Annotated in this window: 100 protein-coding genes and 5 tRNA genes (1 of these 105 running past the window's edge); 65 read left to right on the forward strand and 40 right to left on the reverse strand. The window is 53.9% G+C overall.

All coding sequences use genetic code 11. The annotated features are described in order from the left end of the window. From L2731_RS02125 to L2731_RS02155, 7 genes are all read right to left on the reverse strand, one after another. Window positions 1-921: hypothetical protein (locus L2731_RS02125; protein WP_249251645.1), on the reverse strand; the 921-nt coding region annotated here is incomplete at its 3' end. Between the two features lie 9 nt (window positions 922-930). Further along, entirely contained in the window at window positions 931-2,256 is a 1,326-nt protein-coding gene (locus tag L2731_RS02130; RefSeq protein WP_239852698.1) for an HlyD family type I secretion periplasmic adaptor subunit, read from the reverse strand. Continuing rightward, a complete protein-coding gene (locus L2731_RS02135) occupies window positions 2,249-4,348 on the reverse strand; it encodes a peptidase domain-containing ABC transporter (RefSeq protein WP_249251647.1) in 2,100 nt (699 codons plus the stop codon). The genes L2731_RS02130 and L2731_RS02135 overlap by 8 nt, the downstream gene beginning before the upstream one ends. Continuing rightward, window positions 4,348-6,000: an ABC transporter transmembrane domain-containing protein gene (locus tag L2731_RS02140; protein ID WP_249251648.1), complete on the reverse strand. Its 1,653-nt coding sequence runs from the start codon at window positions 5,998-6,000 to the stop codon at window positions 4,348-4,350. Before L2731_RS02140 ends, L2731_RS02135 begins: the two co-directional genes overlap by 1 nt. 386 nt (window positions 6,001-6,386) lie before the next feature. Continuing rightward, window positions 6,387-7,793 (reverse strand): tetrathionate reductase family octaheme c-type cytochrome, encoded by a 1,407-nt coding sequence (locus L2731_RS02145; RefSeq protein WP_249251649.1) that lies wholly within the window; start codon window positions 7,791-7,793, stop codon window positions 6,387-6,389. A gap of 44 nt (window positions 7,794-7,837) precedes the next feature. Continuing rightward, the gene (locus L2731_RS02150; RefSeq protein WP_249251650.1) at window positions 7,838-9,550 is read right to left on the reverse strand and encodes a DUF3373 domain-containing protein; all 1,713 of its coding nucleotides are present in this window, start codon (window positions 9,548-9,550) and stop codon (window positions 7,838-7,840) included. 62 nt (window positions 9,551-9,612) lie between these two features. Further along, a complete protein-coding gene (locus L2731_RS02155; protein WP_249251651.1) occupies window positions 9,613-9,942 on the reverse strand; it encodes a c-type cytochrome in 330 nt (109 codons plus the stop codon). Window positions 9,943-10,451: 509 nt separating this feature from the next. Here L2731_RS02155 and L2731_RS02160 point away from each other — a divergent pair. Further along, window positions 10,452-11,648 carry a conjugal transfer protein TraF gene (locus L2731_RS02160; RefSeq protein WP_239852684.1) on the forward strand — a complete coding sequence of 399 codons (1,197 nt, stop codon included), beginning with the start codon at window positions 10,452-10,454 and terminating at the stop codon, window positions 11,646-11,648. Window positions 11,649-11,715: 67 nt separating this feature from the next. Here L2731_RS02160 and L2731_RS02165 read toward each other — a convergent pair whose 3' ends face one another. Together L2731_RS02165 and metJ are read right to left on the reverse strand one after the other, a co-directional pair. Beyond that, the gene (locus L2731_RS02165; RefSeq protein ID WP_249251652.1) at window positions 11,716-12,456 is read right to left on the reverse strand and encodes a sulfite exporter TauE/SafE family protein; all 741 of its coding nucleotides are present in this window, start codon (window positions 12,454-12,456) and stop codon (window positions 11,716-11,718) included. Between the two features lie 78 nt (window positions 12,457-12,534). Next, window positions 12,535-12,849: a met regulon transcriptional regulator MetJ gene (metJ, locus tag L2731_RS02170; RefSeq protein ID WP_011864325.1), complete on the reverse strand. Its 315-nt coding sequence runs from the start codon at window positions 12,847-12,849 to the stop codon at window positions 12,535-12,537. 224 nt (window positions 12,850-13,073) lie between these two features. Between metJ and metB the strand changes: the two genes are divergently transcribed. From metB to L2731_RS02195, 5 genes are all read left to right on the forward strand, one after another. After that, window positions 13,074-14,240 carry a cystathionine gamma-synthase gene (metB, locus tag L2731_RS02175; RefSeq protein ID WP_239852682.1) on the forward strand — a complete coding sequence of 389 codons (1,167 nt, stop codon included), beginning with the start codon at window positions 13,074-13,076 and terminating at the stop codon, window positions 14,238-14,240. Between the two features lie 19 nt (window positions 14,241-14,259). Then, the gene (locus L2731_RS02180) at window positions 14,260-16,653 is read left to right on the forward strand and encodes a bifunctional aspartate kinase/homoserine dehydrogenase II (RefSeq protein WP_249251653.1); all 2,394 of its coding nucleotides are present in this window, start codon (window positions 14,260-14,262) and stop codon (window positions 16,651-16,653) included. A gap of 272 nt (window positions 16,654-16,925) precedes the next feature. Beyond that, the gene (gene metF / locus L2731_RS02185) at window positions 16,926-17,816 is read left to right on the forward strand and encodes a methylenetetrahydrofolate reductase (RefSeq protein WP_249251654.1); all 891 of its coding nucleotides are present in this window, start codon (window positions 16,926-16,928) and stop codon (window positions 17,814-17,816) included. Window positions 17,817-18,143: 327 nt separating this feature from the next. Next, complete coding sequence (locus L2731_RS02190) at window positions 18,144-18,374, forward strand: cysteine-rich CWC family protein (protein WP_249251655.1); 231 nt, start codon at window positions 18,144-18,146, stop codon at window positions 18,372-18,374. Window positions 18,375-18,463: 89 nt separating this feature from the next. Beyond that, entirely contained in the window at window positions 18,464-18,778 is a 315-nt protein-coding gene (locus L2731_RS02195) for a hypothetical protein (protein ID WP_249251657.1), read from the forward strand. Window positions 18,779-18,834: 56 nt separating this feature from the next. Here the strand turns inward: L2731_RS02195 and L2731_RS02200 are convergent, their stop codons facing one another. The 3 genes from L2731_RS02200 to L2731_RS02210 all read right to left on the reverse strand — a co-directional run bounded on the left by L2731_RS02200 (window position 18,835) and on the right by L2731_RS02210 (window position 21,425). Continuing rightward, window positions 18,835-19,686, reverse strand: a complete 852-nt coding sequence (locus L2731_RS02200; RefSeq protein WP_249251658.1) for a tetratricopeptide repeat protein — start codon at window positions 19,684-19,686, stop codon at window positions 18,835-18,837. A gap of 84 nt (window positions 19,687-19,770) precedes the next feature. Further along, window positions 19,771-20,592 (reverse strand): tetratricopeptide repeat protein, encoded by an 822-nt coding sequence (locus tag L2731_RS02205; protein WP_239852676.1) that lies wholly within the window; start codon window positions 20,590-20,592, stop codon window positions 19,771-19,773. Window positions 20,593-20,672: 80 nt separating this feature from the next. Then, window positions 20,673-21,425, reverse strand: a complete 753-nt coding sequence (locus L2731_RS02210) for a tetratricopeptide repeat protein (RefSeq protein WP_239852675.1) — start codon at window positions 21,423-21,425, stop codon at window positions 20,673-20,675. Between the two features lie 300 nt (window positions 21,426-21,725). Between L2731_RS02210 and L2731_RS02215 the strand changes: the two genes are divergently transcribed. Further along, on the forward strand, window positions 21,726-22,853 hold the full coding sequence (locus tag L2731_RS02215; protein ID WP_239852674.1) for an NAD(P)/FAD-dependent oxidoreductase: 1,128 nt from the start codon (window positions 21,726-21,728) through the stop codon (window positions 22,851-22,853). 51 nt (window positions 22,854-22,904) lie between these two features. Here L2731_RS02215 and L2731_RS02220 read toward each other — a convergent pair whose 3' ends face one another. The 3 genes from L2731_RS02220 to uvrA form a co-directional block, all read right to left on the reverse strand. Further along, window positions 22,905-24,695: a DEAD/DEAH box helicase gene (locus tag L2731_RS02220; protein WP_041508334.1), complete on the reverse strand. Its 1,791-nt coding sequence runs from the start codon at window positions 24,693-24,695 to the stop codon at window positions 22,905-22,907. A 247-nt stretch (window positions 24,696-24,942) separates the two neighbouring features. Next, the gene (locus L2731_RS02225) at window positions 24,943-25,956 is read right to left on the reverse strand and encodes a M28 family peptidase (RefSeq protein WP_249251659.1); all 1,014 of its coding nucleotides are present in this window, start codon (window positions 25,954-25,956) and stop codon (window positions 24,943-24,945) included. 131 nt (window positions 25,957-26,087) lie between these two features. After that, on the reverse strand, window positions 26,088-28,913 hold the full coding sequence (gene uvrA / locus L2731_RS02230; protein WP_249251660.1) for an excinuclease ABC subunit UvrA: 2,826 nt from the start codon (window positions 28,911-28,913) through the stop codon (window positions 26,088-26,090). 202 nt (window positions 28,914-29,115) lie between these two features. Here uvrA and L2731_RS02235 point away from each other — a divergent pair, with 202 nt between their 5' ends. The 6 genes from L2731_RS02235 (at window position 29,116) to L2731_RS02260 (ending at window position 33,751) form a co-directional block, all read left to right on the forward strand. After that, window positions 29,116-30,483 (forward strand): MFS transporter, encoded by a 1,368-nt coding sequence (locus L2731_RS02235; RefSeq protein WP_249251661.1) that lies wholly within the window; start codon window positions 29,116-29,118, stop codon window positions 30,481-30,483. A gap of 73 nt (window positions 30,484-30,556) precedes the next feature. Beyond that, a complete protein-coding gene (locus L2731_RS02240) occupies window positions 30,557-31,219 on the forward strand; it encodes a single-stranded DNA-binding protein (protein ID WP_041508338.1) in 663 nt (220 codons plus the stop codon). Between the two features lie 195 nt (window positions 31,220-31,414). Beyond that, on the forward strand, window positions 31,415-32,404 hold the full coding sequence (gene dusA, locus L2731_RS02245) for a tRNA dihydrouridine(20/20a) synthase DusA (RefSeq protein WP_239852669.1): 990 nt from the start codon (window positions 31,415-31,417) through the stop codon (window positions 32,402-32,404). Between the two features lie 286 nt (window positions 32,405-32,690). Continuing rightward, entirely contained in the window at window positions 32,691-32,969 is a 279-nt protein-coding gene (locus L2731_RS02250) for a hypothetical protein (protein WP_239852668.1), read from the forward strand. A gap of 197 nt (window positions 32,970-33,166) precedes the next feature. After that, a complete protein-coding gene (locus L2731_RS02255) occupies window positions 33,167-33,373 on the forward strand; it encodes a PspC domain-containing protein (protein ID WP_011864344.1) in 207 nt (68 codons plus the stop codon). 12 nt (window positions 33,374-33,385) lie between these two features. Continuing rightward, window positions 33,386-33,751, forward strand: a complete 366-nt coding sequence (locus tag L2731_RS02260; RefSeq protein WP_249251975.1) for a hypothetical protein — start codon at window positions 33,386-33,388, stop codon at window positions 33,749-33,751. Window positions 33,752-33,766: 15 nt separating this feature from the next. Here the strand turns inward: L2731_RS02260 and L2731_RS02265 are convergent, their stop codons facing one another. Beyond that, window positions 33,767-34,504: an enoyl-CoA hydratase gene (locus L2731_RS02265; RefSeq protein WP_249251662.1), complete on the reverse strand. Its 738-nt coding sequence runs from the start codon at window positions 34,502-34,504 to the stop codon at window positions 33,767-33,769. A 17-nt stretch (window positions 34,505-34,521) separates the two neighbouring features. On the opposite strand from L2731_RS02265, the gene L2731_RS02270 reads away from it, so the two are divergent. From L2731_RS02270 to L2731_RS02280, 3 genes are read left to right on the forward strand one after another with little or no spacing between them, the layout of a single operon-like run. Continuing rightward, window positions 34,522-35,022, forward strand: coding sequence for a copper chaperone PCu(A)C (locus tag L2731_RS02270; protein ID WP_239852664.1), 501 nt, complete (start codon window positions 34,522-34,524; stop codon window positions 35,020-35,022). A gap of 12 nt (window positions 35,023-35,034) precedes the next feature. After that, window positions 35,035-36,006: a DUF2333 family protein gene (locus L2731_RS02275; RefSeq protein ID WP_239852663.1), complete on the forward strand. Its 972-nt coding sequence runs from the start codon at window positions 35,035-35,037 to the stop codon at window positions 36,004-36,006. Window positions 36,007-36,010: 4 nt separating this feature from the next. After that, a complete protein-coding gene (locus L2731_RS02280) occupies window positions 36,011-36,769 on the forward strand; it encodes a TIGR04219 family outer membrane beta-barrel protein (protein WP_249251663.1) in 759 nt (252 codons plus the stop codon). 103 nt (window positions 36,770-36,872) lie between these two features. On the opposite strand, the gene tolC is transcribed toward L2731_RS02280, so the two are convergent. Further along, window positions 36,873-38,198, reverse strand: coding sequence for an outer membrane channel protein TolC (gene tolC / locus L2731_RS02285; protein ID WP_249251665.1), 1,326 nt, complete (start codon window positions 38,196-38,198; stop codon window positions 36,873-36,875). Between the two features lie 284 nt (window positions 38,199-38,482). On the opposite strand from tolC, the gene nudF reads away from it, so the two are divergent. From nudF to parC, 7 genes are all read left to right on the forward strand, one after another. After that, complete coding sequence (gene nudF, locus L2731_RS02290; RefSeq protein WP_249251666.1) at window positions 38,483-39,091, forward strand: ADP-ribose diphosphatase; 609 nt, start codon at window positions 38,483-38,485, stop codon at window positions 39,089-39,091. Continuing rightward, on the forward strand, window positions 39,088-39,534 hold the full coding sequence (locus L2731_RS02295) for a DUF1249 domain-containing protein (protein ID WP_011864352.1): 447 nt from the start codon (window positions 39,088-39,090) through the stop codon (window positions 39,532-39,534). Before nudF ends, L2731_RS02295 begins: the two co-directional genes overlap by 4 nt. Window positions 39,535-39,543: 9 nt before the next feature. Continuing rightward, window positions 39,544-40,383: a 3',5'-cyclic-AMP phosphodiesterase gene (gene cpdA / locus L2731_RS02300; RefSeq protein ID WP_249251667.1), complete on the forward strand. Its 840-nt coding sequence runs from the start codon at window positions 39,544-39,546 to the stop codon at window positions 40,381-40,383. 223 nt (window positions 40,384-40,606) lie between these two features. Beyond that, window positions 40,607-41,185 (forward strand): YqiA/YcfP family alpha/beta fold hydrolase, encoded by a 579-nt coding sequence (locus tag L2731_RS02305; RefSeq protein ID WP_239852654.1) that lies wholly within the window; start codon window positions 40,607-40,609, stop codon window positions 41,183-41,185. Between the two features lie 48 nt (window positions 41,186-41,233). After that, window positions 41,234-43,120: a DNA topoisomerase IV subunit B gene (gene parE, locus L2731_RS02310; RefSeq protein WP_249251668.1), complete on the forward strand. Its 1,887-nt coding sequence runs from the start codon at window positions 41,234-41,236 to the stop codon at window positions 43,118-43,120. A gap of 86 nt (window positions 43,121-43,206) precedes the next feature. Then, on the forward strand, window positions 43,207-44,334 hold the full coding sequence (locus tag L2731_RS02315; protein WP_249251976.1) for a PQQ-dependent sugar dehydrogenase: 1,128 nt from the start codon (window positions 43,207-43,209) through the stop codon (window positions 44,332-44,334). Next, entirely contained in the window at window positions 44,331-46,598 is a 2,268-nt protein-coding gene (gene parC, locus L2731_RS02320) for a DNA topoisomerase IV subunit A (protein WP_249251669.1), read from the forward strand. The genes L2731_RS02315 and parC overlap by 4 nt, the downstream gene beginning before the upstream one ends. Window positions 46,599-46,676: 78 nt before the next feature. Here parC and L2731_RS02325 read toward each other — a convergent pair whose 3' ends face one another. The 7 genes from L2731_RS02325 to rsgA all read right to left on the reverse strand — a co-directional run bounded on the left by L2731_RS02325 (window position 46,677) and on the right by rsgA (window position 55,224). After that, the gene (locus L2731_RS02325) at window positions 46,677-46,868 is read right to left on the reverse strand and encodes a bacterioferritin-associated ferredoxin (protein WP_011864358.1); all 192 of its coding nucleotides are present in this window, start codon (window positions 46,866-46,868) and stop codon (window positions 46,677-46,679) included. Between the two features lie 325 nt (window positions 46,869-47,193). Beyond that, window positions 47,194-48,120, reverse strand: coding sequence for a D-2-hydroxyacid dehydrogenase (locus tag L2731_RS02330; protein ID WP_249251670.1), 927 nt, complete (start codon window positions 48,118-48,120; stop codon window positions 47,194-47,196). A gap of 231 nt (window positions 48,121-48,351) precedes the next feature. Next, window positions 48,352-49,059: a glycerophosphodiester phosphodiesterase gene (locus L2731_RS02335; protein ID WP_249251671.1), complete on the reverse strand. Its 708-nt coding sequence runs from the start codon at window positions 49,057-49,059 to the stop codon at window positions 48,352-48,354. Then, entirely contained in the window at window positions 49,059-52,241 is a 3,183-nt protein-coding gene (locus tag L2731_RS02340; RefSeq protein ID WP_249251672.1) for a mechanosensitive ion channel domain-containing protein, read from the reverse strand. The genes L2731_RS02335 and L2731_RS02340 overlap by 1 nt, the downstream gene beginning before the upstream one ends. Before the next feature lie 124 nt (window positions 52,242-52,365). After that, entirely contained in the window at window positions 52,366-53,256 is an 891-nt protein-coding gene (locus L2731_RS02345; RefSeq protein WP_249251674.1) for a DMT family transporter, read from the reverse strand. Window positions 53,257-53,264: 8 nt separating this feature from the next. Next, window positions 53,265-54,125: an archaetidylserine decarboxylase gene (gene asd, locus L2731_RS02350; protein ID WP_249251676.1), complete on the reverse strand. Its 861-nt coding sequence runs from the start codon at window positions 54,123-54,125 to the stop codon at window positions 53,265-53,267. A 43-nt stretch (window positions 54,126-54,168) separates the two neighbouring features. Then, window positions 54,169-55,224 carry a small ribosomal subunit biogenesis GTPase RsgA gene (rsgA, locus tag L2731_RS02355; RefSeq protein WP_249251678.1) on the reverse strand — a complete coding sequence of 352 codons (1,056 nt, stop codon included), beginning with the start codon at window positions 55,222-55,224 and terminating at the stop codon, window positions 54,169-54,171. Window positions 55,225-55,339: 115 nt separating this feature from the next. Between rsgA and orn the strand changes: the two genes are divergently transcribed. From orn to L2731_RS02495, 28 genes are all read left to right on the forward strand, one after another. Then, on the forward strand, window positions 55,340-55,885 hold the full coding sequence (gene orn / locus L2731_RS02360; RefSeq protein WP_041508361.1) for an oligoribonuclease: 546 nt from the start codon (window positions 55,340-55,342) through the stop codon (window positions 55,883-55,885). A 104-nt stretch (window positions 55,886-55,989) separates the two neighbouring features. Continuing rightward, window positions 55,990-56,065, forward strand: a tRNA-Gly gene (locus tag L2731_RS02365). A gap of 45 nt (window positions 56,066-56,110) precedes the next feature. Further along, window positions 56,111-56,186: transfer RNA gene (locus L2731_RS02370), tRNA-Gly, on the forward strand. A gap of 89 nt (window positions 56,187-56,275) precedes the next feature. After that, window positions 56,276-56,351: transfer RNA gene (locus L2731_RS02375), tRNA-Gly, on the forward strand. Between the two features lie 8 nt (window positions 56,352-56,359). After that, window positions 56,360-56,435, forward strand: a tRNA-Gly gene (locus tag L2731_RS02380). 73 nt (window positions 56,436-56,508) lie between these two features. Beyond that, window positions 56,509-56,614 (forward strand) — tRNA-Gly (locus tag L2731_RS02385). 455 nt (window positions 56,615-57,069) lie between these two features. Then, window positions 57,070-57,525, forward strand: coding sequence for a hypothetical protein (locus tag L2731_RS02390; RefSeq protein WP_239852639.1), 456 nt, complete (start codon window positions 57,070-57,072; stop codon window positions 57,523-57,525). A gap of 478 nt (window positions 57,526-58,003) precedes the next feature. Next, window positions 58,004-59,482, forward strand: a complete 1,479-nt coding sequence (locus tag L2731_RS02395; RefSeq protein WP_249251680.1) for an NAD(P)H-hydrate dehydratase — start codon at window positions 58,004-58,006, stop codon at window positions 59,480-59,482. A 102-nt stretch (window positions 59,483-59,584) separates the two neighbouring features. Beyond that, complete coding sequence (tsaE, locus tag L2731_RS02400; protein ID WP_041508364.1) at window positions 59,585-60,046, forward strand: tRNA (adenosine(37)-N6)-threonylcarbamoyltransferase complex ATPase subunit type 1 TsaE; 462 nt, start codon at window positions 59,585-59,587, stop codon at window positions 60,044-60,046. Window positions 60,047-60,048: 2 nt separating this feature from the next. After that, on the forward strand, window positions 60,049-61,368 hold the full coding sequence (locus L2731_RS02405) for an N-acetylmuramoyl-L-alanine amidase (RefSeq protein ID WP_041508365.1): 1,320 nt from the start codon (window positions 60,049-60,051) through the stop codon (window positions 61,366-61,368). A 9-nt stretch (window positions 61,369-61,377) separates the two neighbouring features. After that, the gene (gene mutL / locus L2731_RS02410; RefSeq protein WP_249251681.1) at window positions 61,378-63,270 is read left to right on the forward strand and encodes a DNA mismatch repair endonuclease MutL; all 1,893 of its coding nucleotides are present in this window, start codon (window positions 61,378-61,380) and stop codon (window positions 63,268-63,270) included. Beyond that, window positions 63,263-64,189 (forward strand): tRNA (adenosine(37)-N6)-dimethylallyltransferase MiaA, encoded by a 927-nt coding sequence (gene miaA / locus L2731_RS02415; protein WP_249251977.1) that lies wholly within the window; start codon window positions 63,263-63,265, stop codon window positions 64,187-64,189. The genes mutL and miaA overlap by 8 nt, the downstream gene beginning before the upstream one ends. Before the next feature lie 92 nt (window positions 64,190-64,281). Next, window positions 64,282-64,560, forward strand: coding sequence for an RNA chaperone Hfq (hfq, locus tag L2731_RS02420; RefSeq protein WP_041508368.1), 279 nt, complete (start codon window positions 64,282-64,284; stop codon window positions 64,558-64,560). 20 nt (window positions 64,561-64,580) lie between these two features. Then, window positions 64,581-65,879: a ribosome rescue GTPase HflX gene (hflX, locus tag L2731_RS02425; protein WP_041508369.1), complete on the forward strand. Its 1,299-nt coding sequence runs from the start codon at window positions 64,581-64,583 to the stop codon at window positions 65,877-65,879. Between the two features lie 43 nt (window positions 65,880-65,922). Further along, window positions 65,923-67,065, forward strand: a complete 1,143-nt coding sequence (hflK, locus tag L2731_RS02430) for an FtsH protease activity modulator HflK (protein ID WP_239852632.1) — start codon at window positions 65,923-65,925, stop codon at window positions 67,063-67,065. Window positions 67,066-67,067: 2 nt separating this feature from the next. After that, a complete protein-coding gene (gene hflC / locus L2731_RS02435) occupies window positions 67,068-67,946 on the forward strand; it encodes a protease modulator HflC (protein ID WP_144199732.1) in 879 nt (292 codons plus the stop codon). A 334-nt stretch (window positions 67,947-68,280) separates the two neighbouring features. After that, window positions 68,281-68,871 carry a ubiquinol-cytochrome c reductase iron-sulfur subunit gene (gene petA / locus L2731_RS02440; protein ID WP_041508372.1) on the forward strand — a complete coding sequence of 197 codons (591 nt, stop codon included), beginning with the start codon at window positions 68,281-68,283 and terminating at the stop codon, window positions 68,869-68,871. Continuing rightward, window positions 68,871-70,085 carry a cytochrome b gene (locus L2731_RS02445; RefSeq protein WP_041508373.1) on the forward strand — a complete coding sequence of 405 codons (1,215 nt, stop codon included), beginning with the start codon at window positions 68,871-68,873 and terminating at the stop codon, window positions 70,083-70,085. The genes petA and L2731_RS02445 overlap by 1 nt, the downstream gene beginning before the upstream one ends. Then, a complete protein-coding gene (locus tag L2731_RS02450; RefSeq protein WP_041508374.1) occupies window positions 70,085-70,786 on the forward strand; it encodes a cytochrome c1 in 702 nt (233 codons plus the stop codon). Before L2731_RS02445 ends, L2731_RS02450 begins: the two co-directional genes overlap by 1 nt. A gap of 109 nt (window positions 70,787-70,895) precedes the next feature. Next, entirely contained in the window at window positions 70,896-71,525 is a 630-nt protein-coding gene (gene sspA / locus L2731_RS02455) for a stringent starvation protein SspA (protein ID WP_041508375.1), read from the forward strand. A 1-nt stretch (window position 71,526) separates the two neighbouring features. Continuing rightward, on the forward strand, window positions 71,527-71,970 hold the full coding sequence (locus tag L2731_RS02460; RefSeq protein WP_249251682.1) for a ClpXP protease specificity-enhancing factor: 444 nt from the start codon (window positions 71,527-71,529) through the stop codon (window positions 71,968-71,970). Window positions 71,971-72,282: 312 nt separating this feature from the next. Beyond that, the gene (locus tag L2731_RS02465; protein WP_249251683.1) at window positions 72,283-72,870 is read left to right on the forward strand and encodes an anthranilate synthase component II; all 588 of its coding nucleotides are present in this window, start codon (window positions 72,283-72,285) and stop codon (window positions 72,868-72,870) included. Window positions 72,871-73,039: 169 nt separating this feature from the next. Continuing rightward, window positions 73,040-75,526, forward strand: a complete 2,487-nt coding sequence (locus L2731_RS02470) for a S9 family peptidase (protein WP_249251684.1) — start codon at window positions 73,040-73,042, stop codon at window positions 75,524-75,526. Between the two features lie 111 nt (window positions 75,527-75,637). Further along, window positions 75,638-76,783 carry an HDOD domain-containing protein gene (locus L2731_RS02475; RefSeq protein WP_239852619.1) on the forward strand — a complete coding sequence of 382 codons (1,146 nt, stop codon included), beginning with the start codon at window positions 75,638-75,640 and terminating at the stop codon, window positions 76,781-76,783. A 579-nt stretch (window positions 76,784-77,362) separates the two neighbouring features. Continuing rightward, entirely contained in the window at window positions 77,363-78,580 is a 1,218-nt protein-coding gene (locus tag L2731_RS02480; RefSeq protein WP_249251685.1) for an aspartate aminotransferase family protein, read from the forward strand. Window positions 78,581-78,716: 136 nt separating this feature from the next. Next, complete coding sequence (gene astA / locus L2731_RS02485) at window positions 78,717-79,736, forward strand: arginine N-succinyltransferase (RefSeq protein ID WP_041508380.1); 1,020 nt, start codon at window positions 78,717-78,719, stop codon at window positions 79,734-79,736. Between the two features lie 9 nt (window positions 79,737-79,745). Continuing rightward, window positions 79,746-81,206, forward strand: a complete 1,461-nt coding sequence (astD, locus tag L2731_RS02490) for a succinylglutamate-semialdehyde dehydrogenase (RefSeq protein WP_249251686.1) — start codon at window positions 79,746-79,748, stop codon at window positions 81,204-81,206. Window positions 81,207-81,346: 140 nt separating this feature from the next. Further along, window positions 81,347-82,147 carry a DUF1338 domain-containing protein gene (locus tag L2731_RS02495; RefSeq protein WP_220044176.1) on the forward strand — a complete coding sequence of 267 codons (801 nt, stop codon included), beginning with the start codon at window positions 81,347-81,349 and terminating at the stop codon, window positions 82,145-82,147. Between the two features lie 133 nt (window positions 82,148-82,280). On the opposite strand, the gene L2731_RS02500 is transcribed toward L2731_RS02495, so the two are convergent. The 4 genes from L2731_RS02500 to crp all read right to left on the reverse strand — a co-directional run bounded on the left by L2731_RS02500 (window position 82,281) and on the right by crp (window position 85,448). Then, window positions 82,281-83,612 carry an ATP-binding protein gene (locus L2731_RS02500; RefSeq protein ID WP_249251688.1) on the reverse strand — a complete coding sequence of 444 codons (1,332 nt, stop codon included), beginning with the start codon at window positions 83,610-83,612 and terminating at the stop codon, window positions 82,281-82,283. Further along, a complete protein-coding gene (locus L2731_RS02505; protein ID WP_249251689.1) occupies window positions 83,609-84,283 on the reverse strand; it encodes a response regulator in 675 nt (224 codons plus the stop codon). Before L2731_RS02505 ends, L2731_RS02500 begins: the two co-directional genes overlap by 4 nt. Before the next feature lie 110 nt (window positions 84,284-84,393). Further along, window positions 84,394-84,732: a PepSY domain-containing protein gene (locus L2731_RS02510; RefSeq protein ID WP_415837008.1), complete on the reverse strand. Its 339-nt coding sequence runs from the start codon at window positions 84,730-84,732 to the stop codon at window positions 84,394-84,396. 80 nt (window positions 84,733-84,812) lie between these two features. After that, entirely contained in the window at window positions 84,813-85,448 is a 636-nt protein-coding gene (crp, locus tag L2731_RS02515) for a cAMP-activated global transcriptional regulator CRP (RefSeq protein ID WP_011864391.1), read from the reverse strand. 442 nt (window positions 85,449-85,890) lie between these two features. On the opposite strand from crp, the gene L2731_RS02520 reads away from it, so the two are divergent. Then, window positions 85,891-86,670, forward strand: coding sequence for a tetratricopeptide repeat protein (locus L2731_RS02520; protein WP_415837009.1), 780 nt, complete (start codon window positions 85,891-85,893; stop codon window positions 86,668-86,670). Between the two features lie 367 nt (window positions 86,671-87,037). Here L2731_RS02520 and L2731_RS02525 read toward each other — a convergent pair whose 3' ends face one another. From L2731_RS02525 to L2731_RS02535, 3 genes are all read right to left on the reverse strand, one after another. Continuing rightward, a complete protein-coding gene (locus L2731_RS02525) occupies window positions 87,038-87,925 on the reverse strand; it encodes a phosphoribulokinase (protein ID WP_041508385.1) in 888 nt (295 codons plus the stop codon). An 82-nt stretch (window positions 87,926-88,007) separates the two neighbouring features. After that, window positions 88,008-88,271: a YheU family protein gene (locus tag L2731_RS02530; RefSeq protein WP_249251690.1), complete on the reverse strand. Its 264-nt coding sequence runs from the start codon at window positions 88,269-88,271 to the stop codon at window positions 88,008-88,010. A gap of 2 nt (window positions 88,272-88,273) precedes the next feature. Then, window positions 88,274-89,242 carry a hydrolase gene (locus tag L2731_RS02535; protein ID WP_249251691.1) on the reverse strand — a complete coding sequence of 323 codons (969 nt, stop codon included), beginning with the start codon at window positions 89,240-89,242 and terminating at the stop codon, window positions 88,274-88,276. A gap of 137 nt (window positions 89,243-89,379) precedes the next feature. On the opposite strand from L2731_RS02535, the gene L2731_RS02540 reads away from it, so the two are divergent. Together L2731_RS02540 and L2731_RS02545 are read left to right on the forward strand one after the other, a co-directional pair. Next, window positions 89,380-89,886: a twin-arginine translocation signal domain-containing protein gene (locus L2731_RS02540; RefSeq protein ID WP_249251692.1), complete on the forward strand. Its 507-nt coding sequence runs from the start codon at window positions 89,380-89,382 to the stop codon at window positions 89,884-89,886. 123 nt (window positions 89,887-90,009) lie between these two features. Then, window positions 90,010-91,602, forward strand: coding sequence for a GMC family oxidoreductase (locus tag L2731_RS02545; protein ID WP_249251693.1), 1,593 nt, complete (start codon window positions 90,010-90,012; stop codon window positions 91,600-91,602). Window positions 91,603-91,613: 11 nt separating this feature from the next. On the opposite strand, the gene L2731_RS02550 is transcribed toward L2731_RS02545, so the two are convergent. Both L2731_RS02550 and L2731_RS02555 read right to left on the reverse strand, forming a co-directional pair. Continuing rightward, a complete protein-coding gene (locus L2731_RS02550; protein ID WP_249251694.1) occupies window positions 91,614-92,069 on the reverse strand; it encodes a TIGR02444 family protein in 456 nt (151 codons plus the stop codon). Window positions 92,070-92,108: 39 nt separating this feature from the next. Continuing rightward, entirely contained in the window at window positions 92,109-94,019 is a 1,911-nt protein-coding gene (locus L2731_RS02555) for an ABC transporter ATP-binding protein (RefSeq protein ID WP_249251696.1), read from the reverse strand. A 174-nt stretch (window positions 94,020-94,193) separates the two neighbouring features. Here L2731_RS02555 and L2731_RS02560 point away from each other — a divergent pair, with 174 nt between their 5' ends. Further along, window positions 94,194-94,394, forward strand: coding sequence for a YheV family putative zinc ribbon protein (locus L2731_RS02560; RefSeq protein WP_249251697.1), 201 nt, complete (start codon window positions 94,194-94,196; stop codon window positions 94,392-94,394). Between the two features lie 36 nt (window positions 94,395-94,430). Here the strand turns inward: L2731_RS02560 and L2731_RS02565 are convergent, their stop codons facing one another. Then, window positions 94,431-94,742 carry a hypothetical protein gene (locus tag L2731_RS02565; protein ID WP_249251980.1) on the reverse strand — a complete coding sequence of 104 codons (312 nt, stop codon included), beginning with the start codon at window positions 94,740-94,742 and terminating at the stop codon, window positions 94,431-94,433. 249 nt (window positions 94,743-94,991) lie between these two features. Between L2731_RS02565 and L2731_RS02570 the strand changes: the two genes are divergently transcribed. The 6 genes from L2731_RS02570 (at window position 94,992) to ftsZ (ending at window position 102,665) form a co-directional block, all read left to right on the forward strand. Then, on the forward strand, window positions 94,992-96,401 hold the full coding sequence (locus L2731_RS02570; RefSeq protein WP_249251698.1) for an MFS transporter: 1,410 nt from the start codon (window positions 94,992-94,994) through the stop codon (window positions 96,399-96,401). Window positions 96,402-96,627: 226 nt separating this feature from the next. Then, window positions 96,628-98,034 carry an ATP-dependent RNA helicase DbpA gene (gene dbpA, locus L2731_RS02575; RefSeq protein ID WP_249251699.1) on the forward strand — a complete coding sequence of 469 codons (1,407 nt, stop codon included), beginning with the start codon at window positions 96,628-96,630 and terminating at the stop codon, window positions 98,032-98,034. Between the two features lie 581 nt (window positions 98,035-98,615). Then, complete coding sequence (locus L2731_RS02580) at window positions 98,616-99,122, forward strand: hypothetical protein (RefSeq protein WP_249251700.1); 507 nt, start codon at window positions 98,616-98,618, stop codon at window positions 99,120-99,122. A gap of 80 nt (window positions 99,123-99,202) precedes the next feature. Continuing rightward, window positions 99,203-99,940, forward strand: a complete 738-nt coding sequence (locus L2731_RS02585) for a hypothetical protein (RefSeq protein ID WP_160797177.1) — start codon at window positions 99,203-99,205, stop codon at window positions 99,938-99,940. Between the two features lie 497 nt (window positions 99,941-100,437). After that, complete coding sequence (locus L2731_RS02590) at window positions 100,438-101,466, forward strand: helix-turn-helix transcriptional regulator (RefSeq protein ID WP_249251701.1); 1,029 nt, start codon at window positions 100,438-100,440, stop codon at window positions 101,464-101,466. Between the two features lie 32 nt (window positions 101,467-101,498). Continuing rightward, on the forward strand, window positions 101,499-102,665 hold the full coding sequence (ftsZ, locus tag L2731_RS02595; RefSeq protein ID WP_249251703.1) for a cell division protein FtsZ: 1,167 nt from the start codon (window positions 101,499-101,501) through the stop codon (window positions 102,663-102,665). A gap of 40 nt (window positions 102,666-102,705) precedes the next feature. Here ftsZ and L2731_RS02600 read toward each other — a convergent pair whose 3' ends face one another. Together L2731_RS02600 and L2731_RS02605 are read right to left on the reverse strand one after the other, a co-directional pair. Further along, window positions 102,706-103,125: a GFA family protein gene (locus tag L2731_RS02600; protein ID WP_249251704.1), complete on the reverse strand. Its 420-nt coding sequence runs from the start codon at window positions 103,123-103,125 to the stop codon at window positions 102,706-102,708. 173 nt (window positions 103,126-103,298) lie between these two features. Next, window positions 103,299-104,786 (reverse strand): DEAD/DEAH box helicase, encoded by a 1,488-nt coding sequence (locus L2731_RS02605; protein WP_249251705.1) that lies wholly within the window; start codon window positions 104,784-104,786, stop codon window positions 103,299-103,301. A gap of 272 nt (window positions 104,787-105,058) precedes the next feature. Here L2731_RS02605 and L2731_RS02610 point away from each other — a divergent pair, with 272 nt between their 5' ends. Next, window positions 105,059-105,394, forward strand: a complete 336-nt coding sequence (locus L2731_RS02610) for a DUF3622 domain-containing protein (RefSeq protein ID WP_249251706.1) — start codon at window positions 105,059-105,061, stop codon at window positions 105,392-105,394. 85 nt (window positions 105,395-105,479) lie between these two features. Here the strand turns inward: L2731_RS02610 and nrfD are convergent, their stop codons facing one another. The 4 genes from nrfD to L2731_RS02630 form a co-directional block, all read right to left on the reverse strand. Beyond that, the gene (nrfD, locus tag L2731_RS02615; RefSeq protein ID WP_249251707.1) at window positions 105,480-106,421 is read right to left on the reverse strand and encodes an NrfD/PsrC family molybdoenzyme membrane anchor subunit; all 942 of its coding nucleotides are present in this window, start codon (window positions 106,419-106,421) and stop codon (window positions 105,480-105,482) included. Next, window positions 106,418-106,990 (reverse strand): 4Fe-4S dicluster domain-containing protein, encoded by a 573-nt coding sequence (locus tag L2731_RS02620; RefSeq protein ID WP_249251708.1) that lies wholly within the window; start codon window positions 106,988-106,990, stop codon window positions 106,418-106,420. The genes nrfD and L2731_RS02620 overlap by 4 nt, the downstream gene beginning before the upstream one ends. Window positions 106,991-107,002: 12 nt before the next feature. Further along, complete coding sequence (gene phsA, locus L2731_RS02625) at window positions 107,003-109,285, reverse strand: thiosulfate reductase PhsA (protein ID WP_249251709.1); 2,283 nt, start codon at window positions 109,283-109,285, stop codon at window positions 107,003-107,005. A gap of 320 nt (window positions 109,286-109,605) precedes the next feature. After that, window positions 109,606-110,205, reverse strand: a complete 600-nt coding sequence (locus tag L2731_RS02630) for a response regulator transcription factor (RefSeq protein WP_249251710.1) — start codon at window positions 110,203-110,205, stop codon at window positions 109,606-109,608. 242 nt (window positions 110,206-110,447) lie between these two features. Here L2731_RS02630 and L2731_RS02635 point away from each other — a divergent pair, with 242 nt between their 5' ends. The 3 genes from L2731_RS02635 to cydD all read left to right on the forward strand — a co-directional run. After that, entirely contained in the window at window positions 110,448-112,319 is a 1,872-nt protein-coding gene (locus L2731_RS02635) for a sensor histidine kinase (protein WP_249251711.1), read from the forward strand. Between the two features lie 467 nt (window positions 112,320-112,786). Beyond that, entirely contained in the window at window positions 112,787-113,293 is a 507-nt protein-coding gene (locus tag L2731_RS02640; RefSeq protein WP_239880305.1) for a hypothetical protein, read from the forward strand. 630 nt (window positions 113,294-113,923) lie between these two features. Further along, window positions 113,924-115,343 carry the 5' portion of a heme ABC transporter permease/ATP-binding protein CydD gene (gene cydD / locus L2731_RS02645; protein ID WP_249251713.1) on the forward strand. 344 nt of this gene lie beyond the right edge of the window, so the window shows 1,420 of its 1,764 coding nt (coding positions 1-1,420); the start codon lies at window positions 113,924-113,926; its stop codon lies off the right edge, out of view.

Raw genomic sequence — 115,343 nt, forward strand, 5'->3', positions numbered from 1 at the left:
GCCAGTGCCAGTGCCAGTGCCAGTGCCAGTGCCAGTGCCAGTGCCAGTGCCAGTGCCAGTGCCAGTGCCAGTGCCAGTGCCAGTGCCAGTGCCAGTGCCAGTGCCAGTGCCAGTGCCTGTCAGCGAGACCTGTGGGTCGGTAGTGGGGCGGTCAGTTGTTGGATGCTGAGTGCCTGTTTGCTGTGTGCTTGGAAGCTGTGTCGAGCCCGTGTTCGGTAGTTGTGGCTTGTGAGTTGGCGTCTCGTTGGTGGTTAGGGTCACCTGAAAGGCGGGCAGGGTGCCGCTTGAGGTGAGTGCATGGGCGAGGGGCGTCAGACTTGGGGGCTGTGCTGTGCCTTTTTCGAAGCCGCTAAACTCCTCTATTCCCGTGGTCTGCGCCGCGCGGTGGGCCAGTTTGTTTTGCGGCTGCGCCGCATTTGCTTGTGCTTCTGACGTTTGAGTTTCTTGTGCCAGCGCTTTTTGTGACTGAAGCTCTTGAGATGGGTTTTCCTGTGGCTGCGCCGCTGACGTTATCTTATCGTCTAATTCTGTTGAGCTTGGTGTCTGATCGCCCTGAACCATTGGGCCCAGAACTGCACTATTTGCCAGATCTGCGTCTAGTTGCTCTGGCTCTGACTCTGGTTCTGGTATTGGCTCTGGCTCTGCGCCTGCGCTGGCGGCAGTGTGCCAAGGCTTCTCCGCCACCAGATCTTGATTAAATCGGCTCGATGTCTTGCCGTCCCGGTACTCTTCGGCCTTGAGCTGCTCGACCGCCTTGTCTTGCGCCCTGGCGAGACGTTTCGCCTCGCGTTCACGTCGCTGAGCCTCTGTTAACTGCTCCTGCTCGCTCGCTGGCTGCGAATTGGTTTGCGGCTTAGCCTGATTCCTAGCCTGACTAGATTCGTCTTGAGGCGGCTTGTTGGGGCGCTTATCTTGGCTCATGGCGTTCTCCTAACGTTCACCAAAGGCTTCGGTCACATTGGTAAATACGGGTTTCCACAGGTATTGGAAGACAGTTTTGTCGCCTGTCACTATGTCGGCTTCCCCAGTCATGCCGGGAATCAACGCCAGCTTATCGGGTTGGTCGCCGAAGTAAGGTTTGTCGATGGCGATCTGTACCTTGTAGAAGACGCCGCCCTTCTCGTCTGCGTCTGTGCTGGGGGAGATCTTCTTCACCAGCCCATCAATGGCGCCATAGCGGCTGTAATCGAAGGCATCTATCTTGATGCGAGCTTTCTGTCCGACGGTGACGAAGCCTATGTCTCTAGGGGACAGCTTGGCCTCCAGTAGCGCTGTTGGAGTGGTGGGGACGATTACTGCGACTGTACCGCCCGGTTGGATCACGCTACCCGCCGAGTTGTTGGGGATAGATTGAATGATGCCATCCACCGGCGAGGTAACCCGGTTCTGTTGCACCTGGGAGTCAGAGGATTTGAGTCTCGCTATGATGCCCAGCAGCTCTGCCTGGGCGTCGGTGCGTTTCTCGCCTACCTCGTTGAAGAGGCTTGCCTGCTTCTGGGCCAGCTGTTTCTCTTGATTGTCGATATTGCGTTTCAGTACGCTACTACGTCCCTCCAAGACTTTGAGTTCTCGGATATAGGAATCAAGTTTTTGTTGTGATTCCATCATCCTGAGCTTAGAGACTGCCTGTTGCTCCTTGACCGAGTTCATCATCTTGAGGGTTTGTTCCACCGAGCGGATCTGATCTTTGAGCGGGGTGATTTCCTGCTCGACACTGGCCAACTCTGCCTCAGACTTAGCCACGTCAGATTCGGACAGGGCGATAATTGCCTGTTTCTCCTGATTCATACGTGCCAGGGCATTGATGTGCTGGGCCACTAGGGCGGGAAAGGCAAGCTGATAGGCTTCGAAGTCTGCTTCTCGCTCTTCGAGGAAGGCATTGTATCTCTCTATCTTCAGCTCCAGGTTGGCCTGCTTGCTTTGAAGCTCCTCTTTGAGAGCCTGGCTGTCGGTGGCGACAAAGTTGGCGATCAGGTCACCCTTCTTGACTAGGTCTCCCTCGGCGACGGCGATCGATGCCAGGGTACCGCCGGTCTGGCTCTGGATCACCTGCCTGTGTCCCAGTGGCACCACCTGGCCTTTGGCCTTGGCTATCTCTTCTATGTTGGTGAAGATAGACCAAATCAGCAGAATGAAGACGGCCGTGGCGATAAAGAAGGTGATGCGACGAATGGCGCGTTTCTCGGCGGGCGCCTCGACGGCCTCGGTAAATTCGTGTTCAGGCCAGGATTGCTGAGTGAGTTTGTTATCATTCATTTTGTGAGGCCTCCATGCTGGGGGTTGGGTCCTGATTGGTTGCACTTTGTGTCGTCACACCGTCTTGGTTAGGCAGCGGACCTGCGTAGACTACTGTGCCCTTGTCGAGGATCACCACCTTGTCCGCCTGCTGAATGAGCGAATGGTCATGTGTGGTGAATAGGATTGTGGTTTTGCCCTTGAGGTTTCTCAGGGTCTTGATAAAGGCCTGTCTGGCAAAAGGGTTTCGATTGGCTATCGGTTCATCCATCACCAGCAGGGGGGAGCCTTTCAACAGGGCTCTTGCCAGGCTGATATAGCTGCTCTCTACCGCAGAGAACATGCTGGTGCCGCGGGAGAAGAGGTTGGCATCTATGTTCTGTTTCAGCGCCTGCAGCAGCGAGGCGCCGCCGGCATCGGTAATAGCCTGCTTAAGCTCTTCGTCGCTGGCCTCTGGCTTGGCCAGGCGCAGGTTGTCCGCCAGGGTGCCGGGTAAGAGCTCGCTGTTGGTGGGGCTGTAGGCGGCCCACTGACGGAAGATCTCAGGGTCGAACTGCTTCAGGTTCTTGCCATTGACGGTGACGAAACCGGCCTGGGGCTCGATAACCCCTATGGTGGCGAGTAGCAGCGAGGTCTTGCCGCTACCGTTAGGGCCTATGATGGCCACCGTTTCGCCTGCTTCTATATCGAGTGTGACGCCTGAAAGTGCTGGCTCACTGTCGCCGCTGTATCTAAGGGTGACGTGTTTGAAGGAGAGCGTTGGTGCTTTGTTAAGGTCCGGTGAGTCGAGTCTGAGTTCATTGAACTCTGTTGTGACCGCCATGAAACGATCGAATTGGTCGATCGCTCCCTTGAGTAGTGTAAATTTTTGTCGCGAGGCGAAAGCCAGTTGCGCTGGCCCTGTGATCCGCCAGATTAGCATCACGCAGGCGATTAGTGCCCCTGGGGTGATGCTCTGGTTGAGCACCAGGAAGATGCCGGTAAATACTGTGGCGAGAGCGGTAAACAGCCCCATGGCATGAGCCACCGCTGCGTTGAGTCCCGCGCGCTTGCTGTAGAGAAAGTTCTGCCGGCAATTTTCCCGGGCGCGGCGCATAAATTGCTCGTACCAGGCGCCGCTCTCGCCTGCACTCTTTAGTGGTAGCAGATGAGTCGAGAGTTCGTTGAGGCTGTTCTGATACTCGCCGCTGATGGTGGGTGCGGCGGCCTGGGTAAACCTGTCCAGCGCCTTCATCACCAGGTAGAAGATCAGCAACATGGCCAGCGGCACCAACACCAGAAAACCACTCAATAGAGTGATGGCGACCAGAGCGATGAGGGTAAAGGGCAGATCGATGAGGCCAGCGCCGCCAGGGCCAGCCACTAGACTGCGCACCTTCTCGGCGTTGCGCATCCGAGCTAGATGACTGGAGAGTCCTACACGCGAGAGTAGGCCAAGGGGCATACTCAGCAGACGATTGAAGGTGATGCCAGAAAGATCCCTGGCGAAACGATTGCTGACATTGGCCAAAGCCTGTGCTCTAAGCAGCCTACTGGCGACAAATATCCCCAGGGCTAGTGCAGCCCCTAGGGCGATGCTTGGCAGGATCTGCGGCGCCTGACCACCGATGACTCTGTCGTACACCGCCATGGTAAAGAGGGGGATGGCCAATCCGCCGAGACTGGAGAGCAGGCTCAGCCAGAAGATGGGGTGATACCAAGGCCTGAGCTTAGCTAGATGGGAGGCAAAGACGCTGCTGTTTCGGCTCTGGGCCGGTAGACTCTCGACCAGAAACACATGGCCGACGCTCGGCAGTTTGTCGAGTGCGAGCCATTGATTATCTTGGCTTAAGTATTGAAAACTGTGATTACTGCGCCGCGCTACCATAGGCTCGTCATCCTGTGGCAGCAAGATGAAGGGGTAGACGCTGTGGACCAAGAGGTTAGTGTCTAGTGCCTGTACTTTTATTCCCACATGATGTTTCTTCAGCAAAACATAGGCTTCTAGGTGGGTTAGCCTGTCGTTGAGATCGCTCTTGTCGATGTTGCTGGCCTGCACGCTAAGGCCTAGCTGATGGAACAGGTCGATCAGCAGTGACTTAGGTAGATGTATCGGATCCAGGGGCTGCTTCATTAGTGCTCTCCTCCTTGAACTTGGCTGACTAGCTCGCCCTGCTCGCCGAGAGCGATCTGCATGTCACTCAGTGCTGCTACCTCGTCAAAATAGGAGGCGATGACAACCGTCATCTGCCCGCGCCGCTCGGCTAACACCTGCAGCAGACGGCTCTGAGAGTCGGCATCTAGTGAAACCATGGGCTCGTCCAGCAACAGGATAGATGGGGATTGTGCCAGGGCTCGCACCAAGGCGATCAGCTTGATAGCCCCCTTGTTGAGCACCTGGTTTTCATTGCTGCCAACCTGGGTCTGATAACCTGCCGGCAGCTGCGCTAGGGTGGCTGATAGGCCGAGTTGGTCGGCGATCACCATGGCACTCGCCTCACGCTCGCGACGAAACAGCGTCATATTCTCTAAGATGGTACCGCTGAAGAGGCTGGCCCAGGGAGGGACGTAGCAGATAGACTGACGGTACTCGAAGTCGTCGTGATCCTGCTGCGGCACACCCGCGATGGCTATCTGCCCGCTATCTAGCTGGTGAAAGGCGCCTATGGTGCTCAGTAGCAGGCTGGCATGTGTCATGGGGTTGGAGGTAACGGTGGCGATGCTGCCTGCGGGTATGGTGAGGCTGATGTTGTCGAGCTGGGCGCTGGTCTTTTCGGCGCAGATACTCTCCAAACGGATAGGGCCTAGGGGCAGCTTTTCTTGATAGCGGGTCTGGCCGTTAAAGGTTTCCTGAGGCGTTGCGATCAAAGCATTGACCTGATCCATCGCCTCCTTGGCACTGACATATTTGGCCCTCAGGCTGCCGATGGCGCTTAAGGGAGCGACGGCGCGACCAGCCAGGATGGAACAGGCCGCCAAGCCACCTGTGGTCAGGTTACCGTTAAGTACCTCAAAACAGCCAATCATTACCAGGCACAGGGTGGTGGCCTGGGCGGTGCCCTGGATCAGTTCCTGAAGTTTCGCCGACAACCAGTCGACCTCCTCTTGCTGAGCCAGACGTTGATGATTGATCTTCTTATAGGCGTAGGTCATGCGGGACTCAAGCGCCATTGCCTTGGTGGTGGTGAGACCGGAGAGCACCAGCATCAACAGACGGGTACGTTCATCCTGACTCAGACTCAGTTCCTTGGTGGCGAGAGAGAGCTTCTGTCCGAGTTGCCATACTCTTATGCCAGCGATTAGCCAGACCAGTAGGGGGATAAATACCAGAGGTCCACCTATGTAGGCGACTAAAGCAAGGAAGATAACCACGAAAGGAAAATCCATCAGTGCGACGGCGGCTTGTCCAGAATAGATGTCGCGCATCGCCGCTATGCTGTGAATGCCGTGGGAGATCTTGCCTGTCCCTAAGTTTTCTATGTGATGATAATCGGCATTGAGCAGGCGTTTAACCACCCGGGTGATGGTGTGCAGTTCATAGTTGGCCGCCGAGGCGCCGAGTAGCCAGCTGCGGGCGTATCTGAGTATCAGCTCCAGCAGGATGGCGATGGCAACTCCAATTACAAGAACCGTTGCTGTACCATGCGCCTCGTTGGGCAGGATACGATCGTAGATCTGTAACATGGTGAAAGGCAGGGCGAGTGAAAGCAGATTGATAAACACAGAGGCCAGGAGCAGTTCGTTGAACGATTGATTCTGTGCGAGCAAACGAAAGGTTTTAACCATCTATGTTGTCCCTTGGAATAATTAGTGATTAAACAAGAGTGTAGTTCAAAGTTGCTATAACCAAAGCTAGCAGCTTGTTTTCATTTTAGATATAAGACAAATTTCTACTCTTGTTACTGTTTTTCTCTCAACTCAAGCCAACTTTTACCTTTGCTTAACAGGTGTACGTCGCGTTGATGCATTTAGGTTCACTTGGATGTAAATAAACTAACCCATCTAATACTTGGTTCCATTTTAGTTACCCGTGATTGAGTAAGGGTTCTACTTGCGTTGAAGTGGATTAGGAGCTCCTATTCTCTATGGATAAGGTGAAATTAAGGTGAGGGCTAAAAAAAGAGGTCTGGCGAACCAGACCTCTTTGCTGCAGGGAGATGACGATGGGAAAACTATTTAGCGTGTTTAGGGCCTTTCTTGTTCTTCATTGGATCGCCGTCGTAGCCTAAGGCTTGCCAGTCTAAACGTGTGCCCTTGTTGTGGCAGTCGTTACATTTGAGCGCCTGATCTTTTGGTGAAACCATGTGGTTGATACGCCACCACATCTCGGTTTCGGCAAAACCATGCTCGCCACTGTACTTAATGCCTTGCTGGGCCAGTGCCTGGTTAGCCTCCATGCCGAGCTTGGCGGCCTTATCCCAGTCGAACTCTTTCCAGTAACCACCCTTGCCATAGACCTTGGCGGTCACGAAGATGTTCTGCTTCTTGTCGTAGATCTGCTTGCCGCGATGTACCTTGAATGGGTAGATCTTGGCAGTCTTGTCAGCGATATCACCTAGTGGCGTGGTGAGCTTCGTGACCTTAGTCGGATCCATCTTGTCACCCACCATGTAGGCATCGGCCTTGCCGTTGTACCAGGCGTATTCCGGCTTAACCATCTTGCCCCAGACGAAGCTGCCTTTCTTCTTCATGAAGGTGTGCTTGCCATACTCGTCGACAGTCTCCTCTTGATCGCTACCGGCGGTAGACCAATCCCAGCTCATCTTAGTGGGTTCGTTGCGGGCGAAGAAAGGAATATGACAGGTCTGACAGGCGACGCTGGCGGTGTGGGTGTTGAGACGCTTGTTGGCGTGTGGCGCGCTATCGTGGCAGTTTTCACAGCCAATATCGTTGTCGCCGCCTGGCGATACGCCCATGGCATTACCCGTGATCTGGTGCTGCTCTGTGGTGTGACAGGTCTGGCACTGGAAGTCATTGCCGTCGGTATCCATGTGTATGTCGGTCGCCTTGTCGGGATAGGCCATAGAGGAGTCGAGATCCCCATGCTTGACCGCGTCGCCGCCACCACCATAGAAGTGGCAGGTACCGCAGTTGTCACGTACCGGCATGCCGACATTCTGTGCCACGCGCTCCAGGTTGACCTTGGCCAGGGCCTCGCCGGCACCGGCGGGATCCTTGATATAGGTACCTGTGGTGTCGTGACAAACCAGACAGTCGACCTTGGTCATGTCGCTAAAGTCGAAGCTGTTGTCTTTCCAGCCGTAGCCAGCGTGACAACTGGTACATCTGGGCTCGTTACCCGCAATCGAGGTACAGAAGTTGTTGATGGCGTTTTTCTTACCGCGTTTTACCGTGCGGCCGGGGAGCTTCTGTTCCAGTTCCCAGGTCCAGTGAGACGACTTCATGAAGTCTTTGGCGTGATCTTCATGACATTCGATACACTGTTCGGTCACTTGAGAGCCCTGGGTAAAGGGGCCTTGAATGGCTTCCTTATGGGGGTTATCGGCGACGGCATTGAGGCTGGCCAGGCCGAAAACTCCGGCGGCAAACATCGCCGTGAGAGAAAGTGAGTGTTTCATGGTGCATTCCCTACCCCCGGCCGCAGCCGGGGGAGATATTTTAATTAGAAGTTGACGACGAGTGAGGCGTTGAGGTCATAGGCGGTATCGACCACAGGCAACATGGAGAAAGCAGAACCATTGATCACGTCATCCACTTTTTGCGGTGCGCCCACTGGAGTGCCACTGCCGGTATATTCGTAGTCGTAATAGAGACCGGCGAGCTTGATAAACATCCTAGGGTTGATATCAAACATATAGTAGGCTTCGGCGACATGACCGCGTGTGGCCAGCTTGCTGCCGATAGGGTCGTCCTGGGCCTGAGTAAATGGGGTCCAGTACTTGGAACCATAGTTGTATTCCAGACCGAACTTGCCGTATGGCGCGGGAACCTGAATACCCACATAGATACCGTAACCATCTTTGGTGTCGGCTTCGTCGGCGGCGCTAGGCATCATGATGATCTCGCTGCCGTCGGCGTTGAGTTGTGCCTCGAAGACCGCATCACTGAGCATGCCACCAAACATACCGGCGTTACCGTTGCCTTCGGCGCGGGTCCAGCCGAATGAGGCGAAGGCCTTGAAGTCTTCATCGCTCTCGTAGGCGTAGCCTATGCCACCCAGGTACATGTCGCCGATCACGCCGCTAGGCTGTACTCGGGTCTGGAAGTTGAAGTTGCTGAACTTCTGCATGTCTTGGTACATGGTCGGTGCGAAGATGCCGGCCAGCTGTGTCGGGAAGGCCATGGTGCCCTTGAAGCCGTCGTTGATATCTTTGGCGCCAAACAGGGTGATTTGCAGGAAGTGGTTGCCGTCGTTGATGGCATCTATGTTAAAGCCGCCCAGGTGGGTGTCTTTGGTGACGATATCGCCAAACATCTCACCGTTGCCCCACTGTGACTCGAAGCCCTGGCCATAACAGAAACGCACCACTTGACCGTCGATACCAGTGATCTCGCCCAGTTTGTAGCCCAGTGTCAGACCATCGAAGTTGAAGTTAACCAGATGGCCCGATGGCGTGCCGCCACGCATCTCATTTTCACGGTATTGGGTTGGTGGGCCATAGGTTGAAGGACGGCGACCGATAGATAGGTAGGTTTTTGAACCACCAATGTTTTTCCAGTCGAAGTAGGCGCGTTCTACGCGGAGCCAGTCACCGCTGGTGTTACCACTGTTGGTGCCATCCATGGTGAATGAACGCCAGGAATCGAACACCTGCACGCCGGTAGAGTCTCCCCAGTTTTTATACATACTGAGACGACCGGCGAAGTTGACGTTATCCCATACCTTGGCCTTGAGGTTTAGTCTCAGGCGTGTGGTGTAGAAGATGTCGTTGTTGATGTCCTGAGTGGTCTTGGGCGCCAAGACGTAGGGCATCACGCCTTGCAGCATACCACTCTGGAAGGCGGCGGCCAGATCCGGGTTGGCCTGCATCATCTGTCCCAAGGGGGAGGCGGGATCGTTGGGCATACCAAAGGCACCAGACATGGCTTTTGCACCAAAATCATTGAAGTCTACCTTGATTGCAGGGTTCCAGGTGACATTTTGATAGTGCAATGAATGGGCCTTGGTACGGAAATCTCCAGTGAGTTGAATTCTATCGAGCGCACTATGACGTTCGTTTTTGTCAACACGACTGTTGATGTCTTCAATCTCTTCGGTGAGATCGGCAAGCTGTTGTTTAAGCTCGGCTAGTTTTTGTGCATCACTATCGGCGGCATAGGCTGAGCCAGAGATGGCGAGTGCATTTGCGATGAGTATGGATAGTAGAGTACGCATGTGAATCTCTCCTTATGCGCTCGTTGGGGTTGTTGACGAGCGCACCGATAACAAGTCCGTGGTTAACCGCATGTCTGTGGCTGATCTGAGTCGGCCGCATGGTCATAGAGGAACTGTTGGATGTCTAAACGATCCTTTTCAGAGAGCTTCTCGAAGACTTCCGGCTTTACTTTATGCATGTCACGTTTGAAGTAACGATCCCATTGGCTCATGGTCTTGCTCATAGGGGTCAGTTCACCGGCGGCATCGCCCTTGCTGTGGCAGGCTTTGCATTCTTTTTTATACAGGTGTTTCCCTTTCTTAGGGTTACCACCGTCGACGGCGTAGGCTTGTCCGCCAACTGTGAAGGCGAGGAGTAAGCATGTAGCTATTTTGGCAACGTTTTTCATCATCATTTTCCTTAATCGCTACTCTGAGCGATTTATTAACCTGAAACAAAATGCTTGTTTCTTGTTGGAAAATTTACCAAAAGGGAGTAGTTGTAAACTTGATGTTGATCACTTTCATGAAAAAAATCTAATTGATAAAAATATCATGGATATAAATCTAATGAATATTTTGTAATATGTTGAAATTTAATAATTTTATGTTCTTGCGGTTGGCGTGCGGTGTTCCTGTAATCGCTATAAAAGTACCTAGTTAGATCACATTTTATTACTTAAGCTATCTCTAAATGGGTATTCTTGGCTGTGTTTGTATTGCATAGGCGCCGGTTTAGGGGGGAGGGGCGCCTACCGAATCGACAGGATTTATATGTGTGGGTAGGGGCGACTAAATAATTTGAAAAAAAGTGTTTAAACCTCAGGTTTGGAGAGCACTTTTTTGTCGTCTTAGTCTATCTTTAAAGACGACTCGGGTAGCTTCCTGAGCGAGAACAAAAATAATGAACAGGGTGAATAAGATGAAATACCTTAGCTTGGTCATCGCGGTGTTATTGTCTGGTAGTGCCTCTCTGGCGTCTGCCGCTTCTCTCTACAACGAGGCTCGTAGTGATGCCATGGGCGGAACCGGGGTGGCAGCCTCTAACCGTGAAGGTGCCGCCTTTATCAACCCCGCCTTATTAGCCATTCATGCGCCCAAGTATTCCGGCGGCGCGGTGATGTTGCCCGTACTCGGTGCCGAGGTTGCAGATGTCGATAACCTGACCGACAAGTTCGATGCCCTGCAGGACTCCTATGACGGCCTAGAGGCGGCCATCAATGCCAGTGATGTGGCGGGCATTACCAATTATCGCGACATGCTGGTTGCCGATCTTAGATCCCTCGATGGTGAAAATGCCTATGCCAGCGTGGGCCTGGGGTTTTCTGTGGTCTTGCCAACCAAGCGTATGCCCATGTCTATTTTTTATAAGACCTATATCGATGCGGTGAGTGTGGCGGTGATCGAGGAGAGTGATATCGATACCCTGACCGATTTGGATCCCAACAACCCGCCTCAGGTGACAGATCTCGACTCTCAAGGAGCCGTGGTTGCCGGGGCTATTTCAGAGATCGGGGTTGCCTTGAGCTTCCCGCTGTCGATTGTGAACATGCCGGTGGCCGTCGGTATTTCCCCCAAGCTGCAGCGTATCGATACCTATAACTATGTGGTGAGTGCCAACAACTTCGATGCCGATGATTTTGATGACAGTAAGTATCGCAACGATGATACCGTGGCAAACTTGGATATTGGCGTTGCCATTCAGCCCATGGATGGTATGACTCTGGGCTTGTCTGGCCGCAATCTGGTGAGTCAGAAAGTTGATACCGTGGAGGCTTTGGGACGTCAGTTTACCTATCGGGTCGAGGCCTTATATACCTTAGGTGTTGCCTATGACTGGGACAATTTCAGCCTGACCACAGATGTGGATCTCAATAGTCATAAACGTTTCGATGAGATAGGTGAAACTCAATACTGGCGTCTGGGCGGCGAGATGCGGGCGACCGATTGGCTGGCATTGCGTGTCGGCTATCGCCACGATATGAAAGATACCAGCAGCAACCTCTATACCCTGGGCACAGGCTTTACCATAGGCCGCTCCTTTAATCTGGATCTCACCGGTCTGGTGGGCACAGATGACGCCGTGGGCGGGGTGATTCAGACCTCCTATCATTTCTAGGGATAGGTTTTTTAGCTGAAACAAGAAGGCCGGCTGTAATGTCGGCCTTCTCTTTATCCTAGAGGAGTTACAGCAGGGCGCTTAAGGACTTGGCGGCCAGCAGGATGGCGCTCAGACTACAGAGCACCAGGGTCATGAGGCGGGTCTTGTTCTTGTCTATGCGCCCCACCAGGCGATTGGCCACCAGGTAACCGAGCAGCACTGAGGGAAGCAGCAGCGCCGAGCAGTAGAAGTGATGCAGGGTCAGCAGACCGGTGAGTCCCAGAATCACTATAGCGATAGTGGAGCTGAAGATGAAGAAGGCCGATAGGGCCGCGCGAAACTGCTTAGCATCTTTGCCCGAGAGCAGTATGGCCAGCGGCGGTCCGCCGATGGCGGCGATGTTGCCGAAGATGCCGGAGATCACCCCGGCGATAAACAGGCTGCGACGGTTAACCACCAGGTTGAGCCGCAGCAGGCTGAGCAGTACGGCGATGGCCACGATGATGGCGATGGTCATTCCCAGCACGGCTTGAGGCGCGACCAATAGCAGGCCTGCACCGATGAAGCCGCCGGGGATGCGTCCCAGCAAGGCATACTGTAGGCCGTTGAATTCCAGGGCGCCACGCTCGCGCAGCAGGGTCAGCATAGCGATAGAGAAGCCCATCAGAATGACGGGGCCCGGCACCAGTGACGGCTCGATAAGATAGAGCAGCGGTGCGGCGACGACCGCCATGCCGAAACCGATCAGGCTCTGGGTGAGGGCGCCGACGAAGACGATAAGCGAGGCTAGCGCCAGAATATGAGGATCGAGCGGAAGTGCAGGCACTGCAATGTTCCAGGCTAAGGTTGAAAACTAAAAGAGGGACCGCCTAGCGATCCCTCTATCGATTCGTGTGTGAGTGGATTACTCCATCTCTTCCCACTCTATGCCCATCTCTGTCATCAGACGTTTGACTTCGGCTGGGATGCTATCTGGCTTGTCTTTAGACAGGTCATCGTCTTGGGGGAGTGGTTGACCGGTGTAGGCGTGCAGGAAAGCCTCGCACAGCAGCTCGCTGTTAGTGGCGTGACGCAAGTTGTTGACCTGGCGCCGGGTGCGCTCGTCGGTTAACACCTTAAGCACCTTTAGAGGAATAGAGACAGTGATCTTCTTTACCTGCTCATTCTTCTTACCATGTTCAGCATAGGGGCTGATATAATCGCCATTCCACTCAGTCATTGACTCACCTGTAAATTCTAAAATTCGGTGCAGATTTTAAACCCTTACAAATTACAGTCAAATTATTGCCTCGAATTTTTGGTAAATGCAAATAGATTTCTAAATGTTTGGACGTCTAAACGTCTAAAAGTTGTTGACGCTCACTATCTGCTTAGGTACATTTAGACGTCCAGACATCTCTTTTGTCTAAGATGCCTGCCCAGATCCATATTGAGGAGTTGAAGATGACAGCGCGTAAACTAGCCACCGCCGCCGTACGACGAGGCATAGAGTCAGACACTCAGCACGGTGCCGTGGTGCCGCCTATCTATCTGTCGACAAACTACTCGTTTGAAGGGCATCAGCAGCCGCGGGATTTCGATTACAGCCGTTCCGGCAACCCGACCCGTTCTATTCTGGGGGAGGCGATTGCCGAGCTGGAACAAGGGGCGACCGGCGTGGTGACCTGCACCGGCATGGCGGCCATCACACTGGTGACCAGCCTGCTTGGGCCGGAGGATCTACTGGTGGTGCCTCACGATTGCTATGGCGGCAGCTATCGACTCTTCACCAATTTGGCCAAGAAGGGTGCCTTTAGGCTCCTGGTGGTGGATCAAACCGACGAGCGTGCGCTTGAGCAGGCACTGACCCAGTCTCCTAAGATGGTGTGGCTGGAGACCCCCTCTAACCCGCTGCTGAGAGTGGTGGATATTCAGGCCATCGCCCAGGCGAGCCACAAGGTGGACGCTCAGGTGGTGGTGGACAACACCTTCCTCTCTCCCGTTTTACAACAGCCACTGCTGCTGGGGGCCGACATTGTGGTGCACTCGACCACTAAATATATCAATGGCCATAGCGATGTGGTGGGCGGCGCCGTGGTGGCGAAAGACCCTGAGGTGGGTGAGCTACTGCACTGGTGGTCGAACACCCTAGGTCTCACCGGGTCGGCCTTCGACAGTTACCTGACTCTGAGGGGGCTGAGAACCCTGGCGGTGCGCATTCGTGAACACCAAGCCAACGCTCAGAAGGTATTGGCACTGCTTTGTGACCACAAGGCGGTGGAAAAAGTGTATTATCCGGGGCTTGCCGAGCATCCTGGCCATGAAATTGCGGCCAGACAGCAGAAGGGCTTCGGCGCTATGCTGAGTTTTGAGCTAAAAGGTGGCGAATCGGCACTCGTTGCCTTTTTAGATGCGTTACAATACTTCTCGGTAGCCGAGAGTCTGGGAGGCGTTGAGAGTCTGGTGGCGGTGCCCGCGACCATGACCCATAGAGCCATGGACCCAGAGGCACGCCGCGAGGCGGGCGTGAAAGATACCCTGATCCGTTTGTCAGTGGGCATAGAAGATGGCGAGGATCTGGTGGCAGATATTCTTGCGGGTTTAGAAGCGGCTATCGCGGTAAGTAGTTAAAGGGTTTGAGGAGCAGATAATGACACGATGTCATTTGCATAAGTTTGGTGGTTCTAGTTTAGCGGATGCAGATTGTTACCGCCGCGTCGCCCACATTTTACTGACCCATGGCCACAGCGATGATCTTATCGTGGTGTCGGCCGCGGGCAAGAGCACCAATTTCCTATATCGCCTGCTGGAGCTGTGCGACACAGATCAGCTGTGGCAGGAAGAGTTACAGGTGCTGGTGAGTTACCAGCAGAATCTGATCGAGCAGCTGCTCTCCAACGAGCAGGCCCGTAGCCTGAGAGAGCGCCTGGCTACCGACAAGTCGCAACTTAGCAGCCTGTTGTCGCTCGATGAACTTAACGACTATCAACGTAACCAGGTGGTGAGTTTCGGCGAGCGCTGGTCTTCGCGTCTGCTGGCGGCGCTGCTGCGTGAGTCTGGCGTGGCGGCGCTTGATGTCGATGCCCGCACCCTCCTGGTCGCCGATGAAGGCGCCGTGCCGCAGATCCGCCTTGGCGAGTCGCGCCAGAAGGTGCAGGCGCTGCTCGAGGCCCATCCTCAGGAGCGTCTGGTGATCACTGGCTTTATCTGCGCCAACGAGCAGGGAGATACCCTATTGCTCGGCCGTAACGGCTCAGATTTTAGTGCCACCTTGCTAGCCAGCCTGGCCGATATCGAACGTGTCACCATCTGGACAGATGTTGAGGGGGTGTTTAACGCCGACCCTAACCGAATCAACGATGCCAAGTTGCTCAAGAGCATGTCGCTCACCGAGGCGAACCGCCTGGCGCACCTTGGTTCTCCGGTGCTGCATAATCGCACTCTGCAGCCGCTATTCGATACCGAAGTGAGCCTGGCGGTGCGTTCAAGCTACGCACCCCATACAGACTTTACCCTGATCGCCCCTAAGAGCTCTTCGGCCAGCGCCCCAGTGGTGACTAGCCTCTCCAGCGTCAGCCTGTTTAGCCTGACCATAGGGGTCGAGCTGCCGCAGCTGCTGGCCTGTTTTGCCCAGGCCGGCCTGACGCCGCTGGCCTATTGGTCGCTGGCTCATGGCCGTGCCGAGCTGGCCTTTACCCATGAAAATCAGAAGCAGGCCCAGGCCATCTTCGAGGCCAAACGCAGCGAGCTGGGCATAGACGAGTTACAGCTTCGTGACGATCTCGGCCTGGTGGCTCTGGTGAGCGCCGATGCCAGCCTCTATCGCCGCGGCTTCTCGCGCCTGCTGAGCCGTGAGGCCCATCCTCTGTGTAACGATGGCCTGAGTCTGGTGACCCTGGTGCCAAAGGCGCAGGTGAACCTGTTGACCCAGAAGGTGCATAGACGCTGCGCCGGTCCGCGTAAGCGTATCGGTGTGCTGTTGCTGGGCATAGGCAACATAGGCGAAGCCTGGATCGATCTCTTCAAGCGTGCCCGTCCCGTGCTCAATAAGGAGCTGGAGGTCAGCGTCGAGTTGGTGGGACTGCTGAGTTCGAAGAAGGCCCTGCTCAGCGAGACTGATATCGATCTTAACAGCTGGCAACAGGCGTTCGAGGAGCGGGGCACGGCTTGGCAGTACTCCCATCTGTTCGAGCAGTTGCAGGCGCTAAATTGCGATGAGTTGATCGCCCTGGACATCAGCGCCAGCGCCGATCTCACCCTGCAGTACCCCGAATTCTTTGCCCGCGGTATCCATATCGTCAGCGCTAACAAGCTGGCGGGTTCTGGGCCGCTGGCCTTTTACCAGGAGCTAAAACAGCAACTGGGCAATCGTCGTCTCTTCTGGCGCTACAACGCCAGCTGCGGCGCAGGATTACCTGTGCAACACGCGCTGAACGATCTGCATAACAGCGGTGATAGTATAGAGGCCGTCGGCGGTATTTTTTCTGGCACCCTTTGCTGGCTGTTTGAGCATTATGATGCCAAGAAACCCTTCTCCGAGCTGGTGTTGGAAGCCAAGGGACTGGGGATCACCGAGCCAGATCCCCGCGACGATCTCTCCGGTCGGGACATGCAGCGTAAGTTGCTGATTTTGGCCCGCGAGATAGGCTACGACATAGAGCTGGATGATATCGAGCTGGAGTCTCTGGTGCCGAAGCATATGGCCGAGATCCCGTTGGATGATTTCCTCGCGCGTATGGCGGAGCTCGACGGCGAGATGTTGCAGCAGTATCAGGCCGCGGCCGAGCAGAATAAGGTGCTCAGATATGTGGCTTCATTGGATTCGGACCAGGGGCAACTTAAGGCCAAGGTGGGGATCCAGTGGGTAGATAACAGCCATCCTTACGCCAACCTGACACCGGGCGATAATGTCTTCGTGATCCGCAGCGATTTCTACCAGGACAATCCGTTGATTATCCGTGGTCCGGGCGCCGGGCGCGAGGTGACGGCGGCGGCGGTGCAGTCTGATCTGGCGCAGATCTGCCGGGATCTCCTGCAAGAATAATCTTATGGGTCGATGTGCATGTCGCGCATCGACCCGCTATTCACGCCTTTCTCTCTTCTTTTTTTCTATTCTTATTAGTGGGTTTCGCCGGGTTAACTCTGTGAGACAGGCGTCTCTGTGCCTGCCGCCCTACTCAGTGTCTATCATATAAACAAATTGTTTCTTAATGAGGCAATTTTTAGGCTTGACATCACTCTGAGTTTCTCTAGTATATGGACATATAGACGTCCAAACGTCTAAATGTTTCTTGTTCTAGGTCTGAGGGAATTAAGATGGCTTTTCATCACGCACAACACGCCAATTCATTGAACCAAAGCTTGTCTGAGCTTAATGGTGATATCAATGTGTCATTCGAGTTTTTCCCACCGGCGACCCCCGAGATGGAAACCATCTTGTGGAACTCCATCAGACGCCTAGAGCCGCTGCATCCCAAGTTTGTCTCGGTAACCTATGGTGCCAACTCGGGCGTGCGCGATCGTACCCACGGGGTGATCGAGCGCATCCAGAAGGAGACAGATCTTGTGGCCGCGCCCCATCTGACCCTGGTCGATGCCAGTGATGAAGAGCTGGTTGAGCTGGCGAAGCACTACTGGAACTCGGGCATACGCGATATCGTCGCGCTGCGTGGCGATCTGCCTGCGGGCAGCCCTAAGCCGACCCGTTTCGCCAACGACCTGGTACGCCTGCTGAAATCAGTGGCCGATTTCGATATATCTGTGGCGGCCTATCCCGAGGTACACCCTGACGCGCCTAATGCCCAGGCTGATCTGATTAATCTTAAGAAGAAGATAGACGCCGGAGCCAACCGCGCCATTACCCAGTTCTTCTTCGATGTGGAATCTTACCTGAGATTCAGAGACCGCTGCGTCGCCGCCGGTATCGATGTGGAGATAGTTCCGGGTATCCTGCCTGTGACTAACTTTACTCAGCTCAAACGCTTCGCCGGCATGACCAATGTGTCTATTCCCAGCTGGCTGCATAAGCAGTTTGAAGGGCTAGACGATGACCCGTCGACTCGCCAGATGGTAGGGGCCAACGTGGCCATCGACATGGTCAAGGTGTTGTCTCGCGAAGGGGTAAAAGACTTCCATTTCTACACACTGAACCGCGCCGAACTGACCTATGCCATCTGCCACACACTCGGGGTAAGGCCCGGTAAATAGCGCATTTTACATGCCAGGATAGAGGCTTAGCCCCGCCCGATAGGTGGGGCTTTTTACTGCCACGGCTGATCCTTGTCGGTATTGGATTTTACACCCATTGGAGCTGGCCGAGCGGCAGTTGTTGCTTTTGTGTGTCGCGAAGCAAGCCATTGGCTCACTATTCAATTAAACCTCAATTCAATTGAACATTAATGCAATTGAACATCAACTCATTAGAGTATTAACGCTGGCTTTTAGCTCTGGCGACCAGTTGCAATGCTCCTCCTATTGTCCCGTTCGAGACAGAGTGTTAACGTTAATGGCTAACTCTCAGTTTCTATGGTTTTTATGCACGCGAATGCGAGTCACTGCCCTCTGTGTCATCAGCCTAATCATTGTGCCTTGGCGGCTCAGCGGGAGAGCGACACCTGTTGGTGTCATCATCAGGAGTTTCCGTCTAAAGCCCAATTATCTAAGGCCCAATTACCAAAGGCCATAGCCCCTGATGTTTGTATCTGCCAGGCCTGCGCCGAGGCGCTTAGGCTAGAGGTTAAGTTGGGGGTTAAGCGAGTCGATTAATGTTAATTATTTAAGGATGAATATTTATGAAAAAAACCGCCACTATACTCATAGGCCTGCTTGTGCTCGGGGGATGTAGTAATTTAAATATGACGACAAATATTTCTCCGGCACCAGAGGAAGCACTTAAGACCTATAAGGTGGAAGAGTACAGTATGGCCGAAATTGGTCGTTATAAGGCGGAGTCTCTGGGAAAGGTCTCGTCATCTTTTTGTCGTACTCGTAACAGTCAGCCGAAGCCGACCGAGTCATTGTTGATTGGTAACCTTAAGTATCAGGCACAGAAGCGGGGGGCTAACGGCATAGTGGTCATGGAGTGTGTCGATCATAAGCTCAATAATGATTGTGCCGAGTTTTTGCGTTGTGATGCGCTGGCCTATCGGGTCGATTTCGACACTCTATAAAGTACAATCTGTTATGAAAAAAAGAGGCGAAATCGCCTCTTTTTTTATTTTATCCTCTAACGGCTTGGGAAGTAGTTGGGTCCTTCGAGTCTAAAGGCAAGAGTTTCTCTTCCCCAGTCGGATAGCATTACGTCTCTTATACGTTCGCCGTCTCCCTCACTACTGCAAGCCCACATCTCGGCGCAGGTGCGTCCGGCAATGTTAGAGCCTGTGCCTGACTCTGTATCTGGACGACTGTTGTTGAGACGGGCGATCTCATCGTCGAAGTAGCGGTTATAGTCGGGAGCAGTTACGGTAATGGTTTCCATTTCGCCCACAGGTGCACCGCTACCTGGCTTGGCATTCATATCGGCCTCGACCATGGCATATAACTTAGGTAATGACAGAGTCTTAGCCAGTTCTGAATTTTTTAGTTTTTTGGCAAAGTCTTTAGCCGAGACGTTGTTTAGCTCGTATGCCTTAGACAGCCATTTGTCTGCTTCGGTAAGATTTTGTTTTACTAGATTATCATTAAGATAGACTTTCCCCAATATCAAGGCGCTAGGCGAAAAATCGACTCTTAGGCTGCGTTCTAATAGGGAGATAGCCTTATCAACATCTTGATAGTCGGTCTCTTGCAGATACATGACGGCAGCCTTGTACTGCGCTGTTGTGTTGCCAAACTTGGCCGCGCGTCTAAACCACTTTAGCGCCTTCTTGTTGTTCTTCTTGGTGCCGTAACCTGCGTAGTAGAGCTCTCCAAGTGTCGCCATGGCGTCAGAGTGACCCCGTTTGGTCAATATGGTATACGCCTTGAAATACTCCTTACATTCGGCCGAGTCACACTCAGGTAACCCTGAGGCATAACTGCTTGATGTGATAGCCCAAAAGCTTAAGCCGATTGAGAGTGCTTTGATCATCCTTTTCATTATATTTCCTATTTATGATGGTTTATGTGCATCAACCCTACTTTAAGCGTCAATCGACTTAAAGTAGGGTTGTTGAGGCTTATGTTATCGAAAACTGAGTGCCACTTTCCCCCAGTCGGATAGCAGGAAGTCGCGAACACGCTCACCGTCTCCCTCTGAGCTACATGCCCACATTTCGGCACAGGTTCTACCGGCAATGTTGGAGCCTGTGCCTTTTTCTGTATCTGGACGAGTGTTGTTGAGACGGGCTATCTCATCGTTGAAGAACTGGGTAAAATCAGGCGCCGTCACCGTGATGGTTTCCATCTCACCGACAGGTGCGGTGCTGCCTGGTTTATTGCTGGCTTGCCGATCAATTAGGGCGTAGAGTGTCGGCATGTCGATTGCCTGGCCCTTTGTCGATGCCTTGAGCTGTCTGGCAAATTTCTGCGCCTCTTGGTTGTTGAGCTCATAGGCCTTGGCGAGCCAGTGATCGGCTTCGGCAAGGTCTTGTTTAACCAGCTCGTTACCGAGATAGATCTTGCCTAGCACGAAGGCGCTAGGAGAGAAGCCTATTTTGCTACTGCGTTTTAGCAGTGTGATGCCTTTGTCTATATCTTGATCTTCTGTATCTTGAAGATACATGATCCCCGCCTTATACTGGGCTGTGGTATTGCCAAACTTAGCTGCGCGCCTAAACCATTTGAAGGCCTGTTCTAAATCTTTTTCTGTGCCATAACCTGCATAGTAGAGTTCACCAAGCGTTGCCATGGCGTCCGAATGGCCTCGTTTGGTTAAAATGGTATAGGCCTTGAAATACTCCTGGCATTCTGCGGTGTCGCACTCTGGGAGCCCAGCGGCATAACCTTGAGCGCTAACAGCTAATAGGCCCAGTCCAACTGTGAGTGATTTGAGTGTCTTTTTCATCATCTCTTTCCTTGATTGTGTTGACAAAATTCAACCCTTCTCGCCAGAGGAGGCTAGAAGTACCACTCGTTGAAATGAAATTACCTAAAATTTAAGGCTAATGCGATGTTACCCCAGTCCGATAACTGAAGGTCACGAATGCGCTCACTGTCCCCCTCGCTGCTACAGGCCCAGATATCTAAGCAGGTTCGTCCGGCAATGCTTGAACCTGTCCCTTTTGCCGTGTCGGGACGACTCTGATTAAGTAGTGCGATCTCTTCGTCGAAGTAGGCGGCATAGTCAGGAGCCTCAACCAGTATCACCTCCATCTCTTCCATCGTAGATTTACTGTCTTTTGCGACGGGTTTTTCGGCATCGACGAGTGCAAACAGCTTAGTTAGGGGGAGTGTGGTGGTGTCAGGCGACTCTCGAAGGGTCTTGGCAAATTTCATTGCCTCTAAGTTGTTAAGCTTATAAGCGAGAGTGAGCCATCTGTCTGTTTCGGCGAGATCGGTTGGGATCAATTTGTTTTGTAGGTAGATCTTGCCTAATGCCAGCGCGCTGGGGGAGAAAGTTGCCTTGGCGCTGCGTTTTAACAAAGCGATCCCTTTATCGATATCTTGGTGTGCAGTCGTTTGCAAGTACATGATCCCAGCTTTATATTGTGCCGTGGTATGGCCAAATTTGGCGGCGCGTCTAAACCATTTAAAGGCCTTATCTAGGTCTTTTTCCGTGCCATAACCTGAGTAGTAGAGTTCACCGAGTGTTGCCATGGCACTGGAATGACCGCGCTTAGTCAAGATGGTGTAAGCATCAAAATAGGCCTCACATTCTGCCGATTTACAAGGGGTCAACTGAGTTGCATTGCAAAGAGGGGCTATCGCGAGCAAAGCTGCTACTAACAAAAGCTTATTCACGATTCGCTGCATGCCAATATCCTTTAGTAAAATGTTAATAACTATTACTATCAGTAACTAATAATGAGTGCCATAGTACTAAAGTGCTAATGTTTACGGTGGTCTAAGACGACTTCTTGCTTGATTCTGCCGCAGATAGTTTTAGGCCATATTGAGACATGTTTTACTCATGCTGGTCATTCGGCCTGTTTAGACGCATTGATCAGATTGGTGTGAAGAAGGCTAAGGAAGTGAGTGATGGATAAGTTCGATGCCGTGGTTATCGGCGCAGGAGTCATAGGGCTGGCGGTAGCTGCCAGCTTGAGTCGGCGTTTTGCAAGCGTGCTGCTCATCGATCGCGCCGAGGCCATAGGTACAGGTATCAGTAGCCGAAATAGCGAGGTGATCCACGCGGGGATCTACTATCCGACCGGCAGTCTCAAGGCGAGGCTGTGTGTGGAGGGAAGGCAGAGGTTATATGCCTATTGTGATCGCCGAGGTATCGCAGTGAATCCCCTGGGCAAGGTAATAGTGGCGACTCAGACGGAGCAGCAGGCGCAGCTCGATGCCTTGCTTGCTCAAGGCTGGGCCAATGGTGTGACAGATCTCTACCCCCTCAGCCGGCGTCAACTGGCCGAGTTTGAGCCTGCACTGGCGGCGACGGGTGGCTTATTCTCACCCTCTACCGGCATAGTCGACAGCCATAGTTTGATGCTGAGCCTGCTGGCGGAGGCGGAAGAACAAGGCGCGATATTTTGTCCCCATAGCGAATTTATCGCCGCCCAAGCCGGTGGCAGTGGCTTTAGGGTCGAGCTGAAGCAGCTGGGGGAGCGGATGAGCATCGACACAAGTTACTTAATCAACTGCGCCGGTTTATATGCCACTCAAACAGCGGCTCGCATCGAGGGGCTGGCGAAATCCTTTATTCCACCTCTGCATTGGTGCAAGGGGCATTACTTTGCCTATCAGGGCAAGAGTCCGTTTTCCCATCTCATCTATCCCGTGCCCGAACCCGGGCTGAAAGGCTTAGGCGTACACGCCACCTTAGATCTCGGTGGCCTGCTTAAGTTTGGCCCGGATACCCAATTTTTGACGCCCGGCAGTCAGGAGAGTTACCAGGTACCCGATGCGCTGCGCCAGAGTTTCTTGGAGGCGATATTCCGTTATTATCCCGGCATAGATATCGACCGTTTGGTGCCGGCCTACGCCGGTATCCGTCCTAAATTGCAGGGACCGGACGATAGTGAGGTGGCTGACTTCTTGATTCAGGGGGAGGCAGAGCATGGGGTTGCAGGCTTGGTTAACCTTATTGGCATCGAATCGCCGGGCCTCACCGCCAGTTTAGCCATTGCCGAACTAGTCTGTCGGCGTCTGCCTGCTATTTAGGCAACAAAAAAGGAGCCGATAGGCTCCTTTTTTAGTTGCTAACGCCTGACGCTAGCCGTTGTCTCTGTTGCCCTTGCGGTGAGACTTGCGTTCACCCGCTGGTTTACGACGGCGTGGCGCACGATTGTCATCGCTAGCGTTTGCCATCTCGGTACCCGCTTCACGAATGTTTAGCGGTTTACCACAAACGCGCACCTTCTTCAGGTGTTGCAGCACATCTTTTGGCATGCCATCGGGCAGATCGATCGAGGTGATCTGATCGAACAGTTGGATCTGGCCAATGTAACGGCTGTCGATGTTGGCTTCGTTGGCTACTGCACCCACGATGTTACCTACACCCACACCATGGTCACGTCCCACGTCGAGTACGTAACGGCACATCTTAACGTCTGGATGATCCTTCAGTGTATCTGCCTTGCCCAGATTTGTCGGGGTCGGACGCGATTCGCGACGACCACGAGGGCTACGCTCGCCACGATCGCGTGAGTTACGCTCATCACGGTTATCGCGTTGACGCTCCTGGATTGGAGGTAGCTGTAGAGGACGCTCCTGTTGCACCATATTTAGTAGGGCGGCGGCTAGCACTTCGGTGTCGACTTCCAGTTGCTGACATAGCTGGGCAACGGCGCCATGCATGAAGTCCAGCGACTCGTTGTTGATGGTGTTCGATACCTGCTCACCCAGACGAGACAGACGACGCTCGGCTACTGTCTCAGGGCTTGGTACGTTCATTGGTGAGATGCGACTCTTGGTTGCACGCTCGATGGTGCGCAGCATGCGCATCTCTCTGTGGGTAACGAACAGAATCGCCATACCGGTACGACCGGCGCGACCAGTACGACCGATACGGTGTACGTAGGCTTCGGTGTCGTATGGAATGTCAAAGTTAATCACGTGACCGATACGCTCAACGTCCAAACCACGGGCGGCAACGTCGGTAGCGATAAGGATATCCAGCTTACCACGCTTGAGCTGGTCAACGGCGCGCTCACGGGCCTGCTGGTTCATGTCGCCATGCAGTGGCGATGAGGCATAACCGCGGGCTTCCAGCTTCTCGGCCAGCTCGACACAGGAGTTACGGGTACGAACGAAGATGATGATACCTTCGGTGTTTTCCACTTCCAGTACGCGTACCAGGGCCTCGAGTTTGTTGTGCTGAGAAACCTGCACGAAACGCTGTTCGATAGACTCAACTGTGGTGTGGCTGGCGGCGATGCTGATGTGTACCGGTGTCTGCAGGTACTTGTTGGCAACGCGTTTGATCTGCTCAGGCATGGTGGCAGAGAACAGCGCCAGTTGACGTTCCTGTGGTGTGTGTTCCAGGATCCACTCGATATCGTCGATAAAGCCCATCTTGAGCATTTCATCTGCTTCATCGAGCACCAGGGCATTGAGTGTTTCTAGCTTAAGGGTGCCACGACGCATGTGGTCCATGACGCGCCCTGGGGTTCCCACAACAATCTGCGGACCACGGCGTAGGGCGTTAAGCTGCTGATGCATGCTCTGACCGCCATAGATAGGCAGTACATGCAGGCCTTTCATAAACTTGGAGTAACTACCGAAGGCTTCGGCAACCTGTACCGCCAGTTCGCGAGTCGGTGCGAGCACCAGGATCTGTGGCACGTTGCGGCTAGGATCGATAGCGTTGAGCAGGGGCAGGGCGAAGGCGCCGGTTTTACCCGTACCGGTTTGTGCCTGGCCAAGAATATCTTTACCCTCCATCAGGGGGTCGATACTGGCGGCCTGGATCGGCGTAGGATTTTCATAACCTAGCTCGTCGAGAGCACGCAACAAAGGCTCGGACAGGCCGAGTTCGCGGAAAGTTTTTTCACTGGATGACATGGGTTGTAGCCTTGTGGTGTAACTAAAGTGCAGAGACTGCACCAAAAGATGTAAAAGACAGAAAATCAACCCCGTGTCGACTTCCCGCACCGAAAACGAATCAGTAAGCCGATTATTATAACAGTAAGCCTGATATCTTTCCACCACCTGGCATAATTTTCGCAGTAAACCCAGATGTCGTTAATTTAACCACTTAGTTAACAGTGGGTTATATTTTTCAAAAATACAAAAATCCCTGTGGTTTGTATTAGTTATTCAAGAGATAAGTGTCAATTATTAATAGTTTATAGGCGGTTTCCGTAACAGCGGCCAGAAAATTAACATCTATCTTGCTCGCCTCGTCACTGGGTTGGTGATAATCCTTGTGGGGCGGGACGCCGAAGTAGAGCCAGGGGATACCTGCCTGATGAAAAGGATAATGATCTGAAGCTCTTAACCAATCGACCCTCTGTAGTGTCTTGCCCGCTTCCGGGGGATGATTGGCGCGAATACAAAGATCTACCGTCTGCTCCAGTTGGGCCTTGATCTGCTGGAACTGACTGAAGCCACGGCGCCCCTCGAGGTAGATGCGGGCGTTGCGCGCCGGTCGGCCTATCATGTCGAGGTTAATCATTAACTCAATCTGACTGGCCTTGAGTGGGGCTCCGGGTGTCAGCAAGCCATCCACGAAGGCTTTGGAGCCGTAGAGGCCGGGCTCTTCGGCATCGGTAGCGATAAACATCAGGTTGGTATCTCTTGCTCGGCTCACGCTATGGGCGGCGATCTCCAAGAGGGCGGCGACGCCCGAGGCGTTATCGTCTGCGCCATGATAAAGCTTGTGGCCCTGCTTGCCCAGGTGATCATAATGGGCCGCTACGACTCGCCAGCGATCGCTGGGGTGGCTTGCGGGCAGTATGCCGATGACATTGGTGCCCAGGCGGGTGCCGAATTGATAGTCATATTCAAAATCGTGATTGAAATGCCCCTGCCAGGCAGTGAGACCCGCCTGTCGCATCTGGCTCATTATGTAGTCTCGGGCCAGGGCGGCGCCGTCTGTGCCTGTCTTGCGGCCGGTGAATTGGTCGCTGCTGAGGGTCTCGACATGGGCGAGGAGCCGTGCTTGATTGCTCCAGGCGAGCTGGTAGTCATCGCCGCAGCGCCTATCGTTCGGGCTCTCGGCACAGCCTTGTAGAATCAGCGAGAGCAGGCCTAGGGAGAGCAGGGCAACAAATAGTGCGGGTCGCGGGCGCCTGATGTCGACAAGTGGATGAGGCGTTTTCAACGAAGACTATCCTTAGGTTCGAAAACTCCTAAGCTACCTGGGTTTGTGCGTGAAATAAACAAAAAAGCCAGCCCGTCGGGGCTGGCTTCTTAATGCCGTCAGCTTGAGCTGCTCTTTAATAGTGGCTTGAGTTAGCCCTTTAACAGCGGCTTGAGGAAGCGCGCCGTGTGGGAACTTGGATGCTCGGCAACCTGCTCAGGCGTGCCGCTGACCAGTATGGTGCCGCCGCCGGAGCCGCCCTCTGGGCCGAGGTCGACGATCCAGTCTGCCGTCTTGATCACATCCAGGTTGTGCTCGATAACCACTATGGTGTTACCGTGTGCCTTGAGTCTATGCAGTACGTCCAGTAGCAGCTGAATATCGGCAAAATGCAGGCCCGTGGTCGGCTCATCCAGGATATAGAGAGTCTTGCCGGTATCGCGCTTACTCAGCTCCTTGGCCAGCTTGACCCTTTGGGCCTCACCGCCCGAAAGTGTTGTCGCGCTCTGACCCAGGCCGATATAGGAGAGACCTACCTCCATCAGGGTTTGTAGCTTGCGGGCGATGGCCGGCACGGCGTCGAAGAACTCGCGCGCCTCTTCGACCGTCATCTCAAGTACCTCGTGGATGTTCTTGCCTTTGTAGCGTACCTCTAAGGTCTCGCGGTTGTAGCGCTTGCTCTTACAGCTATCGCAAGGCACGTACACATCCGGCAGGAAGTGCATCTCCACCTTGATCAGACCATCACCCTGACAGGCCTCACAGCGCCCGCCCTTGACGTTAAAGGAGAAACGCCCCGGCTTGTAGCCTCGGGTCCGCGCCTCCTGGGTGGCGGCAAACAGCTCACGGATTGGGGTAAAGATCCCCGTGTAGGTGGCCGGATTAGAGCGCGGCGTGCGGCCGATGGGGCTCTGGTCGATATCCACCACCTTGTCGCAGTGGTCCATGCCGGTGACTTTCTGGAAAGGAGCCGGCTCATCCACCGTGGCGCCGTTCAGCTGGCGATGGGCGATCTTATAGAAGGTGTCGTTGATCAGGGTCGACTTGCCCGAGCCAGACACCCCGGTGACACAGGTAAACAGCCCCACGGGAATGGTGAGATCGACATTCTTCAGGTTGTTACCCGAGGCACCGAACAGCTCGATCACTTTGCTGGCATCGTACTCTGCGCGTTTCTCGCTGATCTGGATCTGCTTCTTGCCCGAGATATATTGGCCGGTTACCGACTGCTCGCAGGCGACGATCTCCTTGAGCGGGCCGTCGCAGATCACCTGACCGCCATGCACCCCGGCGCCCGGGCCGATATCGATAATATGATCCGCCATGCGGATGGCATCTTCGTCGTGTTCGACCACGATTACCGTGTTGCCGAGATCTCTGAGGTGGATCAAGGTGTTGAGCAGACGCTCGTTGTCTCTCTGGTGCAGACCGATGGAGGGTTCATCCAGCACATACATGACACCAACCAAGCCGGCGCCGATTTGGCTGGCCAGACGGATACGCTGGGCCTCGCCGCCGGATAGGGTATCGGCCGAGCGTGACAGGCTCAGGTAGTTGAGGCCGACGTTCACCAGGAAGCCTAGGCGATCGCGCACCTCCTTGAGGATCTTCTCGGCGATCTGTGCCCGCTGGCCGGTCAGGCTCAGCTGCTCGAAGTATTCCATAGCCTCGCCGATAGACCACTCGGTGAGTCTTGGCAGGTTGAGGTCTTCGATAAACACATGGCGGGCCTCTTCACGCAGGCGCGAGCCACCACAGCTGCTACAGGCCTGGGTGTTGATATACTTGGCCAGCTCTTCGCGTACCGCGTTTGATTCCGTCTCGCGGTAGCGTCTGTCCATGTTATTGAGGATCCCTTCGAAGGGGTGGTTGCGCACCACCACGTCGCCGCGATCGTTAATGTATTTGAAGGCTATGCTCTCCTTGCCCGAACCGTGCAGGACTATGTTACGTATCTTGGCGCTCAGTTTCTCAAACGGCGCCTCGACATCGAACTTATAGTGCTCCGCCAGCGAGGTGAGCATCTGGAAATAGTAGAAATTGCGTCTGTCCCAACCGCGGATGGCGCCACCGGCCAGAGAGAGTTCTGTGTTGGTGATCACCCGGTCGGCATCGAAAAACTGCTGCACGCCCAGACCATCACAGGTGGGGCAGGCACCGGCGGGGTTGTTGAAGGAGAAGATGCGCGGCTCCAGCTCCGCCATAGAGTAACCACAGTGGGTACAGGCAAAGTTGGCCGAGAACAGCAGCTCTTCACCGTCGCCGTCCATGGAGGCGACCGTGGCGATACCGCCGGAAAGTTCCAGGGCTGTCTCGAACGATTCTGCCAGACGCTGCTGCAGATCGTCACGCACCTTGAAGCGATCCACCACCACCTCGATGGTGTGTTTCACGTGCAGCTCCAGCGCCGGGGGATCGGACAGGTCGCATACCTCGCCATCGATACGGGCGCGGATAAAGCCCTGGGCCGCCAGGCTGTCCAGCAGCTTGACGTGCTCGCCCTTGCGGTCGTTGATCACTGGGGCCAGCAGCATCTGTCGGCTGCCTTCTGGCAGGGTGAGTACCTTGTCGACCATCTGGCTGACGGTCTGGGCCGCCAATGGTTGGTTGTGAGTCGGACATCTAGGCTCGCCCACACGAGCAAACAGCAGACGCAGGTAGTCGTAGATCTCTGTGATGGTGCCCACGGTGGAGCGTGGGTTATGGGAGGTCGATTTCTGTTCGATGGAGATCGCCGGACTCAAGCCCTCGATATGATCCACATCAGGCTTCTCCATCAGGCTGAGGAACTGGCGCGCGTAAGCCGACAGAGATTCGACATAACGACGCTGTCCCTCGGCGTAGAGGGTATCGAAGGCGAGTGAGGATTTTCCCGAACCCGACAGGCCAGTGATCACAATAAGCTTATCTCTGGGGATCGTCAGGTTGATGTTTTTGAGATTGTGGGTGCGGGCGCCACGAACTTCAATCTTGTCCATCTGTCTCTCTGAATGTGCCGAAAAAGAGACTGATTATCGCATAAAAATTGAGTCAGGTCATAGAAAAGCCCAGCCTGTGATCTAGCCATGGGGGGAGGGCAATTGCGCATTTTGCTCGCATCTTCAACTTTTCTTTTTGAGCTATTTCTCCGCTTCGTGATAAACTGCGCGACTTATTTATGAATACAGATCAGGGCGAATAATGGCCAATAATGGACTGTCTAAGACTGAGAAAAGAGTCGCGTTTTCACTAGCCAGTGTATTTGGGCTACGCATGATGGGCTTGTTTATGATCATGCCTGTCTTTGCGTTGTACGGACAACACCTTGAGGGATTCTCTCCCCTGTGGGTGGGGATTGCCATCGGGGCCTATGGCCTAACCCAGGCCATCTTGCAGATCCCCATGGGGATCCTATCGGACAAATATGGCCGCAAGCCTATCATTCTCATCGGTCTGGCCCTGTTTGCGCTGGGCAGCCTGCTGGCCGCCTCGGCCGATTCAATCTATGGCGTCGTTGCCGGACGTGCCCTGCAGGGGATGGGGGCAATTGCCGCCGCCGTGTTGGCGCTGGCCGCCGACCTGACCCGTGACGAGCAACGCACTAAGGTAATGGCCATCATAGGCATGTGCATCGGCTTCTCCTTCGCACTTTCTCTGCTGGTGGGCCCTATCGTGGCCGAGCATCTTGGCCTGTCGGGTCTGTTTGCCATGACCGCGGGCCTGGCGCTGCTTGGCATGGTGATAGTGCAGCTGCTGGTGCCTAACCCCATAGGTCAGGCGCCCAAAGGCGATACTGTCGCGGCGCCGGCTAAGCTCAAGGCGATGCTCACCGATCCTCAGCTGTTTCGACTGGATGCGGGTATCTTCATCCTGCATCTGGTGTTGACCGCCGTGTTTGTGGCGCTGCCGCTGGATCTGGTGGATGCGGGCCTGGCGAAAGAGAAACACTGGATGCTCTATTTCCCCGCCTTCGTGGGGGCCTTCTTCCTCATGGTGCCGCTTATCATCATTGGGGTGAAGAAGAAAAACACTAAGGCGACCTTTCAGATTGCGCTGCTGATCATGATTGCCGCACTGGCCGCCATGGCGTTGTTTGCCAATAGCCTGGTGGTGCTGAGCGTTGCCGTGGTGCTCTTCTTTACCGGCTTTAACTATCTCGAGGCATCGCTGCCGAGCCTGATCGCCAAGTTCTGCCCAGTGGGCGACAAGGGATCGGCCATGGGGGTCTACTCTACCAGTCAGTTCCTCGGTGCCTTCTGTGGCGGCCTGTTAGGCGGTGGTGCCTATCAGCTGCTGGGGGCGGCGGGTGTGTTTGCCGTGGCGCTCGGTCTGATGTGCCTGTGGCTGCTGCTGACATTCGGTATGCAAAACCCGGTGTTATTAAAGAGTTATACCCTGGAAGCCGAAGTCGAAGGCAAGGAACAGGCCCGTGCCATGGCAACCGAGCTGTCGCAGCTACCCGGCGTGGCCGAGGCCATAGTCGTGCTCGAGGAGAAGGTCGCTTATTTGAAAGTTGATGAGCATTTCGATTTGAGACAGGCGCGAGCTGTGTTAGGCTCTTCCAATTAACAGATCCACGGCCGAATATGGGCCGAGCATCTGTACTCAATTTAGATTTATAAGATTATCGCAGGAGATTTCAATGGCCAGTCGTGGTGTCAATAAGGTAATTTTGGTCGGTAACCTAGGGAAAGATCCCGAGGTTCGTTACATGCCAAACGGCAACGCCGTAGCCAACTTTACAGTGGCGACCAGTGAGTCTTGGAAAGACCAACAAGGTCAGATGCAAGAACGTACAGAATGGCACAACATTGTAATGTATCGTCGTCTTGCGGAGATCGCCGGTGAGTACCTGAAGAAGGGCTCGAAAGTGTATCTGGAAGGTAAGCTGCAGACCAGCAAGTGGCAGGATCAGCAGACCGGACAAGATCGCTACAAGACAGAGATCAACGTTAACGAGATGCAGATGTTGGATAGCCGTGGCCAAGGTGGTCAGGGTGGTCAGCAAGGTTATGGCGCGCCGCAACAGCAAAACCAGAACCAGTACGCACCTCAGCAATCTGCGCCGGCACAGCGTCAGCAACAACCTCAGCAATCGGCTCCTCAAGGTGGTTATGGTGCCCAGCAACAGGCTGCACCACAGCAGCAAGGTTATGGCGCTCAGCCGCAGCAGGCACCAGCCTATGCGCCTAAGCCACAGGCCGCACCGCAACAGCAGGCTCCGCAGCAGCGTCCGGCGCCTCAGCCACAACAGAACTTCACGCCGGATCTGGATGACGGTTGGGACGACGATATCCCGTTCTAGGATTAGGTCGACAAATGTTTGCTTAAAACCCTGCCGTGGCAGGGTTTTTCTTTTCTTAGACTCTGCCGCGCTATGCTCTTCTTAGCGCGCGCCGATTGGCGTCATCCCGCGGGAGTGTTCATTTGTTGTCATGCGGTGTAAAATGCGCGCCCAGCCCGAGAGAGGGCGACTGCTAAACTTGGGTTACCCTTATTTATGTCATCTGCCACTATGCCAACTGCTATTAATCGTACCTTCTCCATTGCGCCCATGCTGGATTGGACCGACAGACACTACCGCTATTTCGCGCGCCTGATGTCCTCTGAGCTGCTGCTCTATACCGAGATGGTCACCACCGGGGCGATCATTCATGGCAAGGGCGATTACCTGGCCTATAACCAAGAGGAGCATCCGCTGGCGCTGCAGCTGGGGGGATCAAATCCTGAAGACCTGGCCAAGTGTGCCAAGCTGGCGGCCGAGCGCGGCTATGATGAGGTTAACCTGAATGTTGGCTGCCCGTCGGATCGTGTGCAGAATGGCCGTTTCGGTGCCTGTCTGATGGCGGAGCCAGATTTAGTGGCCCAGTGTGTGGCGGCCATGAATGAGGTGGTCGACATTCCGGTAACGGTGAAGACCCGCATCGGCATCGACGAGCAAGACAGCTATGAGTTTCTCACCGAGTTCGTCGACAAGGTGAGCGCGGCTGGCTGCGACACCTTTATTATTCATGCCCGCAAGGCCTGGTTGCAGGGGCTGAGTCCCAAGGAGAATCGCGAGATCCCCGAGCTTGACTATGACAGGGTATATCGCCTCAAGCGGGATTATCCTCAGCTGAGCATCTCCATCAATGGTGGGGTCAAGACACTTGAAGAGTGCGGCGAGCACCTTAAGCAGTTAGACGGTGTCATGGTGGGACGTGAAGCCTATCAGAACCCTTACATATTGGCTCAGGTGGATCAACAACTGTGCGGTCAGGATAAGTCTGTGCTGAGCAGAGATGCCGTTTTGGAGAATATGATTCCCTATATAGAGAAACATCTAGTGTCCGGTGGTCGCCTGAATCATATTACCCGTCATATCACAGGTTTGTATCAGGGCGAGGCGGGGTCTCGTGCCTGGCGTCGTTATTTGAGCGAGAATGCTCATAAGCCTGGCGCCGGTATCGAGGTGGTCCATCAGGCTAGGGCCAGTATGGATCTTAAATAATTGCTGATTAAATAGAAGCTTATCTCATCATTTTCTAAAAGAGCCGCTGATAACTTAGCGGCTCTTTTTGTCTAAATTTTATACTCATTACTAAAGTTAGTGAAAATTACCAGCCGGTGGTGAAACTCACTATCTTCATCATCTCGTCGTCTTTGCCTTCGCCTAAGTCTTTCACCAAGGTAAACCTATAAATCCTTATTTATCAAATGATTATATTGTTTGCGAAAAGTTGGCACACCCCTTGTATTATCCAAGATGTCATAAACGAAATGGAAAGGAAGACATCATGAACAAGCTAACTAAAGTATCGCTAATCGCCTCTCTACTGGTAGGTGCTAGCTTCTCTGCCTCGGCAGATGACTTTATCCCTACAGATATCACCGCCAAGCTAGAACGTCATTTGGCGACTCAGATGCAGGAGATGATGGTGACCGCTCAGCAAGAGCTGACACTTTCACTGCAGACGCAGCTATCGGAGTCATTATTCGATACCAACCTTAAGCTGGCTGAAACGGCGACTAAGAGTGAAGAGGCGCCAATGAAGAGCGCAATGGTTAAGGAATAAACTGGTTAAGTCATCACTTTGGTTAAGGAATACCACTGATTAGGGAATCATTATGACTTATCTGTTTGAGTTGGCAGCACTGTTACTGCTCCCTGTTTTGAGCTTCGCGCTCTGCGCAACCTTAGTCTGTACCCTGAAATGGCATAAGGTGTTATAGCCGGGGCTCACGATTTTGTTGATAGTGAAGGACACATATTATGAATATCGATGATCTGGTTAGAAGGTTAAAGAATCCCCGCAGCATGGTATGTGGTGTGGCGGCGATGACGGCAGACAAATTTGCCTGGTCTTGCCTGTGGACACGTGTGGTCTGGGCCGTGGCAGCCTTTATGAATCCGGCTTTCGTCTTGTTAGTTTATTTTGTCTTGGCGCTGGTGCTACCGAAATGGAAACCAGGCTACTAGCCTTTTGGGATGATGAGCGTGAAGGGACGTACGAATTTACAAAAAGCGCTGGATATCCTGCTGGCCTTGGGGGTCTTCCTCTTTGTTGCAGCGGTGCTGTTGACGCTAGGACATTATTTTGAAGCGCGTTGGTTTTATATCAGCCTGGAGTCCCCTCAGTGGATCGACATTGGCCTGTGGAGTACGGCGCTGGTCAGTGCCCTGTTATTGATTCTGTTACTCTGGCTCACCCTGGCCTTTAGTTTTATCGCCCTGGTCTCCTCTTTCTGTGTGCTGAGTGCCATCGCCATGTTGTTTGCCGGTTTTTCGCTGTTTTGGCCGATTATTCTCTTATTGCTCGCCGCCTGGGGCGTAGGCCAAGCCAGCCGGGTCGACTAGCCTGGCCCAATTTCTTTATTTGCTCAGGAAGGCGTTAAATTGCGCCTTGGCCTCGTCACTCTGCAGGCGAATGGCAAACTCTTCCAACTCTTTTAGCATCTGCTCTCTTATTGGCGCCTTATCGCCACGTATTAGCCTGCGACTGGCTCTGAGTGCCTGAGGTGGCTTCTTCGCCAGCTTGATGCTTTGGTTCAGGGCATGGCTCATCAATTTATCGCTTGGCAGCAGATCGTTGATAAGCCCTATCGATAGGGCGCTCTGGGCATCGAAGGCCTCACCGAGCAGCAGCAATTCGCTGGCCTTGGCCTGCCCGACCAGACGGGGCAGCAGTAGGCTAGCACCGGCCTCAGGCACCAGTGCTAGGTTGACGAAGGGAAGCTGAAACTTAGCCGTGTTGTCGGCGTAGATGAGGTCGCAATGCAGCAGCAGGGTAGTGCCTATGCCGACGGCCGGGCCGCTGACCGCAGCAACCAAAGGTTTAGTCAGATCCAGCAGGCTGAACAGAAACTTGAATGCCGGATGATCTGGCCCTAAGTCACTATTTTTTAAAAAGTCAGCAACATCGTTGCCCGAGGTGAAACAATCGCCTTCACCTTTGAGGAGAAAGGCGTTAATTCCGTTGTCTGACTCCCCTTGGATAAGGTATTCTGTGAGCTGAGTATACATCTCAAGGTTAAGCGCATTACGTTTTTCGGGGCGATTGATCGTGATGATGCGTACGCCCTGCTCATCCTGAAATTGAATGTTACTCATGGGTCAATAATCCTTATATGGCAAATGGGGTTAAAAAGGAGTTTAAGGCATTGAAACAGATTTTCAAACACGCGTTTAATTTTGTCCTGCTATCATGCACTTCATTTTCCGTATTGGCAAACGTCATGTTTGTCGATGGCTATGTCAGGGCCATGCCGCCGAGCGTGCCCAATAGTGCCGCCTATTTCACCCTGATGAACCACGGGCCTGAGGTCGACCTTGTCGGCGTCGAGACCGAGGTAGCCGCCGAGGCGCAGCTGCACACCCTGGTGGAAGAAGAAGGCGTGGTGAAGATGCGTCAACTCCCCAAATTTACCCTGGCCAGTCACGGCAACCTTGAGCTCATGCCTTCGGGCAAACATGTGATGTTATTGGGATTAAAAAAACCGCTGACGGAAGGACAGGAAGTGGTGTTGAGGCTAAAGTTTAGCGATGGCAGCGAGCAGCAAGTAACGCTGCCGGTGAGCAAGCAAGCGATGGCGACACAAGATGATGGCCAGCACCATCATCACCATTAATGGAGTAAGAGTATGCAGGTAACATGGAAACGGGTCAGCCTGGCGGCGGCCGTCTTATTTTTGATTGGCTATATCATCAGCGTATGGTGGAGTGTAGAGCCAGACAGTATCGAGCCCTATCAGCTCAATAACGAGACGGGTCATAAGATAGTGGGCTACGCGACCACCACCTCTCTGATTTTGACTATGGAAACCCTCCTCGATAAAAACGGCGGCTGGCTGTCCAACGATGTGATGCCGCCTTCGCTGTTTATGGATAACATGCCGGCCTTCGAGTTTGGCGCCATCGAGCAGGCGAGGGACCTGGCGCTGATCATGCGCAAGGAATTTAGCCGTTCCCAGTCGCAGTCTACCGCCGACAAAGATCTGCTGGCTGCCCACTCTAAGCTGAATATCGAACACACGAGCTGGTTAGTGCCGAGCGCCGAGGGCGAGTATCGCGATGCCATAAAGCTGCTCAAGCTCTATCGTGCCCGCATCGCCGACACCAATAATCCCGATGCACAGTTCTACGCCCGTGCCGATAACCTCAATGAGTGGCTCAAAGAGGTGCAGAAGCGCCTGGGCAGCATGTCGCAGCGCCTGTCCGCCAGCGTCGGTCAGGAGCGGATCAACACAGATCTCGCCGGTGACACTGAGGCCAGCCAGTCGACGCCTAATCTGGCCAGCCAGGAGATCAAGACCGGCTGGTGGCAGATCGACGATGTCTTCTATGAAACCCGCGGCGCGACCTGGGCTCTGCTGAATTTCATGAAGGCTATTGAGGTGGATTTTGCCGACGTATTGAAGAAGAAAAATGCTGAAGTCAGCTTGCAGCAGATCATTCGTGAGCTGGAAGAGACACAGCAGCCTGTGTGGAGCCCGATCGTGTTGAACGGATCTGGGTTTGGCATAGTGGCCAACCACTCCTTGGTGATGGCCAATTATATTTCCCGCGCCAATGCCGCGGTGATCGATTTAACTAACTTATTGACTCAAGGCTAATTAGATGAAAAAAACACTACTTGCATGTGCTCTGCTCGGGTCTTTGGCAGCGACATCTGCACAGGCGGCTACTGTAGTTGGCTTTAAAGTGGGCGGCGACTACTGGAACGCCGACACGGAGGGTACCTTTGCTCAGAAGGGCCAGGCTCAACAGGAGTTTGATTACAGCTCTTCATCTCAGGGTAGTATCTGGGTCGCCATCGAGCATCCTATTCCTTTAGTGCCTAACCTAAAGATCCGTGAAAACCGTCTGGATGCCGACGGCAAGGCGACTCTGGCCGGTGATTGGGCATTCGACGATCGCGTATTTAGCGGCGACGTGACCACGGCAAGCAATTTGAGCAATACCGATTTCGTGCTCTACTATGAGCTGCTGGATAACGACATAGTGGCATTGGATCTTGGTGCCGCCTACAAGAAGATGCATGGTTCTTTCCGCGTACATCAGATCTCGCCATCTGGCGTTGTCGGTGCCTATTCACAAAAAGATCTTAGCGATGGTGTGGTCATGGCTTACGCCAATGCCGAGGTAGGTATTCCAGGCCTGGGTCTGTATGGCTTTGCCGATGTGATGCAGGGCATAGATGAGAGCAGCGTTTACGATTATCAATTGGGTCTGGGCTGGCAGTTTGATGGCGTGGCGCTCGATACCAAGCTGCGTGTCGGCTACCGTGACTTTAACTTCGACGTGAACAACTTCGATGGTGTGACGGCCAACATGCAGTTCAAAGGCTATTTCGCCGGGGTTGAGCTCGTCTTTTAAAGATGAGTCTTTATACTCGCTTATTATAGTCATATAAAAATGCCATAAAAAAACCGCCATTAAGGCGGTTTTTTTATGGCTATAGGTTTTCCCTCAGAAAGTCTTACTGACTGACTTCGGGTGCCTTCAGGCCATTGTTGATGGCGATGACATCGTCTTCGCTCAGGGTGCCTGTAGCTTGTTTCAACGCCAGGATAGAGTTGATGTAGCCATAACGGGCATTTGAGAGCTGACGCTTAGAGTCATACAGGTCACGGGTACGGTTCAGCACGTCAACGATAGTACGGGTACCTACCTCGAAACCGGCCTGAGTTGCCTTCAGTGCGCTCTCAGAAGAGACCACTGATTGCTCATAGGCGCGGATAGAGCTGATAGAGGCGCCAACGTTGTTGAAGTTGTTGCGCACATCTTTAACCACCTTGCGGTAGGTTTGCTCCATCTTTTCGCTGGCTTCTACATACTGGTATTGCGCCTGGTTGACTTTAGAGCTGACCTTAAAGCCTTCGAAGATAGGCACGCTCAGTTTCAGGCCCACATTGGCGTTGTCGTAATCGTTCAAATCACCTGTCTGATTCTTCTGATCCAGGTTTGTGGTGTAACCTGCGTTCAGGCTCAGAGATGGCATGTGACCCGCTTTATAGAGCGAGATAGTCTGCTGGGCGATATCTTTACCGATACGCGTCGTTAGCAGATCCACACTGCTGGTCTCGGCCATCTTTAACCAATCATTTGGCTGGGCTGGGCTCGGTGGTACCGCGGTGAAACGCGTGGTGTCCAGAATATCGATAGACTTGTGGTCTATACCAGTGATCTCTCTGAGCGCTTCGTAGCTGTTGATCAGCTGGTTTTCCGCCAGAATTTCCGATGCTCGGGCCAAGTCATACTGGGCTTGGGCTTCGTGTACGTCTGTGATCGCGGTGAGACCCACGGCAAAACGTTGCTTGGTCTGCTCGAGCTGACGTTCGATGGCGCGTTTTTCCGCACCCTTGAATTCGTAGTTATCTTTCGCGGCTAAGACGTCGAAATAGGCGCTTGTCACGCGAATGATGAGTGACTGAAGTGTCGAGGCATAGGCCGCGTCGGCCTGTGAGGCCGCCAGCTCAGCAAGATCGAGTCCAACCCAGGCGCTGTGATCATAGATCACCTGATTGAGTGACACTCCAGCATCGAGTCCGCTGTTGTACTTGTCATCATCAATATTGGTCCAGCGCTTTCCATAGCCTACGCTGGCGCTGATGGTAGGTAGCAAGGGAGCGCGGTTCTCTTCGATCTGCTCGTAGAGACGGTCACGCTGAGCTTGTGCCTGTAGTGCAATAGGATCGTTGGTGAGAGCCTGCTGATATATCTGCAGTAGATCGTCGGCATGCACGGCAGAAGTCGTTGCCGCGAGAGTCAACGCTGCACATAAGGTGCGGATCTTAAATTTCATTAGCTGTCCTTTTTTAGACATAAATACTCCTAGGCGGAGCCATTTACTTAATAAAGTTAAGTGATGCTTCAGCGCAATTCATTTGCGCGAAGCGGTTTGCGCTTCCCGACGCTTCCCGATACATCTAAACTTATTAAGGTTAAGATATTAAGAAATTAACCATTTTTAAGTCAACAAGGAAGTGTAACAGTTTTTAACGGTAAATCTGCATTTTTTAATGGTCTACATGATATATTGAGAGCCCCTGGGGATAAGCAATTACTAACTGAGTCGCGGGATGAGTCATGAGTCAGAAATTCACCAAAGATGACGTACAGATGCTGGGAAAACGAACCCTGTTTCAGGGTTTTTTTCGTATGGAAGAGTACAGATTCAAACATAGGCTGTTTGCCGGTGGCTGGAGCCAGGAAGTGGTGCGTGAAGTGTTCGAGCGCGGCCACGCCGTGGTCGTGCTGCCCTATGACCCCGTGAGTGATAAGGTGGTGCTGATTGAGCAGATACGCATTCCCGTGGTTGACGCGGCGCCCACGCCTTGGTTGCTCGAGTTAGTGGCTGGCATGATAGAAGAGGAGGAGTCGGCCGAGCAGGTGGCTCATCGTGAGCTGCTTGAGGAGTCAGGCCTGGTGGCCAGCGAGATGCACTACATCAGCCAATATTTTTCCAGCCCCGGCGGTACCAGCGAGCGATTCGATTTCTACTGGGCACGGGTCGATGCCAGTCAGGCCGATGGCCTGCATGGCCTAGACGATGAACATGAAGACATTAAGGTACATGTGATGCCGCGTGAGGCGGCCTATCAGTTGCTGTGTGACGGCACCATCAACAACGCTTCCACTGTGATCGGTCTGCAGTGGCTACAGCTTCACCATCAAGATCTAAGGGCGGCCAAGTGAGCCTGTCGTTAAATAAGAGAAAGCCAGACTACCAGGCAAACGTGAGTCGTTTTCTCGCCTTGTGCAGTCGCAACTATTTCAATATATTACGCTGGCTACCTGCGGGGTATGAGCAAGGACAGTCATGGCAGGTCGAAGGAGACTTTGGCTGCCTCGAGGTTAAGCTGCTGGAAAATACCCAATATACCCAATTAATTGAGATCTCCCGCCCGTTAAAAATCGCGCAATACGTTGATACTCCTAAAGTTGTAGTGCGTGTTTACCATGACGCTAAATTAGCAGAAGTGTTAACTAGTCGACAGATTTATCGATTAAGACCAGTATATGATTATCCAAATATACGTATGTACCATAGAGACGAAAAGTATCAGGTAAATGCTTTTCTTGAAGAGTTACTCAAGATTGACAACCATGCCCGCATCATTTGTCAGTCCGAATCTTAGGGTTTTAATGTGCTAAAAGAGGCTATCTCTTATTCCATCGATCATGATGAGAGCGTAAAGCTGGTCCAGGTGACGGACCCTCATCTTTTTGCCGATCCCGAGGCGCAGCTGCTGGGTGTGAATACCGCACATAGTTTAGATGCTGTATTGAACACCATTAAGGCCGTTGAGTATCCGGCACACCTCTTGTTGGCGACTGGCGACATTAGCCAAGATTATTCCAATCAGTCTTACCATAACTTCGTTGCGGCGATTGAAAAGTTAAACCTTCCTTGTCATTACCTGCCGGGCAATCACGACGATCCACGCATCATGCATCTGCATATGCAGGGCCCCAGGGTCTATGGCGATAGGCGCATCCTGGTGGGAAAGTGGCAGATCATCATGCTGGACTCCACCGTTAGGGGAAAACCTGGCGGGCACATGGCCGACAGTGAGATGGAGTTGATTGAGGCGGCGGTGGCGGCTCATCCTGAGCTACATACCCTGTTGGTGATGCACCACAATCCGATTCTGGTGGATTGCAAATGGTTGGATCAACACTGCATGGACAATGGTGAGGCATTTCTCGACAGAGTGACGGCCATGCCTCAGGTCAAGGGCCTGTTGTGGGGCCATGTACATCAGAGTCTGGATCAGAATTATCAGGGGAAGAGTGGCCCGGTTAAGCTGATGGCTACGCCTTCGACCTGCATCCAGTTTAAGCCCAAGTCTCCCTATTTCGCCCTCGATGCCCAGCAACCCGGTTATCGCCTGCTTGAATTAAGACCAGACGGCAGCATTCAGGCCAACGTCTATCGGGTGCCCGGCAACAAGTTTTCACCTGATCACGACTCCAGCGGTTATTAGGCGGCCAGTTCGGTTACCCTGTTAGGCAGGCAGTTTGCTAAGCATCGATGGGGTTAATATTTGGTTAATTGCCGCGTGGATGATAGCATCTGATTGCCCGACGCGAGGTGGAGAGACTAAGCGACTGAAACTAAGCGGCAGAGACTAGGTTCAGCGCCGTTCTGGCCGGTAAGCCGTCGTGTAAGGGATACATCGCCTTTTTATCATTCACTGCCGAGGACATATGCTGCTCTATATTCATGGATTCAATAGTTCACCGCACTCAGACAAAGGTGTGGTCACTGCCAAATATATTGCCAAGCATTTTCCCGATATCAATTTTGTACAACCTCAACTCCCCGCCACGCCAATGGCAGCCATGGCACTGCTGACAGATTTGGTCGAGCAGGCGCTGGCACGTGGGGAGCGCCTCGGCTTTATCGGCTCTTCCCTTGGCGGCTATTTTGCGAGTTATCTGGCGGAGCACTATGGCGGACGAGCCGTGCTGGTTAATCCTGCGGTGAAACCCTTCGAGCTGTTTGATGAGTTCCTCGGTCCCCAGTACAATCCCTACACAGAAGAGGATTATCAGATTCTCCCCGAGCACAAGTTAGAGGTGGCACAATACGATACGCCGGCCATCTCACATCCCTATCGATTCTTGGTGCTGCTGCAGTCAGGGGATGAGGTGCTTGATTATCGGCAAGCCGTGAATAAATACCAATGTTGTCAGATGCTCATCGAGGCGGGAGGCGATCATAGCTTCGTCGGCTATGAGCAGCAGATGCCAGGGATCTGTGATTTCCTGTTTCTTGACAAATAGACATGTAGGGCCGCAACATGGCCTGAATAACAATATATTGTGTGCGCTATGACTAACCAATACACTTCAGATGCAATTGAAGTCCTCAATGGACTCGACCCGGTAAAACGTCGCCCCGGTATGTACACCGACACCACCCGCCCCAACCATTTGGGACAAGAGGTGATCGATAACAGTGTCGATGAGGCTCTTGCGGGACACGCGACCAAAATTGACGTGATACTGCATAAGGACAATTCGCTCGAGGTGATCGACGATGGCCGCGGCATGCCGGTGGACATCCATCCCGAAGAGGGGATACCTGGGGTAGAGCTTATTCTCACCAAGCTGCACGCTGGCGGTAAGTTTTCCAACAATAACTATCAGTTTTCCGGTGGTCTGCACGGGGTAGGGATCTCTGTGGTCAACGCGCTCTCTAATCGCGTCGAGATCACGGTGCGAAGGGGCGGTCAAGTCTATGAGATGGCCTTCGCCCACGGTGACAAGGTAGATGACCTGACGGTGACAGGTACCTGTGGTCGGCGCAACACGGGCACGCGGGTCCATTTCTGGCCGACCGCCAGTTATTTCGACTCGGTTAACTTCTCGATTCCCAAGCTTATCTATCTGCTAAGAGCCAAGGCGGTACTCTGCCCAGGGCTGCGCATCAAGTTTACCAACAAGCAGACCGGCGATGTCGAAGAGTGGTGCTACGAGAGTGGCCTGACCGACTACCTCAAGTCGTCGACCAATGGCGCCATGACGCTGCCCCAGGAACCTTTTATCGGCAGCATGCAGGGCAATACCGAGGCGGTAGACTGGGCCATCACCTGGTTGCCCGAGGGCGGAGACTCCCTCAACGAGAGTTATGTCAACCTGATCCCGACGCCGCTGGGGGGGACCCATGTCAATGGCTTCCGTCAGGGACTGCTGGAGGCGATGCGCGAGTTTTGTGAGTTTCGCAACCTGATCCCCAGAGGGATCAAGCTATCACCCGAAGATATCTGGGATCGCAGCAGCTTTATCCTGTCGATCAAGATGCAAGACCCTCAGTTTGCCGGACAGACCAAAGAGAAACTCTCCAGTCGTCAGAGCGCGGCGTTCGTATCGGGTGTCGTCAGAGATGCCTTCAGCCTCTGGCTCAATACCCATACGGATCAGGCCGAGGCCCTGGCCGAGATGTGCATCAGCAACGCCCAGAAACGCCTGAAGGCGGCCAAAAAGGTGGCGCGTAAGAAGGTGACCTCTGGGCCCGCGCTACCGGGTAAGTTGACCGATTGTAGCGGCCAAGACCCAATGCGAGGCGAACTCTTCCTGGTGGAGGGTGACTCGGCAGGCGGCAGTGCCAAGCAGGCCAGGGATCGTGAATTCCAGGCGATCATGCCGCTGCGGGGTAAGATTCTTAATACCTGGGAGGTGGAGGCCTCGCAGGTGCTGGCCTCTCAGGAGGTGCACGACATCTCGGTCGCCATAGGTTGTGACCCGGACAGCAACGATATCTCCGAACTCAGATACGGCAAGATCTGTATCCTGGCCGATGCCGACTCGGATGGTCTGCATATCGCCACCCTGCTGTGTGCCCTGTTTATGAAGCACTACAAGGTGCTGGTGGAGAAGGGACACATCTATGTGGCCATGCCGCCGCTGTTTAGGGTGGATGTGGGCAAAGAGGTGTACTACGCCCTGGATGAAGCCGAGAAGCAGGGGATATTAGATCGCATCACTGCCGAGAAGAAGAAGGGTAAGGTACAGGTGACTCGATTCAAGGGATTGGGTGAGATGAACCCGCTGCAGCTGAGGGAGACCACCATGGATCCCAACACCCGAAGACTGGTACAGTTAACCATAGATGATGCCGAGGATACCCTGGCGATCATGGACATGTTGCTGGCCAAGAAGCGTTCTGGCGATCGTAAGACCTGGCTTGAAACCAAAGGCGACTTAGCCCAGCTATAGCTATGTCATTAAAATAAAAAGATAAATCGTTAGACAAGCTTAATATAATGCATAATAAAAGAGTTAGTTGTTATTTTCTGAGTGCGATGTTTGCCATGGTGGCATCGGGCGTGGCCCTGACGGCACGTGCCGAGCAGCCCATCATGATCACAGTCACCAAGGGATTTGGACTCTCCTTATATGCCTCGGATCTCGGTGATGCCAAGCAGATGGCGCTGGGTGATGAGGGTACGCTGTTTGTCGGCTCCTATAAGTCTGGCAGCATTCAGGCCTTGGTGGACAGTAACGCCGATGGCCGTGTAGACAAGCGTTACGTGGTCGCCAAGGGGCTCGAGTACCCTGAGGCGATCGCTTTTTACAAAGGGGATCTCTATGTTGCCGAAGAGGAGCGTATTCTGCGCTTCGTGGACATAGAGAACCGCCTGCGACGTCCGGGCCGGGGCAAGGAGGTCTATGACCGTCTGCCGGGTAAGACCAACAAGAGTCGCCGTGCCATGCGTTTCGGCCCAGATGGACGTCTCTATGTCGCCATCGGCGCCCCCTGTAACGTGTGTGAGGCTCACGCGCCCTTTGGCAGCATCATAGCCATCGATCTCGAGAGCGGCAGCAGCGAGCAGATCGCCACCGGCATACGCAACGTCACTGGCTTCGACTGGGCCCCCAAAGATAACAAACTGTGGTTTGCCGATCTGGGCCGCGACTGGATGGGCGACAGACTGCCACCGGATGAGATTAACCGTGTCGATATTGTCGGTGCCCACTACGGCTTTCCCTATATTCATGCCAGCAGCGTGCTAGAACCCGCCTACGAGAAGCCCAAGGGCCTTAAGGTGACGACGCCCGTCTTCGAGCTACCGGCCCACGTGGCGCCCATGGGGCTAGAGTTCTACCGCGGCGAGCAGTTCCCCGATAAGTACCGTGACCAGCTATTCGTGGCCGAAAATGGCTCCTGGAACCGTTCCAGTAAGATTGGCTACCAGGTCACCATGTTGACTCTGGAAGATGACAGTATCAGCAAGCGCCAGACGGTGGTGAGCTTTCTCGATGGAGAGTTTCCCGTTGCCCGGCCCTATGACTTAATCATGGCACCCGATGGGGCCATGTATATTTCAGACGATCTCAAAGGCAATGTGTATCGTCTGTTTTATAAAGAGAACACGAGCGAAGAGAGCGAATCGAGTGAAGCGAGTGAACAACAGGATCCTAATCAATGAGTGATGCGATAGATTTAAGCCTCGATGGCGTCGAACAGATGCCCTTGAGACGTTTCACCGAAGAGGCGTATCTAAACTATTCCATGTACGTCATCATGGATCGCGCCCTGCCACATATCGGCGACGGATTAAAACCGGTGCAGCGCCGTATCGTCTACGCCATGAGCGAGCTTGGCCTGTCGGCGCAATCTAAGCACAAGAAGTCGGCAAGAACCGTGGGTGATGTACTGGGTAAGTATCACCCCCACGGCGACAGTGCCTGTTACGAGGCCATGGTCTTGATGGCGCAGCCGTTCTCATACCGCTACCCCTTGGTAGATGGTCAGGGTAACTGGGGGGCGCCGGACGATCCTAAGTCATTTGCGGCCATGCGTTATACCGAGGCGCGTCTCTCTAAGTTCTCCGAGGTGTTGCTGACCGAACTGGGTCAGGGCACGGTAGATTGGGGCGTCAACTTCGACGGCACCCTGAAAGAGCCTATGGTGTTGCCTGCGCGCCTGCCGCACATACTGCTCAACGGCATCACAGGGATCGCGGTGGGTATGGCCACCGACGTGCCGCCACACAATGCCCGCGAGCTGGTGGATGCCTGTGTCGAGCTGATCGACAACCCTAAGGCGGATCTGGAAAGGCTGATGGAGCTGGTGCCCGGCCCTGACTATCCTACCGAGGCGGAAATCATCAGTCCGAGAACCGAGATCGCCAAGATCTACGAGACCGGCCGTGGCTCTATCAAGGCTCGCGCCGTCTATACGGTGGAGTCGGGTGAGATAGTGATCACCGCGCTGCCACACCAGGCAAGTGGCGGTAAGATTCTCGAGCAGATCGCCGCCCAGATGCAGGCCAAGAAGCTGCCCATGGTGGCCGACCTGCGTGACGAATCGGATCACGAGAGCCCGGTGCGCATCGTCATAGTGCCGCGCTCCAACCGTGTCGATTGTGACCAGCTGATGGCGCACCTGTTTGCCACCACAGATCTGGAGAAGAACTTCCGCGTTAACCTCAACGTGCTTGGGCTCAATGGTCGTCCTCAGGTCAAGGGGTTGAAACTGCTGCTGACCGAGTGGCTGGAGTTCAGGCTGACCACGGTCAGACGCCGTTTAGAGCACAGATTAGATAAGGTACTGGCAAGGCTGCATATTCTTGAGGCCTTGATGATCGCCTTCCTCAATATCGATGAGGTGATCGAGATCATTCGTTACCACGATGATCCCAAAGCCGAGCTGATGTCGCGTTTTAACCTGACCGATGAGCAGGCCAACGCCATCCTGGATCTTAAACTGCGTCACCTGGCGAAGCTGGAAGAGTTTAAGATCAAGACGGAACAGAGCGAGCTAGAGGCGGAGCGCGAGAAGCTTGAGCTACTGCTGAGCTCAGATCGCCGCATGAAGACGCTGATCAAGAAAGAACTTAAGCAAGACGCCGAAACCTATGGCGATGAGCGTCGCTCGCCGCTTGTCGAGCGTAGCGAATCCCGTGCCCTGTCTGAGCAGGAGTTGGTACCAGCCGAAGCGGTAACCGTAGTGCTGTCGGAGAAGGGATGGGTACGCTGTGCCAAGGGGCATGATATCGACCCTACGGCGCTCTCCTACAAGGCGGGTGACGGCTTCCTCTGCGCAGCGTCTGGCAGGAGCAATCATGCCACCGTCTTTATCGGCTCGACCGGACGCGCCTTTGCGACCGATACCCATACCCTGCCATCTGCCAGGAGTCAGGGTGAGCCAGTGACTACCCGCTTCCAACTGTCACCGGGCGAGTCTATGGCTCATGCGCTGCTGGGTGAGGACGGACAATGCTTCCTGCTGGCCTCTGATGCGGGCTATGGCTTTATCGGCGACTATAAGGATATGGTGTCTCGCAACAAGGCGGGTAAGGCGCTGCTCAGCCTGCCAGCCAATGCGCAGGTGCTGCCACCGAGACGGGTGGATAAGAGCCGCAGCGAGTCTATCTTAGCGATCACCAACGAGGGCCGCATGTTGCTCTTCTCTGTCGACGCCCTGCCGCAACTGGCGAAGGGCAAGGGTAACAAGATCATCGGCATCGCCAGCGACAGGGCCAAGAGCCGCGAAGAGCTGCTGGTGCATCTGCACGTAGTGGCCCAAGATACCGCCGTCACCCTGTGGGCGGGTAAGCGCAAGCTCACCCTCAAGCCGAGCGATCTCGAGCACTACCGTGGTGAGCGCGGTCGTCGTGGTGCCAAGCTGCCTCGAGGTCTGCAACGTGTGGATAAGGTGGAGTTGGGTGAGGACGAAACCAGCCTCTAGTCGACTTTTAGGCATAAACTCCAGACATAAAAAAAGCTGCTCTAGAGCAGCTTTTTTTATGTCTGTTTGAAGCAGGTATTAAGCCACTTCGTAGAAGTTGGGGGTAACATCGAGTCGCGCCTGGATGATCTCGGTCGCCATCTTGCTACATTTACCGCATTGGTTGCCAACACCCAGACGACGCTTAACGTCGGCAAGAGACATATCTCCTTGATCGACAGCTTCTTTTATTTGCTTGTCGGTAATGGCGTGGCAAAGGCAAACATACATACAGGTGACTCCCCTACTTCAGATGCACGCAAGTATAAATGAAAACGATTCTCAATGCTAATAACTCCTGGTTATAGAATGTGCACTATGGCGCCTTTGCGGGGAATTAAAAATTGTGAGCTATCCCACTAAACACGGGGCCTCTAGCCCATTTAGGGATAGGGCTTTGCCTCGTTGGGCTTAGATTTTGACCGACGCAGTAACGCTGGCAAGCGCGCCAGCTAGGCCGGATTAATTTAAGAGGTGATGGTATTAACCTGGTCGAGCCTTGCATCCATGCCGGTAAGCCGGTGCAGAGCAAACATGGGACTTGCTCGCGGCTTCCTTAGTACCCGCGCTCGAAGTTAACCCTGTGGCTCAGGGGCTCTCCCTTGATGAACTTGTGGTAGTTATTGGCGAAGATCTCCACGACCTGCTCGGGAAAGCTCGGGGCGGCGATATGGGGGGTGATGATGACATTTTCCAGCGACCAGATGGGATGCTCCTGGGGCAGAGGCTCCTGATTGAAGACATCCAGGATGGCGTTTTGCTGAGGGTGGCTCAGCAGCTGGGCATAGAGGGCATCGAGATCCAGCACGTCGCCGCGGCCCAGATTAAAGAGGATTGCCTCAGGCTTCATCAAGGCGAGCATCTCCTGATTGAGTGCGCCCTGGGTCTGTGGTGTGCTGGGCAGGATCGCGGCGATGGCGTCTGCATTACCTATGTGCTGAGCCAGATTCGCCAGAGTATCGACCTTGTCGAAGCCTATGGTGGGCTTGGCGCCGCGGTTGATGCCGGTGACCCGCATGCCAAAATGTTTAGCGGTCTGGGCGAGGTGCTTGGCGATGTTGCCCGTGCCTAATAGCAGCAGCTCCTGCCCTTGCAGGGTACGAAAGTTAGTCGGGCGCCAGATCTTCTCCGCCTGTTGGGACTGATACTGCTTATGTTGGCGCTGGTGGGCCAGTAGGTAGCCAAACAGGTACTCACTCATCAGGGGGCCGAAAATTCCCCTCACATTGGTGAGCTGATAGTCGCGGCGTAGCCTGGGTTTGACCAGGAGATCGACGCCGGCATAGGTAGATTGCATCCACTTGATCTGTTTGGCATGGCCCACCAAGGGGGCGGCCAATGGCGGTTCGGCGAGCCAGATATCGGCATCGAGAATACTCTGGGGATCGTCGCCTAGCAGTGTCAGGTGCGGCAGGTGACAGGAGCCGAGCAGGCTGCGGTATCTATCGTTATCGCTGGTCAGCAGCAGTAGCTTGTGTTCCATAGCGAGTCCTTTTGGCTGTTATTATTTTTGTATGAGACCCAGAAAATGGCTGGTTTATTTTGGTGGCGAATTTATTTCATTCGCACCTTGTCATTATAGATGCTCCCGCCTGGCTTAGTACTTAAGTGGGGGGCTAGTGCTACAGTTACAAAAAATGGCAGAGGTGTCCACCGCTAGGGTGAACTTTGCCTATTTGTTGGGCAGTTTAGGGTGAGTAGGCACTTGCTGACCCTAGCGGGTCAGCAGCAGTTGATGGACGCAGTCGGCGCTGACATCGGGGAAATTACTGAAGATACCATCGACGCCCATCTGCGACAGATAGTGGATATCGTCGCGATTATCCACGGTATAGACAAACACCTTGGCGCCGCGGGCGTGGGCATCCTCCACTAACTCCTGGGTGACGAAGTTGACGCTAAGATGCAGTGAGAAGGCTTCTAATCGCGTGACTATGGCCGCCAGGTCTTCCGGTACCCCTTCGATTAATGGCGCCAGCACTATCTCGGGATAGGCCTGTCTCAGGGCAAACAGGAAGCCGTGATGGAAAGAGGAGATCAGCAGCTGATCGGTGCGGTAGTTGAGTTTATTGAGGATCTCAGGGTAGAGCGCCATGAAGGGACCGAGGGAGTTAAGTCCCTTGAGCTCTATGTTAATCAGGGCGTCGAAGGGCTGCAGATACTCGAGGATCTCCCAGAGTTTGGGGATGGGCTCGCCATCCACGCTAACGCTCGCCAGATACTCTTGAGTCACCGCCTCGATAAGGCCAGTACCCGAGCTCTTGCCATCGAGACGCCTGTCGTGAAACACATAGAGTTCGCCCTCGACGCTGTGCACATCGATTTCGACGGCATTACAGCCCAGGGCGACCGATTTTTTGATGGCGGCCAGGGTATTTTCGGCGCCGTAGCCGCTGGCGCCCCGGTGAGCATAGACACGCATTAGCTTCTAATTAATCCCTGAGTCTCTTTACTTTGACCACTAATATGCACCTCTAGCTGCGGATAGGCGAGCTCTAGATGATTTTCTCTGAGTTTCTTGCTGACCTGCTTGTGTAGCTTATGCCTTAGTGGCCAGCGGGTGTTCATATCCTTGGCATAGGCGCGGATCTCATAATCCTGGGTATGCTGACCAAATCCGGCAAACCAGACCTCTGGCTCGGGTGTGGTCAGGGCATCGTCACACTCCTTGACGGCCTGGTACAGGGCCGCCTCCACCCGCGCAGGGTCTGAGTCTCTGGCGACCGAGACGTAGACGATCACTCGGGTGATGGGATCCGACAGTGACCAGTTGATCAGCTGCTCGGTAATAAAGGCCTTGTTGGGCACTATGATCTCTTTCCTGTCCCAGTCGACGATAGTGGTGGCGCGGATCTGAATCTTACTCACAGTGCCAGTCAGATCGCGAATGGTGACGGTATCGCCGATACGCACAGGTTTCTCGAACAAGATGATCAGGCCCGAGATGAAGTTGGCGAAGATCTCCTGCAGGCCGAAACCCAGGCCCACAGAGAGCGCCGCGACCAGCCATTGCAGCTTAGACCACTCCATCCCCAGGGTCGAGAAACCACTGAGCATGCCGAAGAAGACTACCAGGTAGCGACTCACCGTGGTGATGGCGAAGCCTGTGCCCTGGGACAGATCCAGTCGCTGCAGGATCATCAGCTCCAGCAGGCCCGGCAGATTGGTGGCGATCATCAGCGAGAAACCGACGATGATCAGCCCAAGCAACAAGGACTTGAGGGTGATTGGCAACTGCTGGGCGATGCCATCGACCGTGCTCGAGCTGGTCCATAGGGTGATGCCATCCAGGAAGGAGAAGATGGCGCTATGGGTCTGGGTCCAGAGGCCGATCAGGCTGATCAGGAAGGCCAGAGTCAGCAGTGAGCGTACCAGCCCCAGAGATTGACTGGAGATGGTCTCTAGATCCACCACGGGTTCTTCATAGGTGTCCGGTGGTTCGTTGCTGTTGGGGTCGTCCTCTTTCTCCCTTTGGGCTAGTATTTCGGCGCGCTTGGCCTTGGCACGGTTGAAGGCGATGCGGCGGCGTTCGATCAACATCCAGCGCTTAATCAACTGATACAGCAGCATAAAGCTTAGGGATAAGATCAATGACAGCTGTAGCTGCAGCAGCATCTGATAGGCGGTGAAGTAGTAGCCCCTGAAGGCCAGCACGGCGCAGGCCGGTGGCAGTAGGATGAGTATCGACCAGAGCAGCTTCTGTAGCAGGCGTTTGTTTTTATCGTCCTGATGATAATGATGCTCCTGCTTCGACAGGCTCAGCATGTCGCGGTAGAACCAGAACAGCATGAGGGCCAGCAGGATGAAGGCGCCGCGACCCAGGCTGTTGCGTACCAGCGAGGTCTCTAACACCTCGGTAAAGCCGATAACGCCCACGATAGGCATGGCCAGAATGGTCAGGGCGCGCAGGCGTTGCTGGCCGGCACGTATGATGGGCTTGTCGCCCTTGAAATGACCAATCAGCAGCCCCTTGTCTAGCGCGAGCAGATAGGTGAGTCGATAGAGCTGATACAGCATACCTATGGCCAGTATGCCCATGCCGACCGAGGAGACCAGGTTGTGGTTGCTGAGGTAGAAGATCAGGCCGCCGCAGATCAATGGCAGTGGCTTGATACAGCTATAGAGGAGCGAGCCAACCAGGGTATTGAAACTATAGATAAACTTATCTTGGGTGACGTTGCCCACATAGGTGACGTTCTTCGCCAGTAGCTGGGTAAACTTGGGCGTGACCAGATCCTGCATTACCAGACAGAGCACCATCAAGATCACCCACCATGACCAGAGGGTGCTCTGCTCTCTAAGGGCGTCGTGTACCTGATGCCAGGGAGCTTGGGTGAGCAGCCATTGGGTACTCTGGTAAAGGTCGCTTATCCAGTAGCCGTCTATGCTATTGGCGTTGGCCACCCAAAACAGGTGTTCGTTGAGTGTGGTCTTGAGGGTTTGATATTGCTGGCTTAACTGTTCATACAAGACCCTAAGTTCGGCGAGCTCACCAATATAGAGGTCATAGTTTTCCAGTAGCTGACGCTGCAGCTCTTTTTGGGCACTCAGGAGCTTGCTTTGCAATGGGCTGAGCTGCTCTGCGGCGCCGAGCATCGGGTGCAGGGTCTGATCTTGCTCTATCTGGTAGCGTGCCAGGCGGGCATTGGCGATCTCATTACTGATCTTGTCCTGACTCGGTGGTTTGGGCAGCGAATAGAGGATACGCAGGAAACGCTCGCCGAAGGCCGAGTTGAGCTTTACCAGGGCGATCTGCTGCTGAATGTTAGTGATCTGCTTGGCCTGGAATTGGTATTGGGTTTCGGCCTGCTCCTGCAGCGTCATCACATTGGTCACTTCATGGGTGAGCTGTTTCAGCTGCTCGCCATAGGCCTGATTCTGGTCGTTCAGCTTGATGGCGATGGCATCGTCTGTGATGGAGGTTTCGATCTGGCTGGCGGCGATGGTGGCCGCCGTCGCCTTGTGACGCTGCTCGGCGATAACGCCGTTGAGCCTTTCGATCAGGGCTTCCTGCTGAACTAGCTGACTACGCACCAGCGCTAGCTGTTGCTGGGTCAGGGCTATCTGTTTCTGGCTGCTGGCCAGCTCAGATTCTAGGGTCGAGAGGCTCTGAACATAGACTCGGCGCTGCATCTCGCTCAGAGGCTGATTGTCGTTGCCGGTCGCCTGTTTGTGCTTGACCAGGGTCAGGTTGGCTTGGCTTATCAGGCTGGGCAGCTGCTGCTGACGCTTGATCAATTCGTTGACCTGGGTGGCCAGGTTGGCCTCTGTCTCCTTGAGTTCAGCCAATCTCAGGTAGGAGAGTGATGCTTGCTGGCTCAGGTCTTGATTGGGGTTGTATTCCAGTGGCGTGGCGGCTTCTTTAAGCTGCTGTGTCAGCGCCTGCTTCTGGCTCTGATACTGGTGAATGATGGCGTCGAAGTTGGACTGCAGGGCCTGCTGTTCGGTGAGCTGTTCTTCGAGCAGACTGAGTTGCTCGGCGGTGCTCTTGCTGGCGACCTGGGGTTCTTGTCCTATTCCCAGGCGTTTATTGAGATTCAGGGGCGAATTAGCGGCACCCGAGAATGAGATTAGACAGAGAATAATCAGTAATATACGAGACATAAGCCGCTTTGTTTACACCAGCATCAATGGACGCTTATATATTACCAAGTTAGTTCAAAAATGATATCTATGAATCGGTTAATTTGACCCGTGTGGCGTTTCCTTTGCCAGCGACGAAAATGCCTTAGGATTTGGCCTTTTGGGCGCGGTTGGCCTTATGGCTCTTCTGGGTCTCATAGACGGCGGTGAAGACTACCAAGGCGCCGCCAATCAGCGTCTTCATGGCGAGTCCCTCGCCCAGGATCAACATGGCTAACAGGGCACCATAGAGGGGTTGCAGGCAGGAGACCAGGCTGACCGTCTTAGCGCTTAGCTGGCGCAGCGCCGAGGTAAACAGGGCGTGGGGGGCGGCGGTAAAGACTATGCCTAAGAGGATCACCAACCACCAGACGTTGGCTTGGATGGCGCTTGGGTCGACCTCGAGCCAAGGCAGCAGGAAGAGGGCGCTGACCCCAGTCTGATAATACATGGCCTGGGCACCGCTGTAGCTGGCGAAGTAGCGCTTGTGTAGTAGGTTTCTGGCGGTGAACAGGGCCGCCGACAGTATGCCTATGATGATCCCTAGGGTGACATCGTTGCCTAGGTTGGCCTCTGGGATCAGCAGGCTGACACCGAGCAGGACACAGATGCCGCTTATGATATCGGCTAGCTCCAGGCGCTTGCCGGTAAAGAAGGGCTCCACTAACACTGTCATGACCGGGTAGGTGAAGAAGGCGATCATGCCTATGGCCACCGAGGAGAGTTGCATGGCGGCAAAGTAGGTGACCCAGTGCAGGCTGACTATGATGCCGAGGCCCAGGGCTATGCAGTAGTCTTTACCGCGATTGAGCCTGAGGTGCTTGCCGCTGACCTTAACTAATAGAGCGAGGGCGAGGGCGGCGATGCAGCAGCGAAGTGCTGTGATATCCAGGGCACTGAGGGGAATCAGCTTGGAGAAAAGGGCCGTACCACCAAACAGGAGGACGGCCAGATGCAGTTCGATTAAGCCAGAGCGTTCGCTGCTACTTGTGTTCAAGATTTCCTCTAATCGATTTTGGCAAAAGCCTGACCCATGCGGGTAACGGCCTTAGGCTCGACGCCATCGGCAAAGTGTTCCAGTGCGTCTTTGGCAAATAGCATCACTACAGTGCTGCCAAGCTTGAAGCGTCCCATCTCCTCGCCCTTGTCCAGGGTGATCGCCTCTGGGCCCTCGGTCGGATAATCCCAGGTGAAGACTTTCTTGCCCGTCGGCGGGGTAACGGTACCTGCCCAGACAGTTTCTATGCTGGCTACGATAGTGGCGCCAACCAAGACCATGGCCATGGGACCGATTTCGGTTTCGAAGATGGCCACGACTCGCTCGTTACGGGCAAACAGGCCTGGCACATTCTCGGCCGTTAGCGGATTAACCGAAAACAGCTCGCCCGGCACATAGGTCATCTTAGACAGGGTGCCTTTTATGGGCATGTGAATTCTATGGTAATCCTTAGGTGCCAGATAGATGGTGGCAAAGTCACCGCTTTCGAAGCGTTTGGCATCATCGGCCTGATCGCCTAAAAGGGCAAGTGACGAATATTCATGTCCCTTGGCTTGAAAGATGCGCCCCTCTTTGATCGGCCCGCATTGGCTGACGGCGCCATCGACCGGATGAACGATATAGTCGTCATCTTCACACAGGGGACGAATGCCGGGCTTCAAAGCGCGGGTAAAGAACTGGTTGAAGCTGGCATAGGCTTCTGGTGCACTCTGTGCGGCCTCGCTCATGTCTATCTTATATTGCTTGATAAACCATTTAATTACGCTTGTCGTTACCGCGCCGAGTTCGGCGGCAGCCAGCTTACCCACGAGTCGCGATAGCAGGTGTTTCGGCATTATGTATTGCAAGGCAATCTTCAATTTGTCCACTGTCTGTTTTCCTTCAAATCCAGTTTGGCTGTCTTTAATTTAGTTAGTCGTTATCGTTTTTGAAATGACGGGCGTGTCGCTGCTCATCCAAGCTGTCGATAATTCTATGGTAGTTCTGATACCTGTCTTCGGCGATCTTACCTTCCTCGAATGCCTGGGTGATGGCGCAGCCAGGATCATTCTTGTGTTTACAGTCTCTAAACTTGCAGGTGCCCAGGTAATCCCTGAATTCGACGAAGCACCAGCCGACGCGCTCGGCGGGTAGGTGCCACAGGGCGAATTCGCGCACGCCGGGAGAGTCTACCAGGTCACCGCCGCTAGGGAAGTGCAGCAACTTGGCTGTGGTGGTGGTGTGTTGGCCGAGGCCAGAGTTCTCCGACACGTCGCCTGTGATCAGTTCGGCTTCAGGTAGCAGGGCGTTGATCAGGGATGACTTGCCCACGCCAGATTGGCCGACAAACACGCTCACCTTGTCTTTTAATAGGGTCTTGATCTCCTCGACCCCTTCGCCAGACTTACTGCTGACGCGATATACCTGGTAGCCGATGGCTTGATAGCGTTGCAGCGCGGCTTCGACGGCTGGCGCCTCTTCGTCGCTAAGCAGGTCTATCTTGTTGAGTATGATGACCGGGGCTATGCCTGTGTCTTCGGCGGCCACCAGATAACGGTCGATGATCTGGGTGGTGAAGCTAGGCACCACGGAAGAGACGATAAGTATCTGATCGATGTTGGCGGCGATGATCTTTATGCCGTCGTAGAGATCCGGCCGTGACAGTGAGGAGTGTCTCGGGTGAACGGCCTCGACAACACCGGCGATGGTGGCTGTGGTTTCACTGGCTTGGCGCATGATCACCTTGTCACCGGTGACTAGGCTTTGAATATTTCGGCGAATGTTACAGCGAACCAGTTCACCGCTTTCCGTTTCGACATCAGCGTGTTGGCCGAAACGAGAGATGACGGTGCCCAGCTGTTCTGGCCCCAGTGAGCTATCCTGTAACTCAATGGTTGTTTCTTTTGCGTCTTTGCGCTGCAGCCGTTTCTCATGATTGGCGCGCATGCGGCGGCGTTGGCCTTGGCTTAGGGGTTTCTTTTTACTCACAGTGTCGTCATCGTCAAAATAAGGTTATTTTGTGTCTTCTAAAAAAGCAGTATGATACACGGTCTTAAATAAAAAAGCCTGAATTTAGGCAAACACGCATTGATAAGGCAGATATATGGCTGCAGATGAAACAAATCTGATCTGGGTTGATCTGGAGATGACGGGACTAGAGCCCGAGGTCGACAGAATCATTGAGATAGCAACGATTGTGACCGACAAGGAGTTGAACATCTTGGCCGAAGGGCCGGTGATTGCCATCCATCAGAGTGAGGATGTACTTGCGGCGATGGATGACTGGAATCAGAAGCATCACGGCGAGTCAGGCCTGATCGACAGAGTCAGGGCGAGTGACTTCAGCGAGCAAGATGCCATCACTCAGACGATTGCCTTCTTATCCGAGCATGTACCAGCCGGTGTGTCGCCAATGTGCGGTAACAGCATAGGTCAGGACAGACGTTTCATGAATCGTTACATGCCAGCCCTGGAAGACTATTTTCACTATCGCAACATAGATGTCAGTTCTGTCAAAGAGTTAGTGCGTCGCTGGAAGCCTGAGGTAATGAACGGTTTTAAGAAGCAGGGCACTCATCAGGCACTGGTTGATATCCAGGAGTCGATTGCCGAACTGCAATATTATCGTGAGAAAGTATTTAAAATTTAACCAAACGGTAGAAAATTTTAAATTAGGGGGTTGCAGAGGGGCGAAATTCTCCTATAATGCGGCCTCAACTTTTTACTGGCGCAAACGCCGGTGATGATTGAAATGCGACATTAGCTCAGTTGGTAGAGCGATACCTTGCCAAGGTATAGGTCATCGGTTCGAACCCGATATGTCGCTCCAAATTACAAAAGTTTGGCTACACCAATATCCAGACTCACAGATTTTGCGACATTAGCTCAGTTGGTAGAGCGATACCTTGCCAAGGTATAGGTCATCGGTTCGAACCCGATATGTCGCTCCAAAATTTGAGTTACGTTAACTCAGTTGATGAAAGGTGAAAGACGATACCTTTTGTCGATGATGACAGTTAGGGTAGCACGAAAAATTTATGCGACATTAGCTCAGTTGGTAGAGCGATACCTTGCCAAGGTATAGGTCATCGGTTCGAACCCGATATGTCGCTCCAAAATTTATGCGACATTAGCTCAGTTGGTAGAGCGATACCTTGCCAAGGTATAGGTCATCGGTTCGAACCCGATATGTCGCTCCAAATTTTCCTCTCTAAACTTCAGTTTCCAATAGCACTTAATATCTATCCCGCTGCTTGCGTGTATTGTCCTTATGCGACATTAGCTCAGTTGGCTCCTTGTTCACTGCGTTAGGCGATACCTTGCCAAGGTATAGGTCGAGCGTTTAGCGCTACCGGTTCGAACCCGATATGTCGCTCCAAATTTTCCTCTCTACGCTTCAGTTTCCAATAGCACTTAATAATGCTCCCGCTGCTTGCGTGTATTGTCCTTATGCGACATTAGCTCAGTTGGCTCCTTGTTTCTGTCTGCAACCTCCATCCTTTATCCATCATTCTTCTTCGAACGCTTAGGTGCCATAGATTTTGGTCTCGGTGAATTTCTATTCACTATTGAAGGGTAATTTTGATGAGTGTTTTGTCGTTTTATCTATTGCCAGAGCCTTTAAGTTAACGATTATTAGCCCTTTATCGGCGTGAAGATCACAAAATTGTCATTAGCGTGATGTGAGATAAAATTCTTTAAGCTTGTCTAATGTAGCGACTTCAGAAGTGCGCAAACTATGACATTGTTCAAAAAAAACTGCGCTAATTACTCCCATAATGAAATCAAGTCAGTATTAACGCCTAACGCTTGGCATCGATTGGAGTAGGAAAAATGAGATTTCAACAACTTAATGAACAGTTGGCATATGTCTCTAAGTGTCGCTTGGAAATGGCTCGTTTGTATGCGCGTTTACACAGCGCGGTAGATTCGTCTCGCGTGAAATTGATGCTGGAGTATTTGCAACAACATGAGAAAGAGGTGTCTAAGAAGATCGATGACTACATCGAAGAGGCGCCAAGCCGTCTGCTGGAACTTTGGTACAACGACATTGTGTTTGAAGACTTCATCAAGCGTTGTCAGGATGTGATTCCAGCAGCCAACATGAATGAAGATGATCTGCTTGAGCTACACCTGGATCTCGATAACCGTCTGATCGGCTTGTTTGAGAAGACGGCGGATTCCTCTGTGCCGGGTGATGTGAAGAACGCCCTCAACGATCTGGTGCGGGTCGAGAAGATTCAGCAGCAACGTCTGGTGCACAGCAGCCTGAGAATGGAAGATATTTAAGCAGAGTTATTTAAGCCGAGTTATTTAAGTCGAGTTAAGTAGGCTTAGTTTTTTAAGCTGAGCTATTTGACCATTTCGGACAAAGACACATATGAAAAAGGCGCCTTGGGCGCCTTTTTCTATTCACACCCAGCTTATTTTAAGTCTAAGGTTATAGCTAACTATTTTTAATTGCTTTTTTGTGTTTCAACCAGGGTGAAAACTTCACTTATCTACACCCACTTAGGGTTTTATAACCTCAATAGTTCAGTAATTTGGCTGACTACCTAAGTTATTTTTTCTCAGTTCGATGAAATGTTTTGTTATCTCTTTGTTGGCCTTCGGGGCTCTGAGCTGGCGGATTTATTGTGCCAGATCAAACTTCCTCCAATCTCTGGCGTTTAAACGGAATCTCTTGGCGATTAAAAACTCAAATATCGAATATGCTTAGGCATAGGGCAAACCGCCCCGGTGATGAGTCTTGTTAAGGAGAATCCAGATGTTGTTTAGTGACGGCCAGCTGCCATCGGCCTTATATACGGCGCAGATGATTCGTGATGCCGAAGCGCGCTTGATCGCGTCCGGTGAGGCTAACTTATGTCAGTTGATCGACAGCGCCGGTCAGTCGGCCTTTGAACTACTGCAGCGGGAAGAAAGGCTTAACAACAAAATTTTGGTATTGGCGGGCTATGGCAACAATGGCGCCGATGCCTATATCTGTGCCACCCTGCTGCTCGAATCTGGCTGTGATGTCGCCCTCTATGCCGTGGAGCGTCCCGAGCCAGGCGAGGGGATTAGCTACGCCAAGGCGGCCTTTCTTGCGGCGGGCGGACATCAGCTGTCTGATTATGAAGAGGCACTCAAGGAGGCCGGGGTCGTCGTCGATGGCCTGCTGGGCACAGGGGTAAAAGGAGAGCCTCGCGCCCCCTTTGCCGAGATGATTAAGGCGCTGAATGCTTATTCCCCCTGGATCTTATCCTTAGACGTACCCTCTGGGATCGATGTGGATACCGGCGCTGGGCAGCTGGCGGTTAAGGCCGATGTGACCCTGACTTTCGGCGCGCCGAAACAGGGGCTTATCACGGGTAAGGCGAGGGACTGTGTCGGACGTCTCTGGTTTGCCGATATAGGGTTGCAGGATTATCTGCCGGATTCTAAGGTGCTCAATATTGCCTACAGGTTAACCGACTTGGGATTGCCTGCCAGGGCGCAGAACAGCCACAAGGGCGCCTGTGGCAAGGTGACCGTTATCGGTGGTGACAACGGGATGGCCGGGGCGCCGCGTTTAGCAGCCGAGAGTTGTCTGCGGGCCGGAGCCGGCCTAGTGGCGGTGATCTCGAGGCCCGAGCATTTGACCGTGGTTAACTCGGGCAGACCGGAAATCATGTTCTGGGGCTGTGAGCTGGTGGATATGGAGGTGTACCAGCGCCTGGGGTGGGCCGATATTTTGCTGATCGGGCCCGGATTGGGCAAACATGACTGGGGCTATAACCTGCTTAAGGCGACGAGTCTGAGTGACAAGCCCTGTGTGATGGACGCCGATGCGCTCAATCTACTGGCGCTTGACCCATCACGGCAGAGTAACTGGGTGCTGACTCCCCACAGTGGTGAGGCGGCTCGTCTTTTGGGCATCAGTATCGCCGAGGTTGAGGCGGATCGCTTTGCCGCCGTCTATGCTCTGCAGGCAAAATATGGCGGCGTCGTGGTACTTAAAGGGGCTGGCACTTTGATCTATGACGGCAAGGTGTGTCACGTGGCGCCCGTGGGTAACCCTGGGCTCGCCAGTGGGGGCAGCGGTGACGTGCTAGGCGGCATCATAGCGGCCCTGATGGCACAGGGGATGTCTAAGATGGATGCGGCCAGCGCCGGGGTGGTGATTCATGGCGCCGCGGCGGATCTTGCGGCCAAAGATGGCGAGCGAGGCATGCTGGCCTGTGACCTGTTTGCTCATATACGTGCGCTAGTCGATAGGATTTAGCCTGGGCAGATTAAAATGCGCTAATGTTTGTTTAGATAAACGCCGGTTTAGGTTAAAGTATCTGGTTCAAAAAAGGATTGTCCTTAATTAGCGATAGATACGATGACATCAGTAAAAGTTTATCTTGAAAATGAAGCAGAAACCGTTAGCTTAGGCCAAAGGCTAGCCAGTGCGATTAAGCCGCCATTGACCCTCTATCTGAGCGGTGAATTGGGGGCGGGGAAAACCACCTTTAGTCGTGGTCTGATTCAGAGCCTGGGGCATCAGGGGGCGGTGAAGAGCCCGACCTATACGCTGGTTGAGCCTTATGAGCTAGGTGATATTGATGTATATCATTTTGATCTATATAGATTAAGTGATCCAGAAGAGCTCGAGTTTATGGGAATCCGTGACTACTTTACCGACTCGAGCCTGTGTATTGTCGAGTGGCCCGATAAGGGCGTCGGCCTCCTGCCCGAGGCCGATCTGGCGATACACATTCAATATCACCAACAGGGCCGAGAGGTCACGCTGACGGCGCATTCGCGCGCCGGAGAGATTTTGTTAGATAGTTTACATAATTAATAATGATAAGAACTGAGTCACTAATAAAACGCCTATTATTGATTGTCTTGCTATGTATTCCTTCTATTGCCTACAGCGCAAATAAACTGGAAGGCGTACGTATCTGGGCGGCACCAGAATCCACACGTGTGGTGTTTGACCTGCGTGAGCCGCCAAAGTATTCCCACTTTACCCTTACCAGTCCCTATCGCTTGGTGGTCGATCTGACCACTACGGCAACTGGGCTCAATCTGAGCAAGATTGAGAATAACAGCAAGCTGGTTAAGCGGGTGCGCATTAGCAAACCGCCCAAGAAGGGCACCCTGAGGCTGGTGATCGATCTGGTCAAGCCCGCCAAGGCCAACCTGTTTGCCCTGTCGCCCACGGCCCCCTATGGCAATCGCCTGGTGGTGGATCTTGAAGGCGGCAGCCAGAGCCCTAAAACGGCAAAGGCTGAACCCCAGCAGGAGCTGAGAGACATTATTGTCGCCATCGACGCCGGCCATGGCGGCGATGACCCGGGCTCTATCGGCCCCTCGGGGATCTATGAGAAGAAGGTCGCGTTACAGATCGCCAAGAAGGTAGAGGCCAAGATCAATGCCACGCCGGGCATGCGCGCCATTATGACCCGCTCGGGTGACTACTTCGTCAACCTGAATAAACGCTCTGAGATCGCCCGTAACAGCAAGGCCGATCTGCTGGTGTCTATTCACGCCGACGCCTTTACCTCGCCTAAGCCTCAGGGCGCCTCTGTGTGGGTGCTGTCGATGCGCCGCGCCAACAGTGAGATCGGTCGCTGGTTAGAGCAGAAAGAGAAGCACTCTGAACTGCTGGGTGGTGCCGGTGAGATTATCCAGAACGCGGACAACGAGCAGTATCTGGCCATGACCCTGCTGGATATGTCGATGGACAGATCCATGGCGATCAGCCATAACATCGCCGGTGACGTGCTCGCTAACCTGGGGAAGGTGACACGCCTGCATAAGCATAAGCCGGAGGCAGCCAGCCTGGCCGTACTCAAGTCGCCGGATATTCCCTCTATCCTAGTGGAGACGGGCTTTATCTCGAATCACAAAGAGGAGCGCCTGCTGACCCAGAGGGATCATCAGAACAATATCGCCAATGCCGTCCACAAGGGTGTGGTGCGCTATTTTGAGAATAATCCTCCTGCTAACACCATGATGGCCAGTAAGAGCGGCATCAAGCATAAGGTGACGGCCGGCGAGTCATTGTCGGTGATCGCCCATCGCTACCAGGTATCAGTCGCCAGCATCAAGAAGGCTAACAAGCTTAAGTCCAACACCCTCTACATTGGTCAGAAGCTGATCATTCCCCGGGCGTAAGGAACCAAGATGACTATTCGAATTTTGCCTCCTCAACTGGCTAACCAGATTGCCGCCGGGGAGGTGGTAGAGCGTCCTGCTTCCGTTATCAAAGAGCTGGTGGAAAACAGCCTGGACGCCGGTGCCACCCGCGTCGATATCGAGATCGACAAGGGCGGCAGCAAGCTGATTAAGATCACAGACAACGGCTCTGGTATCCCCAAGGAGGAGCTGAGTCTGGCGCTGTCTCGCCATGCCACCTCTAAGCTGGCCTCGTTAGATGATCTGGATGCCATCCTGAGTTTCGGCTTTCGCGGTGAGGCGCTTGCCAGTATCAGCTCTGTCTCCCGTCTGACCCTGACCTCGAGAACGCAGCAACAGAGTGAGGCATGGCAGGCCTATGCCGAGGGCTCAGAGATGGCGGTTAGGGTGATCCCGGCGGCGCATCCCGTGGGCTCGACGGTGGAGGCGGCAGATCTCTTCTTCAATACGCCGGCCAGACGCCGTTTCTTAAAGAGCGACAAGACAGAATTTACCCATATCGATGAGTGGCTCAAGCGAATCGCTTTGGTGCGCCGCGACATTCATTTTACCCTCAAGCATAACGGCAAGCAGGTGCGCAACTATCGCCCGGCCAAGACAGAGGCGCAATATCTGCAGCGTATGGCCCAGGTCAGCGGTAAGGCCTTTGCTGACAACGCGCTCAGGGTCGACTGTACCCACAACGGCTTAAGTCTCAGCGGCTATATTCAATCGCCATTTGGCGAGCAGGCCGTCGGCGACACCCAATATTTCTATGTTAACGGCCGTTTGGTGCGTGACCGCCTGGTTAATCATGCGGTGCGTCAGGCATTTGCTCAGCAGCTGCAAGGTGAGCAGGTTGCCTTCGTGCTCATGCTGACCCTGGATCCCCATCAGGTGGATGTCAACGTGCATCCGGCTAAGCATGAGGTGCGCTTCCACGAGAGCCGTTATGTGCATGACTTTATCCTGCAGGCGCTGGAATCGGCGCTGCGTCAGTCGAGTGAGTTGGCCTTAGAGGCGGCTCTGGACAGAGAAGTGGCGGGGCAGGAGACGCCAGCCTCCTATATTCGTCCACTGCAACCTGAGTCTAATAGGGGGGAGCAGAGTAACTATGCTGCTAACACGACAGAGCAGAACGAAGTTTGGTCAGGGGATGAGCGCCGTGCCTATACGGGACACAGTGGTGGGGTAGGAGCCGGCGGTGAGCGGGTGCGAGAGACGCAGGTGAGCGCCTATGGCGGCAGTCAGTTTGCCGGGCGAGGACGCAGCCATGCGAGCGCCGAGCTGCCCAGTCAGGCGGCCGTCGACAGTTATGCCCAGCTGATGACCACACCAGGTGTGACGAGTCAGCCTGTTCAACAAGCAGGTGACCTTCCGCCCATGCCACAGCTGCTCGACGGACAATATTGGCTGCTGGTTCGGGGCTGCGAGCTTGCCTTGCTCAGCCTGCAGACCGTTGTGCGTGAAGTGATGCGCCGGGAGATTCAGGCCAAGCTGGATGTCGGTCTCATTGGCCAGCCGCTCCTGATGCCCGTGTCGGTCAAGGTCGACGAGGATTGGCAGCAGACCTTGGCCGAAAGAGAGCTTTTAGTGAGAAAATTGGGATTAGAGCTAACTATTCGCCTCGGCCAGTTGATAATTAAAAAAGTGCCCCCATATCTAAGGCAGAGTCAGCTGGCGAGCGTGATCCCCGAGTTTCTCCAATGGATACGCTTCGAAGAGCCGACAAACGATGCGCTGGTCAATTGGCTGGTGAATCAAGCGAGCGAACAGTTTAGCTCGGCGAGTCGACTCTGGGGCGAACTCATGGGACTGCCCGAGTCGCAGCAGCAAGAAATTTTATCTATGGCCAAGGTGATGCCTTGGCAAGAATGGTTAGGTGAGCAAACGAGTGAATAGCGAGAGTCAGCCGACAATTATCACCCTGATGGGGCCGACGGCGTCCGGTAAGACAGCGCTCGCTATGGCATTGGCCGAGCAGCACAACTGCGAGATCATCTCGGTCGACTCGGCGCTCATCTATCGGGGCATGGACATCGGCAGCGCCAAACCGACCCAGGACGAGCTAAGCCGCGCGCCGCACCGTTTGATCGATATTCGCGATCCTAGCGAGAGTTACTCCGCGGCGGATTTTCGTAGCGACGCCATCGCCAACATTGAAGCGATCCTAGCGGCAGGCAAGACGCCCCTGCTGGTTGGCGGCACCATGCTGTATTTCAAGGCGCTACTCGAAGGCCTGTCGCCATTGCCATCGGCGGATGAGGCCATCCGGGCCGAGATAGCCAGCGAGGTCGAAACCAAGGGCTGGCAGGCGTTGCATGACGAGCTGCGTCGTGTGGACCCAGTATCGGCAGAGCGAATCCACCCTAATGATCCCCAGCGTCTGTCGCGGGCATTGGAGGTATACCGCATTAGCGGTAAAAGCCTGACCGAGTTGACCCAGGTGAAGGCCGATGCCTTGCCCTATAAGGTGGTGCAATTTGGCATAGCGCCGAAAGATCGCAAAGTGCTACACCTTGCTATAGCAGAAAGATTCAAATTGATGTTAAATCAAGGTTTCGTCGAAGAGGTGCAGCGGCTCAAGGCGCGAGCGGATCTGCATCTAGACCTACCTTCGATGAGATGTGTCGGATATCGCCAGGTGTGGCAGTATCTCGATGGGGAATATGACTATGATACTATGGTCGAAAAATCCATAGTTGCGACTAGGCAATTGGCCAAGCGTCAATTAACATGGTTGCGAGGATGGACCGATCTAAATTGGCTGGAGAGTGGGGATGAAGCTAATCTGGCGCGACTATTAGAACATTGTCGCTAGCTAATTCATTCACTCTATATAATACTAAAACCAAACCAGAAATTGATGCTGTATTAGGTTTTAATTAATTTTAATAAAAAGGAAATTACATAATGGCAAAGGGGCAATCTTTACAAGACCCATTTTTGAACGCATTACGACGTGAACGCGTTCCGGTATCTATCTACCTAGTTAACGGTATCAAGCTTCAGGGACAAGTTGAGTCATTCGATCAGTTTGTTATTTTATTGAAGAACACTGTCAGCCAGATGGTATACAAGCACGCTATCTCTACCGTGGTGCCTGCACGTCCATTTAACGTGAGTAATCATCACAACACGCCTAACCAGGCGGCGGGTTACAATGCACAACATGACGATAGCGCTGAGTAATTTCCTGAGGAGTTCGCTTTTTGTTTGAACGCTATGAGGCGGGAGAAGCTGCAGTACTTGTTCATATCGACTTTTCAGATGAAGACAGTAGGGAAGATATTACCGAACTTCGTTTACTGGTCGAGTCGGCAGGCGCTGAAACCGTTGGCGTGATCACGGGAAGTCGTCGTTCTCCAGATAGAAAGTATTTTGTTGGTACAGGTAAAGCGGAAGAGTTGGCGGCCATGGTGGCAGCCACCGACGCGAATGTGGTGATTTTTAACCATGCCTTGAGTCCTGCACAAGAGCGTAATCTTGAGCTGATCTGTCAGTGTCGGGTCTTAGACCGTACGACGCTGATTTTGGATATTTTTGCTCAGCGCGCCAGGACCTATGAGGGTAAGTTGCAGGTGGAGCTAGCGCAATTGCGCCACATGTCGACGCGCCTGATTCGTGGTTGGACGCACCTTGAAAGGCAAAAAGGTGGTATCGGCCTGCGGGGACCGGGTGAAACCCAGCTGGAAACCGACAGACGTCTGTTACGTGGTCGCATCAAGACCATTAACAAGCGACTGGAAAAGGTCGATAAGCAGCGTGAACAGAGTCGCCGGGCGAGGCAGCGAAGCGAACTCGCGACCGTGTCCTTGGTGGGCTACACCAACGCCGGTAAGTCGACCCTATTTAACGCCTTGACCGTTTCCGAGGTCTATGCCGCCGACCAGTTGTTTGCGACACTCGATCCGACCCTGCGTAAGTTAGACTTACAAGACGGTTCGGTCATTTTGGCCGACACGGTCGGTTTCATCAGACATCTTCCCCATGATCTCGTGGCGGCGTTTAAGGCCACCCTGCAGGAAACCCGCGAAGCGGATCTTCTGCTACATGTGGTCGACAGTGCTGATGAAAACATGGGCGACAATTTTGAACAAGTACAGTTGGTACTCAAAGAGATTGGCGCCGAAGAGATTCCACAGTTGATCGTCTGTAACAAGATAGATCTCTTGGAAGAGGTGGGCCCTAAGATCGACTATGACAGCGATGGGGTCCCAACGCGTGTGTGGGTTTCGGCCCAGCAGCGACTAGGCTTGGACTTGCTCGAGAAGGCCATCAACCAGTTGGTTGGGCGGGCCGTATTAGAGCTTACCTTGCGTATTCCGGCGACGGCCGGACATTATCTTGGTCAGTTTTATCGACTGGATGTGATACAGCAGAAAGAGTATGACGATCTGGGGAACTGTATCTTATCTGTGCGCTTATTGGAGGCCGATTGGCACCGATTAGCCAAGCAGAGCCAAGGGGAGTTGGAAACCTTTATTGTTGAAACCGCAGCAATAGAGTAGTTTTTAGTAATCTCGTTTATTTCATACACCTATGGAGTGCTAAATGGCTTGGAACGAGCCCGGTAACAAGGGTCAAGACCCTTGGGGAAACAAGAACGGCAATGACAAGGGGCCGCCAGATCTCGACGAAGTATTTAAGAATATTTCGAAGCGTTTTGGGGGTAAAGGAAATGGCGCTGGCGGCGGATTCAGCGCACTAGGTTTTATCATTGTATTAGGCATCGCCGTTGTCGTATGGGGACTATCAGGTTTCTATACGGTGAAAGAAGCCGAGAAGGGTGTGGCGCTTCGCTTTGGTAAATATATTGGCGAAGTAGAGCCTGGCCTACAGTGGAAGGCGACCTTTATCGATGAAGTCTTTCCAGTGAACGTGAGCAACGTTCGCTCAATTCCAGCCTCGGGCAGCATGCTGACCGCCGACGAGAACGTCGTGCTGGTAGAGCTGGATGTACAGTATATTGTGGTCGATCCTTATCGTTACCTGTTCAGCGCGGTTGATGCTAATTCGAGCCTGCGTGAGGCAACGGATAGCGCCCTGCGTTATGTGGTGGGCCACAACAGGATGGACGATATCCTGACCACGGGACGTGATCAGATCCGTCGCGATACCTGGGAAGAGGTTGAGCGTATCATCAAGCCCTACAACCTGGGCATCGAGATCCGCGACGTGAACTTCCTGCCGGCCCGTCCGCCGGAAGAGGTGAAAGACGCCTTCGATGACGCCATTGCCGCACAGGAAGATGAGCAGCGTTTCATCCGTGAAGCCGAAGCTTATTCTCGCGAAATCGAGCCTAAGGCCCGTGGTACGGTGCAGCGCATGGAGCAGCAGGCGAACGCTTATAAAGAGCGTGAGATCTTAGAGGCGCGCGGTAAGGTGGCTCGCTTCGAGAAGCTGTTGCCTGAATATAAGGCGGCGCCGGAAGTGACCCGCAATCGTCTCTACATCGATGCCATGTCTAAGGTCTTATCGGGTACTAACAAGGTGCTGGTGGACTCGAAGGCGGGCAACAACATGATGTATCTGCCGCTGGATAAGTTAATGGAGCAGCGTCCACAGACTAAGACGAGCAAGCCTGTCGAGGTGGACACGGTCAATGACTCAGTGAACAGCATAGTAAATAGTGTTGGCATGCCGTTAGATGGAAGGCCTTCTCGTAGCGACCGCACTCGCCAGGGGAGAAACTAATCATGGGTAGATTATCTGTTATTATTGCGGCCATCTTAGTTGCTATGGGTCTATCGTCCCTGATGGTGGTCAACGAGGGTGAACGCGCTATCGTGTCGCGCTTTGGTAAGATCATCAAAGATGAGGGCGTGACGCGCATCTATAAGCCGGGTCTGCATATCAAGTTGCCGGTGATCGATAAGATCAAGTATCTCGATTCTCGCATCCAGACCATGGATGGCGCGGCGGACCGTTTCGTTACCTCAGAGAAGAAAGACCTTATGGTCGACTCTTATGTGAAGTGGCGCATCAAGGATCACGAGAAGTATTATCTTGCGACCAACGGTGGTAACAAGGTCCAGGCCGAATCGCTACTCCAACGCAAGATAAACAACGATCTGCGTACCGAGTTTGGTCGCCGTACCATCAAGGATATCGTTTCGGGTAGCCGTGACGAGCTGCAGCAGGATGCGTTGAGAAACGCTTCTGACAGCGCGCAGGATCTGGGTATCGAAGTGGTTGACGTGCGTGTTAAGCAGATCAACCTACCTGCCAACGTGAGCTCAAGCATCTACCAGCGTATGCGCGCCGAGCGTACCGCTGTGGCTAAGGAGCATCGCGCTCAGGGTAAGGAACAGTCTGAAATCATTCGCGCCAAGACAGATGCCAGCGTGACCATTCAGATCGCCGAAGCCGAGCGTAAGGCGCTTCAGGTTCGTGGTGAAGGTGATGCCGTGGCCGCTAAGATCTATGCCGATGCTTATAAGAAAGATCCTGAGTTTTACTCTTTCCTGCGTAGCCTAGAGGCTTATCAGGCGAGTTTTGGTAACGGTTCTAACGTTATGGTGCTCGAGCCAGAAGGCGACTTCTTCAAGTATATGAAGGACGCTAACGCTAAATAGTTCTCATTGAGGATTATTAAAATTAAAGCCCGACGAGTTCGGGCTTTTTTATTGCTAATTGTCGCAAGTTGCTAATTTAGCTTTGATTGTTATTCTCGTTTACCATTTTATTGGGTAAAATCTCCCTCGTTTCATCCCGCACTTGCTGCACATTTTCTTCTGGAATGCCCAATTTCCTAACATAGTTAACTTTGTGCTTTGTTTTACTATGATCTGCTTCTAATTTTTGGCTATAATGGGCCCCGCCTCAAATTTGACTTTTGCGCTTTGGGGTAAAACCCCAATTTCAAAAGTTTTTAAAACAAAAATTCCAACACTCTCTGGAGATAAGTGGATGAGCAATGCGCCAGTCGATACCGGACGTCGCAGATTCCTGACCGCAGCAACCGCCGTAGTGGGTGGTGCTGGTGCCGTCGCTGTAGCGGTTCCTTTTATAAAGTCATGGAATCCGAGTGCCAAAGCGAAAGCTGCAGGTGCACCGGTAGAAGTAAATATTAGTAAGTTAGAGCCGGGTCAGCTGATCCGTGTTGAATGGCGTGGAAAGCCTGTATGGGTTGTCCGCCGTACCGAAGAGATCTTAAAAGGTCTTGCTACTCACGATGATCAGTTGCGCGATCCAGCGTCTAACGAAGAGCAACAACCTGCCTATGCGCAGAACGCCGTTCGCTCAATCAAGCCTGAGTACTTTATTGCCGTTGGTCTGTGTACGCACTTAGGTTGTTCTCCAACGTATCTGCCTGATACATTCGGTGAACAGGTTGAAGGCGTCGCTTCTGGTTTCTTCTGTCCATGTCATGGTTCTAAGTTTGATATGGCTGGTCGCGTATTCCAGGGGGTTCCAGCGCCGTTGAACCTAGTTGTTCCACCTCATCAGTACATTGATGACGGCAACGTGATTATCGGTGTCGACCAGGGGGCTGCGTAATGGTTAAAAATATTATCGATTGGATTGATGCGCGCATCCCTATGACGGCTACCTACAACCGTCACGTAGGTCAATATGCGACGCCGACCAACTTCAACTTCTGGTACTTCTTTGGCTCTCTGGCCATGCTAGTACTGGTAAACCAGCTGCTGACCGGTATCTGGTTGACCATGAACTATGTACCAACCGCAGAAGGTGCCTTCGCCTCTGTCGAATACATCATGCGTGATGTTGAGTACGGCTGGCTACTGCGTTACATGCACTCAACCGGTGCATCGGCCTTCTTCGTGGTGGTTTATCTGCACATGTTCCGTGGCCTGCTCTACGGTTCTTACCAGAAGCCGCGTGAACTGCTGTGGCTGTTCGGTATGTTGATCTTCCTCGTACTGATGGCAGAAGCTTTCATGGGTTACCTGCTTCCTTGGGGACAGATGTCTTACTGGGGCGCACAGGTAATTATCTCTCTGTTTGGTGCTATTCCTGTTATCGGTGACGACCTGACACTATGGATTCGTGGTGACTTCGTTGTTTCTGGTGCGACACTGAACCGCTTCTTCGCACTGCACGTTATCGCGCTGCCATTGGTGCTAGTGGTACTGGTGTTCCTGCACCTTATCGCTCTGCACGAAGTGGGTTCTAACAACCCAGACGGTATCGAGATTAAGAAGAACAAAGATGAGAATGGCTGGCCGAAAGATGGCATCCCATTCCACCCATACTACACGGTGAAAGATATCATGGGCGTCGCTGGCTTCCTGATCGTCTTCTGCTACGTGTTGTTCTTCATGCCTGAAGGCGGTGGATACTTCCTCGAGAAGCCTAACTTCGAAGCGGCGAACCCGATGAAGACTCCTGAGCACATTGCGCCAGTTTGGTACTTCACACCTTTCTACGCCATCCTACGTGCGATTCCTGACAAGCTGTTAGGGGTTGTGGGTATGGGTCTAGCGATTGCCGTACTCTTCGTTCTACCTTGGTTAGATCGTTGTAAGGTGAAGTCAATCCGCTACCGTAGCATGATTCATAAGCTGAATATTGGTCAGTTTGCCGTATCTTTCGTTATCTTAGGCTACCTGGGTGCCGTACCTGCGACGCCAACGCTGACAATTGCTGCGCGTATTTTCACTCTGACATACTTCGGTTTCTTCTTAGCACTGTGGCTATACAGTAAGAATGAGAAAACTAAGCCTGTACCAGAGAGGTTGACCCACTAATGAAAAAATTACTGATTGCATTAGTTACATTAGTACCATCTCTTGCGTTTGCTGCAGGTGGTGCCCATGTTCATCTAGAAAGTGCTAACGTCGACCTGAATGACAAAGAGTCGCTGCAACGTGGTCTGGACAGCTTCCAGCACTACTGCTCAGGCTGTCACAGCACTCAGTATCAGCGTTATAACCGTGTTGCCGAAGACCTAGGTATTTCAGTGGACGATATGCGTAACAAGTATATGTTCAATGCCGATGCCAAAGTGGGCGACCTGATGGAAAATGCCATTCCTGAAGTCGACGCGGCGAAATGGTTCGGTGCTGCGCCACCGGATCTGACGCTGGTTGCACGTGTACGTGGCGAAGACTGGATCTACACCTATCTGAAGAGTTTCTACCAAGATGAGACTCGTCCATTTGGTGTAAACAACACTGTCTTCCCTTCAGTGGCTATGCCGCATGTACTGCAAGAGCTGCAAGGTCTGCAGGTTAAGCAAGAAGACGGTAGCCTAGTGGCTACTGGCGGAAAGCTGACTGCCGAAGAATATGATCAAGTCGTTCGTGACATCACAGGCTTCCTGGTTTACTCAGGCGAGCCGGTCAAACTTGAGCGTGAAAGCTTAGGTTGGTGGGTAATGGGCTTCCTGTTTATTTTCTTTATTGTGGCCTACCTCTTGAAGAAAGAGTACTGGAAAGATGTACACTAACCCCCGTTAGAGGTTAGAATATATTATCCGCATATTATAAACGGGGGGCTCTGCCCCTCGTTTGTTTTTGCTTTTTTAGCTTTCATATTTTAAATCTTGGAGGGTATCAATGGCTGTTGCTGCCAATAAACGCTCAATCATGACCCTGTTTTCAGGCGCCGACGATCTCTATAGCCATCAAGTCCGTATCGTCTTGGCGGAAAAGGGAGTGACTGTCGATGTTCTGCAGGTGGATCCTAGTGATATGCCTGAAGATCTTATTGAGCTAAACCCATACAACACAGTGCCAACTTTGGTTGACCGTGAGTTGGTGCTATATAACTCACGCATCATCATGGAATACTTAGATGAGCGTTTCCCGCATCCTCCGCTGATGCCTGTCTACCCGGTTTCTCGCGGTCAGACTCGTCTGATGATGCACCGTATCGAAAACGACTGGTACAGCTTGGTTGATCGTATTCGCAAGGGTGACCGTGCCGATGAGGCGCGTAAAGAGCTGCAGGAAAGCCTGACCGCTATCGCACCTATCTTCAACGAAATGCCATACTTCATGGCCGAAGAGTTTGGCTTGGCCGACTGCTACCTGGGCCCACTGTTGTGGCGTCTACCTGTATTGGGCATCGAGTTGGACAGCCGTACCGCCAAGGAAGTTAAAGCCTATATGACACGTCTATTCGATCGTGAATCATTCAAGGCGTCTTTGACCGAGGCAGAGCGCGAAATGCGCATGGGTATCTAAGATGAAACCTATGACCCCTAACCGTCCTTACCTGTTACAGGCCTATTACGACTGGCTCATGGATAACGAGCTGACCCCTCATGTGGTGGTCGATGCTTACGTGCCCGGTACCCAAGTACCGCAGCAGTATGTGAAAGATGGACAGATAGTGCTTAATATTACCGCCAGTGCCGTGGGTAATTTGCAGATAGGTCATGACTTCATCGAGTTTAATGCCCGCTTCGGTGGTGTGCCGCAGCAAGTGGTACTGCCTATGGCCTCGATCGTCGCCATCTACGCCAGAGAAAATGGTGCCGGAACCGTATTCGATCAGGAAGAAGCCTATCAGCTCGAGGCCGACGCCAGCGACTTGGGGCTCTCCGTAGTCGATGAGACTAAGAGCGAAGAGCCTTCCGCGGAGCAGGAAAAGCCGAAACGCCGTGGTCATCTCACCCTGGTGAAGTAAGCGTCTATTCTGAATTAGACGCATAGACGACATAACGACATAAAAAACCAGCTTAGGCTGGTTTTTTTGTGCCTGTAAAAGGACCGGCTCCGGGGTATGCCTAAGCTACGCCCAAGTTATAGCTAAGCTACACCTAAGCTATTCCTATGGTATGAGCAGGGGAGAGGCCAGGGCAGGGAATGAGGCAATCGAGTCGAGCTCGGTATGCGCCAGGCGTCAGTAGAATGGATGATCCTGTCTGGACTCTGTGTTAGCATCTGCGCCAGAAAAATTTGGCGCAACTCACACCCAATTCATACGAGCAATTTATCCATGATCCTGATGATCGACAACTATGACTCCTTTACCTTCAACCTGGTGCAGTATTTTCAGCAGCTGGGGGAGGAGATAGTCGTCAGGCGCAACGATGAACTCAGCCTCGAGGAGATTAAGGCGCTTGCACCAAGCAGACTGGTGATCTCCCCCGGCCCATGCTCTCCCAATGAGGCGGGTATCTCGCTGGCGGCGATAGAGGCCTTTGCCGGTAAGCTGCCCATATTGGGGGTCTGTCTCGGTCACCAGGCGATCGCCCAGGCCTTCGGCGCTCAGGTGGTGCGGGCCAAGCGAGTGATGCATGGCAAGACAAGTGCCATAGCTCACACAGGCGAAGGCTTGTTTGCTGGGCTGAATCAACCGCTCACCGTCACCCGTTATCACTCACTCTTGGTTGAGCGGCTGCCCGATGACTTTATTCTGGATGCCTGGTTCGACGACCCCGTCTACGGCCGTGAGATCATGGCCATGAGTCGACCCGAGCTAGGCCTGTTCGGCGTGCAGTTTCACCCAGAATCTATCCTGACCGAGCAGGGACTCGAGCTGCTGGCAAACTTCGTCAAGCAGAGCATTCCTTCCAGTAACTAAAAGAGTGCTCGAGCCTAGTGCCACGAGCGAATTAGGCCCATTCTTTTTCAAACTGTTACAAGTTTTATCCCGACCTTATCCCCGTCCCTCCGCCATTTTGTGATATAAAAGGCAGCAAAATAACAAGGTTGGGGCTTTGCCCTGACGATATAAATCATAAGGAAGGACGATGACGGGCGCGTTTCGTGGATTTGGTCTCAGCATTTTGACCCTCACCATCTTGGGGGGCTGTGCAGCCACCCCTTCAACCGATACTCAACAGACTCAGGCGAACACTCAGGCAAGCACTCAGGTGGCGTTAGCCACGCCGCCAAGCGTGGATCAGGCCCTGACACTCAAGCAGATTATGGCTAACCCGGATTGGATGGGGATCCTGGCCAAGGGCGAGTATTGGAGCGACGACAGCCAGTCGGTCTACTTTGCGCGCCAGGCACATCAATCATCGCTGCTGGACTATTATCAACAGCCACTTAATTCGACAGAGGCGGCTAAGCTAGCGTTGGATGCCCTGCACCAGGCGGATCAGCAGTATGGCGTGTTTGACGAGGCGCGTACCCGTAAGGCCTATATCTATCAGGGCAACCTGTTTGTTAAAGATCTGCTTAGCGGGAAAGTCTCGCAGCTGACCCGCCAAAACACTAAGGTGGACGGGGTACGTTTCCTCACCAATGGCGATATCGCCTACTGGCAGGGCGATCAGGTGTTCCGCATTCACGGCGACACTGACCTGTATGAACAGATCGCCAACATCAAGATGGCCAAGCAGCCTAAAGGGGTCGAGGCGCCAAGCAGCTATATCGCCAAGCAGCAACATAGACTGATCCAATATGTCGCCCTCAAGCAGACTCAGGCGAAAGAGAAAGAGCAGTATCAGGCGGAATTGGCCAAGCAAGATCCCACCATGAGCGCCAAGACTTGGTACCTGGGTGACGAGGAGACAGTTTCGCAGATGAGCCTGTCACCGGATGGCCGCTATCTGCTGCTGTCACTGGTGGACAAGAACTACAGCTGGCGGGCCGAGCATGACATCATGCCTAACTACCTGGGTAGTCAGGGTTATGTGGATGCCGTACCTGCAAGGGCGCGTGTGGCCGAAGATAAGTATCCCGGCGAGCGTCTGGTACTTTTGGATCTCGAGCAGCATGAGAAGCGTGACATCACCATCGAAGGGCTCACGGGGTTCGATGAAGACGTTCTGGCCTCGGTGAAGGCAGAAAATGCCAAGGCCAAGGGCGAGACTTATAAGAGTGAGAAGGCGCCGCGTAAGGTGCAGCTGATGCAGGACTGGGGCTGGACCCAGAGCGCCATGCAGTGGCAGGCTAAGGACAACAAGGTCGCCATCATGCTCGAGGCTGTGGACAACAAAGACAGATGGATCGCGACCCTCAACCTCAAGTCGGGCTCGCTCAAGACCCAGCACAGGCTGCACGACGATGCCTGGGTGAACTATAACTTCAACCAGTTCGGCTGGTTGCCAGAGAGCGATACCCTCTATTACCTCTCGGAAGAGACTGGTTATTCGCACCTCTACCTTAAGGCCAGCGACGCCAAGCCACAGGCCCTGACTCAGGGAAAGTATGTGGTCAGCGATATTACCCTAGGCCCTAAGGCCGAGTATATCTACTACAAGGCCAACAAAGACCACCCGGGCATCGACAATGTTTATCGTGTCAAAATCGCCGACGGTCAGAGCGAGCAGCTCACCCAGTGGGATGGTCAGCTGGATTACAGCCTGAGCCCAGATGGCAGCAAGCTGCTACTCAAGGCCTCTCGTCGTACTCAGCCGAGCGAACTCTATGTGCAGGCGATTGGCGGTGAGCTAAAGCAGCTGACCCACTACACCTCGGATGCCTTCAAGCAATACCCTTGGCAGGCCCCAGAGGTGGTTAAGGTGCCATCTAGCCATGGTGCGGGCGATGTCTATGCCAGGGTCTATCTGCCACAGGGCTTCGATAAGTCACGCAGCGATAAGTACCCTGCGGTGATCTTTAACCATGGCGCCGGCTATCTGCAAAATGCCCATTATGGTTTCTCAGGCTACTTCCGAGAGTTTATGTTCCACAACCTGCTGACCCAACAAGGCTATGTGGTGATGGACATGGACTATCGCGGCTCTAAAGGTTACGGCCGTGACTGGCGTACGGCGATCTACCGCAACATGGGCCATCCAGAGGTGGAAGATCTGAAAGATGGCGTGAGCTGGATGGTGGCCAATACCCATGTGGATGGCCAGCGAGTGGGCACTTATGGTGGTTCTTACGGTGGCTTCCTGACCTTCATGGCGCTGTTTACCGAGCCAGAGCTGTTCCAGGCCGGCGCCGCGCTACGTCCCGTGAGCGACTGGGCGCACTACAACGCGCCATACACCTCTAACATCCTCAACACGCCTGATGTGGATGCCATCGCCTATGAGCGTAGCTCGCCTATCGAACACGCCCAGGGGCTGCAGAAGCCGCTGTTGGTGATGAGTGGCGTGCTGGACGACAACGTCTTCTTCCAGGACAGCGTGCGTCTGGTGCAGCGCCTGATTGAGCTGGAGAAGCCGATGTTCGAGACCGCCATCTATCCGGTCGAGCCTCACGGTTTCCGTCAGCCATCGAGCTGGCTGGATGAATACCGCCGTATCTTCAAGTTGTTCGAGCAAGAACTGAAATAACGACAAGGGCCTCAATAGAGGCCCTTTTTATTGCTAACTTATCACTGTTAAGTCAGGGATTTGGTGTAATATATGCCTTAAGCATCCAGATTGCTGAGGAGAACAGCTTAGGTGGCAAAGTCCATTGCCGGCGGGGTCCGTCCGGGGATCATCATAGATATCGAACACAGGCTTCTGAAACAGATCATCAAAGGTAAGCAGAAGGCCGTGGCCTCCATGTTTGATGACTTAGATAGAGAACTGGAGAACGACGCCAATAAGCTCGCCATCGAGCGTGACGCCGTGTTTGAGCGCCTCTCAAAGCAGATCCAGGCCAGGCAGGTGTTCGAGGCGGTGTCCAAGCAGCTGATCACTACGGTCAATAGCACACTGGACAATCAACTGGCCTCGCCAGAGCTGCTGATACAGCACTCGGGCATCAACGCCAGTCAGATGTTGATACTTGAGCTGTTACAGCAGAAGAACCTGGATCTGAGTCGGCTGCGCCTGTTGATCGCCGATCTGCCCTGGCTGGCGCGGGATCTGACCAACATGGTCAACAGCCCCTCGTTTCGCCATAAGCGCCAGCAGCGATCCGATGTGAAGGTGACCGAGATAAAGCTGGTACTCAACTTTATCGGTGTGGAAAACCTCAGGCTTCTGATCCCATATTATTGTCTGCGTAACTGGCTCCCAACCGGGCATGCTAACTTGCTCTGGACCACACGCAAGCTGTGGCGCTACGCCATGATAACCGGCATCGCCGCCAAGGCCCTGGCGCAGCTCAATGAGCAGGACATGGCAACGGCCTACACCAGTAGCTTGTTCTATCAGTTGGGGATCTCAGTGGTGCTCAAGAATGGTGCCAAGGTCTACGAGAATATCTGGGGCAACTGGCTGAGGGAAGCCAGTGGTAGTCGCGATAAGGAGCTACATGACGCCGTATTGGCTACCGAGTTTCCCGCCGAGGATATCTATCAACAGGTGCTGCACCATGCCCATACCCTCAACTGGCGTTTGCCCGAGCTGCTCGATTTCTCGGCCAGCAGTCTGACGCAAACCCAGAGAGAGCTGGACACTTGCCTGAGTTACAGTGAGCTCTCCACCGAGGCCGCCCTGGTTGCTAGGGCTAGCTGTTATGCCAAGGTGTTGATGCTCGAGGAGATGCGGTTGATCTCGCCCAAGGAGAAGCAGATGATGTTCGACTACTATCAGCTCTCCGAGCAGGAACAGATCCGTCTCAAGGGGCAGAACTACCGTAAGCTAGATCTCTACTAGTCGATAGCGCGTAGAGCATGGCTCATCATCCCGGCGCCCCAGATATGATTTAACGCGGCGCCTTCTCCTTACCTCCCCCCCTTTTTTTTGTCACCTATCCTAATGATATGTATCGCATCATTCGGCTTTCCGTCAGAGCCTAGCAATCGTCTTTAATCCTTGATTGAAGCCAGTCAGAGCCTATGGTCAACACGGCTCTTGAGAAGGAGCAGTCATTTCGATGGTTTTAGTATGCTTTGCTATGGAAATGTTTTACTATCCAGACCACGTCAAAACATGACTTTATATTCATAAAATTCACATTGTTACGCGGAATTGTGGTCGATAATTTTTTTTCTGACTATTTATGCTCAAGGCTAGGTTATAAACGCTTGTATAACCTTTAAGCTCAAATCTTTATGCATTTGTTATGCACATGCTAAGAAGGCGATATGGTAGGAACTGGTATTTTGATCACGTTTTCGCTATTAATGTCCCCCTAGATAACAAAATAACCGTCACCGAAAGGCTTGGCTTTTCGGAAAAAGACGGGTACGACAGGCGATTGAAGCCTTCGGCAACATTGAAAGGATGAGTAGAATGAGCGTAAACCAAAAGCTAACCCGAGCCCAGTTTGATGAAGTAATGGTGCCTAACTATGCACCTTCGGCGGTGATCCCTGTCCGTGGTGAGGGTAGCCGTGTTTGGGACCAGGAAGGCAAAGAGTTTGTCGACTTCGCCGGCGGTATTGCGGTGAACTGTCTGGGTCATTGTCATCCAGCGCTGGTTGGCGCCTTGAAAGAGCAGGGTGAGAAGATTTGGCACCTGGCTAACGTGATGACTAACGAGCCAGCACTGGCACTGGCGACCAAGCTGGTTGAAGCCACCTTTGCAGAGAAGGTTTATTTTGCTAACTCAGGCGCAGAAGCCAACGAAGCGGCCCTTAAGCTGGCCCGTCGTTACGCCTTGGACAAGTTCGGCGCCGACAAAGATCAGATCGTCGCCTTCGATAAGGCCTTCCACGGCCGTACTTTCTTTACCGTAAGCGTGGGTGGCCAGGCGGCCTATTCAGACGGCTTCGGTCCTAAGCCACAGTCTATTACCCACCTACCATTCAACGATATCGCGGCGCTGGAAGCCACGGTATCTGACAAGACTTGTGCCATCATGCTCGAGCCACTACAGGGCGAAGGCGGCATCATAGACGCCGATCCCGAGTTCCTGCGCGCCGTACGTGCCCTGGCCGACAAGCACAACGCCCTGGTGATCTTCGATGAAGTTCAGACAGGTGTTGGTCGTCTGGGTGAGCTTTACGCCTACATGCGCACCGAAGTCACGCCGGATATCCTCACCACAGCTAAGGCGCTTGGTGGCGGTTTCCCTATCGCGGCTATGCTGACCACCACAGAGATCGCCTCTCACCTTAAGATAGGTACCCATGGTTCGACTTACGGCGGTAACCCATTGGCTTGTGCCATAGGTAATGCGGTACTGGACGTAGTTAATACCCCTGAGGTGCTTGATGGTGTTAAACGTCGCGAGCAGCTGCTACGTGACGGCTTGAACAAGATCAACGAAAAGTACCATGTGTTTACCGAGGTTCGTGGCCAAGGCCTGCTGTTGGGCGCCGTGCTTAACGAGCAGTACCAGGGTCGTTCAAAAGATTTCTTGGTTGCCGGTATCGCTGAAGGCCTGATGAGCCTGGTTGCCGGTCCAAACGTGATCCGCTTTACTCCTTCTCTTGTTATCCCTGAGGCAGATATCGCCGAGGGGCTTGCTCGTTTCGAACGTGCAGTAGCCAAGGTTGTAGCTGGCTAAGCGACGGCATAAGCGCGGGGTAACAGCCGCGCTTTTTTGTCTGAAAGAAATACTTGAACCTCAAGCGTGGCATGTCGGTCTTAATTGTTAAGGCTGTCTGCGTTTGAACGACAAGGACAAGTGAGGAGACCCGAAGATGTTAATTATCCGCCCCATACGATCGAGCGATTACGATGCCTTGTATCAGATCGCCATCGAGTCAGGTCATGGATTCACGTCTTTACCCGTCAATGAAGAACTATTAAGAAATAAGATCGCCCGCGTGGAGGCCTCGTTCGTCAAAGAGATCGAGAAGCCCTTCGACGAGGGTTATCTTATGGTGCTGGAAGACACAGAGACTGGCGAAGTGGTCGGTACCTGTGGCCTCGAGGCCGCGGTCGGCATGGTCGATGCGTTCTATCACTATCGCCTGGGCACAGAGGTCTACTATTCAGAACAGATCGATGTGCGCAACGAGGTGGAAACCCTGACCCTGTGTCACGACTACACGGGCGCCGCCGAGCTATGCACTCTGTTCTTGCGTGATACCTACCGCAAGAACAACAATGGCCGCATGTTGTCCCGCAGCCGCTTCCTCTTCCTGGCACAACATGCCGAGCGTTTCGGTGAGACTGTGATCGCCGAGATGCGTGGCGAGAGCGATGCCGAAGGCAACTCGCCTTTCTACGGCTGGCTGCAGAAGAACTTCTTAGGCATAGACTTCGTGCAGGCCGACTATCTGTCGGGCCTGGGGCAGAAGGCCTTCATGGCCGAGATGATGCCGAAAAACAGCGTCTATGTCTGTCTATTGCCCGAAGAGGCGCAGAAGGTGATCGGCGAGGTGCACACCAACACTCGTCCGGCGCTCAACCTGCTGCAGGCAGAGGGCTTTAGATGTCGCGGCTATGTGGATATCTTCGACGGCGGCCCGACGGTCGAATGTAACTTAAACGATATCCGCTCGGTGAAAGAGAGTCGTCTGCTGACGGTCAAGGTGGGCGAGATGCCTGCCTCGAGCTGTAGTTTTATTATCTCAAATACCTTGTTAGCGGGTTACCGAGCCACCTCGGCCAATCTGATGGTCAGCGACGAAACCGACGAGGTGATTCTTTCTCCAGAGCTTGCCGGTGCACTGCTGGTAGCCGAAGGTGAACAGATCCGTGTCTTGGCAATGTAGGAATTTATAATGAGTCAATTTATTAACGGCCAGTGGGTTGCCGGTCAGGGCCATGATGTGGTCTCTAAGAACCCAGCAAATCAAGAAGTTATCTGGGAAAGCAAGACGGCGACTCCAGAGCAGGTTAACGCAGCGGTTGAGGCGGCGCGCGCCGCTCAGTTCGACTGGTTCATGCTGGGCTTCGACGCCCGCCTGGCGATTGTCGAAGCCTACCGCGATCAACTCGAGGCGCACAAGGGCGATATCGCCGAGGTGATCGCTCAGGAAACCGGTAAGCCACAGTGGGAGACCGCCACCGAAGCGGCGGCCATGATCGGCAAGATCGGCCTGTCTGTTGCTGCCTATCACAAGCGTACCGGCACCACAGAGAACGATACACCGGCCGGTCGCGCCGTACTGCGTCATAAGCCACACGGCGTGGTGGCGGTATTTGGTCCCTATAACTTCCCGGGCCACCTGCCAAATGGCCATATAGTACCTGCGCTGCTGGCGGGTAATACCGTGGTGTTTAAGCCATCTGAACTGACTCCTAAGACGGCCGAGCTGATGCTTAAGCTGTGGGAAAAGGCGGGTCTGCCGGTTGGCGTGATCAACCTGGTTCAAGGGGAAGTGGAAACCGGCAAGGCGCTGGCCTCACACCCACAGATTGACGGCCTCTTCTTCACCGGTAGTTCGCGCACCGGCCATATCCTGCATCAGCAGTACGCGGGTCACCCGGGTAAGATCCTGGCGCTGGAGATGGGCGGTAACAACCCGCTGATCATCAAGGGCGTTAAAGATACCCTGGCTGCGGTTCACGATATCATTCAGTCGGCTTACATCTCGTCGGGTCAACGCTGTACCTGTGCCCGTCGTCTCTACGTGGAGAAGGGCGCCGAGGGCGATGCCCTGCTGGCTAAGCTCGCCGAGGCGGTTAAGCAGATCAAGGTGGGTCCTTGGAACGCGCAGCCACAGCCATTCATGGGTTCTATGATCTCTGAGGCCGCAGCCAAAGGCATGGTGGAAGCTCAGCGTAACCTGATCAACCTGGGCGGTACGCCGTTGGTTGAGCTTAAGCATCTGGAAGCCGGTACCGGCCTCGTATCTCCTGGTCTTATCGATGTGACTCAGGTGATCGAGCTGCCAGACGAAGAGTACTTCGGCCCACTGCTGCAGGTGGTGCGCTACACAGATTTCGACGAGGCGATCAAGCTGGCGAACGACACCCGCTATGGCCTCTCTGCCGGTATCCTGGCGGACAGCCGCGAAGACTACGACTACTTCCTGGCGCGTATCCGTGCGGGTATCGTCAACTGGAACAAGCAGATAACAGGTGCATCAGGTTCGGCACCTTTTGGTGGCGTTGGCGCCTCGGGTAACCACAGGGCGAGCGCCTTCTATGCCGCCGACTACTGTGCTTATCCGGTCGCTTCGGTCGAGGCCGATGCCCTGGCCATGCCTGCCAGCCTGAGTCCGGGTCTGACCCTTTAGTAAACAAGCATGGGAGTGGGCGTCTTGTCTGCTCCCATTTTTATAGGCGTACACGAAAAATCTCGTTGTACTTATATCGTGAAAACAAACAAACCGGCGCGATAACGACCGGTAACACGATGATGTTAAGGAAGAAATTGATGCATACCGATGTAAACCAGCTATTTGCCGCCCTATGGGACGACTATGTTGAAATGACCCCCTCAGCCGCCAAGGTACACCAGCTATTGGCCAAGGGTGAGACCATCATCAACGATCATATCGCCCTGCGTACCTTCAACATTGCCAAGGTGAACCTGAGCGTTCTGGCGAAGCATTTCGAGTCTCTGGGCTATGTGGCCTGTGGCGACTACGACTTCGAAGCCAAGAAGCTTAAGGCTAAGCACTTCGAGCATCCGGATCCGACTCAGCCTAAGGTGTTTATCTCTGAGCTGATGGTCGAAGCCTTCAGCCCTGAGCTGCAAGCCATTGTTCATGGTCTGGTAGAGCAGGTGGATGAAGCCGCGACTACTGCGGATAACTTCCTCTACTCTGGCCGTCACTGGGAGCTGGATTACGCGACCTACGAGCAGCTACTGGCCGAGAGCGAGTACGCGGCATGGGTGGCGGCGTTTGGTTACCGCGCAAACCACTTTACCGTGTCGATCAACCACCTGCCTGGATACAACACCATCCTTGAGGTGAACGACACCCTGAAGCAGGGCGATTTCGTGCTGAACAGCGTCGGCGGTGAGGTGAAAGGGTCGGCGGACGTACTGCTCGAGCAGTCATCGACCATGGCCGACAAGGTTAATGTGGCCTTTAAAGACGTCCAGAAGACGATTCCAAGCTGTTTCTACGAGTTTGCCTTGCGCTACCCTAAGGCAGACGGCGAGCTATACACAGGCTTCGTAGCGGCCTCTGCGGATAAGATCTTCGAGAGCACCAACAACGCAGGTTAATCCTGGGGTGAATCTCTGACAGCAAAAAGCCGATGCACTGCATCGGCTTTTTTGTTGCGCCAAAGGCGCTGTTTTAACTGGGTCTCGAAAGTTATCCGTTAAAGCCTATCCCTTAAAACGTATCCTTTAAAGGCTATCCCTTAAAACCTAGGGTGATCTTCAGTCCGCCCAGCTGCAGGCTATGCTCGAAGGCTAGGCTTATCTCATATTGCTCGGCAATATCCTTAACGATTGAGAGCCCAAGGCCGTGACCCATGATCGCCTCATCCAGGCGCTTGCCCCTCTGGGTCAGCTGGCTGAGGGCCTCGTCGGCAACGCCCGGGCCATCATCTTCTATGGTCAGCAATATCTGCTCATCGGCTTGCGTCGTCGACACCGCCACTTTGCTGTCAGCCCACTTGAAGGCATTGTCCAGCAGGTTACCGATAAGCTCCATGCCATCTTCTCTATGGATGGGTAGGCGGTGGATGTGGGTATCGAGATTAAACTGGCAGGCGATCGCCTTATGGCCGTGCACCTTAGTAAGGGTCTGCGCCAGATCCTGCAGATCTTTGGGCAGCTGCATCTGGGCCGCGGGTAACATGTCGCCGGTGATCCGCGCTGCCGCCAACTTGCGCTCTATCATCTTGTGGATCTGATCTAGCTGGGCCTGCATGGCTGCGGCCGCATCGGGATCTTTCAGTCCCAGCACTTCCACCTGCTGCTGCATCACCGCCAGCGGCGTCTTGAGGCCATGGCTGAGGTTGCCCAGGTTGTTGCGGCTGCGCTCCATCTGCTTACTCGAGTATTGCAACAATTCGTTGTAGGTCTGGGCCAGTGGCGCCAGTTCAGGTGGGATCTTGCCGGTATCCAGCGCGGTGATCTCGCCCTCCCTGAGCTTCATCAGTGCCCGCTGCATATCGTTGATCGGCTTGAAGGATTGCCTTAGCAGAATGAAGATCCCCGCCACCATGGCCAGCAACATGGCCAGGTTGACCGACAGCTTAGTGCCGTAGACCTGGGAGAATACCTGACGGCCGATACTGAGATCCTGGGCGACCGTGAGCGTCGCCTGCACCTTGGCATCGGCGCTGCTTAGCCCCAGGGAGAGTAGCTGGATGTCGTGATTCTGCGGTCCCTTGGTCTGCCATACCCGGGTCTGGCCCTTGGTGAGCGGCTCTATCTCCAGGCGTTGATCCCACAGGGAGCGGGATCTGAGCTCGATATCCTTGAGGTTGAGCTGGTAATAGCGCCCGGAATAGACCGGCTTGTAGAAGTTAGAGACCTGGTTGGGATCTATGCTGATGTCGCCGTTGTCGAACTGAATAGCTAGCAACACCTGTTCTAAATCCTCTTCGAGGCGGTCGATGATAGAGTCGTGAAACGCCTGGCGTAACATGGACTCGAAGATGACGATCGCCACGAAGGTGGAGATGATGACTAAGGCCGACAGCCAGAGGCTGAGCTTAGTGCGGATCGATATCATGGCTTGAGGCCGTGGAAGATATAGCCCTGTCCGCGACGGGTCTCGATGGCCGTCTTACCCAGCTTCTTGCGCAGGTGAGTCACATAGACCTCCACCACGTTGCTCTCTTTCTCATCGTCAAACTGATACAGCTTGTCTGTGAGCTGCGCCTTGGAGAGCAGCTTCTTGGGCGACATGAGGAAGATCTTCAGCAGGCGAAACTCCATGGCGGTGAGCTCGAACTGCTGCTCGCCAACGGTGACGCTCTGCTGGCCCTCGTCCAGGGTGACGCCCTCGAAGCTCAGCTCCTTGGTGGGGCTGTTGGTCTTGCCGTGGGCGCGGTTGATCAGGGCGTGAATACGTGCCAGCAACTCCTGGCTGTGGAAGGGCTTGCCCAGATAATCGTCCGCACCGGCGTTGAAGCCTTCAACCTTCTCGTGCCACTGACTGCGGGCGGTGAGCATGATCACCGGCGTGTTTATGCCCTGGTTGCGCCAGGTCTCCAGTAGCTGGAGTCCGTTGCCGTCGGGCAGGCCGATATCCAGGATGACACAATCATAATGAGTTTCTTTAATCAGGTAGTCGGCTTCGGCGGCTCTGTCTGTGACATCTGTTACATAGCCGGCCTGTTTCAGCTGTTTGGCAAGTTCATCGACCAGTAGGGTGTTGTCTTCGACCAGCAGCAATTTCATCGTCTTTCTCTACCTTAGCGCAGGAGGCGCTTCTGTCTACAGGGAGGCGGCCAACTCGCATCGGCCTGAATTGATAATACACTTTTTCACCCTAAGCGGATATTTCGGCGCTAGTTTTTCTGTGGCACGCAGGCTGGGGGCAGGGGCTTTTGGTCGCTGTGCCGACCCGTGGTGGCATCGATATCCAGGGAGATAAGTTCGCCGTTAGCCGTCTTGATCTGGAGATCGTATTGCCATTTGCCTTGGGCATGAAACAGGTGGGCGTCTACCAGCTTGCCATAACAAAAGGTTTGTACCTGGCTGAGGGTGAGGTCGAGGGAGAGGATCTTGCCTTCGTTGACCAGGGCCTTGGCCTGGTTGTGTTCCAGTTCGATAGCGGCGTTGGCGGCGGGACTGAGCTGTGAGCAGACACTAAGCAAGAGGGTGCTGATAACGACGGTCGGTTTCACTAAGCTGTCCTAAAAAAATGGCCTGACTAAGGAGTCAGGCCACTTTAACTAAGATCTATTAAATCTAACTTAATGTTAGCTTATCGGGTACCGTAAACCACGATAGTTTTGCCGTGTGCTTGGATCAGATTCTGCTCTTCAAGCATCTTGAGGATACGGCCCACGGTTTCACGAGAACAACCCACGATCTGACCAATCTCTTGGCGAGTGATCTTGATCTGCATGCCGTCTGGATGCGTCATGGCATCAGGCTGCTTAGCCAGGTGCAGCAGCGTCTGTGCGATGCGACCGGCAACGTCCAGGAAGGCGAGGTCGCCCACTTTCTGGCTGGTGCTCTGTAGACGGTAAGCCATCTGAGATGACAGCTTCATCAGGATCTCAGGGTTAACCTGGATAAGCTGCTTAAATTTCTTGTAAGAGATCTCAGCGATTTCACAGGCTTGCTTGGCACGAACCCAAGCAGTACGTTCGGCTTGTTCTTCAAACAGACCCAGTTCACCGATGAAGTCACCTTGGTTCAGGTAAGAGAGGATCATCTCTTTGCCTTCTTCATCTTTAATCAAGACGGCAACAGAACCTTTCACTATGTAGTACAGAGTGTCTGAGTCTTCACCCGCATGGATCAGAGTGCTTTTGGCTGGGTATTTATGAATGTGACAGTGTGATAAAAACCATTCCAACGTTGGATCAGGTTTAGGCTTACCAATCAGAGCCATGCCTATGTTCCTCGACTGATTAATGTAAATACAAGAATATGCTAAATAAGCAGATTACGTCAATTAGGCCCAAAAAACCTCGTCAGAGATCAAATTATGGCAATAAGTATGCAGCCAATAACCTAATTTACTTTGCTGTCAGTAGTGGGAGTTTATTTTGATACATTAGTAATATATGTCAACCAATACCTTAGTCAGGCCAGTTTATTTGGCCGACAATGCTGCCCATATCACATCTGTCTACGTCTATTTGCCGGGCCAGGGGGATAAAGCCGCTAATTTTCATGCAGTAAAATACGGTTTTTACTCGACTTGGCGGGGGGATTATTGATAGTGTTAGTCTCTGCGCCGGCGCATCAGACCCGGGCCGGGGCAGCTCAAAGTGGTGACTATTTCGTGCCGTATTCAGAAGGCGCGAACTGGTGAAGGAGAGTCTTGAATCGTGACAAAACATGTTTGGAAATTGGCCGCAGGCCTGCTGGCGCTGTTTGCCGTGCAGCAGCAAGCCCTAGCGTTTTCTGTCCCCGCCACCGAAGCGGCGGCGCCCGCCAGTAAACTGGCCCATATTCAGCTTAAAGCCAGCCAGGGTGAATCTGAGGCGCAATTTCTTCTCGGTTTAATGTATCTCTCCGGTCGTTTCGTCGAGCAGGATCCTCAGCTGGGTGCCAGCTGGGTCGAACGTGCCGCACAGACGGGCCACAAGAAGGCGGCTCAGACCATAGCCGATCTGGCCTTCGACGGTAAGATCATTCCAAGAGACCTGGCGCTGGCCGAGCGCTGGTACTTGAGCCTGGCGAGCGAGCAGGACAAGTGGGCGCAGTTCCGCCTGGGCTTCATCTATGCCGCGGGTGGCAACGGCGTGGCCCGCAACTGCGGCAAGGCTGTAGACAACTTCATGGCCGTGGGGGATGAGATCGCCCTGGGCAATGTGGTGTGGATCCTCTCTACCTGTCCTGAGGCCAAGTATCGCGACGGCGGTAAGGCCCTAGCCATCGGTAAGGGGCTGGTGGAGGCCAACAAGCAAGACCCAACCAACCTGGATAACCTGGCCGCGGCCTACGCCGAGATAGGCGACTATAGCGCGGCGGTGGATCTGCAAAAGCAGGCGATCAAGGCGCTCAAGCAGACGGCCGAGTTCGATAAGTCCGATGAATTTGAATTGAGGCTGGAAAACTATCGGCAGCAGAAGCCTTACCGTGAAGTGGTGCCCCTGTCACAGTAGTTCTGCTTTCAGTCATTATTGGCTTTAGTATCACTTAAACGTCGACTCTGGTCGGCGTTTTTTTATGCCTGGAAGCTCTATGTTTTAAAACTTTGGCCTTGAAGCATTAGTCTTGAAATTTTTAAGCCTGAAATGGTTAGGAAGGTAACGCAGGGAGATTAAGGTAGAGTGGCGTGCAAGAGGAGGTGTCGGGACGCTAGCATACTCGAGGAAGCAAACAGATCAAGATGGGGGAATTTACTCCCAAGAGTATACTAACTATCAGTCTTTCGCCTGAAATCCCGATAGCCAGCATTCTATGTGAGCAGACTTAAATAAAGCTTAAGCGAAACAATCTCTTTCTGAAGCAAGTGCAAGCGATTAAAAATTATTCGCTATCCAGGTCCAGTAGGTGCTGACGCTTCTCCAGCAGATCGCGGATTAGCGGCGTGAGGATAAGCTCCATCGCCAGCGACATCTTGCCGCCGGGCACCACTAAGGTGTTGATGCGCGACATGAAGGAACCGTCGATCATCTTCAGATAATAGGGGAAGTCGACATTCTTGATGCCGCGAAAACGGATCACTACGAAGCTCTCATCCAGGCTGGGGATGGTCTTGGCGCTAAAGGGGTTAGAGGTGTCAACCGTCGGTACCCGCTGGAAGTTGATATGGGTGCGGGAGAACTGCGGCGTCATATGGTTGATATAGTCTTCCATGCTGCGCACGATAGAGCCCATCACCTTCTCGCGACTGTGGCCTCTGTCTGAGGTGTCGCGAATGATCTTCTGGATCCACTCCAGGTTGACGATAGGCACCATGCCGATCAGCAGATCCACGTGTTGGGCCACGTCGCAGTCATCTGTGACCACGCCTCCATGTAGGCCCTCGTAGTAGAGCATGTCGGTGTTTTCCGGCAGCGGTCGCCACTGGGTGAAGGTGCCCGGCATCTGGTTGAAAGGCACGGCCTCGTCGAAGGTGTGCAGGTAGGAGCGGGTCTCGCCCTGGCCGGTGGCACTATAATCGCTGAAACACTGTTCCAGCTTGGCGAAGTCGTTGGCCTCTGGGCCGAAATAACTGATGTTGCGGTTTTCGTTTTGCGCCTGACGGATCTTGAGTTCCATCTCGGGACGGGTGTAGTGGTGAAAGCTGTCACCCTCGATCATCGCGGCATTGATCCCCAACTGACGGAAGATATGGCTAAATGCGGTCGTGGTCGTCGTGGTGCCTGCTCCAGAGGAGCCGGTCACGGCAATAATAGGGTGTTTAGCTGACATTCTTCTACCTAAAAGCGCTGAGCTGATGCCTGAGAAAAGGCATTTGTGAACCAATAGTTATACGGCACACAGAACCTAAAGGTCAACAGGGCTCGTCATCTCGTCCCTGCTGTGTCAAGGTATCTTGCCGCTGGCGAATGGCGATCGATTCCTCCTCTTCGCTGTATTCGACCACAAGCTCGCTGCGGGCCAGCGCCTGACGACACTGCGCGATGGCTCGGGCCAAGGCCTGGTCATCCAGGCTGGCGAAGCTGCCATCTTCGGTCTGGGTAAACAAAAATTCCTTGATCAAATTGTCCAGGGTTTCCGCTGGCAGTTGTAGCAGGGATTGATAGGGGACCAGCATCTTTAAGCCTCCAACAGAAAATGGACAATACGCTGCTCCAGATAATATCTGGGCTTGAGGGGATGACCACCGTCGATAAAACCGACATGGCCGCCCTGTTGGTGCAGCTCATAGGTGACCTGAGGCGACAGTGTCTCCTGGCTTGGAATCACCTCATCTGTCATGAAGGGGTCATCCTGGGCGTGGATCACCAGGGTCGGTTTGGCGACTTGGCTCAGGTAGGGCAGGCCGCTGGCGCGGGTGTAGTAGTCTTCCACGCCATCGAAGCCGTGCAGCGGCGCCGTCACCCTGTCATCGAACTGATGAAAGGTGGTCAGGCTCTCTACCTCGCTCTGGGTCACCGGCATCTGGGCGCTCAGGTCGGGCATCGCCAGCTTGTCACGTACCTTCTGCCGTAACTGCTTGATAAGGTAGCTCTGGTAGACCTTAGAGAAGCCATGTTTGAGACGTGTGGCACAGGCGCCCAGCTGCAGCGGCGCCGAGATCACCACGGCGCGATCCACCAGGCTGGCATCGCCTTGCTCGCCCATATATTTGGCCAGCACATTGCCCCCCAGGCTGTAGCCTACCGCCAATAGCGGCGAGTCGGGATAGTCCCTTCGCAGCAGGCTAAGTGTGGTGTGCAGGTCTTGAGTGTCGCCGCTGTGATAGCTGCGGGCGAGGCGATTGGTCACTCCCGAGCAGCTGCGGTGATGGTGCACCAGGGCGCTGACCTTATGCTCGTCCAGCAGTGTTAGCAGGCGTCTGGCATAGTGAGAGTCGGCGCTGCCCTCTAAGCCATGTACTAAGACGACTATGGGTTCCCCCTGAACTGGTTTGGCCAGCCAGTCGAGATCGATAAAGTCGCCGTCATCCAGCTCCAGGCGTTGGCGGGTCAGGGCTGGCCTGCCGACCTTTGTCAGTACGGGCAGTATGGTTTGCACATGGGGATTTCTTGCCCACCAGGGGGGCGTGAAGCTACGCTGGGTCATAAATCGCTATTGCCGAAAATTAAAACATGTGTTTAATTGTTATCTGAGTCGCTAGTGTAGCACAGATCCTATATTGGCCTTTATAGCCTATCTTAGGCCAGATGGGATACCACAGATGACGGAGCACAGGGAATAAGATGAATCGACGCACCTTTTTAACCACGGCCCTCGTGGGGACCGGCGCCCTGGCACTGGGGGTGAACCTGTATCATCCGCCTCAGGTGAGAGTGAGTGCCTCCCTGGATCAGTCCCATCGCCTGCTGTTTAGCCTGCTAGTGCCCGTATTTCTCGACGGCGCCTTGCCCAATACCCAGTCGCTGCGCGTGGCGGCGCAAAATCGCACCTTAGACGCCATAGTGGCGACCATGGATCTACTGCCCGATGAGTCCCGCGAAGAACTTGAGCAGTTATTGGAGCTGCTGGAGTCTCGTCTGGGACTGCTACTGCTGACCGGTAACATGACGCCGCTGTTGATGAGGCAGCCTCAGGAGCTGGTGGCCATGCTCGAAGCCTGGCGCAGCAGTTTTCTCGACCTTATGGTGACCGCCTATCAGGGGCTGCGTGAGCTGGTGCTGGCTAGTTACTACAGCTGCCCTGAGCATTGGACACGATTGAATTACGAGAAGCCGCGGCTGTTTAACTGATTTGCCCCTAATCTGCTGGGAGTCTAAGCCGCTAGAAACTTAAGCCGCTACAAACCCGAACCACCGATTACATATCATCGGACTGATAAACATTGACCCTGATAACAGGGCAAAGGAGCGCCATTGGCCATCGAAGATCCCATAGTGACCGGCCTTGCAGGCGGCTGGAAACACATAGATGCCAGTCAACTGACCCAAGACCAAACCCTTGAGGCCGATGTGGTGATCGTCGGCAGCGGCGCCGGTGGTGGCGTGGCAGCCGAGATCATGGCCGAGGCGGGCCTGTCGGTGATCATAGTCGAAGGAGGGCCGCTGAAATCGTCCGAGAGCTTCAACATGGAGGAGCGACGCGCCTACCCCAATCTGTATCAGCAGGCCGCCTCCATGAAGACCAAGGATAAGGCGATCGGCATCTTTCAGGGCCGAGCCGTCGGCGGCTCCACCACCATCAACTGGACTACCTCGATCCGCACCCCTGAAAACGCCCTAAGATTCTGGGCCGAGCATAAGTCGGTGGAAGGCCTCTCCAAGGAGGCGTTGGCACCCTGGTTTGACAAGATGGAGCAACGGCTCAATATCACTAAGTGGCCCTTCGAGCCCAATCGTAACAACATGGCGCTGAAACAGGGCTGTGAGGCGCTGGGCTGGGATTACACAGTTATCAAGCGCAACGTGGCGGGCTGCTGGAACACTGGTTATTGCGGCATGGGCTGCCCGGTCAATGCCAAGCAGTCTATGCTGGTCACTACCATACCCGCGGCGCTGGATCGCGGGGCGACCCTGGTGAGCCGCGCCAAGGTGAGTAAGATAGAGCACCACAACGACAAGGTGTACGCCCTCAAGGCTCAGGCGTTCACCGAGTCGCTGCGCCCCAGCGGTGTACAGCTGATGTTTAAGGCCAGGCATTATATCCTCAGCGCCGGCGCCATCCATACGCCGGCCCTGATGATGCGATCGCAGCTCCCGGATCCCAATAAGCTTCTGGGCAAGCGCACCTTTTTGCACCCCACCTTGCTGAGCGGGGCTCTGTTTAGTGATGCCATCAATGGCCATAGCGGCGCCCCACAGTCTATCTATTCGGATCAGTTTGTCTGGCAAGACGGTGCCGACGGTGAGCTGGGTTATAAGCTGGAGGTGCCGCCCATTCATCCGGTGCTGATCGCCTCGAAATCTTTGGGCTATGGCCAGAGTCATGCCGAGTTGATGGCGCAGTTTAATCAGTTACAGGTCACCATTGCCCTGGTGAGGGATGGTTATCATGAGGGCAGCCCGGGCGGCCAGGTGCTGCTGACGGACAAGGGCTATACCCTGGATTACCCACTGACCGACGCCTTCTGGCGCGCGGCGCGGCGCGCCTTTGCCAGCATGGCCGAGCTACAGTTTGCCGCTGGGGCGCAGAAGGTGCTGCCCATGAGCGAGGGCATGCCCTATCTGCCGAGCTGGCAGGCGGCCAAGGAGGCCATTGCCGAGATGCCACTGGCGCCGCTCAAGACTGTGGTGGCCTCGGCCCACGTGATGGGCGGCTGCCCGCTGGGTGAAGATACCAGTCAGGCCATGGTCAATAGTCAGGGACGTAGCCACTATCTGGAGAATCTGTCTGTGATGGATGGCTCTCTGTTCCCCACCAGTCTGGGGGCGAATCCTCAGCTCTCCATCTATGGCATTACCGCCCGCAATGCCAGCCTGCTGGCCAGCGAGTTGAGCGGCGGCGTGTAATTAGGCGCTTTTTAGGCCTGGCGGGTCAGGGTCTGTGCCAGCTGGTGGTACTGGGCTATCTCTATCTGATACAGGCCGAGGTAGCGGGGAAGGTTAGCCAGGCCCTGTTCACTCGGGATTTGCCTTAGCTGGCGCAGTATCATTGCCTGAGATTTCCGCTCCAGCATGAGCTCCACAGATAGCATCTGGCGATATTCGGCCTCGGCCAAGTTGTGTTTGCTGAGCTTTCTCAGCCGACGATAGGGCTTGAGTACCTTCTGCTCCCAGGTCTCGACCTGCTGGCTGAGCTGCTGCCAATCCTGGTCGCTCAGGTAGTAGTGCTGCTCGTCGAGCCACTGAGCCAGCAGCAGTAGGTTGACGTTGAGCCCATAGTCATCCTGCAGCTTGAGATAGAGCAGCTGCCCCTTCTCGTAGAGGCTATCGCAGGTCTGCCATAGGCTGGCGTCGAAATGATTTACATGGCTCATGCTTCATCCTTGCATTAATTAGCTAAGCGCGGGCGCAGGTTAACTCAGGGCCCTGGCCTCTTGCTCTATGGCTTCGATCTCCTCTTGCAGCTCGAGCCATTCCATCTCGCTCTCTTCAAGTGTCTGGGTCTGCTGGGTGCGCTCGGCCAGTACCTGGGTGAGCTTGGCCTTGTTGTCGGCCTCATACAGGCTGGTATCGGCCAGCAGGTTTTCCAGCTCTGCCAGCTTATCGCTGCAGGCTTGCTGAATCTTCTCAAGCTTGGCCTGCGCCTTCTTCATCGGCGACAGCTTCTGTCTCAGCTCGGCCTCCAGGCGTTTCTGTAGCTTCTTGTCCTGGGCCGGGCTGGCATCCTCAGAGACCGCCGGTTTGTTGGCCTCCTTGGCAGCGTCCAGCAGCCACTGATGGTAGTCGTCGAGATCGCCGTCGAAACTCTTCACCTCGCCGCCGTCGACCAGGTAGTAGTCGCTACAGCTCAGACGCAGCAGGTGCCTGTCGTGTGACACTATGATCATGGCGCCTTCGAAGTCCTGCAGCGCCATGGTCAGGGCGTGACGCATCTCGAGATCCAGGTGGTTGGTGGGCTCATCGAGCAGCAGCAGGTTAGGGCGTTGCCACACCAGCAGCGCCAGTACCAGGCGGGCCTTTTCGCCGCCGGAGAAGGGGCGCACCGGCGACAGGGCCATGTCACCGTTAAAGCCGTAGCCGCCGAGGAAGTCTCTCAGCTCCTGCTCTCTGTGGGTCGGTGCCAGTCGCGTCAGGTGCTGTAGCGGCGACTCGTCCAGGCGCAGAAACTCCAGCTGATGCTGGGCGAAGTAACCTATGTTGAGGCCAGGATTAGGCTCATACAGGCCGCTCATGGGCTTGAGTTGTTCGGCCAGCAGCTTGATCAGGGTCGACTTACCCGCGCCGTTGCGCCCCAGTAGACCGATGCGGGCACCGGGTACCAGATTCAAATGCACATGGTTGAGGATCGCCTTGTCGCCATAGCCGACCGACACCTGCTCCATCTTCACCAGCGGGTTGGGCAGGGCCTCGGGGGCGCGAAACGCCATATGGAAGGGGCTGTCAGCCTTGGACGGCAGCAGCTCAGTCATTCTCTCTAACGCCTTGAGACGGCTCTGGGCCTGCTTGGCCTTGCTGGCCTTGTAGCGGAAACGATCGACGAAAGACTGCATGTGGGCGCGCTCTTTCTGTTGGCGCTCGAAGGCCACCTGTTGCTGGGCCATGCGCTCGGCGCGGATCCGCTCGAACGCGGTATAGTTGCCCTTGTAGTAGTTCAGCCTGTGGTGCTCGACATGCACTATCTCGTCGACGATGGCGTCGATAAAGTCTCTGTCGTGGCTGATGAGGATAAGTGTGCCCTGGTAAGCCTTTATCCAGCTTTCCAGCCAGTACATGGTATCTAAGTCGAGGTGGTTGGTGGGTTCGTCCAGCAGCAAGAGTTCGGAGCGGCACAGCAGTGCTTGAGCCAGGTTGAGACGCATGCGCCATCCCCCCGAGAAGCTCTTCACCGGATTTTGCTGCTCGGTCTCGCTAAAGCCCAGGCCGGCCAGCAGGCTGGCGGCGCGGGCGCGGATGCTGTAGCCGCCGATGGCGTCTATCTTGCCGTGGAGCAGGGCAATTTGGTGGCCGTCATCATCAAGCTGCGCCTTGTGCAGCGCCGTTTCCAGCTCGCGATATTCCCTGTCGCCGTCGATCACATATTCCAGCGCGCTTACCTCCAGCGCCGGCGTTTCCTGGGCGACGGTGGCGATCTGCCAGCCCGTGGGCACGCTGATCTCGCCCTTATCCAGGCTGAGTTGTCCCATGATCAACGCAAGCAGAGATGACTTGCCCGTGCCGTTGGCACCCACCAGGCCGACCTTGTGGCCGGGGTAGACAGTCAGAGAGGCTTCATCCAATAGGGTCTTGGAGCCGCGAATAAGTTGCGCTTGGGTAATGGTGATCATTGGGGTCGACTTGATGCATAGCTAAGGATTAATAGGCTTGGGATGATAGCCCAGTTGGGGTATGGCTTGCCACTCTTTAGCCGGGACATTTTGAATCCGATAGGGTGTTTTACTCCCGCTTGTGGCAAAATGGCCCCATCGACAGAGTTTTTATGCCAACAGGTAGAGTCAAGCGTGAGTAGAGTCAGAGTCAAGAAGCGTTTCGTTGCCGGTGCCAAGTGCCCCAAGTGTCATGCCCAGGACAGTATCGTGCTGTTTAAGGAGCAGGGAGTCGAAACGGTTGAGTGCGTCGAGTGCGATTACCGTGAGCAGCAGGCCGAGGCCGAAGTGGCCAAGCTGGCCACAGGCGCCGTGATTGGAGTGTTTAAGCCCTAACGCTATTTAGTCGTGAAAAGCCTAGCCGTGAAAAACTTAGTCGCGAAAACCCTGCTGTAGAAACAGGTGGCGCGTCTGATTAAAGCGTGCCTCATCGCAGAGTATGAAGTCGATCGCCAGCTGGGCGTTCTCCTGTATGAACTTCTCCGTCTTGGCGATTTCATATTCGTTCATCACGATATTCATCGCCTCCACCGTCCATTCACATTCCCCCTGGCCTATGCTGACCTCGTCGGGATCGTAATGGGTCACCATCCAGTCTTGTAACTGTTCGTTGTCTATCTTGGCCTGTTGCCAGGCTGTAAGTTGGTCGATGAGTTGTTGTTTGCTGATGTTGGCTTGGCTCATGGCGAGAATTTGGCTTGTCACTGTCTATTTGATATGGATGGCGCTAAGCATAACCCAAAGCCAGGCTGGCGCGAACATTTACGGCAGCCTAAGCCCCTGGGCGCTGATCGGATCTTTCGTTATTGGGTTGCTTTGGTTGCATTTTTGTCATCAATGGTTAAGGAAACTTGATCCCCGTCATCACACTAAGGTTGCGTCTGGGCGCGGCTCGGGGTAGTTTGAGGTGTTTTTTTGCCTGGAAGACTCAAAATGAATAACAATACTCAGTCCACAGCGGCGCCGCGCTTCCCCAGAATCTTCTGGATCGCCAACGGTGTCGAGCTGCTCGAACGAGCGGCATATTACGGGGTGTTCATCGTTATCACCCTCTATCTGTCACGTATCTTAGGCTTTAGCGATGTCGAAGCCGCCTGGTTGGCGGGTTCATTCTCTGCCGGCCTCTATTTCCTTCCCACCTTCAGCGGCGCACTTGCCGACAAGATAGGTTTTCGCGGCGCCCTGCTACTGGCATTCGGCCTGCTGACGATAGGCTATGCCTCGCTGGCGATATTCCCGGCGCTTATTGAATCTCAAGGGCTGGTGGAGTATGGCAAGGAGACCATCTACCACGGCTTGAAGGAGGCGGATATTCGCTGGGCCATTGTGCCTATCCTGGTCGTCATCATGATAGGAGGCTCATTTATCAAGGCGGTGATCACAGGCACCGTGGCGCTGTCGACCACCACAGAGACTCGCGCCAAGGGCTTCTCTATCTTCTACATGATGGTCAATATCGGCGCCTTCTCGGGTAAGACAGTGGTGAAGCCGCTGCGCGAATCCATGGGTGACCTGGGCCTAATCAACCTTAACTACTTCGCCGCCACCATGACGCTGATCGCCTTCTTCAGCATCTTCCTGTTCTTCAAGAGCACGGAGGAGAACCGCTCCGGCAAGAGCCTGGGCGAGATCTGGCAGGCGCTGCTCAAGGTTCTGTCTAATGGTCGATTGATAGCCCTAATCTTAATCATCACAGGCTTCTGGATGGTGCAGCATCAGCTCTACGCGACCATGCCAAAGTATGTGCTGCGTATGGCCGGTGAGGGCTCATCGCCGTCATGGTACGCCAACGTTAACCCTCTGGTGGTCTTCCTCTGCGTCAGCTTCGTCACAGGTATCATGGCCAAGCGCAGCGCGTTGACCTCTATGACGGTGGGGATGTTTATCATGCCGGTATCGGCTCTGCTGATGGCGTCTGGCAACATGTTTGCCGGTAGCGAGACCATCTTAGGCATGCACCCCATCGCCGCCATGATGATCATAGGCATCGTATTCCAGGGCCTGGCCGAGTGTTTCATCTCGCCGCGCTTCCTGGAGTATTTCTCGCTACAGGCGCCTAAGGGCGAAGAGGGTCTCTACCTGGGCTTCTCGCACCTGCACTCTTTCATCAGTTCATTGCTGGGCTTTGGTCTGTCGGGTTACTTGCTGGAGGCCTACTGCCCGGATCCGCGCGTGTATAACGACCACGCCGCCTGGGTCGAGGCCTCGGCACATGCTCACTATATCTGGTATGTGTTTGCCGCTATCGCCAGCGTGTCGGCAGTATCGCTCATCATCTATGGCGCCGTGATCAAGCGTATCGATGCCAAGAATGATACCGACGCCGAACTGGCAACCGCCTAACTGTTTGACTCAGTTTTGGTTGGTTTAACCCTGAATGCCGTCGCGATCCCACGCGGCGGCTTTTATTTTATTCCCCCAGCTAATTGGCGCATTGCCGCCTTATTGCTGCTATAATCGCCGCCATATCCACGCACGCCCTTGAAGATTCATCGGCTGCTGCCATCACATAGCTTTATTTGTGCCTGATCTACTTAAGTTTTTCTCGGCACAGCATTAGGAAATTACCGTGAGTCAATCTGACGCTACTACGCCAAGCGGGGCTTTTAACAGTCTACCGCTTAAACCCGCTTTGCTCGATACCCTGAAATCTATCGGCTTTCACCAGATGACGCCTATTCAGGCCCAGAGTCTGCCAGCCATCCTCAATGGGCAGGACGTCATAGGTCAGGGCAAGACGGGTTCGGGCAAGACTGCCGCCTTCGGCCTTGGGCTGCTTAACAAGCTAAACGTGAAGCGTTTTCGCATCCAGTCCCTGGTACTTTGCCCGACCCGTGAGTTGGCTGATCAGGTGGCGGCGGAGCTGCGCACCCTGGCTCGTGGTATCCACAACATCAAGATCCTCACCCTGTGCGGTGGCGTGCCCATGGGGCCCCAGATAGGCTCGCTGGAACACGGCGCCCACATTATCGTCGGCACGCCGGGGCGCATCATAGATCACCTCGAACGTGGCCGCTTGGATCTCGACAACGTCGATACGCTGGTGCTGGATGAGGCCGATCGCATGTTAGAGATGGGCTTTCAACGTGAGCTGGACGCCATCATGCAAGAGGTGCCCCGCGAGCGTCAGACCCTGCTGTTTAGTGCCACCTTCCCCGATCAGATCCAGAGCCTCAGCGAGCAGTTTATGATCGACCCTCTGATGGTGAAGGTCGAGGCTCACCACGACGGTGAGACAATCGAGCAGCACTTCTATGAGTGCGGCAATAACAATGATCGCATGAAGGCGCTGCAGCTTCTGCTGCTTAAACATCAGCCCGAGAGCGCCGTGGTTTTCTGTAACACCAAGCGTGAGACCAAGGACGTGGCGGCCAAGCTGACCAACGCAGGTTTTAGTGTCGTGGCCCTGCATGGGGATCTGGAGCAGCGAGATCGCGACCAGATGCTGCTCAAGTTTGCCAACAAGAGTGCCAGCGTCATGGTGGCCACAGACGTGGCCGCCCGCGGCCTGGATATCGACGCCCTGGACATGGTGGTCAACTATCACCTGGCCTACGATACCGAGGTGCACATTCACCGTATCGGTCGTACCGGACGTGCCGGTAGCAAGGGCGCGGCCTATAGCCTGTTTAACCATGAAGATGGTTACAAGCTCACCATGCTGGCGGATCTGCTTGGCCGCGAGATCGATGGCGAGGCGTTGCCAGGCGAAGGCCTGCTCGACACCCTGCCGCCTCAGCCTAAGATGGTGACCATACAGATAGATGGTGGCAAGAAGCAGAAGATTCGCCCTGGGGATATCCTCGGCTGTCTCACCGGCGAGAACGGTATCGAGGGCAGTGAGGTGGGTAAGATTAAGATCACCGAGTTTCGCTCATATGTAGCGGTAGATCGCAAGGTGCTGCGCAAGGCCCTTAATAAGATTGTGAAAGGCAAGCTTAAGGGCAAGAGTTATCGGGCGTGGGAGTTAAAGTAATTAATCGCGTAATCTAGCGCGGTGATTGGAAAAGGAGCTGACTGACGTTAGCTCCTTTTTTGTTGTCTGGGGGTTGGTGGGGGCAGATCATCGATATATCTTATCTCTTTGTTCGATTTGTGTTTGGCAGCATGTTTATTTGTTGAGTGAGTTTGAAGGTCGCACTTTCATGGAAACTTATTGCCTGCCGCAGGCTTTATGTGCAGATACGCCCGTGACACGCTGTGCGCCATCCCTGGCCGCTCTACGGCTTCATCCATGAAACCGAAGGTCACTGGCGTATCTACACTCGGTATCTAACGTCTCTTCGATTTGGCCGTGTTTGGTATTCTTGCTTTGTTTTTGTGAGGCCTTAACCATTTGACTTAAAATTGTTGCCCTCTCTATATTTAATCGGAAGCACAATAGATCTCGTTAAATAGTGTCCCACTTTTTAGATGTAGTCACTTTTCTCCTAACAATAAATAATCGGTTGTTTCTATATATTTCAGTTGGTTACGTTTTTCAATGTGTTGGGTGGTAAAGGTTTACATATTTGGTATTATTTGCTAGTAAGTATTATTTAAAAATGAGAAGTTACCATGATGAAAGAGGCTCTTAGATATTTATCTATCATCCTTGGAGCAATAAGTGTTGTTAGTTTTACACAGAGATTTATTGATATTGGTTTGTTTGAAACTGTTGAGGTTCTAGTTGAGTACTACCGAAATATAGCGCATATAGTTTTCGCAGTTCCTTTTGATACCTTAGGTATCAAAATTCCTGCCTCATTAATAGATGTGTGGACGTTATCCTTTGTAGGTGCATCAGCCTACGTGGCAGTTCCAAATATTGAGGATTCACGCTTCTTCCGAGTACGACCGAACTTGGCAAACTATAAGTACTGGAAGGTTGCATTTTTATTTGTAATGGGGATGAGTGGTTTAGGTATAGCTGTATTGATAAGCTCTTTATATCCAAATACATATGTTGATGGATTTCACGAAGAACCGCTAGATTTGATGAAAGAGGCAGCAAAAAAGGTTTTCTATATTTTGGGCGCAGCGGTAATATTTTTTGTCCTAAATGCGTTTGCACCCAGTGCGTAAAATTGCATAACAAGGTGCTAAGTTTGATGCCTAGCGGCTCAATTTAGCTCGGTGCTATATTTCAAGGTGGAAGAAAAATAATGAAGGACTATCAACCTGAACTATATGGATTTCTTTTAGCCATTGGGTTGCTTAATTTGTGGTATTTGACAGGTGTTGCAATCGAGGAGTCTGTGCTGCCAAAGAATTATGATTTTGTGATTAAGTTCTTTACAGTCGGTGTTGGTGGATTTGCTGGTGCTTATTCAGCGTTTAAACTAAAAAGTTATCAAGACCGACTATCCGAAGAACAAAGGAGGGTTTCAGCGCTTAATTGGGCATTATTCATCCTAATTCGTAAGTATAATGCCATTGAAAACATGAAGGCCAGTATGGATAAATACGAACGTCCTTTTGACCGAGCCTTTTCTCTACCTGCAATGGTTCCTGCACCATATGATGAGTTGAAGATTGAGGTCAACGAATTATCATTCTTGGTAGATTTTGATAAGGCCAACTTTCTTATGGAACTTTCATTAGAGCAAGATCGATTTAGGCAAGCAATGCGAGCTATTGAGATACGAAATGAATTCTATGTTGGAGAAATACAACCAGCATTGAGTCATTACGCATTGAACGGTCGTCCTTTACCTCTAGCAGAGTTTCAAGAAAAACTTGGGGAAAGATTGTTCGAGGGAGCCATTAATGGTGCTGAAAATATGTACGAACATGTATATAAGACAAGTGACACACTGGATAAAATGATTCAATCATTCCGAGAGGTGGCAAAGGAACTGTACCCAGGAAAGAAGTTTGTTGGCTGGATTAAGAAAACGTAATAAGGAATTAAAGTTTACCCGGAAGTAGTCGGGATAGGAATATGCCGCCTCTTTTTTAGCGTTAATCTTTGTTTGATGATGCTAGCCACACAATTAACGTTCAATCGAAGAGACGATAGGTACTGGTGTAAACACGTTTTTGGCCTTCGAAATCAGGGATGATTTCGTAGAGCCCACAGGGAAGTGCTAGTGGCGTGCCAAAAACGTGTTTGCACATAAAGCCTGCGGCAGGCAATTGATTCACCATGTAGCCATGGTTCGAAATGCCCATTTCAAATAGTAAAGTCAGCTAAATCTAACCAATTGAAAGCATCTGAAAACACCTCTCAGCTGTACCTACACTTAAGGTAGCTCCTTTATATCTGACCTATTTTGACATGGGAAAGATCAACATTTGCCCCTTGCTCTGACATTTATGGAGTAAAGCGAATCGCTGCGACAGATTTTGTCGCAGGTGAGTAGTATGCTGTTGATATTGCTCATCAAGGGAACTCTGAATGCAAACCAATATCCAGCGCCAACTTAAGATGCTCGAGCTTATTCCCAGGCATCCGAGAAAGATCACGGCCAATAGAATCACCGAACGACTCAGCGACTTAGGTTTCGATGTGGGGCTGCGCACTGTGCAGCGAGAGCTCAAGGCCATGTATGAGATGGGGTTGTTCGGCCTGGAGATGGACGACAGATGCAAGCCCTTCGGCTGGTCGGTTGCCGCCTGCTGGCAGGGGATGAACCTCACCCTGATGGATCGTCATGTGGCGCTGGCGTTTTTTACCTTGAAACACAACGCCCGCCAGCTATTGCCACCCGGTAGCCTCAAGCAGTTGGCGCCCTATTTCGAGCGTGCCGATCAGGTGCTGGGCAGCGACTCGGACAGATCCTGGCTCTATTGGGCCTGCCGCGTGGCCCAGCTGCCCGAGCCCTTGCCCCTGATGCATATCGAACAAGACCCAGAGGTGCTGGAAACGGTGCAGGAGGCCCTGCTGCAGAAGCGTCAGATCGCCTGCCAGCTAAAGCGTTTCATCAAGGATAAGGTACACTGGGTGGACTATTCGCCGATAAATTTACAGGGGATAAAGATCACCGATGGTGTGGCCTTGCTGGTGTTTACCATTGGCAGCTTTCACACCAAGCTCTACGCCAGACCCATAGACTCTGTCCGTCACGTGCGCCTGCTGGATACCCCAGTGGTGACCCGGGAGAACTTCGCCGAGGCCTTGCATGATGGGGTGCGCCATCCTGAAATGATTGACATAGAGTTGCTGTTCTCCCCCTCGGCCAACTTTATCCTCAGGCAAGCCAAACTCGCGGCCGATCAGCGCGTTGAGCGTCTGAGTGATGGCCGCTATTTGGTGCAGGCCAGGGTGAAAGATACCCCCAGGCTTAAGGCCTTCCTGTGGGAGATGGCCGATAGCGTCGAGGTGGTGGGACCGCCTAAGCTTAGAGCCCATTTTTCCCGCCTAAGTAGCAAACTGAGTCAACAATATCAAACTGCTGCGACGGGGCTTGTCGCAGCCGCGGGGTAAGCTAGGTAGAGTCATCAAGTGGAGGCTTTACCATGTTCGATCTCATTCCCCAAGGCGGTTATCTTCCTAAGATCTTGGTTGTCGGTGTTGGCGGCTGTGGCTGCAACACCATCAATCAGCTCTGTCAGGCCGAGCTCAATGATTCAGTTCAGCTGGTGGCGGTTAATACCGATGCTCAGTCCCTTGCCAGCGCCCAGTGCACCAGTCGCCTACAGATAGGAGAACAGAGCACTCGCGGCCTGGGGGCGGGGGCCAACCCAGAGAAAGGATTGGCCGCCGCGAAGGAGTCGGAGCAGGCGATCAATGAGTTGGTTGAGAATGCCGATCTGGTATTCATCACGGGTGGCATGGGGGGCGGTACAGGCACAGGAGCTATGCCGTTTATCGCATCCTTGGTGAAGCAGCTGGGTAAGCCACTGGTAGCCGTGGTCACCACCCCCTTTGTCTTCGAGGGCGAGCAGCGTAAACACGTTGCCCAGCAAGGGGTCGAGAAACTGTCGGAGCAGGCTAATAGCCTGATTGTGCTACCCAATGACAAGCTGGTCGCCATGCTGGATGAGAAGATCACCCTGATAAATGCCTTTAATCAGAGTAACCGGGTTCTGCAGGATGTATTGCAGGGGCTGACGGTGACCATCAGTCAGTCAGGGCTTATCAATATCGATCTTAATGATTTCGTTACCGTGATCAGCCATCAAGGGCGCGCGGCCATGGGCGTTGCCAGGCAGCAGGGCAGGGAGACTTTAGCCGATACCGTATCCCAGGCCCTCAACAATCCACTGCTGGAGGAAATGGAGCTGTCCAAGGCTAAGGGCGCCATCGTCAGCGTGGTGGCAACCGAAGCGGTCGAGCTTAATCAATACCATGCCATAGGCGACTTGGTGCATCAGCATCTCGGCAGCCAGGCCCAGGTGATCATAGGGCTCTCGATAGTGCCCGACCTGGAATGCGAGTTAGAGATAATGGTGATCGCCACAGGTATGCCGGGAGCCAGTGAGGTGTCTATGCCTAATGAGCGTTTCAACAACGCCGATCTACTCAATATCACAGACTTCCTCAAGGAGCGGGGAGAGCCCCAGCAGCAGGAAGAGGCGAGCCATGCGATAAGTCCTGAGGTTTACGACATTCCCAGCTGTATTCGCCCCAAGGGGCTAAGAAAACGTGTGATGTTAGATAAGTCCAGTAGTCGGCTGAGTTAACATAGATAACCATCTTAGATCGGGAAGAGTGTAATTAAGGTTACCCTTCGCTGCGGCTCTGGCGGTATTTGGGTAGGTCGTCGTCAATCTTGAGCCAGTCGGGTTGATTGTCCGTGTAGATATGATATCTGGGGGCGACGGTGTTGGGATCGTCCAGGCTGGCGATGCTCAGGGTGTAGTAATCTGGGTAGTCGGTACTGCGATAGCTGATGCTGGTGCCGCACTGCTGGCAAAAGCCACGACGTATGCTGTCTGATGAGGCGTATTCCTTGGGCGAACCTTGGAGCCAAGTGACCTGGTCGGCCTTAAAATCCATCCAGCAGGCGGCCATGGCGCCGGTACTCTTCTGGCACTGGCTGCAGTGGCAGTAATCGCTATCAAACGGCTGCGCCGACACCTTGTAACGCAGTGCGCCGCACAGGCAACCGCCTTGTAAATACTGATCGTTCTGTGTCGTCATGTCCGGCTCCTTATTCGCTAAAGGCCCCTTGCTGTTTATGGGCTAATGTCGGTAAATCGTCCCGATAAGTCAATGCCGAGCCCATCCTATCGCAACTAAATGCTTAGGTGGGGATATGAAAAAGCCTGTCGGATGACAGGCTTTTAGGCGTTCGTTGTTAAGTGCTAGCTCGACTAATTAGTGGCCGGTTTAGGCGCGCCCTGGCTCGGTCGACGACGTCTGCGGCGGCGTGCTGGGGCGTTGCCGTCCCTGTGCTCCTGCTTGCCTTGGTTTTGCGCTTGGTTTTGCGCTTGTTGACCTTCGCTAGTAGGCTTGCTCGTGCCAGTACTTGCGCCTGTTCGGCGACGGCCCTGACCCTCTTTGTTGCCCTGAGCTTGATCGCCGCGGCGAGGCTGGCCAGCCTTGTCTGAACCCTGACCGTTGCCTGAGCGATTGCTGCTGCGTTGGCTGTTGCTTTTAGGCTTAGGATTACGCGGTCCCTTGTGCTGGCCGTGGCGCTTTGGCGTCAGATCTGTCTCGGGTAGCGTGTGGCTCGGCTCTAGGCCCTCTACCAGGGTGCGCGGTAGGTTCTTACCAATCAGACGCTCGATATCGGCCAGCAGCTTGGCTTCTTCGTCGCTCACCAGGGAGATCGCCTTACCATCGGCACCAGCGCGGCCGGTGCGGCCGATTCTGTGCACATAATCTTCGGGCACGTTTGGCAGGTCGAAGTTGACGACTTGAGGCAGCTGGTCGATATCCAGGCCTCGGGCGGCGATGTCGGTTGCCACCAATACGCGGATCTCGCCCGACTTGAAGTTGGCCAGCGCCTTAGTGCGGGCCCCTTGACTCTTGTTGCCGTGGATGGCCGCGGCGGTGATCCCCTTGGCGTCCAGGGCCTTGGCCAAGCGGTTGGCACCATGCTTGGTACGGCTAAATACCAGCACCTGCTGCCAGTCACCCTGCTGGATGAGTTTTACCAGCGCCGCCGACTTCTTGCTCTTGTCTACCGGACAGATCAGCTGGGCGACTGTGTTGGCCGTGCTGTTGCGCGGAGTGACCGAGACCTCTACCGGGTTGTGTACCAGCCCCTTGGCCAGAGTGCGGATCTCATCGGAGAAGGTGGCGGAGAACATCAGGTTCTGTCGCTTGGGCGGTAAGATAGCAAGGATCTTCTTGATGTCGTGAATAAAGCCCATGTCCAGCATGCGATCGGCCTCATCCAGTACTAGTATCTCCAGCTGGCTGAAGCTGAGTGCCTGTTGCTGATAGAGATCCAGCAATCGACCCGGGGTCGCCACCAGAATGTCGACACCGCGTTGGAGACGGCTGATCTGCGGCCCTATGCCGACACCACCGAATACCACGGCGCTGCGCAGCGGCAGGTGCTTACCATAGGTGGTGACACTCTCGGCGACCTGAGCGGCCAGCTCACGGGTTGGGGTCAGCACCAGGGCGCGTACTTGCTTGTTGCGGGCGCGAGGGCCCTGGCTGAGCAGCTCCAGCAGCGGCAGGGTGAAGCCCGCCGTCTTGCCTGTCCCGGTTTGCGCCGCCGCCATCACGTCTTTGCCAGACAATACCGCAGGGATAGCCTGAGCCTGAATGGGCGAAGGGGTCTGATAACCTTTGTCTGTGACGGCCGTTAAAATGGGGGCGGATAAACCTAGGGAGGAAAAACTCATAGAGGGATCTCTTGGGCGACGATGGCGCATAATTGGGTGCCAGCGGGCTGGCGGGCGTGCAGCTTACATTAAGCGATAGCAAAGTGCTATCGAATTCGCCAGTTATGCTTAGCTGAAAGGGGCAACTTTTTCGCAAATTGTGCGCGCTAATGATTGAGTTTTATCCAGAGGAGACTACAATAGCCGCCTTTCTGACGACAGTGGTATATTGGACCGCTGTTTCCCTCAATGAGCGGCAAGTTTGCACTCGAAGATCGAATTAGGAAATTAACATGGCACAAAACAAGAAATACGGTCTTCGCGTGAGCGAAGTCGAAGGCAGCTGGACTGCTGAAGTCACCCGTCGCATGACGGCGCGTAAGATAGGCGTGACCAAGGCAAAATCCGGTTTTGCCAGCGAAGCCGAGGCGACCGCCTGGGGCGAAGAGACCCTTAAAGGCATAGTCGACAACCTGATGGTGCGTAATGAGCGCCGCGCCAAGCAACGCACCGAACGCAACGAGGCCGCTGCGGCTAAAGAAGCCGCCGCCGAGAAATGGCGCGCCGAGCGTGACGCAGCAGGCGACAGCGATTTCGATGAAGACTACTTCGACGAAGACGACGAATAACGGGACGAAGACGACGAGTAATCGCGAATTCTTCTGATAAAAAAGCCCAGCATCTGCTGGGCTTTTTGCGTTAGGTGGAAAGGGATTAGCTGATGTAGCTCTGACCCGCGTAGATCACAAAGTGTCTCAGGGCCAACACCCCGGTGAGGCTACAGCAGGCCACGGCGATCATCATGCCCTTGCTGTGGCGGGTCTGTGATGGCATCAGCATGGTCAACAGTGGGATAGCAAAGCCGATACCGACCACGCCGACCCAGAACACACTGGCCCAGACACCCGTGGTGATCGATGCCAGCGCCGCCGCGGCCGCACCGCCCTTGAAGTAAAGCGCGCAGAACAGCATGAAGAGGAACATCAGCTCGCTCAGCATCACCGGCAGCTCCAAACCATGCATCTTGCTCAGGTTGGCGTCATGGGGATGGGTGTTAAACATCAGCAGTGCGCCGATGGCGTTGGCCGCCGCCCCGGCTGACAGGCCAGACACAAGGAAGAGCGCAGGCAGTACTGCCGTGTTCAGCAGTGGGTAGGCGTTCATCGCCGAGATGAGGAAGCCGGTGTAAGCGCCCACACCTATCGCCAATACAAACAGCACGACCTCGATCGCCTTTCTCATCGGCATCAGGGCATCGGCCACTGGTACCAGGAAGCCCAGCTGCCACTGACTCAGCTCGTCTCTCAGCACTATCAGGGAGTAGGCGATGCCTATGGGCGAGTAGAGCAGCAGCGCCAGCACACCGATGGACATGACAGAGCTGAAGTTGTAGTTGACCAGGATCAGCCAGAAATCAAATGGCTTGGTCAAGTCAAACACCAGACAGGCCAGGCCTATGATGATCGCCAGCGGACTGATGATGGCCGCCGACTTGAGAATGGCGCTCTCTAGCGCCTTCTCCTTGCTGTACCAGCGCAGTCCTATGCCGATCAGAATCGAGCCTGCCGAGAGGCCGGCCATAAACAGGTAGACTGCGATTACCCAGTTCCAGGTGACTGGATCATATTGCGCCATATCGCCCCAGGTATTGTTCATGACTGTATCCCCCCGCGTTTAGTTGGAATGCGATAGACCCTAGGCTTAGTCCCCAGATGGGTCTTCTCCTGATAGGTCGCTTTGGTGTTGATGAGTTTGGCCACCTCGCTGCTCGGATCGTTGGCATCGCCAAAGGTCAGCGCATCGGTTGGGCACACAGTGACACAGGCGGGCTGTTCGCCCCGCGCCAGGCGGGTGTCCTTACAGAAGTTACACTTGTCGGCCGCCTTGGTTTCCGGGTTGATGAAACGCACCTTGTAGGGGCAGGCTGCCACACAGTACATACAGCCGACGCACTTGTCTTCCTTGATGGAGACTAGGCCGTCCTCGCCCACATAGGCAGCGCCTGTGGGGCACACGGTAACGCAGGGCGCGTTCTCACACTGCTGACAGGAGACACGGTTATATTTAAAGTGCAGGTGCGGGGCATCGCCGAACGGGCCTTCGACCCGCACTTGCAGACGGGTAACTCCCTCTGGAGTACCGTTTTCGCTGCGACAGGCGACGCTACAGGCCTGACAGCCGATGCAGCGATTCTCGTCGTGCACCATTACATATCTTTTACTCATACTGGACTCCTATTAGATCTTCGCTAGCGTGATGCCAGTAGTGTGGATATTCATGCCGCAGACGGGTGCGGTCGCGTTGGGCAGCAGGTTGCCGCAGTGAACGCCCTTGCCGGTCGCTCTGGCGAGTTCTTTGTTTTTCGAGCCAAAGCCCATGTAGGCGAACACCGTATCCTGGCGAATACCTGGGGTGACCAGTGCGGTACCCTCTTCGCTGCCGACGCTGCTGGTGAGGCGGATCTTATCGCCGCTATTGATGCCGAGGCGTCCTGCGGTAACTGGGTGGATCCACACGCCGTTGTCAGACATCAGGTTGGCCAGCATAGGCACGTTATGGGTGGCACCATTGGTGTGCACCGCGACCTTGCCCTGGATGAAATAGAGCTCGTTATCCTGCTTGAGTTTGACCTCGCGATACTTGATCACCCCGCGACCGGCGGCCATCTTCTCGACCTTGTCTGAGCTGAGTTCTATCTTGCCGCTCGGGGTCTTGAAGCTCATGGCGCTGGCATAGGTGCCGTCGTCATCTGTGGGCTTGGCATTGGGGTATTGCTTGACGAATGCGGCTACCATGGCAGGTTCGCGCAGCATCAGCGGCTTGCCGTAGCTGACATAACCCTTCTGCTTGATCTCGTTGAAGCGGGCCATGTCGCGATCCAGCTGCAGCAACTGCAGGCTCTCCATGTTCTCCCAAGGGAAGTATTGGCCCAGACCCATCTCGTGGCCTAATTCTTTAAAGATCTGCCAGCTTGGCTTAGTGTCGCCTATGGTCTCGACCACACGTTGGCGCACATAGTAGGCCGGGCTCTTGCCCGACTTGTCGGCGATCTCTTCGTCCCGCTCCAGATAGGTGGACTCGGGCAAGATGATATCGGCATAGGCGGCGGTCTCACTGATGTAGACGTCGCAGCTGACCACAAAGTCCAGCTTCTTCAGAGTCTCGACCACCAGGGCCCTGTCTGTCATGGTCTGCATAGGGTTGGTGCGGCTCATCACCCAGGCCCTGAGCTGATAGGGCTGGGCCTTGAGGGTGGCATCGAGAATGGTCTGATAGATACCGCCGGATGACCACATCATGGCGTACTGCTCATCCACCTGGTCGATACGCTTGGCCGCAGGCTTAGGCATGCCTTCGACGCCTGGCTTGCCCAGGCCTGGGGCGACCTTGTCGCCGGCAAACTTGTTGTAGGTCTTGGCCTTCTTACCCAGGTAGAGGCCGCCCTTGCGCTCTATGTTGCCGATCAACACGTTGGCGGCAAACAGGGCGCGGCGCATCTCAAACTCTTCCGGGGTGAAGGTGGCGCGGTGACCGAAATCCACCACGGCGTGAGGCGCCTTGGCGGCAAACTCGTGGGCGATACGGCGAATATCCTTGGCGGGCACGTCGCTGATCCCCTCGGCCCACTCTGGGGTATAGGCTTTAACCTCCTTGGCGAAGGCATCGAAACCTTCCACGTGGTGCTCGATGAAGGCCTGATCGTAGAGGTTGTCGTAGATCAGCACATGGCACAGGGCCAACGCGACGGTGACATCGGTACCCGGACGTATGGCAAACCACTCGTCGGCCTTGTCGGCCACAATTGAGAAGCGCGGCTCGAACACCACCAACTTGGCGCCCTTGCTCATCTGCGCCTTCATCAGGCCGCGGGTTTCGGACATGTTGATCCCTTCATAGAGATTGTGACCGAAGTTGATGATGTACTTGGAGTTACTTAGGTCGCGCTTCACCTTAGTGCCAAACATTGCCTTGGCGGCGATCACATAGCCACCGGGGCAGGTGGAGGCGTGGGTGAAGGTGTTGGGTGAGCCGAAGGCCTTGCCCAGGTGGAACAGGTGTCCCGACAATGAGCCGGACTTGGAGGAGAAGGCAACGGCCTCTGGGCCATGTTGCTGCTTGATGTCGTTAAGCTTGTGAGCGATCGTCTTATAGGCCTCTTGCCAGCTGATCTCTTCCCATTTGCCTTCGCCGCGCTCGCCCACCCGGCGTAGCGGTTTAACGATACGCTGTGGATCGTACAGCAGGCTGTGACCTGCACCGCCACGGGCGCACACCTTGCCGCCGAAGGACTTGGCGGCGCTATTGCCCTGGATAAACACATTCTTGCCATCGACGACCCGCGCCGAGATGGGGCAACGTGTCGAGCACATCTCACAGATGCTGGCGACTTCCTTGCCCATACCCTGTAGGGGTTTCTGTTCCAGCGCAGCCAGCGAACCGGGTAATAATGTTGCCAGCGCACAGCTTGCTCCCCCTGCACCGGCACCCTTAATAAACGTTCGTCTATCAAGCTCTATCATGGTTTCCTCCTTCATCTGCCTGAGCAGATGAAATCACACACTGTTATTGGTTTTTGTTCCCTCCCGCAGGAGGTCTGAGTCCATTGTTATCCCCTATAAAAATCAGGGGTATTGTGGTAAACCACATAGGCGGGGCGCGCGTGATCTGGCGCAGTTTTTTTGGTCTGAGATGTGAAAAAAATGTGACCTCGATTCACAGGGGATCGTGAAGGATTTTAGGGGCTAAGGCTTTAGGTTTAGGCCTAGTGGGATGGAGCTGACCCGCAACAAAGGCAGGTCTTAATTCAATCTAGTTATCTGTTTTTATTGTAGGTTTGTTGTTAAATCTGGCTGTACTTGGCTAACTCAGCCAGGTTGTGCACCTTGAGCTTCTTCATCACGTTGGATCTGTGTACCTCTATGGTACGCAGGGACAAGAACAGCGCCTCGGAGAGCTGCTTGTTGGTCTTGCCCTGGATAAGCAGCTCAAGCACCTGGTGCTCGCGATCGCTCAGGGTGGCTAGGTTGTGACTCAGCTGCAGTGCCTCGAAGGCCTTCTGGCTATGGAGCATGCTCTTGTCGATGGCGGCCGCTAATGCCTGGCCCGATACCGGCTTCTGAAAGAAGTCGCAGGCGCCCTGACGAAAGGCATTGACCGCCATGGGCAGGTCGCCATGGCCGGTGAGGAAGATGATCCCCAGGGGGCTCTGCTTGGTCAGCAGCTCTTGTTGCAGCGCCTGACCGCTGATGGCCGGCATACGGCTGTCGAGGATGACGCAGCCAGGCTGGCTCAGATCCACCTCTTCTAAGAAGCGCAGTCCAGAGACGAAGGTGGTCATCTCATAGCCGAACTGGCGCAGCATGAAGCTGAGGGAGTCGAGGACGGCTTCGTCATCGTCCACCAGATAGAGGGGCATAGGTTGCGGCGTGGATTGCGGCATAGCTTAAGTCGGTCGTTAGCCTTGGGTTGCATCTAGCCTAGCGCCTCTATTTGAGGCTGGCAAAAGGGGCATTTGGGCCTTTGAGACAGATCACTAAATGATAATTTTCTGATGGAGACACAAGGGGATGTTTGCACCGCCTCACATCAAATCGCGGCTTTCTTGCCTAGAGTAGTAGGCTTAACTCAGTGATTGGGCGAGCGATGATAGGGCGATTGGGATTTGCACTTGCAAAGTGTTGTATGGAGGGCGTAGGGCGGCTCAAGGGCGCGCTGATCTGCCTCTTTTTGCCTTTCTGTCTGCTGCAGGTCGGCAACGTCTTGGCTAGCGAGAGCGCCAATGAGATAGGCGATGCGATAGTCGATGCCTCGATTAGCGACAAGACGGACCTCGTGCATCTCAGGGTCGGGGTGCTGGCCAATCACGGGGTGCAGAAGGGGATAGAGCGCTGGCAGCCCATGATGGACTACCTGTCGCAGGAGGTGCCGGGCACACATTTCGAGGTGGTGCCGGTGGATTTCGACGAGATGAGCCGCCAGCTGCTGGAGCATGAACTGCAGTTTATCGTCACCAACCCGGGGCAATACTTTAATCTCAGCAGCAACTTCCCCCTCTCTTGGCTGGCGACCATGAAGAGCCATATGCATGGCGGCGCCACCTTTGCCATCGGCTCCACCATCATAGTGCGCGCCGACAGCCAGATCTACACCCTCAAGGATCTCGAAGGCAAACACCTGGTGGCCAGCGATCCTCAGGCCTTGGGGGGCTATCAGGCCGCCATCGGCCTGCTGCATAAGATGGGTTACAACCCGGAGAACTACTTCGGATCGCTGCGCTTCCTGGGCTTTCCCCTGGAGCCTATCGTCTATCAGGTGCGCGACGGCACGGTCGATGCGGCCATCACCCCCTTCTGCACCCTGGAGGAGATGATTCAGGACGGCCTGGTGAAGAAGGAGGATTTCAGGGTGATCCACCCCACCATGCCGGCGGGCTACGAGTGTCTGGTGAGTACTCAGCTCTACCCCAACTGGTCCTTTGCCGCCGCCGATACCGTGCCGCCGGCCATCACCCAGAAGATCACCCAGGCCCTCTATGCTCTGGGGCCGGACCATCCCGCCGCCATTCAGGCCAAGACCTTGGGCTGGACGGCGCCCATCAGTCAGCTCAAGGTGATCAAGCTGTTTAAGGAACTGCAACTCAAGGCGCCACCGCCGCCACTGCACTACACTGTGCTCAAATGGATGGAGAAGAACAAGGAGTGGGGCCTGGCGCTGCTGTTGCTGTTTCTGGTGTCCACCGTCTATCACCTCTGGCTTGAGTATAAGTTCAGGCAGAAGAGCGACTTTCTGATCGACACAGAGCGCCAGCTCAAGGATAAGGCGCTACAGGTGGAGCGGATGAAGAGTGCGGCCATTCTCGGCGAGATAGGCTCGGGCCTGGCCCATGAGCTGAATCAGCCCATCGCCGCCATCACCCAATACAGCGAGGGGGGCATGATGCAGCTCAACAGCCGCGGCGATGCCGACTCAGATTTGTATGAGCTGCTGGCCAAGATCAATGCCCAGTCTGCACGGGCCGGCGCCGTGGTGCACCGCATCCGCGGCCTACTCAAGCGGCGTAAATCCCAATATGAAGCCCTCTCCTTAGATGAGGTGGTCACCAACACACTGGCGCTGTTTCGCCGCGAGTTTCAGCAGCAGGGCATCGTCCTCACCCAGGAGGTGCGCGGTGAACCCTACAGCCTGTTTGGCGACGCAGTCGGCCTGAGTCAGGTGCTGGTGAATCTGATTAAGAATAGCCTGGATGCGATGACCGAGATGAAACCCGACAGGGAGAAGCGACTGCTACTGACCCTTGAATATGGCGCCCAGCAGGCGACCCTCAAGCTGGTGGACAATGGCCCCGGCCTCAAGGGCAAGGCGCAGGATCTCATGGCCTCCTTCTACTCCACCAAAGATGATGGCCTGGGCCTCGGCCTCGCCATCTGCTGCGACGTGATGCGCCAGCATAAGGGGCAGTTCACCATAGATAACTGCGCCGATCACGCCGATCTTCCCTGGCGGGAGGGATGCGTGGTGAGTTTGAGTTTGCCAAGAAACTTAGGAACTTGTTAGAAAACAAGTTAATAAGTTTCTTCAATCGGGGGGATTGGCATCTCGCGTTAGTTTGGTATTTGATTCGGGGTTGTAGCCTTTGGCGGCATGTTTATTTGTCAGGTGAGTTTGAAGGTCGTACCTTCGCTGTTATCTAACGCCTGCCCGGCGGGGGACGTGCAAGCACTCTTTTGGCACGCCACGAGCACTTCCATGTGGGCTTCACGGCGGCGTCCATGCCGCCGAGAGCCAAAAGCGTGCTTACACCCGTATCTAAATGTCTCTTCGATTTGGCGGTATTTGGTGCGAGTAGCGAATCTAAAGCCTGGGTTATTTTTGACGCATTGCGCGTTTTTCCAGATGGTGTATCTAGCAAAATGCTGATAAGTTCATTGTATACAGATAGTTAACTGTGCGCGTTTTCACTGGCCCAACGAGGTAAACGCGCATGCGCACTAATAAAATGTTAAGTTTCTATGGGGATAAGTATGTCCAAATTAGCAGTCGTTTTCGCAATCCTGTTTTTTGCGGCTGAAACTTTCGCCTATGAACCAGCATTATGCGGTAAGTTGGAGAGTGTATATTTTTCATGTTCGACCAAAGGGAAAGTTATTTCTGTATGCCTAACTAATGAGTTTGGGCCTGACACAGGCGAGCTTACGTATCGCTACGGAGTGGTTGGCGATGTAGAGTTAGAGTATTCGGCATCGCATGGGGATCTAAATTCAAAATATGGGTATGCTTTTTCAAGCTATGCAAAAGGCAATATTTCAGAGCTTTCGTTTAGCATAGGTAAGTACGTTTACACGATTCATAGCGATAACCATGTGTTTCGAGCAAGTACCGCCGGGGTATTTGTGGAAAAAGATAGTAAGGTTGTTGCTTACAAACAGTGCGATAATCCGAGACCCAAGAACCAAAACAGTTTGGCTGATTTACGTAAGGTAGGCATTGTAATTGGTACTCCAAGAGGTATAGGGACAGAGGGTGATTAACTTAACAAGGTTATCAACCTGATGCCCCATATTCCGCGCCTTTTTGGGGTGGCTACACCACCTTACCCCCAAAAGCCACTTCATACGTGGCACAGGTTATAACGGCGTTACCCCATAGAAATTTTATCCGAAATTTACAAGTTAGAGTTAAGGCTTTAACTCGAAAATGTCCAAAAATGTTTTAAAGCTAGGCTGTCCGATAAGGTTAAATCGAAGAGGCGTTGGATACCGAGTGTAAACACGTTTTTGGCCTTCGAAATCAGGGATGATTTCGTAGAGCCCACAGGGACGTGCTTGCGGCGTGCCAAAAACGTGTTTGCACATAAGCCTGCGGCAGGCAATTCATAGCCATGAAGGTGTGACCTTCAAAACCTTTTCAAACACTGATCTCGGTAGTGGCTAGTCCGCTAATCTAAATGTTTGTAGTGGGTAGATGATCCATCGAAACCCAACAAACCTGATACCCTAAAAGCCAAACTCAATAAAAACTGAGTTCCCAGTTTTTTTGATCTAGCTCAATTTTTGTGAGCCTACTAACAATTCCCCACCCGCTGGTTTATTCCTGTGCTCGAGCCTGCGATACTCTTGCCATCGAACTTAGTGTCCCTGCCTGATAACGCGCGGAGCTCAATGGATAAGACCCTCGAAAAAGTCCTCGGCCGCTGGCTTAAGCAGCAAAAATCGGCCTGTGGTGCCTACCTCAATCTGACCGTGTTGTTTGGTGTGTTTACCGGCTTCGCCCTTGTGGCCCAGGCCTATCTGCTGGCGACCATGCTCCACGGTTTGATCATCGAAAACTTGCCTCGTGATGCCTTTACCAACGAGTTTATCGCCCTGATTGGCGTGATAGTGCTGCGCGCCGCGCTAGCCTATGGCCGCGAGCGCATCAGCTTCAAGGCGGGAATGTTGCTGCGAAGTCAAATTCGTCAGAGTGTGCTGGATAAGCTGGTGGAGCTGGGGCCTGTGTTTATCAAGGGGCGTCCGGCGGGCAGCTGGGCCAGCATAGTGCTGGAGCAGGTGGAAGACCTTCACGATTTCTATGCTAAATATCTGCCGCAGATGTTGCTGGCGGGCTTCATTCCCCTGACCATATTGGCTGTGGTGTTTCCCATCAACTGGGCGGCGGGGATTATTCTGCTGGGCACCGCGCCGTTGATCCCCCTGTTTATGATCTTGGTGGGCATGGGCGCCGCCGATGCTAACCGCAAAAATTTTGGCGCCCTGTCGCGCCTCAGCGGCCACTTCATGGATAGGCTGAGGGGACTTGGCACCCTGCGTCTGTTCCACGCAGGTGAGCGAGAGCAGCAGGCGATCGAGAATGCCTCTGAGGAGTTTCGCAGCCGCACCATGGCGGTGCTGCGCATGGCCTTCTTAAGCTCGGCGGTGCTGGAGTTCTTCGCCGCCGTCTCTATCGCCGTGTTGGCCGTCTATTTCGGTTTTAGTTTTTTAGATCATCTCGACTTTGGCCACTACGGCGCGGGTATGACGCTGTTTATCGGCCTGTTTGTGTTGATTCTGGCGCCTGAGTTTTATCAGCCCCTGCGGGATATGGGCACTCACTATCATGCCAAGGCCCAGGCCATTGGCGCCGCCGAGGCGCTGATGGAGCTGCTGAATCATCAAGGGGATGAGGCTGATGACGTTCCGCGCGTGCCTTTTACAAGCGAGACGCCTTTGAGCATTAAGCTGCAAGGGGTAGAGGTATTAAGCCCAGACGGTCAGGTGCTGCTGGGGCCGATAACGGCGGAGATCACCGGCGGCGAGCAGCTTGCCATCGTCGGGCCGAGCGGGGCGGGCAAGACCAGCCTGCTCAACATGCTATTGGGCTTCTTATCCTATCGCGGCAGTGTGCTAATAAATGGTATGGAGCTTCGCAGCTTAGACAGGGAGAGCTACCGTCATCACCTCGCCTGGCTGGGGCAGGAGCCGCAGCTGTTTCACGGCACCATTGGCGACAACGTCACCATGGGCAAGGCGATGACGGATGAAGCTATCTATAGATTGCTGGACAGCGCCCGTATCGGCGATTTTGTGCGGGCACAGCCTCTTG

The sequence above is a fragment of the Shewanella aquimarina genome (assembly GCF_023349185.1).
Lineage (GTDB): Bacteria > Pseudomonadota > Gammaproteobacteria > Enterobacterales > Shewanellaceae > Shewanella > Shewanella aquimarina.

Coding starts and splice junctions, on each gene's coding strand:
- metJ (WP_011864325.1), bottom strand. CDS start 12,849: ATGACTGAGTGGAATGGCGATTATATCAGCCCCTATGCTGAACATGGT.
- L2731_RS02140 (WP_249251648.1), bottom strand. CDS start 6,000: ATGGTTAAAACCTTTCGTTTGCTCGCACAGAATCAATCGTTCAACGAA.
- mutL (WP_249251681.1), top strand. CDS start 61,378: ATGACTATTCGAATTTTGCCTCCTCAACTGGCTAACCAGATTGCCGCC.
- tsaE (WP_041508364.1), top strand. CDS start 59,585: ATGACATCAGTAAAAGTTTATCTTGAAAATGAAGCAGAAACCGTTAGC.
- petA (WP_041508372.1), top strand. CDS start 68,281: ATGAGCAATGCGCCAGTCGATACCGGACGTCGCAGATTCCTGACCGCA.
- nrfD (WP_249251707.1), bottom strand. CDS start 106,421: ATGAACAATACCTGGGGCGATATGGCGCAATATGATCCAGTCACCTGG.
- parE (WP_249251668.1), top strand. CDS start 41,234: ATGACTAACCAATACACTTCAGATGCAATTGAAGTCCTCAATGGACTC.
- L2731_RS02635 (WP_249251711.1), top strand. CDS start 110,448: ATGGAGGGCGTAGGGCGGCTCAAGGGCGCGCTGATCTGCCTCTTTTTG.
- L2731_RS02605 (WP_249251705.1), bottom strand. CDS start 104,786: ATGAGTTTTTCCTCCCTAGGTTTATCCGCCCCCATTTTAACGGCCGTC.
- L2731_RS02495 (WP_220044176.1), top strand. CDS start 81,347: ATGCATACCGATGTAAACCAGCTATTTGCCGCCCTATGGGACGACTAT.
- L2731_RS02150 (WP_249251650.1), bottom strand. CDS start 9,550: ATGCGTACTCTACTATCCATACTCATCGCAAATGCACTCGCCATCTCT.
- L2731_RS02215 (WP_239852674.1), top strand. CDS start 21,726: ATGGATAAGTTCGATGCCGTGGTTATCGGCGCAGGAGTCATAGGGCTG.
- L2731_RS02135 (WP_249251647.1), bottom strand. CDS start 4,348: ATGAAGCAGCCCCTGGATCCGATACATCTACCTAAGTCACTGCTGATC.
- L2731_RS02330 (WP_249251670.1), bottom strand. CDS start 48,120: ATGGAACACAAGCTACTGCTGCTGACCAGCGATAACGATAGATACCGC.
- L2731_RS02470 (WP_249251684.1), top strand. CDS start 73,040: ATGACGGGCGCGTTTCGTGGATTTGGTCTCAGCATTTTGACCCTCACC.
- L2731_RS02620 (WP_249251708.1), bottom strand. CDS start 106,990: ATGAGTAAAAGATATGTAATGGTGCACGACGAGAATCGCTGCATCGGC.
- L2731_RS02180 (WP_249251653.1), top strand. CDS start 14,260: ATGACACGATGTCATTTGCATAAGTTTGGTGGTTCTAGTTTAGCGGAT.
- L2731_RS02550 (WP_249251694.1), bottom strand. CDS start 92,069: ATGAGCCATGTAAATCATTTCGACGCCAGCCTATGGCAGACCTGCGAT.
- L2731_RS02530 (WP_249251690.1), bottom strand. CDS start 88,271: ATGCTGGTCCCCTATCAATCCCTGCTACAACTGCCAGCGGAAACCCTG.
- L2731_RS02465 (WP_249251683.1), top strand. CDS start 72,283: ATGATCCTGATGATCGACAACTATGACTCCTTTACCTTCAACCTGGTG.
- metF (WP_249251654.1), top strand. CDS start 16,926: ATGGCTTTTCATCACGCACAACACGCCAATTCATTGAACCAAAGCTTG.
- astA (WP_041508380.1), top strand. CDS start 78,717: ATGTTAATTATCCGCCCCATACGATCGAGCGATTACGATGCCTTGTAT.
- L2731_RS02630 (WP_249251710.1), bottom strand. CDS start 110,205: ATGCCGCAATCCACGCCGCAACCTATGCCCCTCTATCTGGTGGACGAT.
- L2731_RS02390 (WP_239852639.1), top strand. CDS start 57,070: ATGAGATTTCAACAACTTAATGAACAGTTGGCATATGTCTCTAAGTGT.
- L2731_RS02325 (WP_011864358.1), bottom strand. CDS start 46,868: ATGTATGTTTGCCTTTGCCACGCCATTACCGACAAGCAAATAAAAGAA.
- phsA (WP_249251709.1), bottom strand. CDS start 109,285: ATGATAGAGCTTGATAGACGAACGTTTATTAAGGGTGCCGGTGCAGGG.
- L2731_RS02315 (WP_249251976.1), top strand. CDS start 43,207: ATGTTTGCCATGGTGGCATCGGGCGTGGCCCTGACGGCACGTGCCGAG.
- L2731_RS02255 (WP_011864344.1), top strand. CDS start 33,167: ATGAATATCGATGATCTGGTTAGAAGGTTAAAGAATCCCCGCAGCATG.
- L2731_RS02305 (WP_239852654.1), top strand. CDS start 40,607: ATGCTGCTCTATATTCATGGATTCAATAGTTCACCGCACTCAGACAAA.
- metB (WP_239852682.1), top strand. CDS start 13,074: ATGACAGCGCGTAAACTAGCCACCGCCGCCGTACGACGAGGCATAGAG.
- hflK (WP_239852632.1), top strand. CDS start 65,923: ATGGCTTGGAACGAGCCCGGTAACAAGGGTCAAGACCCTTGGGGAAAC.
- L2731_RS02195 (WP_249251657.1), top strand. CDS start 18,464: ATGACGACAAATATTTCTCCGGCACCAGAGGAAGCACTTAAGACCTAT.
- L2731_RS02445 (WP_041508373.1), top strand. CDS start 68,871: ATGGTTAAAAATATTATCGATTGGATTGATGCGCGCATCCCTATGACG.
- L2731_RS02155 (WP_249251651.1), bottom strand. CDS start 9,942: ATGATGAAAAACGTTGCCAAAATAGCTACATGCTTACTCCTCGCCTTC.
- L2731_RS02200 (WP_249251658.1), bottom strand. CDS start 19,686: ATGAAAAGGATGATCAAAGCACTCTCAATCGGCTTAAGCTTTTGGGCT.
- dusA (WP_239852669.1), top strand. CDS start 31,415: ATGTCATCTGCCACTATGCCAACTGCTATTAATCGTACCTTCTCCATT.
- orn (WP_041508361.1), top strand. CDS start 55,340: ATGGCTGCAGATGAAACAAATCTGATCTGGGTTGATCTGGAGATGACG.
- L2731_RS02145 (WP_249251649.1), bottom strand. CDS start 7,793: ATGAAACACTCACTTTCTCTCACGGCGATGTTTGCCGCCGGAGTTTTC.
- L2731_RS02130 (WP_239852698.1), bottom strand. CDS start 2,256: ATGAATGATAACAAACTCACTCAGCAATCCTGGCCTGAACACGAATTT.
- L2731_RS02555 (WP_249251696.1), bottom strand. CDS start 94,019: ATGATCACCATTACCCAAGCGCAACTTATTCGCGGCTCCAAGACCCTA.
- L2731_RS02565 (WP_249251980.1), bottom strand. CDS start 94,742: ATGAGCCAAGCCAACATCAGCAAACAACAACTCATCGACCAACTTACA.
- tolC (WP_249251665.1), bottom strand. CDS start 38,198: ATGAAATTTAAGATCCGCACCTTATGTGCAGCGTTGACTCTCGCGGCA.
- L2731_RS02500 (WP_249251688.1), bottom strand. CDS start 83,612: ATGATATCGATCCGCACTAAGCTCAGCCTCTGGCTGTCGGCCTTAGTC.
- sspA (WP_041508375.1), top strand. CDS start 70,896: ATGGCTGTTGCTGCCAATAAACGCTCAATCATGACCCTGTTTTCAGGC.
- L2731_RS02505 (WP_249251689.1), bottom strand. CDS start 84,283: ATGAAATTGCTGCTGGTCGAAGACAACACCCTACTGGTCGATGAACTT.
- L2731_RS02480 (WP_249251685.1), top strand. CDS start 77,363: ATGAGCGTAAACCAAAAGCTAACCCGAGCCCAGTTTGATGAAGTAATG.
- ftsZ (WP_249251703.1), top strand. CDS start 101,499: ATGTTCGATCTCATTCCCCAAGGCGGTTATCTTCCTAAGATCTTGGTT.
- L2731_RS02395 (WP_249251680.1), top strand. CDS start 58,004: ATGTTGTTTAGTGACGGCCAGCTGCCATCGGCCTTATATACGGCGCAG.
- L2731_RS02600 (WP_249251704.1), bottom strand. CDS start 103,125: ATGACGACACAGAACGATCAGTATTTACAAGGCGGTTGCCTGTGCGGC.
- uvrA (WP_249251660.1), bottom strand. CDS start 28,913: ATGGACAAGATTGAAGTTCGTGGCGCCCGCACCCACAATCTCAAAAAC.
- hfq (WP_041508368.1), top strand. CDS start 64,282: ATGGCAAAGGGGCAATCTTTACAAGACCCATTTTTGAACGCATTACGA.
- L2731_RS02160 (WP_239852684.1), top strand. CDS start 10,452: ATGAAATACCTTAGCTTGGTCATCGCGGTGTTATTGTCTGGTAGTGCC.
- L2731_RS02280 (WP_249251663.1), top strand. CDS start 36,011: ATGAAAAAAACACTACTTGCATGTGCTCTGCTCGGGTCTTTGGCAGCG.
- L2731_RS02340 (WP_249251672.1), bottom strand. CDS start 52,241: ATGTCTCGTATATTACTGATTATTCTCTGTCTAATCTCATTCTCGGGT.
- L2731_RS02640 (WP_239880305.1), top strand. CDS start 112,787: ATGTCCAAATTAGCAGTCGTTTTCGCAATCCTGTTTTTTGCGGCTGAA.
- L2731_RS02580 (WP_249251700.1), top strand. CDS start 98,616: ATGATGAAAGAGGCTCTTAGATATTTATCTATCATCCTTGGAGCAATA.
- L2731_RS02450 (WP_041508374.1), top strand. CDS start 70,085: ATGAAAAAATTACTGATTGCATTAGTTACATTAGTACCATCTCTTGCG.
- L2731_RS02265 (WP_249251662.1), bottom strand. CDS start 34,504: ATGAGTAACATTCAATTTCAGGATGAGCAGGGCGTACGCATCATCACG.
- hflC (WP_144199732.1), top strand. CDS start 67,068: ATGGGTAGATTATCTGTTATTATTGCGGCCATCTTAGTTGCTATGGGT.
- L2731_RS02535 (WP_249251691.1), bottom strand. CDS start 89,242: ATGACCCAGCGTAGCTTCACGCCCCCCTGGTGGGCAAGAAATCCCCAT.
- L2731_RS02260 (WP_249251975.1), top strand. CDS start 33,386: ATGAGCGTGAAGGGACGTACGAATTTACAAAAAGCGCTGGATATCCTG.
- L2731_RS02335 (WP_249251671.1), bottom strand. CDS start 49,059: ATGCGTGTCTATGCTCACCGGGGCGCCAGCGGCTACGGCGCCGAAAAT.
- L2731_RS02275 (WP_239852663.1), top strand. CDS start 35,035: ATGCAGGTAACATGGAAACGGGTCAGCCTGGCGGCGGCCGTCTTATTT.
- L2731_RS02190 (WP_249251655.1), top strand. CDS start 18,144: ATGCACGCGAATGCGAGTCACTGCCCTCTGTGTCATCAGCCTAATCAT.
- L2731_RS02220 (WP_041508334.1), bottom strand. CDS start 24,695: ATGTCATCCAGTGAAAAAACTTTCCGCGAACTCGGCCTGTCCGAGCCT.
- parC (WP_249251669.1), top strand. CDS start 44,331: ATGAGTGATGCGATAGATTTAAGCCTCGATGGCGTCGAACAGATGCCC.
- L2731_RS02235 (WP_249251661.1), top strand. CDS start 29,116: ATGGCCAATAATGGACTGTCTAAGACTGAGAAAAGAGTCGCGTTTTCA.
- L2731_RS02540 (WP_249251692.1), top strand. CDS start 89,380: ATGAATCGACGCACCTTTTTAACCACGGCCCTCGTGGGGACCGGCGCC.
- L2731_RS02570 (WP_249251698.1), top strand. CDS start 94,992: ATGAATAACAATACTCAGTCCACAGCGGCGCCGCGCTTCCCCAGAATC.
- L2731_RS02240 (WP_041508338.1), top strand. CDS start 30,557: ATGGCCAGTCGTGGTGTCAATAAGGTAATTTTGGTCGGTAACCTAGGG.
- L2731_RS02610 (WP_249251706.1), top strand. CDS start 105,059: ATGGCACAAAACAAGAAATACGGTCTTCGCGTGAGCGAAGTCGAAGGC.
- crp (WP_011864391.1), bottom strand. CDS start 85,448: ATGGCTCTGATTGGTAAGCCTAAACCTGATCCAACGTTGGAATGGTTT.
- L2731_RS02405 (WP_041508365.1), top strand. CDS start 60,049: ATGATAAGAACTGAGTCACTAATAAAACGCCTATTATTGATTGTCTTG.
- nudF (WP_249251666.1), top strand. CDS start 38,483: ATGAGTCAGAAATTCACCAAAGATGACGTACAGATGCTGGGAAAACGA.
- astD (WP_249251686.1), top strand. CDS start 79,746: ATGAGTCAATTTATTAACGGCCAGTGGGTTGCCGGTCAGGGCCATGAT.
- L2731_RS02270 (WP_239852664.1), top strand. CDS start 34,522: ATGGCAAATGGGGTTAAAAAGGAGTTTAAGGCATTGAAACAGATTTTC.
- L2731_RS02460 (WP_249251682.1), top strand. CDS start 71,527: ATGAAACCTATGACCCCTAACCGTCCTTACCTGTTACAGGCCTATTAC.
- L2731_RS02585 (WP_160797177.1), top strand. CDS start 99,203: ATGAAGGACTATCAACCTGAACTATATGGATTTCTTTTAGCCATTGGG.
- L2731_RS02525 (WP_041508385.1), bottom strand. CDS start 87,925: ATGTCAGCTAAACACCCTATTATTGCCGTGACCGGCTCCTCTGGAGCA.
- L2731_RS02250 (WP_239852668.1), top strand. CDS start 32,691: ATGAACAAGCTAACTAAAGTATCGCTAATCGCCTCTCTACTGGTAGGT.
- L2731_RS02590 (WP_249251701.1), top strand. CDS start 100,438: ATGCAAACCAATATCCAGCGCCAACTTAAGATGCTCGAGCTTATTCCC.
- L2731_RS02205 (WP_239852676.1), bottom strand. CDS start 20,592: ATGAAAAAGACACTCAAATCACTCACAGTTGGACTGGGCCTATTAGCT.